The organism is Bartonella sp. P0282 (assembly GCF_048452985.1).
Classification (GTDB): domain Bacteria; phylum Pseudomonadota; class Alphaproteobacteria; order Rhizobiales; family Rhizobiaceae; genus Bartonella; species Bartonella choladocola.
In genome coordinates this window covers 1,002,471-1,117,813 of the sequence record NZ_WTFO01000001.1, presented here as the reverse complement: position 1 = coordinate 1,117,813, position 115,343 = coordinate 1,002,471, and the positions used below count along the sequence as shown (strand labels likewise).

Annotated in this window: 104 protein-coding genes, 1 pseudogene and 1 riboswitch (2 of these 106 cut by a window edge); of the genes and pseudogenes, 40 read left to right on the top strand and 65 right to left on the bottom strand. The window is 45.5% G+C overall.

Annotated elements, in window-relative coordinates:
* The 4 genes from GQS64_RS04925 to GQS64_RS04910 form a co-directional block, all read right to left on the bottom strand.
* Positions 1–545: the 5' portion of a DsbA family protein gene (locus GQS64_RS04925; RefSeq protein WP_198230794.1), read on the bottom strand. Its footprint begins 190 nt before the window's first position; only the first 545 of its 735 coding nucleotides appear in the window; it begins with the start codon at positions 543–545; its stop codon lies off the left edge, out of view.
* 99 nt (positions 546–644) lie between these two features.
* On the bottom strand, positions 645–1,166 hold the full coding sequence (locus GQS64_RS04920; RefSeq protein ID WP_198230793.1) for a DUF721 domain-containing protein: 522 nt from the start codon (positions 1,164–1,166) through the stop codon (positions 645–647).
* Positions 1,166–2,140, bottom strand: coding sequence for an SDR family NAD(P)-dependent oxidoreductase (locus GQS64_RS04915; protein WP_198230792.1), 975 nt, complete (start codon positions 2,138–2,140; stop codon positions 1,166–1,168). The genes GQS64_RS04920 and GQS64_RS04915 overlap by 1 nt, the downstream gene beginning before the upstream one ends.
* Positions 2,141–2,296: 156 nt before the next feature.
* Positions 2,297–2,590 carry a hypothetical protein gene (locus tag GQS64_RS04910; protein WP_198230791.1) on the bottom strand — a complete coding sequence of 98 codons (294 nt, stop codon included), beginning with the start codon at positions 2,588–2,590 and terminating at the stop codon, positions 2,297–2,299.
* A 603-nt stretch (positions 2,591–3,193) separates the two neighbouring features.
* Between GQS64_RS04910 and GQS64_RS04905 the strand changes: the two genes are divergently transcribed.
* Together GQS64_RS04905 and mutY are read left to right on the top strand one after the other, a co-directional pair.
* Positions 3,194–4,513 carry an MFS family transporter gene (locus GQS64_RS04905; RefSeq protein WP_198230790.1) on the top strand — a complete coding sequence of 440 codons (1,320 nt, stop codon included), beginning with the start codon at positions 3,194–3,196 and terminating at the stop codon, positions 4,511–4,513.
* Positions 4,514–4,625: 112 nt separating this feature from the next.
* Positions 4,626–5,717 carry an A/G-specific adenine glycosylase gene (gene mutY, locus GQS64_RS04900; protein WP_198230789.1) on the top strand — a complete coding sequence of 364 codons (1,092 nt, stop codon included), beginning with the start codon at positions 4,626–4,628 and terminating at the stop codon, positions 5,715–5,717.
* Positions 5,718–5,786: 69 nt separating this feature from the next.
* Here mutY and GQS64_RS04895 read toward each other — a convergent pair whose 3' ends face one another.
* Positions 5,787–6,920 carry a site-specific DNA-methyltransferase gene (locus tag GQS64_RS04895; protein WP_198230788.1) on the bottom strand — a complete coding sequence of 378 codons (1,134 nt, stop codon included), beginning with the start codon at positions 6,918–6,920 and terminating at the stop codon, positions 5,787–5,789.
* A 466-nt stretch (positions 6,921–7,386) separates the two neighbouring features.
* Here GQS64_RS04895 and GQS64_RS04890 point away from each other — a divergent pair, with 466 nt between their 5' ends.
* Positions 7,387–8,079 carry an HAD family hydrolase gene (locus tag GQS64_RS04890; protein ID WP_077991455.1) on the top strand — a complete coding sequence of 231 codons (693 nt, stop codon included), beginning with the start codon at positions 7,387–7,389 and terminating at the stop codon, positions 8,077–8,079.
* A 290-nt stretch (positions 8,080–8,369) separates the two neighbouring features.
* On the opposite strand, the gene GQS64_RS04885 is transcribed toward GQS64_RS04890, so the two are convergent.
* On the bottom strand, positions 8,370–8,915 hold the full coding sequence (locus tag GQS64_RS04885; protein ID WP_198230787.1) for a hypothetical protein: 546 nt from the start codon (positions 8,913–8,915) through the stop codon (positions 8,370–8,372).
* Positions 8,916–9,105: 190 nt separating this feature from the next.
* On the opposite strand from GQS64_RS04885, the gene thrC reads away from it, so the two are divergent.
* The 4 genes from thrC to GQS64_RS04865 all read left to right on the top strand — a co-directional run bounded on the left by thrC (position 9,106) and on the right by GQS64_RS04865 (position 15,400).
* On the top strand, positions 9,106–10,503 hold the full coding sequence (gene thrC, locus GQS64_RS04880; protein ID WP_198230786.1) for a threonine synthase: 1,398 nt from the start codon (positions 9,106–9,108) through the stop codon (positions 10,501–10,503).
* Positions 10,504–10,583: 80 nt separating this feature from the next.
* Positions 10,584–11,870 carry a M16 family metallopeptidase gene (locus GQS64_RS04875; protein ID WP_198230785.1) on the top strand — a complete coding sequence of 429 codons (1,287 nt, stop codon included), beginning with the start codon at positions 10,584–10,586 and terminating at the stop codon, positions 11,868–11,870.
* Positions 11,871–11,893: 23 nt separating this feature from the next.
* The gene (locus tag GQS64_RS04870; RefSeq protein ID WP_077991446.1) at positions 11,894–12,508 is read left to right on the top strand and encodes a GNAT family N-acetyltransferase; all 615 of its coding nucleotides are present in this window, start codon (positions 11,894–11,896) and stop codon (positions 12,506–12,508) included.
* A gap of 12 nt (positions 12,509–12,520) precedes the next feature.
* Positions 12,521–15,400: an EAL domain-containing protein gene (locus tag GQS64_RS04865; RefSeq protein WP_198230784.1), complete on the top strand. Its 2,880-nt coding sequence runs from the start codon at positions 12,521–12,523 to the stop codon at positions 15,398–15,400.
* A 268-nt stretch (positions 15,401–15,668) separates the two neighbouring features.
* Here GQS64_RS04865 and GQS64_RS04860 read toward each other — a convergent pair whose 3' ends face one another.
* The gene (locus tag GQS64_RS04860; RefSeq protein WP_077994480.1) at positions 15,669–16,253 is read right to left on the bottom strand and encodes a YqgE/AlgH family protein; all 585 of its coding nucleotides are present in this window, start codon (positions 16,251–16,253) and stop codon (positions 15,669–15,671) included.
* Between the two features lie 68 nt (positions 16,254–16,321).
* On the opposite strand from GQS64_RS04860, the gene GQS64_RS04855 reads away from it, so the two are divergent.
* Positions 16,322–17,176, top strand: a complete 855-nt coding sequence (locus tag GQS64_RS04855) for a protein-disulfide reductase DsbD domain-containing protein (RefSeq protein ID WP_198230783.1) — start codon at positions 16,322–16,324, stop codon at positions 17,174–17,176.
* Here the strand turns inward: GQS64_RS04855 and rnhA are convergent.
* The 6 genes from rnhA to GQS64_RS04825 form a co-directional block, all read right to left on the bottom strand.
* The gene (gene rnhA, locus GQS64_RS04850) at positions 17,173–17,631 is read right to left on the bottom strand and encodes a ribonuclease HI (RefSeq protein WP_077991440.1); all 459 of its coding nucleotides are present in this window, start codon (positions 17,629–17,631) and stop codon (positions 17,173–17,175) included. The two genes, GQS64_RS04855 and rnhA, sit on opposite strands and share 4 nt — an antisense overlap.
* Complete coding sequence (gene thrB / locus GQS64_RS04845) at positions 17,632–18,591, bottom strand: homoserine kinase (protein WP_198230782.1); 960 nt, start codon at positions 18,589–18,591, stop codon at positions 17,632–17,634.
* A gap of 33 nt (positions 18,592–18,624) precedes the next feature.
* On the bottom strand, positions 18,625–19,644 hold the full coding sequence (gene ispH, locus GQS64_RS04840) for a 4-hydroxy-3-methylbut-2-enyl diphosphate reductase (RefSeq protein WP_077991437.1): 1,020 nt from the start codon (positions 19,642–19,644) through the stop codon (positions 18,625–18,627).
* Positions 19,645–19,689: 45 nt separating this feature from the next.
* Complete coding sequence (locus tag GQS64_RS04835; protein ID WP_188318077.1) at positions 19,690–19,836, bottom strand: hypothetical protein; 147 nt, start codon at positions 19,834–19,836, stop codon at positions 19,690–19,692.
* A 1-nt stretch (position 19,837) separates the two neighbouring features.
* Positions 19,838–20,782 (bottom strand): heme o synthase, encoded by a 945-nt coding sequence (locus tag GQS64_RS04830; RefSeq protein ID WP_198230781.1) that lies wholly within the window; start codon positions 20,780–20,782, stop codon positions 19,838–19,840.
* Positions 20,783–21,348: 566 nt separating this feature from the next.
* Positions 21,349–22,827 carry a cbb3-type cytochrome c oxidase subunit I gene (locus GQS64_RS04825; protein ID WP_198230780.1) on the bottom strand — a complete coding sequence of 493 codons (1,479 nt, stop codon included), beginning with the start codon at positions 22,825–22,827 and terminating at the stop codon, positions 21,349–21,351.
* A gap of 275 nt (positions 22,828–23,102) precedes the next feature.
* On the opposite strand from GQS64_RS04825, the gene GQS64_RS04820 reads away from it, so the two are divergent.
* The 3 genes from GQS64_RS04820 to GQS64_RS04810 all read left to right on the top strand — a co-directional run bounded on the left by GQS64_RS04820 (position 23,103) and on the right by GQS64_RS04810 (position 26,983).
* Positions 23,103–23,645, top strand: a complete 543-nt coding sequence (locus tag GQS64_RS04820; RefSeq protein WP_077991431.1) for an invasion associated locus B family protein — start codon at positions 23,103–23,105, stop codon at positions 23,643–23,645.
* Positions 23,646–23,770: 125 nt separating this feature from the next.
* Complete coding sequence (gene tldD, locus GQS64_RS04815; protein ID WP_198230779.1) at positions 23,771–25,183, top strand: metalloprotease TldD; 1,413 nt, start codon at positions 23,771–23,773, stop codon at positions 25,181–25,183.
* Between the two features lie 588 nt (positions 25,184–25,771).
* Positions 25,772–26,983, top strand: coding sequence for a YeeE/YedE family protein (locus GQS64_RS04810; protein ID WP_369805216.1), 1,212 nt, complete (start codon positions 25,772–25,774; stop codon positions 26,981–26,983).
* A 22-nt stretch (positions 26,984–27,005) separates the two neighbouring features.
* Here the strand turns inward: GQS64_RS04810 and GQS64_RS04805 are convergent, their stop codons facing one another.
* The 3 genes from GQS64_RS04805 to dxs are packed head-to-tail and all read right to left on the bottom strand — an operon-like array spanning position 27,006 to position 30,925.
* Positions 27,006–28,259, bottom strand: coding sequence for a class I SAM-dependent RNA methyltransferase (locus GQS64_RS04805; RefSeq protein WP_198230777.1), 1,254 nt, complete (start codon positions 28,257–28,259; stop codon positions 27,006–27,008).
* Complete coding sequence (locus GQS64_RS04800; protein ID WP_198230776.1) at positions 28,252–29,001, bottom strand: TlyA family RNA methyltransferase; 750 nt, start codon at positions 28,999–29,001, stop codon at positions 28,252–28,254. The genes GQS64_RS04805 and GQS64_RS04800 overlap by 8 nt, the downstream gene beginning before the upstream one ends.
* A gap of 1 nt (position 29,002) precedes the next feature.
* Entirely contained in the window at positions 29,003–30,925 is a 1,923-nt protein-coding gene (gene dxs / locus GQS64_RS04795) for a 1-deoxy-D-xylulose-5-phosphate synthase (protein WP_198230775.1), read from the bottom strand.
* A 288-nt stretch (positions 30,926–31,213) separates the two neighbouring features.
* Here dxs and GQS64_RS04790 point away from each other — a divergent pair, with 288 nt between their 5' ends.
* The gene (locus GQS64_RS04790; protein ID WP_198230774.1) at positions 31,214–31,705 is read left to right on the top strand and encodes a DedA family protein; all 492 of its coding nucleotides are present in this window, start codon (positions 31,214–31,216) and stop codon (positions 31,703–31,705) included.
* 47 nt (positions 31,706–31,752) lie between these two features.
* Here the strand turns inward: GQS64_RS04790 and GQS64_RS04785 are convergent, their stop codons facing one another.
* From GQS64_RS04785 to aroC, 3 genes are read right to left on the bottom strand one after another with little or no spacing between them, the layout of a single operon-like run.
* Positions 31,753–32,010 carry an exodeoxyribonuclease VII small subunit gene (locus GQS64_RS04785; protein WP_077991421.1) on the bottom strand — a complete coding sequence of 86 codons (258 nt, stop codon included), beginning with the start codon at positions 32,008–32,010 and terminating at the stop codon, positions 31,753–31,755.
* Positions 32,011–32,017: 7 nt separating this feature from the next.
* On the bottom strand, positions 32,018–33,130 hold the full coding sequence (ribB, locus tag GQS64_RS04780; protein ID WP_077991419.1) for a 3,4-dihydroxy-2-butanone-4-phosphate synthase: 1,113 nt from the start codon (positions 33,128–33,130) through the stop codon (positions 32,018–32,020).
* Positions 33,131–33,140: 10 nt separating this feature from the next.
* A complete protein-coding gene (gene aroC / locus GQS64_RS04775) occupies positions 33,141–34,235 on the bottom strand; it encodes a chorismate synthase (protein WP_077994477.1) in 1,095 nt (364 codons plus the stop codon).
* Between the two features lie 302 nt (positions 34,236–34,537).
* Here aroC and GQS64_RS04770 point away from each other — a divergent pair, with 302 nt between their 5' ends.
* Positions 34,538–34,792, top strand: a complete 255-nt coding sequence (locus GQS64_RS04770; RefSeq protein WP_077994475.1) for a DUF1344 domain-containing protein — start codon at positions 34,538–34,540, stop codon at positions 34,790–34,792.
* A gap of 183 nt (positions 34,793–34,975) precedes the next feature.
* Here GQS64_RS04770 and GQS64_RS04765 read toward each other — a convergent pair whose 3' ends face one another.
* From GQS64_RS04765 to GQS64_RS04745, 5 genes are all read right to left on the bottom strand, one after another.
* A complete protein-coding gene (locus GQS64_RS04765) occupies positions 34,976–35,569 on the bottom strand; it encodes a histidine phosphatase family protein (RefSeq protein ID WP_077991418.1) in 594 nt (197 codons plus the stop codon).
* Between the two features lie 4 nt (positions 35,570–35,573).
* Entirely contained in the window at positions 35,574–36,392 is an 819-nt protein-coding gene (fabI, locus tag GQS64_RS04760) for an enoyl-ACP reductase FabI (RefSeq protein ID WP_077991416.1), read from the bottom strand.
* A gap of 555 nt (positions 36,393–36,947) precedes the next feature.
* A complete protein-coding gene (locus GQS64_RS04755) occupies positions 36,948–37,412 on the bottom strand; it encodes a copper chaperone PCu(A)C (protein WP_198230773.1) in 465 nt (154 codons plus the stop codon).
* A gap of 59 nt (positions 37,413–37,471) precedes the next feature.
* Positions 37,472–38,422, bottom strand: a complete 951-nt coding sequence (locus GQS64_RS04750; protein ID WP_198230772.1) for a DnaJ C-terminal domain-containing protein — start codon at positions 38,420–38,422, stop codon at positions 37,472–37,474.
* A gap of 168 nt (positions 38,423–38,590) precedes the next feature.
* Positions 38,591–38,992 carry an RT0821/Lpp0805 family surface protein gene (locus tag GQS64_RS04745; protein WP_198230771.1) on the bottom strand — a complete coding sequence of 134 codons (402 nt, stop codon included), beginning with the start codon at positions 38,990–38,992 and terminating at the stop codon, positions 38,591–38,593.
* Between the two features lie 145 nt (positions 38,993–39,137).
* Between GQS64_RS04745 and pdxH the strand changes: the two genes are divergently transcribed.
* Positions 39,138–39,761, top strand: coding sequence for a pyridoxamine 5'-phosphate oxidase (pdxH, locus tag GQS64_RS04740; protein ID WP_077991406.1), 624 nt, complete (start codon positions 39,138–39,140; stop codon positions 39,759–39,761).
* A gap of 118 nt (positions 39,762–39,879) precedes the next feature.
* Here pdxH and ubiA read toward each other — a convergent pair whose 3' ends face one another.
* On the bottom strand, positions 39,880–40,890 hold the full coding sequence (gene ubiA / locus GQS64_RS04735) for a 4-hydroxybenzoate octaprenyltransferase (RefSeq protein WP_369805213.1): 1,011 nt from the start codon (positions 40,888–40,890) through the stop codon (positions 39,880–39,882).
* A 92-nt stretch (positions 40,891–40,982) separates the two neighbouring features.
* On the opposite strand from ubiA, the gene purD reads away from it, so the two are divergent.
* A complete protein-coding gene (gene purD / locus GQS64_RS04730) occupies positions 40,983–42,281 on the top strand; it encodes a phosphoribosylamine--glycine ligase (RefSeq protein ID WP_198230770.1) in 1,299 nt (432 codons plus the stop codon).
* A 347-nt stretch (positions 42,282–42,628) separates the two neighbouring features.
* Here purD and GQS64_RS04725 read toward each other — a convergent pair whose 3' ends face one another.
* The 6 genes from GQS64_RS04725 to GQS64_RS04700 all read right to left on the bottom strand — a co-directional run bounded on the left by GQS64_RS04725 (position 42,629) and on the right by GQS64_RS04700 (position 48,431).
* Positions 42,629–43,171 (bottom strand): YcxB family protein, encoded by a 543-nt coding sequence (locus tag GQS64_RS04725; RefSeq protein ID WP_077991401.1) that lies wholly within the window; start codon positions 43,169–43,171, stop codon positions 42,629–42,631.
* 255 nt (positions 43,172–43,426) lie between these two features.
* Positions 43,427–43,963 (bottom strand): DUF6101 family protein, encoded by a 537-nt coding sequence (locus GQS64_RS04720; protein WP_077991397.1) that lies wholly within the window; start codon positions 43,961–43,963, stop codon positions 43,427–43,429.
* Between the two features lie 151 nt (positions 43,964–44,114).
* Positions 44,115–45,524: an FAD-binding oxidoreductase gene (locus tag GQS64_RS04715; RefSeq protein ID WP_198230898.1), complete on the bottom strand. Its 1,410-nt coding sequence runs from the start codon at positions 45,522–45,524 to the stop codon at positions 44,115–44,117.
* Positions 45,525–45,529: 5 nt separating this feature from the next.
* Positions 45,530–46,489, bottom strand: a complete 960-nt coding sequence (locus GQS64_RS04710; protein WP_077991396.1) for an L-threonylcarbamoyladenylate synthase — start codon at positions 46,487–46,489, stop codon at positions 45,530–45,532.
* Between the two features lie 12 nt (positions 46,490–46,501).
* Positions 46,502–47,155, bottom strand: a complete 654-nt coding sequence (locus GQS64_RS04705) for a ribonuclease HII (RefSeq protein ID WP_077991394.1) — start codon at positions 47,153–47,155, stop codon at positions 46,502–46,504.
* Between the two features lie 76 nt (positions 47,156–47,231).
* Entirely contained in the window at positions 47,232–48,431 is a 1,200-nt protein-coding gene (locus GQS64_RS04700; protein WP_198230769.1) for a PA0069 family radical SAM protein, read from the bottom strand.
* An 85-nt stretch (positions 48,432–48,516) separates the two neighbouring features.
* Between GQS64_RS04700 and GQS64_RS04695 the strand changes: the two genes are divergently transcribed.
* Positions 48,517–49,020, top strand: coding sequence for a hypothetical protein (locus GQS64_RS04695; RefSeq protein ID WP_198230768.1), 504 nt, complete (start codon positions 48,517–48,519; stop codon positions 49,018–49,020).
* Between the two features lie 814 nt (positions 49,021–49,834).
* Here the strand turns inward: GQS64_RS04695 and GQS64_RS04690 are convergent.
* The 12 genes from GQS64_RS04690 to GQS64_RS04635 form a co-directional block, all read right to left on the bottom strand.
* Positions 49,835–50,638, bottom strand: coding sequence for a glycosyltransferase family 2 protein (locus tag GQS64_RS04690; RefSeq protein ID WP_198230767.1), 804 nt, complete (start codon positions 50,636–50,638; stop codon positions 49,835–49,837).
* A 1-nt stretch (position 50,639) separates the two neighbouring features.
* Positions 50,640–51,038, bottom strand: a complete 399-nt coding sequence (locus GQS64_RS04685; RefSeq protein ID WP_198230766.1) for a capsular biosynthesis protein — start codon at positions 51,036–51,038, stop codon at positions 50,640–50,642.
* Entirely contained in the window at positions 51,028–52,494 is a 1,467-nt protein-coding gene (locus tag GQS64_RS04680) for a hypothetical protein (RefSeq protein WP_198230765.1), read from the bottom strand. Before GQS64_RS04680 ends, GQS64_RS04685 begins: the two co-directional genes overlap by 11 nt.
* The gene (locus GQS64_RS04675) at positions 52,491–53,336 is read right to left on the bottom strand and encodes a lysylphosphatidylglycerol synthase domain-containing protein (protein ID WP_198230764.1); all 846 of its coding nucleotides are present in this window, start codon (positions 53,334–53,336) and stop codon (positions 52,491–52,493) included. Before GQS64_RS04675 ends, GQS64_RS04680 begins: the two co-directional genes overlap by 4 nt.
* A gap of 35 nt (positions 53,337–53,371) precedes the next feature.
* The gene (locus GQS64_RS04670) at positions 53,372–54,193 is read right to left on the bottom strand and encodes a glycosyltransferase family 2 protein (protein WP_198230763.1); all 822 of its coding nucleotides are present in this window, start codon (positions 54,191–54,193) and stop codon (positions 53,372–53,374) included.
* Between the two features lie 425 nt (positions 54,194–54,618).
* Positions 54,619–56,706, bottom strand: coding sequence for a hypothetical protein (locus GQS64_RS04665; protein WP_198230762.1), 2,088 nt, complete (start codon positions 56,704–56,706; stop codon positions 54,619–54,621).
* 291 nt (positions 56,707–56,997) lie between these two features.
* Complete coding sequence (gene moaB / locus GQS64_RS04660; protein WP_198230761.1) at positions 56,998–57,528, bottom strand: molybdenum cofactor biosynthesis protein B; 531 nt, start codon at positions 57,526–57,528, stop codon at positions 56,998–57,000.
* A gap of 15 nt (positions 57,529–57,543) precedes the next feature.
* Positions 57,544–58,455, bottom strand: a complete 912-nt coding sequence (locus GQS64_RS04655; protein ID WP_198230760.1) for a 4-(cytidine 5'-diphospho)-2-C-methyl-D-erythritol kinase — start codon at positions 58,453–58,455, stop codon at positions 57,544–57,546.
* Between the two features lie 2 nt (positions 58,456–58,457).
* Positions 58,458–58,643, bottom strand: coding sequence for a hypothetical protein (locus tag GQS64_RS04650; RefSeq protein ID WP_198230759.1), 186 nt, complete (start codon positions 58,641–58,643; stop codon positions 58,458–58,460).
* 98 nt (positions 58,644–58,741) lie between these two features.
* On the bottom strand, positions 58,742–59,590 hold the full coding sequence (locus GQS64_RS04645) for a S49 family peptidase (protein WP_246786382.1): 849 nt from the start codon (positions 59,588–59,590) through the stop codon (positions 58,742–58,744).
* A 103-nt stretch (positions 59,591–59,693) separates the two neighbouring features.
* On the bottom strand, positions 59,694–60,500 hold the full coding sequence (locus tag GQS64_RS04640; RefSeq protein WP_198230758.1) for a tRNA1(Val) (adenine(37)-N6)-methyltransferase: 807 nt from the start codon (positions 60,498–60,500) through the stop codon (positions 59,694–59,696).
* Complete coding sequence (locus tag GQS64_RS04635) at positions 60,481–60,705, bottom strand: DUF2007 domain-containing protein (RefSeq protein ID WP_077991374.1); 225 nt, start codon at positions 60,703–60,705, stop codon at positions 60,481–60,483. The genes GQS64_RS04640 and GQS64_RS04635 overlap by 20 nt, the downstream gene beginning before the upstream one ends.
* A 173-nt stretch (positions 60,706–60,878) precedes the next feature.
* On the opposite strand from GQS64_RS04635, the gene GQS64_RS04630 reads away from it, so the two are divergent.
* From GQS64_RS04630 to GQS64_RS04610, 5 genes are all read left to right on the top strand, one after another.
* The gene (locus tag GQS64_RS04630; RefSeq protein ID WP_246786384.1) at positions 60,879–61,895 is read left to right on the top strand and encodes a polyprenyl synthetase family protein; all 1,017 of its coding nucleotides are present in this window, start codon (positions 60,879–60,881) and stop codon (positions 61,893–61,895) included.
* A gap of 120 nt (positions 61,896–62,015) precedes the next feature.
* Positions 62,016–63,764 carry a tetratricopeptide repeat protein gene (locus GQS64_RS04625; protein ID WP_198230757.1) on the top strand — a complete coding sequence of 583 codons (1,749 nt, stop codon included), beginning with the start codon at positions 62,016–62,018 and terminating at the stop codon, positions 63,762–63,764.
* 135 nt (positions 63,765–63,899) lie between these two features.
* On the top strand, positions 63,900–64,844 hold the full coding sequence (locus GQS64_RS04620; RefSeq protein WP_198230756.1) for a glycine--tRNA ligase subunit alpha: 945 nt from the start codon (positions 63,900–63,902) through the stop codon (positions 64,842–64,844).
* Complete coding sequence (gene glyS, locus GQS64_RS04615; protein WP_198230755.1) at positions 64,844–67,138, top strand: glycine--tRNA ligase subunit beta; 2,295 nt, start codon at positions 64,844–64,846, stop codon at positions 67,136–67,138. The genes GQS64_RS04620 and glyS overlap by 1 nt, the downstream gene beginning before the upstream one ends.
* Before the next feature lie 175 nt (positions 67,139–67,313).
* Positions 67,314–68,225 (top strand): bestrophin family protein, encoded by a 912-nt coding sequence (locus GQS64_RS04610; RefSeq protein WP_198230754.1) that lies wholly within the window; start codon positions 67,314–67,316, stop codon positions 68,223–68,225.
* Between the two features lie 297 nt (positions 68,226–68,522).
* Here the strand turns inward: GQS64_RS04610 and GQS64_RS04605 are convergent, their stop codons facing one another.
* The 12 genes and pseudogenes from GQS64_RS04605 to GQS64_RS04550 form a co-directional block, all read right to left on the bottom strand.
* On the bottom strand, positions 68,523–68,789 hold the full coding sequence (locus GQS64_RS04605) for a YodC family protein (RefSeq protein ID WP_198230753.1): 267 nt from the start codon (positions 68,787–68,789) through the stop codon (positions 68,523–68,525).
* 1,279 nt (positions 68,790–70,068) lie between these two features.
* Positions 70,069–70,548 (bottom strand): F0F1 ATP synthase subunit B, encoded by a 480-nt coding sequence (locus GQS64_RS04600; protein ID WP_077994464.1) that lies wholly within the window; start codon positions 70,546–70,548, stop codon positions 70,069–70,071.
* Between the two features lie 8 nt (positions 70,549–70,556).
* Positions 70,557–71,129 carry a F0F1 ATP synthase subunit B gene (locus tag GQS64_RS04595; protein ID WP_077991350.1) on the bottom strand — a complete coding sequence of 191 codons (573 nt, stop codon included), beginning with the start codon at positions 71,127–71,129 and terminating at the stop codon, positions 70,557–70,559.
* Between the two features lie 158 nt (positions 71,130–71,287).
* Entirely contained in the window at positions 71,288–71,518 is a 231-nt protein-coding gene (locus tag GQS64_RS04590; RefSeq protein WP_075870187.1) for a F0F1 ATP synthase subunit C, read from the bottom strand.
* Positions 71,519–71,575: 57 nt separating this feature from the next.
* A complete protein-coding gene (locus GQS64_RS04585; RefSeq protein WP_077991349.1) occupies positions 71,576–72,334 on the bottom strand; it encodes a F0F1 ATP synthase subunit A in 759 nt (252 codons plus the stop codon).
* Positions 72,335–72,345: 11 nt separating this feature from the next.
* Positions 72,346–72,765, bottom strand: a complete 420-nt coding sequence (locus GQS64_RS04580) for an AtpZ/AtpI family protein (RefSeq protein WP_077991345.1) — start codon at positions 72,763–72,765, stop codon at positions 72,346–72,348.
* Between the two features lie 231 nt (positions 72,766–72,996).
* A pseudogene (locus tag GQS64_RS04575) lies at positions 72,997–73,644 on the bottom strand (cell wall hydrolase); the annotation flags it as partial.
* Positions 73,645–74,561: 917 nt separating this feature from the next.
* Complete coding sequence (gene der / locus GQS64_RS04570; RefSeq protein ID WP_198230752.1) at positions 74,562–75,989, bottom strand: ribosome biogenesis GTPase Der; 1,428 nt, start codon at positions 75,987–75,989, stop codon at positions 74,562–74,564.
* 3 nt (positions 75,990–75,992) lie between these two features.
* The gene (locus tag GQS64_RS04565) at positions 75,993–76,664 is read right to left on the bottom strand and encodes a tetratricopeptide repeat protein (RefSeq protein ID WP_198230751.1); all 672 of its coding nucleotides are present in this window, start codon (positions 76,662–76,664) and stop codon (positions 75,993–75,995) included.
* A gap of 96 nt (positions 76,665–76,760) precedes the next feature.
* Entirely contained in the window at positions 76,761–77,915 is a 1,155-nt protein-coding gene (locus GQS64_RS04560; protein ID WP_198230750.1) for an FUSC family protein, read from the bottom strand.
* Positions 77,912–79,684, bottom strand: a complete 1,773-nt coding sequence (locus GQS64_RS04555; RefSeq protein WP_077991336.1) for an SLC13 family permease — start codon at positions 79,682–79,684, stop codon at positions 77,912–77,914. Before GQS64_RS04555 ends, GQS64_RS04560 begins: the two co-directional genes overlap by 4 nt.
* A gap of 76 nt (positions 79,685–79,760) precedes the next feature.
* On the bottom strand, positions 79,761–81,191 hold the full coding sequence (locus tag GQS64_RS04550) for an MFS transporter (protein WP_198230749.1): 1,431 nt from the start codon (positions 81,189–81,191) through the stop codon (positions 79,761–79,763).
* 201 nt (positions 81,192–81,392) lie between these two features.
* Between GQS64_RS04550 and GQS64_RS04545 the strand changes: the two genes are divergently transcribed.
* The 9 genes from GQS64_RS04545 to GQS64_RS04505 all read left to right on the top strand — a co-directional run bounded on the left by GQS64_RS04545 (position 81,393) and on the right by GQS64_RS04505 (position 94,514).
* Positions 81,393–83,108: a SulP family inorganic anion transporter gene (locus GQS64_RS04545; protein ID WP_198230748.1), complete on the top strand. Its 1,716-nt coding sequence runs from the start codon at positions 81,393–81,395 to the stop codon at positions 83,106–83,108.
* Positions 83,109–83,277: 169 nt separating this feature from the next.
* Positions 83,278–83,487, top strand: coding sequence for a hypothetical protein (locus GQS64_RS04540; RefSeq protein ID WP_198230747.1), 210 nt, complete (start codon positions 83,278–83,280; stop codon positions 83,485–83,487).
* A 362-nt stretch (positions 83,488–83,849) separates the two neighbouring features.
* Positions 83,850–85,898 carry a hypothetical protein gene (locus GQS64_RS04535; RefSeq protein ID WP_198230746.1) on the top strand — a complete coding sequence of 683 codons (2,049 nt, stop codon included), beginning with the start codon at positions 83,850–83,852 and terminating at the stop codon, positions 85,896–85,898.
* A gap of 15 nt (positions 85,899–85,913) precedes the next feature.
* Positions 85,914–87,611: a hypothetical protein gene (locus tag GQS64_RS04530; RefSeq protein ID WP_198230745.1), complete on the top strand. Its 1,698-nt coding sequence runs from the start codon at positions 85,914–85,916 to the stop codon at positions 87,609–87,611.
* A 346-nt stretch (positions 87,612–87,957) separates the two neighbouring features.
* Positions 87,958–89,316 (top strand): Na+/H+ antiporter NhaA, encoded by a 1,359-nt coding sequence (gene nhaA, locus GQS64_RS04525; protein WP_198230744.1) that lies wholly within the window; start codon positions 87,958–87,960, stop codon positions 89,314–89,316.
* 301 nt (positions 89,317–89,617) lie between these two features.
* Positions 89,618–90,853 carry a putative DNA modification/repair radical SAM protein gene (locus GQS64_RS04520; protein WP_198230743.1) on the top strand — a complete coding sequence of 412 codons (1,236 nt, stop codon included), beginning with the start codon at positions 89,618–89,620 and terminating at the stop codon, positions 90,851–90,853.
* Positions 90,850–92,361, top strand: a complete 1,512-nt coding sequence (locus tag GQS64_RS04515; RefSeq protein WP_198230742.1) for a UdgX family uracil-DNA binding protein — start codon at positions 90,850–90,852, stop codon at positions 92,359–92,361. The genes GQS64_RS04520 and GQS64_RS04515 overlap by 4 nt, the downstream gene beginning before the upstream one ends.
* Before the next feature lie 309 nt (positions 92,362–92,670).
* Entirely contained in the window at positions 92,671–92,976 is a 306-nt protein-coding gene (locus GQS64_RS04510; RefSeq protein WP_077991314.1) for a hypothetical protein, read from the top strand.
* Positions 92,977–93,605: 629 nt separating this feature from the next.
* Positions 93,606–94,514 carry an NUDIX hydrolase gene (locus tag GQS64_RS04505; protein WP_198230741.1) on the top strand — a complete coding sequence of 303 codons (909 nt, stop codon included), beginning with the start codon at positions 93,606–93,608 and terminating at the stop codon, positions 94,512–94,514.
* Between the two features lie 278 nt (positions 94,515–94,792).
* Here the strand turns inward: GQS64_RS04505 and nrdF are convergent, their stop codons facing one another.
* From nrdF to nrdH, 4 genes are all read right to left on the bottom strand, one after another.
* Positions 94,793–95,761: a class 1b ribonucleoside-diphosphate reductase subunit beta gene (nrdF, locus tag GQS64_RS04500; RefSeq protein ID WP_077991311.1), complete on the bottom strand. Its 969-nt coding sequence runs from the start codon at positions 95,759–95,761 to the stop codon at positions 94,793–94,795.
* Between the two features lie 13 nt (positions 95,762–95,774).
* Positions 95,775–97,856, bottom strand: coding sequence for a class 1b ribonucleoside-diphosphate reductase subunit alpha (gene nrdE, locus GQS64_RS04495; RefSeq protein WP_246798512.1), 2,082 nt, complete (start codon positions 97,854–97,856; stop codon positions 95,775–95,777).
* Positions 97,857–97,918: 62 nt separating this feature from the next.
* Entirely contained in the window at positions 97,919–98,335 is a 417-nt protein-coding gene (gene nrdI / locus GQS64_RS04490; protein WP_198230739.1) for a class Ib ribonucleoside-diphosphate reductase assembly flavoprotein NrdI, read from the bottom strand.
* A 1-nt stretch (position 98,336) separates the two neighbouring features.
* Positions 98,337–98,558, bottom strand: coding sequence for a glutaredoxin-like protein NrdH (gene nrdH / locus GQS64_RS04485; protein WP_198230738.1), 222 nt, complete (start codon positions 98,556–98,558; stop codon positions 98,337–98,339).
* Between the two features lie 230 nt (positions 98,559–98,788).
* A riboswitch (cobalamin riboswitch) is annotated at positions 98,789–98,996 on the bottom strand.
* 226 nt (positions 98,997–99,222) lie between these two features.
* Between nrdH and GQS64_RS04480 the strand changes: the two genes are divergently transcribed.
* Positions 99,223–100,437, top strand: coding sequence for an MFS transporter (locus GQS64_RS04480; protein ID WP_198230737.1), 1,215 nt, complete (start codon positions 99,223–99,225; stop codon positions 100,435–100,437).
* A gap of 49 nt (positions 100,438–100,486) precedes the next feature.
* Here the strand turns inward: GQS64_RS04480 and prmC are convergent, their stop codons facing one another.
* From prmC to secA, 4 genes are all read right to left on the bottom strand, one after another.
* The gene (gene prmC / locus GQS64_RS04475) at positions 100,487–101,344 is read right to left on the bottom strand and encodes a peptide chain release factor N(5)-glutamine methyltransferase (RefSeq protein WP_369805210.1); all 858 of its coding nucleotides are present in this window, start codon (positions 101,342–101,344) and stop codon (positions 100,487–100,489) included.
* Positions 101,345–101,346: 2 nt separating this feature from the next.
* Entirely contained in the window at positions 101,347–102,426 is a 1,080-nt protein-coding gene (gene prfA / locus GQS64_RS04470) for a peptide chain release factor 1 (RefSeq protein WP_077991296.1), read from the bottom strand.
* A gap of 196 nt (positions 102,427–102,622) precedes the next feature.
* Positions 102,623–103,039, bottom strand: coding sequence for a Fur family transcriptional regulator (locus GQS64_RS04465; protein ID WP_077991294.1), 417 nt, complete (start codon positions 103,037–103,039; stop codon positions 102,623–102,625).
* A 319-nt stretch (positions 103,040–103,358) separates the two neighbouring features.
* On the bottom strand, positions 103,359–106,073 hold the full coding sequence (secA, locus tag GQS64_RS04460; RefSeq protein WP_198230736.1) for a preprotein translocase subunit SecA: 2,715 nt from the start codon (positions 106,071–106,073) through the stop codon (positions 103,359–103,361).
* A 446-nt stretch (positions 106,074–106,519) separates the two neighbouring features.
* Between secA and GQS64_RS04455 the strand changes: the two genes are divergently transcribed.
* From GQS64_RS04455 to GQS64_RS04430, 6 genes are all read left to right on the top strand, one after another.
* Positions 106,520–107,512 (top strand): peptidylprolyl isomerase, encoded by a 993-nt coding sequence (locus tag GQS64_RS04455; protein WP_077991291.1) that lies wholly within the window; start codon positions 106,520–106,522, stop codon positions 107,510–107,512.
* Between the two features lie 100 nt (positions 107,513–107,612).
* Entirely contained in the window at positions 107,613–108,851 is a 1,239-nt protein-coding gene (gene argJ / locus GQS64_RS04450; RefSeq protein ID WP_077994462.1) for a bifunctional glutamate N-acetyltransferase/amino-acid acetyltransferase ArgJ, read from the top strand.
* Positions 108,832–109,623, top strand: coding sequence for a GNAT family N-acetyltransferase (locus GQS64_RS04445; RefSeq protein WP_188318072.1), 792 nt, complete (start codon positions 108,832–108,834; stop codon positions 109,621–109,623). The genes argJ and GQS64_RS04445 overlap by 20 nt, the downstream gene beginning before the upstream one ends.
* Positions 109,620–110,033 carry an 8-oxo-dGTP diphosphatase MutT gene (gene mutT / locus GQS64_RS04440; protein WP_256435139.1) on the top strand — a complete coding sequence of 138 codons (414 nt, stop codon included), beginning with the start codon at positions 109,620–109,622 and terminating at the stop codon, positions 110,031–110,033. The genes GQS64_RS04445 and mutT overlap by 4 nt, the downstream gene beginning before the upstream one ends.
* 106 nt (positions 110,034–110,139) lie before the next feature.
* Entirely contained in the window at positions 110,140–110,397 is a 258-nt protein-coding gene (locus tag GQS64_RS04435) for a hypothetical protein (RefSeq protein ID WP_077991277.1), read from the top strand.
* Between the two features lie 147 nt (positions 110,398–110,544).
* Positions 110,545–111,936: an L-cystine transporter gene (locus GQS64_RS04430; RefSeq protein WP_198230735.1), complete on the top strand. Its 1,392-nt coding sequence runs from the start codon at positions 110,545–110,547 to the stop codon at positions 111,934–111,936.
* A 124-nt stretch (positions 111,937–112,060) separates the two neighbouring features.
* On the opposite strand, the gene GQS64_RS04425 is transcribed toward GQS64_RS04430, so the two are convergent.
* Positions 112,061–112,942, bottom strand: coding sequence for a methyltransferase domain-containing protein (locus GQS64_RS04425; protein WP_077994460.1), 882 nt, complete (start codon positions 112,940–112,942; stop codon positions 112,061–112,063).
* Between the two features lie 248 nt (positions 112,943–113,190).
* Here GQS64_RS04425 and GQS64_RS04420 point away from each other — a divergent pair, with 248 nt between their 5' ends.
* Genes GQS64_RS04420 through GQS64_RS04410 form a run of 3 tightly spaced genes read left to right on the top strand, consistent with a single transcriptional unit; the run spans position 113,191 to position 114,636 of the window.
* Positions 113,191–113,910 (top strand): ComF family protein, encoded by a 720-nt coding sequence (locus GQS64_RS04420; protein ID WP_198230734.1) that lies wholly within the window; start codon positions 113,191–113,193, stop codon positions 113,908–113,910.
* 43 nt (positions 113,911–113,953) lie between these two features.
* Positions 113,954–114,211 (top strand): glutaredoxin 3, encoded by a 258-nt coding sequence (gene grxC, locus GQS64_RS04415; protein ID WP_198230733.1) that lies wholly within the window; start codon positions 113,954–113,956, stop codon positions 114,209–114,211.
* Positions 114,211–114,636: a DUF1178 family protein gene (locus tag GQS64_RS04410; protein ID WP_077991269.1), complete on the top strand. Its 426-nt coding sequence runs from the start codon at positions 114,211–114,213 to the stop codon at positions 114,634–114,636. Before grxC ends, GQS64_RS04410 begins: the two co-directional genes overlap by 1 nt.
* 45 nt (positions 114,637–114,681) lie before the next feature.
* Here GQS64_RS04410 and ubiG read toward each other — a convergent pair whose 3' ends face one another.
* A protein-coding gene (gene ubiG / locus GQS64_RS04405; RefSeq protein ID WP_198230732.1) for a bifunctional 2-polyprenyl-6-hydroxyphenol methylase/3-demethylubiquinol 3-O-methyltransferase UbiG crosses the window boundary here: on the bottom strand, positions 114,682–115,343 show its 3' portion. 85 nt of this gene lie beyond the right edge of the window; 662 of the gene's 747 nt are visible here — the last part of the coding sequence; the start codon falls outside the window, past its right edge — the gene reads right to left on this strand; its stop codon occupies positions 114,682–114,684.

The window sequence follows — 115,343 nt, the reverse complement described above, 5'->3', positions numbered from 1 at the left end:
GCCATTGCAGCTATTTTTTTCAATGGAGGCAATGCGTCGGAAGCAGCCGCCCATTCCATCTGCTTTTCAAAAAGCACCTGAATCATCGGGAAATACCGGTCTTCCGGCGCACAACGAGCAAGCATGTAACCGGCTTGTGCCCTCGGATCATACGCAAATTCGCGGAATACCAGACGCGCTTTACCGGTTTTGATATATTTTTCACGGATGGATGGCAGCGTCTCATTATAGAAAGCAGCACAGTGGCCACAAGTAACAGAAGCATATTCGACGATGGTTACCGGAGCATCTGCTTTGCCCTCGACCATTTCCTTGCCTTTACCGGGTTCAAGCAATTTGGCCATATCAACAGTACCCGACGATTTGACTTCGGTTGTTTTGGCAACACTTGCTTTATTGTCGGCAGATTTAGCTTCGTCGGTTTTCGCTTCAGCAGGTTTATTTTCTGCCGCATAAGAAGGTAAAACAGTAAAACAGGTTGTTGCAAATAACCCTAGAGCGGCGGCAAAAAACCGTAAATGCCGACTGTTTTTTGTATTAAGCATAACAGTACCTTTTCTTTTTATTATGTTCAAACTTGAAACTCGCTAAATTCAAGGCAAGCTTTGTTATTTTATACGGCATTCATCAAGAATTGTCTTGGATTAATTATTAAAATTTTTGTCATGACCGGTATGTTTCTCTGCAAATATAGATAGACCAAGATCGGTTAAAGAGTTCCGGAGCCCGATATTATCAATTTGCATTGTCACTTCGTCAATAAACTTGCGATCATTTTCGTCTACCGGAGGGCGCTCGAAACGGACAACTTCCTCTTTCTCGATAACGCATTGTTCTATTTTTATCCGGTTCACTGCAATAAACCCGAAAAAGGCATTGATACGTTGCAGAATTTCGGTTGTTTCATGAGTCAAAATCATGGCAGCATAAGCCTCGCAACCAACGACAAGTGTTGCCGGTTTGAAGGGATCATCAATACTCGAACGCCTTGGCCACAGGATTTTTAAGGGAATCGTACTTCCTGCAATTTCTTCTCCGATAAGCAGCGGCCAATTTTGCATAAGCTCCATACTAAGACCGGTTTTTTTACGCAAAAGTGGATCAAGCAAACCGGCTGTTGTTTCAGCAAGCGAAGAAAAATGACTTTTTTTCGGTTTCCAGCCCATTATTTGCCTTGATAACGTTTAAACCAGTTTACAAACTTCACGATACCTTCGTTAATCGACATTGTCGGATGGTATTCCAGATCTCTCTCGGCTCTGGAAATATCGGCATAGGTTTTTTCGACATCGGCAGGCGGCATAGGGCAGAGTTCCGTCAACGCCTTTTTGCCTGTCGCCTGTTCAATCGCTTCGACGAACTCCATCAAAGGAACCGGCTTGTTATTGCCGAGATTATAAATGTCGGCCACTTTTTCCGGCTCTTTCATTATTTTTTTTGTCACGGTTACGACGCCATCAACAATATCATCAATATAAGTAAAATCGCGTTGCATTTTTCCGTAATTGAATAGTTTTATAGGACGCTCCTCCAAAATAGCATCCGTAAACAGCCATGGAGCCATATCAGGCCTGCCCCACGGGCCATAGACTGTAAAAAACCTCAAACCCGTTGTTTTGAGTTTATGAACATGGTGATATGAACGGGCAAGCAGTTCTCCTGCCCGCTTGGTGGCAGCATAAACCGAAACCGGATCATCGACCCTGTCATCTTCCGAAAATGGCACTTTCCTATTTCCGCCGTAAACAGATGAAGAACTTGCATAAACAACCGGCGGACAGGAACTATATTTCAATGCCTGTTCAAAAACCCTGACCTCGCCTTCCACATTGGCACTGACATAAGCGGAAGGATTTTCGATAGAATAACGAACACCTGCCTGTGCAGCGAGATGAACAATAACATCAACGTTTTTTTCACTTCCTATCGCGAGTTCAAGTTGTTCTTTATCGGAAATGTCTGCTTTGACAAAACGGAATGCCGAATTATCGCCTATATTCTCCAACCGTGCTTTTTTAAGTTCGACAGAATAATAATGATTGAGGTTATCAACGCCGACAACCTCGAACCCCTGTCGCAGCAATTCTCTCGTCGTTGCAAATCCGATAAAACCGGCAGCACCTGTGACAATTGCTTTCATTTCGACACCTTATCTTTCAGTTTCAGCGGGTTGCGTAAAAGCCCGTGGATGATACGGCAAATATCATCCGGCAACCGGAAAAACACAGTACCGGTTCAGGACCATTTCGGCAAACATATATTCGCCTGACATATATTATGACAAGTTTTCTTTGCCCTAACGATTGTTGAACCGTTCAGATTGTAAAATTGTATAATTGTCCGGAAAAACATTATACCGGCTCCATCCACGTTGAGGTGCAAAAGTATCGGGAAAAAGCATCGGGTTCCGTTTATCATGCAGCTTCTTTGCGACCTCGCCGGTTACCTGATAACCAACCGGACTCCATAACGCTCTGACAGGAAATCGGCCAAAGGAAACACTATCCGTTATATCCGTCGTTTTACGGGAAAATCCGGCGAAGGTGACAAAAATAGCAACCTGCTTCATAGAATCGAATTTTCTTTCCATGTTGCTGGCAGAACCGTTTGATATTCATCAGAGACGAAATCCGAAAGTCGATTTTATTACCGTGAGCCGCGCTCACAAGATGATAATCCTGTCCAACTCCATCAGCCGATCGGGAAACTTTCCGGAAGAGGTCATTCGAGCAATCAGGACTGATTATATAAACGGGGATTTTTAACCTATCCTCGATGTTCCGATTGCGTAAGGGGAGTAAAAATGAAGTTATGACATTTTGCGGGTTTGTCAAAAAAATCAATTCAGAATTATCCATTTGAACCGATAATTTAAACGCCTTTAATGACTTTGTCGTGTCTTCATCGCATTTCCCGCACCAAACAGCATTAACAGCAATTTTACCTGCCAATCTCTATTTCCGCCTTTTTGCCTCGCGATGTCTATAATTGCGAATTTTAAAAAAATCGAAAGCCGGATGACTTACTTTGGAGAAACATTTCGGGAAACATCACTTCAAAACATCATTTTAAGGGGAAAAATCACTTTTAATTGTGTATCTTTAAAGGTTTTTATTTCTGTTTTCAGTCAACTTGCGTCAATAAAACGAATAACAATAGCCCTGATAATAGCTGTACCTTATGGGAGATATTAATGACTGACACGAAAGAGACGGCTTCCACGGTTGATCCTCATGACACGCGCAAGCGAATTTTTGCAATTGTAGCAAGTGCGTCGGGCAACCTCGTCGAATGGTATGATTTCTATATATATGCTTTTGCATCCATTTATTTTGCCAACCAGTTTTATCCGTCAGGCAATGATCAGGTTGCAGCACTTCTAAAAACTGCCGGCATATTTTTCATCGGATTTTTGATGCGTCCGATCGGCGGCTATATTTTCGGCCGTATAGGCGATCGTTATGGCCGTAAATTATCCATGATGATCTCGGTGGTGATGATGTGTTTAGGCTCGCTTATCATCGCTTTTCTACCAACCTATGCCACATGGGGGAATGCGGCAGGCATTATTTTGTTGCTCGTCCGCATGATGCAGGGATTGTCAGTCGGTGGAGAATACGGGACAACCGCTACATATATGAGTGAAGTTGCTTTAAAAGGTCGGCGCGGGTTTTTTAGTTCCTTCCAATATGTGACACTTGTCGGCGGACAACTTCTTGCCGTTCTGGTTGTCGTTATTCTGGAAATGTTCCTTAATGACCAGCAGATAAGGGCGTGGGGCTGGCGCGTTCCTTTCGTTATTGGCGCTTTGACAGCAGTCATCGCCTTTTATTTGCGCCGTTCACTCCACGAGACTTCCACCGAAAAATCACGCACCAGCGTTGAAGCCGGAAGCCTCATCAGCCTGTTGAAAAACCATACCCGTTCTTTCCTGCTCGTTGTAGGCTTCACATCCGGCGGTTCACTGACATTTTATACCTACACCACCTATATGCAGAAATATCTTGTTACGACGACCGGTTTTTCGGCTAAAGATGCCAATACGATGATGCTTGCTGCATTATTTATTTTCATGGTTTTACAGCCTTTGTTCGGCATGTTGGCAGATCGTATCGGTACGCGCACTTCGTTGTTGATGTGGTCGGCTCTTTCAATCATCCTGACCATTCCTGCCCTATCATTCATCGGATCCACGCATAGCGAACTCGCAGCCTTCTTCGTGATGGTTGTCATGCTTGCGGTATCCTGCCTTTACACCTCCATTGGCGGCATCGTTAAAGCGGAAATGTTTCCGGCTTCAGTCAGGGCGTTGGGGGTCGGTTTTTCCTATGCTGTCGCCAATGCACTTTTCGGCGGTTCGGCTGAATATGTTGCGCTATGGTTCAAGAACGAGGGTGTCGGCAATTATTTCTACTGGTATGTTACAATCATGATGGTGATTGCTTTTGTCTGCGCTTATAAAATGAATGATGCAAGAAAAGGCGGCTACCTTCAGGGTCATCACATCGATTGAAAAACGGTTATCGGCAGTCGATCTTGAACAGATTGATAAAAAGAAAGGCAAGCCTGCTAAAGGCTTGCCTTTTCCTTTTGATTTTTTTGACAAATTATGATTGGAGAAATCCATGAGTGATTTTTCCGGAAAGCTGCTTTTATGGTATGACCGTTACCATCGTGTATTGCCATGGCGCGTTGCGCCGGCCGACTTGTTGAACGGCAAAAAAAATGATCCCTATCGGGTCTGGCTGTCGGAAGTCATGTTGCAACAAACAACTGTCGAGGCTGTCAAACCCTTCTTTGAAAAATTCGTTACAACATGGCCAACGGTCTTTTCTCTTGCAAAAGCCGAATTGGACGATGTCCTTAAAGCCTGGGCAGGTCTTGGCTATTATTCACGGGCAAGAAATCTCAAACGCTGTGCCGAACAGATAGTGGCCGATTATAATGGAATTTTTCCAAATTCGTTAGAAAGCCTGAAAAGCCTTCCCGGCATTGGCGATTATACAGCCGCTGCCATTCTTTCTATTGCTTATAACGAGCCGGTAGCTGTGGTCGACGGAAATGTGGAGCGCGTCATTGCCCGTATATTTTCAATTGATGAACCATTGCCGCGGGCAAAAATGACAATCAGGGCGAGAACGCAAGAATTAACGCCTGAAAAGCGTTGCGGTGATTTTGCCCAAAGCATGATGGATCTAGGCGCTTCAATTTGCACACCACGCACACCGAAATGCATCATATGTCCGGTTGAAAGCCTGTGCGAGGGAAAGCGCAGCGGTAACCCTGAAGCCTATCCGGTCAAACCGCCCAAACCTCAGCGCCCGCAACGCCATGGCGTTGCCTTTGTGGCATTAAACAAAGATGATGAAATCTATCTGGAAAAACGGCATAGTTCAGGACTCCTCGGCGGAATGACGCAAGTCCCCAACCATTTCAGTGAACGGAATCATTATTCGGTTAATGACGCTCCATTTCAAGCCGATTGGGTCTTGAAAGGAAAAGCGCAGCACGTCTTTACCCATTTTTCACTCGTTCTTGATGTCTATTTGGCCAAAAATGTCGAAAAAACCGCTGCGGGCAATGGTTGGTGGTGCTCTGTGAATGAATTGGCCAATGAAGCTCTTCCCACTGTTATGAAAAAAGCAATCTCGGTTGCTATTCCGGAGAGTTTTAAAATCAAAGGTACAAATTCGGGAAAATTAAAAAGAAAAAATTAAAAGGCGGCGCAATGGATGCGCACGCCTTTTCTTGACCGGAGACTGGAGGATTACCCGATCGTTAAAACATTAAACGCCGCTTTTTGCCATTTGTTCCCTTATGACAACGCGTAATTCGTCAATCAGAACCAGACGACCTTCTTTTTCAACGTACCAAAACGTCCAACCGTTACAGCTTGCACTGTTTTGAACCTTTCGCCCCATCATGTGAATTGAACCGGCTTCCCCGTCAACAACGATGGTTCCATCCGCGCGAACAATTGCAGCATGTTCGCGTTTTTTGTCGTAAAGCACGCTACCCGGCTTCAGTAATCCCGCTTCGAGAAGGCTAACAAAAGCGACACGGGGTTCTGCTCTTTTTCCGGTTAAAATTGCAAGTTCAGGTTTTGCTAGAGGCTCGACCGCAAGGATTCTTTCCATTGCGGCGTCAATATAGGATTGTTCGCGTTCGATACCGACGAAATCGCGCCCCAATCGCTTGGCTACCGCACCCGTTGTGCCGGAGCCGAAGAATGGATCCAGTATAACATCGCCGGGTTTCGTTGATGCCATGATAACACGGGCAAGTAATGCCTCCGGCTTCTGGGTTGGATGAACTTTATGACCGTTTTCGTCTTTCAGACGTTCTGCCCCTGTGCAGATCGGAAACAACCAGTCGGAACGCATCTGGACATCGTCATTGGCGGCTTTCATTGCCTCGTAATTGAAAGTATATTTTTTAGCGTTCTGGTCGCGCGATGCCCAAATCAGTGTTTCATGGGCGTTCTGGAAGCGCCGCCCTTTAAAATTGGGCATCGGATTGGTCTTGCGCCAGATAATGTCGTTCAGCATCCAGAAGCCCAGATCCTGCAATGCTGTACCGACCCGAAAAATATTGTGATAGGAACCGATAACCCAGATTGTCCCGTTCGGCTTCAAAACCCTGCGGCAGGCAAGAAGCCACGCACGTGTGAATGCATCATAAGCGGCGAAACTTTCAAATTGGTCCCAATCATTGTCAACAGCATCGACCAGAGATTGGTCAGGGCGATGGAGAGCGTTTGCAAGTTGAAGATTATAGGGGGGATCGGCAAAAATAACGTCAACCGATTGACTTGGCAGCTTATTGAGCGCTGCAACGCAATCACCCTTTAAAATCTGGTTACGCCATGCTTCTTCCGGCGAAGCCTGAACGAGATCTTTTACAAGACGGACAACTGTCATAGGATACTCGACCACACATACTCAAAACACATAAACTCCGTGACAAATCGAATCACGGTTTCAACAAGCCTAAATTGACGAAATAGGGTAAATATCGCGTTAAAGAGCACCGGTTTCTAAAAACCGGTGTCATCATCTTCAATGTTTGACCTTTATCTCCGATGCTTGGCCATTATCTCCGATATTTGACCATTATCTTCGATATTCGACGATCATCTCCAATGTTTCAATTGTCTATCATCGACAGTGTTTGAATATAGCGAGCTGAAGTTGTGAACGGGAAGACCGGTATTTTTATGATTGTGAATGTTACTGCCCGTTATCGCCAACGCCCCGATTGAAGAATTTTGTGAAATTAAAGGAACACACAATCGGGAACGATAGATTTTTATAAGCTATTGCCAATGACGAGTTGAACCGTCTAAAAGGTTGACAAATAATATAAGAGTTTACGGGACAAAAGCCGATGCCGCAGATAGATCTGGTTATTTTTGATTGTGATGGTGTGCTTGTCGATTCAGAATATCTGGCAGCCCAGATTGAATCGCAATTATTGGCTGAGGCAGGCTTTGAAATTACGCCGGAAGAACTATCCGAACGTTATGCAGGACTGATTTTTCTCGATATTCTCAAAGAGATAGAAAAACAATCGGATGTTCCGCTTTCTGTCAGCCTGATTGAAAAAGTACCGGAACTTTTCAAAAAACGCATGCAAGATGAATTGGTTGGCATTGACGGCGCGCGCGAGGCTATTGAAGCGGTTGCCAAACTCTACCCTTATTGTATCTGCTCCAATTCGAGAAGCGAAGACATCAAGCGTATGCTCACGATCGTCGGCCTTTATGATCTTTTTGAAAACAAAATTTTCTCGGCACCGGAAGTGGGAACAAAAAAAGTAAAACCGGCACCCGATGTTTATCTTTATGCGGCTGAAAAAATGCACGCAAAACCGGAAAATACAATTGTCATCGAGGATTCGGTCCATGGCGTGCGCGGTGCGGTAAAAGCGGGTATGCGGGTTATCGGTTTTACCGGTGGTTCACATGCTTATCACGGTCTTGCCGATGTTCTCACCGAAGCGGGCGCGGAAACAGTCATTGCCCACCATTCGGACTTGCCGGCCGTCCTCAAAGCCTTGTCCGAATGGAAAGATGTCTGAATCTATTCCGCCCGTAAAAAATCTCGCCGATAATGTCAGGCAAACGGTTAAAAACACAGCAGAATACCGATTGTTGAATAAGCATAAAATCCATATGCGGAATTTGAAGATAAAACAGATTTGATAACTTTGATTCATTCAATTTTTTGACGTTGAACGAATCTGAAAGATAAACATCGCAATTTCGGGAAATTTATCCCGAAATGATAAAAGGCTTTGGAAGACCAAAGCCTTTTTAATCAAAACAGATTTGTAAAACGGTCTTTAAATATCACCGGATGCACCGGACGCTATTTCTTTTTGCCTCTATCATATCCTACGAAAATGCGAATGTTTTTGGATGTCGGCTTGGGAAAAGAAATTTGATCGTCGGAAAAAATGAATTGCGTTGCATCGACACCGTTACTGATTTCAACCGGATAATTGCGCAATTTGGAATATATCACACTATCACCTTGCATAACCGTGACGCGGATCGGCAGTGACACTGTACCTTTTTTAAACATCGGTCCGGGCACCACGCGACCGGAAGCGGCAACTTTCATCGAAAGTGTTGTATCGGTCGTGTTACAGGTTCTCGTCACATCTCTGATAGCAGCCTGATACATGACTTTATTGGCGTCACCCTCGCCACCGCGCTCATAAACATCATAAAAAGCAGTATTATCCCGCATAAGAACAATCGGGCAATAGGCACGCAACTGTGCTTCGGTTATTTGTGGTTCGGGCGGAACATTGTCCACTTTCTTATGGATAAAACATCCCGACAAAGTTGAAGCAGCGGCAATAACAAGGCCAAAGCCCAATGAAAAACGATAAATCGACTTTTTATCCATGAAGTGGACTTTCCTAGAGTAGTGAACCTGTTCTATATCAGCGATCAATAATAGTGATTTGTTGTTTTCTCGCTTTTTCTATAATTTGGCAAGTCTGGTAAAAATAGAGGACATTTTCAGTCCCGTAAAGGTTGCAAGATAATGCGAATGCAAACATTTCACGTTGGTCGATGAGCCGAGGAGTCTATGAATGAAATATATCAGCACAAGAGATAATGCGCCGGTACTCGGCTTTTGTGAAACTGTCATGACCGGACTTGCCCGCGATGGCGGCTTATATTTGCCGGAAAGTTATCCCCACTTTTCGCCGGATTCGCTGAAAGCTTTGCGCGGAAAATCATATGCAACAATTGCCAAGACCATTCTTTGGCCTTTTGTCGACGGCGAAATTGATCGCGATGCTTTCGATTCTATGGTGGATGAAGCCTATCAGACATTCCGTCATCCTGCCGTTTGTCCGCTTGTCCAGACCAATACAAGCGAATTTATATTGGAACTTTTTCATGGCCCCACATTGGCATTCAAGGATGTTGCCATGCAATTGCTTGGCCGTTTGATGGATTATATTCTCAAGCGCCAGAACACACGTGCTACAATTATCGGCGCAACATCGGGAGATACCGGCGGTGCAGCGATTGAAGCCTTTGCCGGTCGCGAACGCTGCGATATTTTTATTCTTTTTCCCAAAGGGCATGTTTCGCCCGTTCAACAACGCCAGATGACAACCAATAGCAATGCCAATGTGCACGCAATTGCCATTGAAGGAAATTTCGATGATTGTCAGGCTTTGGTCAAAGCCATGTTCAACGATCACGCTTTTCGGGATAAAACAGCCCTTTCGGGTGTCAATTCGATCAATTGGGCGCGGATCATGGCGCAAATTGTCTATTATTTCACTTCTGCAATTTCACTCGGCGCGCCTGACAGGGCTGTTTCCTTTACAGTTCCAACCGGCAATTTCGGCGATATTTTTGCAGCCTTTGTTGCATCGCGCATGGGATTACCGATTGCCCGTCTCGTGATTGCCACCAATGATAATGACATTCTGGTACGTACGCTTTCAACCGGCAATTACCAGATACGTTCACTCAAACACACCACTTCACCATCTATGGATATTCAGGTCTCGTCGAATTTCGAGCGCCTTTTATACGAGGCTTCAGGGCGTAATGCGATTTTGATCCGCAATGCTATGGAAAATCTCAAGCAATCAGGTGAATTTTTCATTGATGATGCAATCTTGAGCAAAATCCGCACTTTGTTTTCAGCCGGTCTTTCCACCGAAACACAGACGGCCCGCATGATCGATGAGCTTTATAAAGAGAGCCATTATCTTGCTGATCCGCACACAGCTATTGCGGTAAAAGTTGCCCGTGAACATATGGAAAAAACGATACCCATGGTTGTACTTTCCACTGCTCATCCGGCAAAATTTCCTGATGCTGTGAAAAAAGCTTGCGGGCAAACTCCTGAACTTCCAGAGTGGCTTGACGGCCTCATGGAAAAGCCGGAACGCTACGAAACACTCGAAAACGACGAAAAACTCGTCAAAGACTATATTTTGAAAAATTCCCGTGCCTGCCATTAACCCTATTCGTTGTTTCCAAAAGACAGCAAACATACAATGTGGTTTTTTATTGAAGTTTTGAATGAAGGAGTTTCAACAGTATGGGTGTAGAAATCAGCCGACTCGTCAATGGTTTGACGATCGTCACGCATACGATGCCCCAAATCGAGAGCGTTGCCCTCGGCATCTGGGTAAAATCCGGCTCCCGTAACGAAAAATTTGATGAACATGGCGTCGCCCATATGCTGGAACATATGGCTTTCAAAGGTACAACAAATCGCACAGCCTATGAAATTGCGGCTGAAATCGAAGATGTTGGCGGCGAAATCAATGCAGCGACCAGTGTTGAAACCACGGCCTATTATGCTCGCGTTCTGAAGAACGATATACCGCTTGCTGTGGATATACTCGCCGATATTATCACCTCGCCGAAATTTGACGAAAATGAGCTCGAACGCGAAAAACAGGTGGTCTTGCAAGAAATCGGTGCAGCCAATGACATGCCTGAAGATATTGTATTCGACCATTTCACCGAAACGGCATTCCGCCACCAAACGATCGGCAGACCTATCCTTGGTACTGCCCAATCGGTGCGCGCTTTGACTGCTGATAATTTGCGTAACTTCATGAATGAACATTATAGTGCCGACCGCATGATATTTGTGGCAGCCGGTGCGGTTGACCACCAATCTTTTGTCAAAGAAGTCGAAAAACGGCTTGGTAATTATCGCGCGCATTCTCCTGCCCCTCTTGCAGATCTCGCAAATTATGTCGGTGGCGATTTCCGTGAATACCGTAACCTCAAAGATGCCCAGGTACTCTTGGGATTTGAAGGGCGCGCCTACCATATCCGCGACTATTATGCGTCGCAAATTTTATCCATCATCCTTGGTGGAGGAATGTCTTCGCGTCTGTTTCAGGAAGTGCGCGAAAAACGCGGCCTTTGTTATTCAATTTATGCTTTCCACTGGGGGTTTTCGGACATCGGCTTGTTTGGTGTCCATGCCGCTTCAAGCGAAGATGGGCTACATGACCTGATCCCCGTTATTCTTGACCAGCTTTATAAAGTCAGCGAAAAAATCGGACAAAATGAACTTGACCGTGCACGCGAACAATATCGTGCCGGACTTGTCATGTCGCAGGAAAGCCCGTCAAGCCGTGCCGAAACCATCGCAAGACAAATGCTGCTATATGGTCGTCCGATACCCGCATCCGAAACATTGGAACGCTTGTCCCTTCTTACCGTCGACAGATTGACCGATCTGGCAGAACGCTTATTTATTGATTCAAAACCGACATTGGCAGCAGTAGGAGCAATTGGACCAATTATGAGTTATGGTGATCTTGTTGCAGCTCTTTCTTCGGGCGCCGGACGGCGTCCTTATTAAGGGCAAGCCAGAAAGGCAATGGCATGTTCAAAATGCCCTTCCGGCGGCAGGCCCGTAAACAACAGGGAAAAATCCGCCTTCCCAATTTGAAAGCGCAACATATCTATTTGCGTTTCCCCATGCTTGACGACTATCAGGAGTGGGCAACTCTGAGAATGGAAAGCCGGGCATTTCTCGAACCTTGGGAACCGCTTTGGCCTGCCGATGCACACACACTCATCCGTTACAAAATGCATCTCGATCGCTATATCGAGGGACGCAAAAACGGACAATTTTTTGTCTTTTTTGTATTTTCCAATGAAACAGATCATCTTATCGGTGGAATAAGCCTCGGCAATATCAGACGGGGTGTCGTACAATCAGGAGAGATCGGCTATTGGTGTGGTGAAAAATATTCCGGCCATGGATTTATGCATGAAAGTCTTGACCTGATGATTGATTTTGCTTTTCAACAGCTCAAGTTGCATCGTTTGCAAGCTGCCTCGATTCCGACAAATACACGTTCCATTGCTTTACTGGAAAAATGCGGTTTTGTCAGAGAGGGGTTGATGCGCTCTTATGTTAAAATACATGGTTGCTGGCAAGATCATTACCTTTATTCTTTGCTGGAAACCGAAAGACCAATAAAGCCAGTTTGAAAGTGAGGCGTTGTGAAGACAATAGGCAAGACCATCGGCATTTTTGTATTCTGGTCATTGGCAGCTATCGCGCTTTGCCAGACGGCTTTGTCTATTGAACCGGTTAAAATTTCTTCACAGGATACAGCGCTTGATTTATCGCGTGCAGTCGAAATCCATCACATCAAAGGGAACACGTTCCAGACATCGACAGCCGCCGGTCCCGACGGTATTGTACGGCGCATCGAAATGCAGGGAAATGGTGATCGCGCCGAAAGTGACTGGGCTGTTTTTGCCATTGCCAACCCGACCGATGACCAGATTGATCGCCTTATCGTCACACCCCATTATCGTATGGCCGGCTCAGGATTGATTTGGCCTGATCTCGGTTCGGTACGTATCCAGTCGATTACGCCTTCGGAAGGTTTTGCTCTTGATCGCCAGTCGAGTCCCGATTCGGATGTTTTCCGCATCACAATCAATCCGGGAGCTGTTGTAACACTCGTTGCCGAACTCGGCTCGTCAAAACTGCCGCAGGTATATCTTTGGGAACCGGAAGCCTATAAGGACACGATCAACTCATATACGCTCTACCACGGTATATTGCTTGGTATTTCCGGCCTTCTGGCACTTCTTTTGAGTGTTCTATTTGTCGTGCGCGGCACCGGATTGTTTCCGGCAACCGCCGCAGTTGCCTGGGCTGTGCTTGCCTATATCGGCATAGATTTCAATTTTCTCAATAAGCTTTTTGTCATTTCGGCTGCAACAGAACCGATCTGGCGCGCTGCAACCGAGGTAGCGCTTGCCGCATCGCTTTTCATTTTTCTCTTCACCTATCTTCATCTTAACCGGTGGCACTACCATTTCAGCTATGGGGCGGCTGCCTGGATTATCGCTCTATGTGCTCTTGGTGCTTTTGCGATTTATGATCCGACACGCGCTGCCGGTATGGCAAGGCTTTCATTCGGACTTACCGCTCTTCTCGGAATTGTTCTCATAGGCTATCTTTCTATTCGCGGATATGACCGCGCGATTATGTTAATTCCCACATGGCTTCTTATTATTTTCTGGCTTTGTGGAGCCTATGTGTGCGTGACCGGCAGACTTGATAATGACATTGTCCAACCCGCGCTCGCCGGTGGATTGGTTCTTATCGTTCTTCTGATTGCCTTTACAGTCATGCAACATGCTTTTTCCGGCGGTGCTTTCCATCAAGGAATATTCTCCGACCTCGAAAGAAAGGCACTTGCCGTCATGGGAGCCGGAGACATCGTCTGGGATTGGGATGTGCGCCGCGACCGCGTGGTTATCAACCCCGATCTTTCTCTTTATCTCGGATCTACCGCAGGTGAATTGAATGGCACGATCCGCAACTGGATCGAAGCCTTGCATAGCGATGACCGCGACCGGTTCCGTGCGATACTCGATATGATTCTCGACACGCGTAAAGGGCGGATAGACCAGACATTAAGGCTGCGTTCCGGTGATGGACATTATTACTGGTTCTCGCTAAGAGCCAGACCGGTTATCGGTTCGGATGGCGAAATTGTGCGCGTTGTAGGAACACTCGTCAATGTAACAGATCACAAGAAGGCAGAAGAACGCCTGTTGCAAGATTCCGTCCACGACAATCTGACCGGTCTTCCAAACCAGCAGCTTTTTCTTGACCATTTGCAAACCTATGTCAATCTGGCGGTTGCGGGACGCGCAATCAGGCCGACTGTGTTTGTTATAGATTTTGATGGTTTCCGTAATATCAATTATCAATTCGGAATGTCGGTAGGCGATACTTTTCTATTAACCATTGCCCGTCGTCTTGGCCGCCTTATCACGCCTGAAGACACGCTTTCACGCCTGTCAACAGACCGTTTTGCAATTGTTCTGACGAGCCAGACCGACCCTGCGAAAATTGCTGCTTTTGCCGACCAATTACAAAGAACGGTTGCAGCACCTATTCTTTTTTCGGAACGTGAAATCAAATTATCTGCTTCAATTGGTCTTATTACCTGGACAGAGGGAAACTCCAATGCCGAGGATATGTTGAGCGATGCAGAGCTTGCCATGATCCATGCCAAAAAAGCCGGTGGCAACAAGATCGAGCCTTTCCGTCCGAATTTCCGCACTTTGGGGCTTGAACGTAACAGCATGGGAAATGACATCCGTTACGCCCTCCAACGCAATGAAATCAAAATACTTTATCATCCGGTTCTTGATCTCAACGACGGGCAGATTGTCGGCTTCGAGGCCATGCTGGAATGGCATCATCCCCGTCACGGAAATCTTTCGGCTGTCGATTTTATCCACACCGCCGAAAGTGAACATGTTGTCATGGACCTTGCCCACTTTGCAATGAGAACCGTCGTCGACGATCTCGCACATATACAGGACCGTTTTCCCAAACAATCCTTCTTCGTTTCCGTCAACATTCCCAGTGCCGAAATGGTTCATCAGGAATTGATAAACGAATTAAAAGCAATTCTCATGCGCAATCCGGTCAATAAAGGCCGTTTGATGATGGAAATGTCAGAATCCATTCTGATAGAAAATCCTGAACAATCATCCAATCTTCTGGAAAAAATCAAAGCGCTCGGCATCGGGCTTGCTCTTGATAATTTCGGCACCGGATATTCGTCACTTGCCTTCCTGTTACGGTATCCGTTCGACATGATAAAATTGGATCGTTCCTTATTGGAGGTTGACAGCTCGAAAAAACGTCTGGTTTTGAAATCAATCATTACCATGGCGCATGATCTTGACCTGAAAGTCATTGCCGAAGGTGTCGAGAAAGAAAATGAGGCAGTCATGTTGCGTGAAGAAGGCTGCGAATTTGTCCAGAGCAATGTCTTTACCGAACCTGTCGGGGTTGAAGATCTGATTACTCTTGTCATGAAACATCCCAAGGCCAACGCCTGAGTTGTAATTCAAAACCACCCGAATATCGCTTCTGTGTCGAATCTTACGGGATGGACTATGGATGCGCCAAGGATGCCTGATGTGACAGGCAACTGAAAATTCCAACACAAAAGGTTTCTGTAAGAGGCAGAAATGCCGGTTGACCGGCTGGTTGGCTAATGAAGCAACACTGTAGACAAGATTACATCGGGAAGTGGCGCATAATCGAGCCTGAAACACGATGATCGGTCATTGAAAAGCCGATCAAAATGTCGAAACTTCGGCTCACTCATGCGTGACCGGCCTCGCCGACAAGAAAAGTGGGATCGATTCCCATTTTGCGCAAACTTTTTTCATATTGGTGGTCAAAATCCTGAGCGAACAGGAAGTCTGCATCAACAGGACTGGTCAACCATCCGTTGGCGGCAATTTCAGCTTCCAGTTGCCCGCTTGCCCAACCGGCATAGCCGAGCGCAATAATAGCACGTTCCGGCCCTTTCCCCATGCTCATTGCTTTCAAAACATCGGTTGTCGAAGTCAGGCAAATATCTTTGGTCACCGGTATTGTTGTTCGACATGCATAATCATCTGTATGAAGGACAAAACCACGCGAGCGGTCGACAGGGCCACCATTTCTTACCGGAAAAAGCTTTATCGGTTCAGGGAGATGGATAGCCTGCGCTTCATTTATAATGCCAAGCTGCAAAAGCAAATCGGGAAATTTCAAATCCTGACGCCGGTTCAACATAATACCCATTGCACCCTCGTCCGAATGGGCGCAAATATAAATAACAGCTTGGGCGAAACGTTCATCTCCCATTCCGGGCATTGCGATGAGCAGATGGCCATTCAAAAAGCCGTCACGTTTTTTCATTGTGCTAATTTTATCCATACTTTAAGAGTAACCGTGTATTGAATAGTTGCAAGGGAAAAGTGAATTTTTTGTCGAAAGTCCAGATAAAATTGACTGTTTACCGAAAGTTGTTGCAATTGCACCAACTTTTCAAGTTCATCGCCTTTTCTATTTTTACTGTACTTTTATCTTCTTCTGCATTTTCCCAATCAAATGCTACGTCGACACTATTAGCCACTCCCTGGCAAGAGCTTGAGGGGGGACGCGTTCGTGTTGCATTGGAACCTGTTCAAGAAAACGGAACTGTCAGCGGTGTAATTGAAGTCAATCTCAAGCCGGGCTGGAAAACCTATTGGCAAAATCCGGGTGAATCCGGTTTGGCTCCTTCGTTCGATTTTCAGCCTCCTGCCAATTATCACATTTCATTTCCTGTTCCACATTTCTTCAAAGACGGAAATGATTGGTCAATCGGCTATAAAAATAGCGTTTTATTGCCCTTTGTTGTCGACCGGACAGCCGGTCAATCAGGTTTGAAAGGCCAACTCACAATCGGCATCTGCAAAGAAATATGTTTGCCGCTGGTTGTTCCATTCGACTTTTCCGATTTTGACGATAAAATTGCACTTTCAAATTCGCTTCTGACATTGGCGAAAGACAAACTTCCGGAAAATGTGCCTGAAAATACCTCGCTTGAAGCTTATGATGACGGAAAGCTCCTTACAATTATCATAACCGGTAAAGAAAAAACGGACATCACGGCCATCTATCTTGACGGGCAAAAAAATGAAATCGGACCTGCGAATTTGGTCAAACAAAGCGCCGAACAAACAATTTTCACCGCTCCGATCATTGCGATAAATTCGGCTACCCCACTCACCTTTTTCTATACGGTCGAGGCCAAGCCTGTTTCATTCAGCGGGACATTGACTTCACACAAGCGTTAAGAATTCTGGCGGTTTTCATCAACGCCTTTTCGGGCGAGTGCGTCACAGCGTTCATTTTCGGGGTGGCCCGCATGACCTTTGACCCAGTGCCAGTTTACCTCATGGCGTGAACGCGCCAAATCCAGTTGTTGCCAAAGGTCGGCATTTTTGACCGGTTTTTTGGCTGAAGTTTTCCAATCCCTTGCCTTCCAGCCATCTATCCAGCTTGAAATACCATCCCGTACATAAACAGAATCGGTATAGAGGTCGACGTAGCAAGGTACTTTCAGCGCATCGAGTGCATTGATTGCGGCCATCAATTCCATACGATTATTGGTGGTATCCCGCTCGCCCCCATAGAGTTCTCTGGTTATCCCGTTCCAACGCAAAATGGCACCCCAACCGCCCGGCCCCGGATTACCCGAACAAGCACCATCGGTAAATATTTCAACTTTTTTAAGCGGGCTATCAACCATTTATAACCCGATTTCGGAAGGTTTGTTGACGTCTTTAAAAAAATTCGATTTGCGCCAATATTCAAGCGGATCCTTTTTTACCACCAAACTATCTGGCGGCGTGTTGAACCAGTCATAAAGGCGGGTCAGAAAAAACCTGATAGCGGCTCCACGTGCAAGAACCAGTATATTGTCGATCTCGTTTTGCTGGAGTGGGCGAACAGCACAATAGGCTTTCAGCATCGCTTCGCTTTTCGTCACATTATAGGAATAATCCCGCTCGAAGCACCAGGCGTTAAGCGCAACGGCAAGATCATAGCTCAGCATATCTGTGCACGCAAAATAGAAGTCTATAATGCCTGACATATGATCGTTCAGGAAAAAAACATTGTCGTTGAAGAGGTCAGCATGGATGACGCCTTTCGGCAGATCATGTGGCCAGTTACGTTCCAGATAATCGAGTTCTTTGTCAATTTCCTTGACAATACCCGAAGCCAGTTCTTCAGCGCGTGCGCGGCTTAAATTCCATAATGGTCGCCAGGCTTCGATAGAAAGGCCATTTTTTCGTTCAAGTGGAAAATCCAGCCCCGCAAGATGCATTTTTGCCATGCCTCTTCCAACTTCCCGACAATGTTCAACATTCGGTTTTCTGAGCCAGACCCCTTCAAGGAAAGAAACAATTGTGGCGGGTCTTCCCACGAGTTCGCCTATCATTTTTCCGTCTTTACGTTTGATAGGGCGAGGACATGAAATACCTTTGAGGGCAAGGTGATTCATCAATTCGAGGTAGAATGGCAGTTCCTCTTTCTTGACACGTTTTTCAAAGAGCGTGAGGATGAACCGCCCCGCTTCTGTATCGAGCATAAAGTTCGAGTTCTCGACACCTTCGGCAATTCCCCTATAGGATTGTAAAGCACCTATTGAATAATCGCTCAAAAAGCTCGTTAATTCATCTTCATTTATATCGGTATAAACAGCCATTATTCGCCCCACATGATGAATTTCATGTTCCCTTCACTTGTCTTTATCGGGAATACCCTTCCCGTTGACAAACTCCATGTCTTCCGGTGTCAAAACGACTTCGCGCAATTCCCTATTGACCAAAAATGTTTCGTTTTCAACTGCCGTTTCGGCGATTTCTATGGTTACATCGAAGCGTTTTCTGAATGCGGCGATAATTTCGTCAACAATTATTTCCGGTGCCGAAGCACCGGCAGAAAGGCTGACCGTACGGATATTATCCAAATGCGCAAAATCAATTTCGGAAGCGCGCTGGACAAGCAATGACTGTTTTGCTCCGAAACGTTCGGCAACCTCGACGAGGCGCCGCGAGTTAGACGAATTCGGCGCGCCGACAATCAGAAACAGGTCACTTCCAGGGGCTGCCGCCCTCACCGCTTCCTGACGATTGGTTGTGGCATAACAAATCGACTCGGCAGCAGGTGGTTCAATATCGGGAAAACGTCTTTTGAGCACGGCAATAATTTCGGCAGTATCTTCAACCGACAAAGTTGTCTGGCTGACAAATCCCAATTTTTGTCCCGGCAAAGGTTGGTATTTTTCAGCATCTTCAACATTTTCAATCAAGGTTACTGTATCAGGCTCGACCTGCCCCATGGTTCCGATAACTTCGGGATGACCGGAATGGCCAATCAGAATGACATGGCGGCCGTTGCGCTGGTGACGCATAGCCTGTTTATGCACTTTTGAAACCAGCGGACAGGTTGCATCAAGATAAAAAAGATTTTGCAATCGCGCGGTTTCAGGTACCGATTTCGGTACACCGTGAGCCGAGAAAATTACCGGTTGATTATGGTGTTCAGCCGGTATCTCGTCCAGCTCCTCGACAAAAATTGCACCGCGCGCCTGTAAACCTTCGACCACATAGCGGTTATGAACAATTTCATGGCGCACATAGACCGGAGCACCATATTTTTTCAGGGCCAGAATGACAATCTGGATTGCCCTGTCAACACCCGCACAAAAGCCGCGCGGACCGCAAAGGCGAATTGTTAATGGAGGTTTTGATGTCATAATCTGTCCTTGAGGGGCGCCCGTTCTTCGAGGTTAAAGGCCTTTTCAGGAACCCACATGCGCCATTGTGGCGGCATATACAAGAAGAACAAAAAGAAAAAGTGCAATTGCCAACCCTTTTGCCCGATGACGTTGGGCTTTTTTCTGGATTTCTGTAAGTTCGATCTGATCGAGGTGCTTTTGCCCGTCCATCTTATGCTCCCAGATAGCTCATGAGGCGAGTAGCCAGCGATTCTACAAGCAATACTGCAAAGAGAGCCGCAAGATAAAAGAGCGAAAAGAAAAACAGCTTTTTCGCACATGCCACGGTTTGTTCGCGAGTGACCGTTTTCCAAAGCTCATAGGAACGATAGACAAAAATAACACCCAAAATCGTTGACAAAGCACCATAGGTTATTCCGGCAAAACCGATAAAATAAGGTGCAATGCCGCATAAGGCCATAATAATTGCGTAAACAAATATCTGGTTTTTTGTCGACCTTTCACCCTTCACATTGGGCATCATCGGAACATGCGCCTCGCCATAATCGGTTGTGACAAAAAGCGAGAGCGCCCAAAAATGTGGAGGGGTCCACAGAAATATGATAAGAAACAACACAATGCTTTCAATGCTGATCGTGCCTGTTGCCGCAGCCCATCCGATCATTGGAGGAAAAGCACCGGCAGCGCCCCCGATAACGATATTTTGTGGCGTCGAACGTTTCAGCCACATCGTGTAAATCACAACATAAAAGAATATTGTAAAGGCAAGGAACGCGGCAGAAAACCAGTTGATAAAAACCCCCATTGTCAGCACTGATAAGGCCGAAAGGACGAGACCGAAAACCAGCACTTCACCGCCGGTCAGTTTGCCCGCCGGTATAGGGCGTTTTTTCGTGCGTTTCATGATCGCATCAATGTCGGCGTCGTACCACATGTTCAAAGCACCGGATGCACCACCGCCCACAGCAATACATAAAATGGCAAGAAAACCTAAAACCGGATTGATCGGATTTGGTGCAACCATCATGCCGACAAGTGCAGTAAATACCACAAGCGACATCACCCTTGGTTTCAAAAGGATTATATAGTCATTCGCATCTGCTTGAGACGGGACGGGCACATTCGGTTTTTGCAATGCTTGCTTCGATATAGACATATATAAACCGTTCTTTTACAAACCTTTATCAGTCACTATTCTACACTTATAATTTGTTTTTTACACGTAACCTTTTTGCGTCAGGCTTTTCCTTCCTGATTGGCGAACAACTTTGTGACTTACGAACGTGCAAGCCACATTTTCATAAAAACTATTTTAACAAAGAAACGCAACCGTTAAATTATTTATTCAGGCAAGCCAACAGATTTTCTCGCGATCTGCCTGCCTTTCCCATTTCGTTTTAAATTGGGAAAAATTGATTGCCACAACAAATCATCGGATAACACGTCAATAATCCGTTTTTTTAAAAAATCCGGATTGATGCCTGATTAAAACAACGAGAAACAAATCAATTGCCGGACAAAATCGACTGCTGGCCAAATCAATAACCGGCGGAAGCAATAGCCTGATGACACCGTTGCGCCGATATGGCGAAGAATATCAACCGGTCTCTTCCACATTGGCTCGAATACTGTCGTCCGGCCAGTTAAGCCCGATCCGAATTCACAAAAAGTCCGGCTACCTCGATAAACGCTGTCACATGAGGTTATTTTCAATAGCCGCCATCATTTCGTGATAACGGGCACTTTTTCCCAAACATTTCTGTCAGGCGGAGAAGCCAACTGCCATTCCAGTGTCAAAGCGCCCTCTCCCCACGGATTGCTCTGCGCTTTTGTCTTACGAACGAATGTTTCGCATACACCATAGACAAATACGATAACGGAAAAAGCAGCAAGAACTGCCCCGACAGAAGAGAAAATACCCGAAACTGTCGAACCGAAGATAAGTCCATTGGTTAATTGGTCGAGATGCTGTGGCAGAAAAATAGCATTCACGCCGACAAATAGCGACCAGAAGTGTATCCGCGTTGTGAGACTGCGACACATATAGCCGGTCATTTTCGGCAACCAATAATACCAACCCGCAAAAATCGCGAAAACCGCACTCAACGACAGTATGTAGTGAAAATGCGCAACAAAAGCGGACTGGTTTGCACCGTTTACACTATTGCCCGTTGCTGCAAGCTGCAATGCAGAAAGCTGCCCCATCAAAACAACAAAGAAAAAGCCCATAGCCCAGAGCATTGGCGTCTCGAATTTGAAACGGCTTTTAACCAAAGTTACAAACCAGCTCAAAAGGATAAAAGCGGTTGGCAAAATGATAAGAGGCAAAGCAACCCTGAAATAACGGGCCATGACATCAGGTGTCCGGAATTCAAAAAGATCATTCATCCATAGAATAAAGCCGATGGTGCCGATAAACACCATTGCTGCCACAACACCGTTTTCCATCCAGAGGCGACGTTTCGTGAATGTCACCAGAATTTCACTGACAATTCCGAAAGCCGGTAACAGGAGAACATAGATTTCGGGATGGCTGAAAAACCATACCATCATTGACGGGTTATCAACAGAAACAGGTCCGCTTAATACCAATCCGGTCAACGCCGCCAACATCGCCGGAACCGACATCAATCCGAGAAAAGAAGCGACAAGCACCGACCAGACAAAAACCGGCAAACGTGCAAGTGTGAGGCCGGGTGCACGCATTGTTATGATTGTCGTGATAAAATTGATAAAGCTGATAATAAATGACATCGAGCCTATGAAAATGCTCGCCAACATTAAAATTTTGAACCGGCTTTCATCGCCAAACGACAAGAGGGCAGCGAAACCTGAAAGAACAGTGAGTAACAACAATAAAAAGGCAATCAGATTTGCACGAGGAAACGCAACATTATGTGTGCCAATCATGAGTGGTACAAACCAATTGGCAAAACCGCCGATCAATGCCGGCATAACCATGAAAAACACCAGAATCAGTGCGTGTGCGGTGTTCATAAAAGACAATAAAGCCGGATCGGATGGAACAATGAGCGATAGAAAGGCAAGATCGGAGCCATTGAGAGCAAGCCGTAGAACAAAAGAAAAGACTGCACCGACGACACCTGCAACAATGGCGAGCACCAGATAGAGCGTACCGATTGCCCTGCTATCCAGGTTCAATATCGATGAAAAGAAACTTTTTTTTACGCATTCAGACATCAATTTTGCCAAATAAATCAAGCAATCAAGCGACTGCGGAACCACTTTTTCACTGCTTTAACAACATTTCAATATCAAAACAATGCGACAAACAGACCCAAATAGAAACACTTCATCGCCTTAATTGTCAAATTTTCCAGTTTTTGCCATGTTCTCGCCCAAGAATTGAACACTATGTTATATCAGTTGTGTATGGTTTATATTCTAGAGCTGTTGGGCACTTTTCATGAAGGCTTAAGCACGATAACGTCATGATGATTCGAGCAGGAGTTCTTATGTCACTTCGTCAATTCTTCAAACGAGCTTGTAGCGTTGCGGCGTTTTGTTTAACAACAATCGGGTTTTGTCTTCCCGTGACAGTGGCGCAAACGCCAAATCAACAGGAAGTTCCTGCACCCAAAACCTTTGGAGCCTGGACCAAGGTTTGCTCTCTGCCACCGGGCACACCCAATGTCCAATGCGAGGTCGTACAAAATGTTCGGGCACAAAACCGCCCCGACATTGCTTTTCGTGTGACACTTTATAAGTTGCCTAAAAATCAGGGAACGCTGATGCGGGTTTTTGTTCCGATCAGAGTAGAATTGCGCTTGGGCGTTGGTATCAAGATTGACAATAAAGATATGGGTAAAATGGAATATCGCCGTTGTCTTGGTGACAATTGCGTAGCCGAAGCCTTCTTGAAAGACGATGATCTGAAATCTTTCCTTGACGGGAAAATGGCAACCTATTTCATATTCACAACGCCTGAGGAAGGCGTCGGCGGCATGATTGATCTTAACGGCTTGAAGGAAGCCTATGCAGCGCTCCCCAAAGAGTGATGAAGACACGGTCATGCCAATGAAATATTTTTCCATGAATAAAAGCTTGAAGCGGCCTTTATAAAAGCGTTGGCGCTTTTTATATAAAACAATACAAATGGCCGTTTAAAAGACAGGAAAATTTTATGAAACCGCTGATCGAACAATTCGACATTGGAGCCAATGATGTTCAGTCAATCGTAAAGAACACATTGAAAGATGCAGATGATGGTGAATTGTTTCTTGAATATCGTGAAAGCGAGTCACTCCTTTTCGATAATGGAAGATTGAAAAATGGCTCGTTCGATCAGGATAAGGGCTTCGGTTTACGTGCTGTCGCAGGTGAGGCAACGGGCTATGCCCATTCCGGAGAACTGACAAAAGCAGCCTTGAACAGAGCTTCCGATGCTGCAAAAGCTGTCACCCACGGTTACCACGGAAATTATAGTGCTGCACCGCGTGGCACCAATAAAAAACTCTATGACGAACTGAACCCCCTTTCCTCACCTTCATTTGAATCAAAGGTCGCTCTGCTCGAAAAGATCGATTCCTATATTCGCAACAAAAATGATGCTGTCCGGCAAGTTTCTGTTTCGCTAGCCGGTTCGATGCAACAAGTCGAAATCTTGCGCGCCGATGGCGAGCTTGTGCATGATGTTCGCCCGCTTGTGCGCCTTGCCGTATCTGTGGTTGCCGCCAAAGGCGACAGGCTTGAAAACGGTTTTTATGGCTGTGGCGGTCGTGAAGCTTTCGACCGCTTTGTTACCGAAGACAATTGGCAAATGGCAGCCGACGAAGCGCTCCGCATGGCTTTGGTGAACCTTGAAGCGGAGCCTGCGCCGGCAGGCACGTTCGACGTTGTTCTTGCAAGCGGGTGGCCCGGTGTCATGTTGCATGAAGCAGTCGGGCACGGGCTTGAAGGTGATTTCAACCGGAAGAAAACTTCTGCATTTTCAGGCCTCATGGGGCAACAGGTTGCCGCAAAAGGCGTGACTGTTATTGACGACGGTTCGATAGCAGGGCGGCGCGGCTCGCTCACGGTTGATGACGAGGGAACACCTTCCGCACGTAATGTTCTCATCGAAGACGGAAAGCTTGTCGGCTATATGCAAGACCGGCTTAATGCGCGTTTGATGGGTATGCGCCCCACCGGCAACGGACGGCGTGAATCCTATGCCTGTGCGCCAATGCCCAGAATGACCAATACAATGATGTTAGGCGGCCAATACACACCTGAAGAAGTGCTTGGCTCCTTGAAAGATGGGATTTATGCCGTTTCCTTCGGCGGCGGACAGGTTGATATTACTTCCGGAAAATTTGTGTTTGAATGCACCGAAGCTTACCGCGTCAGAAATGGCAAAATCGTTGCCCCGATTAAAGGGGCTACACTTATCGGCAATGGCCCTGAAGCCATGAAACGCATCACAATGATCGGTAACGACCCGAAACTTGATAATGGTATCGGTACATGTGGCAAGAATGGTCAAAGTGTTCCTGTCGGCGTTGGACTTCCACATTTGCGTATCAATGCAATGACGATTGGTGGCACTGCCGTTTGAACGGCTTGATGCAAAGTTGTTCAAAAAACCTGTTCCGTTTCTACATCTATAGTAGTTCCATTTCTGCATCTATAGCAATTGCCGGACATTCGCCCTCTATTCTGGCCGAATGACCGGTGCGGGGGGCAATGCATGCGGGAGCGTCGAATCCTGATGGGAACGGTTTAAATCTTTTGAACCCGCCGTCACCGTTATGCTTCAAATCCCGATAGAACAAAGTGGTTTCCAAAGACCACCTCTTCCGGCGCCGGACAATAAGAGGAAGCACTTGTTTTTCATGTCTCCCGAACAGGCTCGCGCCTCTATTATTTATAGTTCAATTTGCTCTTCAGATTTCAATTCAAAATAATTTCCTTTTCCTATCCGGTGGTTGACCGACAACATGGAAAATTGGGAGACGCCGACCCGATAGTACAAACTGGCCTTTTATTTCGCAAAAAATAAATCGGAAAAATTTGTTTCTGTGACGTAATTATCTTGTTTTTTCTGTACTTTGCGTTGAAAATAGAAACCGAATTTTGTAGGCAAAGTAATGAAATCGCCCCATGTGGGTTTTCATGATTGAAAGGAACTTCCATGTACACGGTCGTGTCTGGTCAGCCTCAAAAGCTGTCTCATCATTTTACACTTCCAAAAATTATCAGCGCTTTATTCATTGTGCTTGCCGCAATTTGGCTCTCGGCTGCCTATAGTGTCGAGCAAGGGCTTTTGCTTCTTGTCGGTGCAGCCCTTGGAATAACGCTTTACCATGCATCATTCGGCTTTACATCCGCCTGGCGCAATTTCATCCTTGATGGCCGCGGGCGTGGCTTGCGCGTGCAAATGCTGATGCTGGCAATTGCCGTCCTGCTTTTTTTCCCGACTTTAAGCCTTGGCGAAGTTTTTGGGCATCCCGTCAATGGCTCGCTCGCCCCTTTGAGCCTTTCGGTTATCATCGGAGCCTTTATGTTCGGCATCGGAATGCAACTTGCCGGTGGCTGTGCTTCGGGTGTGCTGTTTACCCTTGGGGGCGGTAATGCCCGTATGCTTCTCGTTCTCGCATTTTTTGTGCTTGGCGGCTTTATTTCAACGGCACATGCATCATTCTGGGCAAATATGCCCGCCTTACAACCCGTGTCACTCGTTAAAACCCTTGGCGCGCCATTAGGCATTGTTGTTTCGCTCGTCCTTTTTGCAATTATTGCCGCACTGACCGTTGTCATCGAAAAACGTCGTCATGGCACACTTGAACAGGAAAAGGCGACAACTCATAAAGGTCTTGAACGGTTTTTCCGCGGCCCTTGGCCAATGGTTTGGGGCGGCGTTGCCTTGGCGCTCCTCAATTATCTGACACTGGTCATTTCCGGTAAACCGTGGAGCATTGCCGGCGCTTTTCCGATTTGGGGCGCGAAGATCAGCTCTGCTCTCGGTGTCGATGTCGCAAGTTGGCAGTTCTGGCAAAACCCCGGAAATGCCAAAAATCTCGCCTCAAGCATATTTTCCAATGTCACGTCGGTCATGGATTTCGGTATTATTGCCGGTGCAATGTTGGCCGCTGGTCTAGCCGGTCGTTTTGCTTTCAAATTCCGTATGCCCATCGGCTCTGCATGCGCTGCCGTGATCGGCGGATTGCTTCTCGGCTATGGTGCCCGCGTTGGCTTCGGCTGCAATATCGGCGCATATTTTTCAGGCATTGCGTCGGGAAGCTTGCATGGTTGGCTCTGGGTTGCAGCGGCATTTTTCGGAAACACTGCCGGCGTTTATTTAAGGCCGGTGTTCTACAAAAATCCGCAAACCGCACCGCAAATCAAATCCTGCTAGAGATTATAGCTGTTTTAATTCTTTAAAGGTGCCAGCCCGGTTTGGGCTTGCGCTTTTTAAGCAAAGCGACGGCCTCGACATGGGGTGACCATAAAAACTGGTCTATCGGCACAAGTTTTTCGATTGTATAACCGCCTTCGACCAAAATAGACAAATCACGCGCCATTGTGACCGGATTACAGGAAACCGCAACCACATGCGGGATATTCGTTTTGGCAATTTCCCGCGCCTGTTCTTCTGCACCTGCCCGCGGCGGGTCGAAAACAAGCCCGTCAAAAGCTTCCAGTTCACGCGGCAGGAGCGGGCGACGGAATAAATCCCGCTTCTCATAGGTTACAGTCTTCAGCCCGACCGATTGCCGATAGGCACGATCAAGGCTTTTTAAAGCGCTATCATCATTTTCGACAGCATGAACTTTCATCTTTTCGGCCATGCGGAATGTAAATGTGCCCGCACCGGAAAAAAGATCGGCCGCGTTTTTTGCTTTCTTCAAACCTTGCATGACAAGGCTCGCCATAAACTCTTCTGCTTCTTTGGTTGCTTGTAAAAAACCACCTGCTGCAAGTTCGACTGTAGCCGAACCGAAATGGAGTTCCGGCCTTTCTTTCTCTATGATGATCTCGCCATCCGCCGTCAAACGTATGAAGGATTGCTTCAAGCCCTCTTCTACGAGCCGCTGGCGCAATCTTTCGTCATTGATTTTACAACCCTCCAATGCGACATCAATTCCGTTTTCCGCCAATGTCACGTTAATCCGTATTTCCTTCGCGTAATTTGCCAATAAAGCAGCAAGCGATCTGATAGCGGCGAGTTCGTCAACAAGCTCCGGACGCGAGACGGGGCATTCCTCGATTGCTATAACATCATGTGACTGATAACGATTGAACCCGACAATTTGTCCTTTCGGCGTTACGCGGGCAGTCAATATCATGCGACGGCGTGTATGCGGCTCACATGGAATAATCGGCTCCACATCGGTTGTTATTTTTCTCCCCTCCAATGCTTCAACAACCAAAGACCTTTTCCACATTTGGTAGGGTTCATCGGCCCAATGCTGCAAGGCACAACCACCACAGTCCTCGAAATGTCTGCATTTTGCTTCAACCCTTTCGGGCGAGCTTTTTTTTAAAGCAATAATAGTCCCGTGACCATTTTCGACGGCGATATTGGCAACTTCGTGAGGAAGCGCGAACGGGACATAGACTGCGCCATGCTTCGTCTTTGCAACACCATCACCGGCGACACCGACATGGTCGATCACGACCTCTTCAATCATTGCTTTTTTCTCCAAAAAGTAAATATTCGCGATTTCCGTCACCACCTTCGATCGGTGACGCAATCAGCCCTTTTGCATGCCAGTTATCAAGTGCGTCAAGCCAGTTAAAAAGCTCGCGAGCCACACTTTCGGCGCGGGATGGGTCTTTGACAATCCCGCCTTTGCCAATGCCCTCTCGCCCGATTTCAAATTGAGGTTTGACAAGAAGCACCGCCTGAGCACCCGGTTTTGCCAGTTCCAAGGCTGGTGGTAAAGCCAATTTTAACGAAATAAAACTCACGTCTGAAACCACAAGCCCGATTTGGCGATTTTCGAGATGCCTGCCTTCAAGGTCGCGGGCGTTCAGCCCCTCGTAAAGGGTAATAGCAGGGTGACCGACAAGCGAAGGGTGGAGTTGCCCGTGTCCGACATCGACTGCTATGACGTGGCTTGCTCCTTTTTCAAGCAAAACCTCAGTGAATCCACCTGTTGAAGAACCGATATCGAGAGCAGTCACACCCTTTGTTTTGACAGGGAAATATGAAATTGCAGCAATCAGTTTCAAAGCAGCACGGGATACATAATGTTGTGCAGGGTCAAAAACCGCAATATCGGCGTTCTCCAAAACAGGCTGACCCGGCTTTTTTACAACAATGCCGTTGATTGTTACCGTGCCTCTTGAAATTGCGTCTCTGGCACGTGAACGCGTTGAAAAGAAATTCCTTTCAACCAGAAGCGTGTCCAATCTTGGCCGTTCGGGCATTTCAAGCTCTGATTTGCGGTGTTGCCAATGCTTCGCGCCCAAGAGCAGCAAAAACCGTGTTCACAATGCCGCGTCTATCAAGACCAACATCGGCAAGAACTTTCGCTTGCGGGCCATGATAGAGATATTTATCCGGCAATGTCAGAGTGCGGATTTTCAATCCCCTGTCGAGCAATCCGTCTTTTGCAAGGAATTGCAAGACTTGTGCACCGAAACCTCCCGCCGCGCCTTCTTCAATCGTGACAAGAACCTCATGTTCCTGAGCAAGACGGCGAACAAGATCTTCATCGAGAGGCTTTGCAAATCGGGCATCTGCAACAGTTGTCGAAAGACCGGCAGCGGCAAGTTCATCAGCGGCAGCAAGCGCCTCTTGCAATCTGGTACCAAAGGCCAAAAGTGCAACTTTATTGCCTTCGCGCACAATACGCCCCTTACCGATTTCAATCAATTCGCCGCGTTCCGGCAATTTCAAACCGACACCTTCACCACGTGGATAACGGAATGAAATCGGCCCCTGATCGTAGGCTGCGGCTGTGCGCACCATATTCATCAATTCGCGCTCGTCCGAAGGTGCCATGACGACAAACCCCGGAAGTGCGGACAAAAAGACCGTGTCATAACTTCCGGCATGGGTTGAACCGTCGGCTCCGACAAAACCGGCACGGTCTATTGCAAATTTCACCGGCAATTGTTGTATGGAAACATCATGAACAATCTGGTCATAAGCACGCTGGAGAAATGTGGAATAAATAGCCACAAAAGGTTTCATACCTTCGCAAGACATGCCGGCTGCAAAAGTGACTGCATGTTGCTCGGCAATACCGACATCGAACATACGTTCAGGAAACTTTGCGGCAAACTTGTCTAGCCCCGTTCCGGTAGGCATTGCAGCCGTAACCGCAACAATTTTGTCGTCAAGCGTTGCTTCCTTAATCAAAGAATCGGCAAATACTTTGGTGTAGGAGGGAGCTTTGCTCTGAACCTTTATTTGTTCGCCGGTTACAACATTGAAACGGCTAACGCCGTGATATTTGTCACTTGCTGCTTCAGCCGGTGCATAGCCCTTGCCTTTGCGCGTAATAACGTGGACAAGAACCGGACCGTTCGGATGCTCGCGGACATTTTTCAAAACCGGCAGGAGATGCTCGATATTGTGGCCGTCGATCGGTCCGACATAGTAGAACCCCAACTCTTCAAACAGTGTTCCGCCGGTTAGAAAACCACGTGCAAATTCTTCCCCGCGACGGGCTTTATCCCAGAAAAATTTGGGAAGCTTTTTGCTCAAAGCTTTGGCACGCTCGCGCAAATTCCTGTAAGAGGGGCTTGAAACCAGCCGTGCAAGATAAGCGCTCATAGCACCGGTTGGCGGAGCAATCGACATATCATTATCGTTGAGAATAACAATGAGGCGTGCGTCAAGCGAACCGGCATTGTTCATCGCCTCATAGGCCATACCTGCCGACATTGCACCGTCACCGATAACGGCTATAACATTGCGCTGTTTTTCCTGTTTAAGTTCACTGGCTACAGCCATACCCAATCCGGCAGAAATGGACGTAGAGGAATGCCCAGCCCCGAACGGATCATAAATGCTTTCACTGCGTTTGGTAAAACCCGACAACCCGCCTTCCTGACGAAGAGTGCGGATACGATCCCGCCTTCCGGTCAATATCTTATGCGGGTAAGCCTGATGGCCGACATCCCAAATGATACGATCTTCAGGCGTGTTGAAAACATAATGCAGGGCAACAGTCAGTTCTACCACGCCCAGCCCCGCGCCCAAGTGCCCCCCTGTTACCGATACAGCATCAATAGTTTCTGCCCGCAATTCATTAGCGACTTCTGTCAAGGAGCTTTCCGGCAAACGGCGCAGATCCTCCGGCAGATGTATCTTGTCCAACAATGGTGTTGATGGTCGCGACAAATTATTTTCCTTGGTTTTTTCAACTGTTAACATATTTTACCGACTGTTGAAGCTTTACAGCTTTTGGAAGATATTTGCACCTCAAAACTCAAAAATTTTAATTTATTATGTTCCGCTGTTCATCAAATTGTGATGATTATCTCCTCACCCCACCCGATTTGATCGACGTTACACATTTTTCGAGTTTTATGATGAACTTGATTACGAACGAAAATGCGACATATGGCCAAATTATAGTCAGGCTTTCTGATTATTCTTATAAGATTAGCGTAAATTAGATGATAGGCAATGGTTGAACAATATTTAGAGCATTGGATTTCGCAATATGGCCCGTTTGCCTATTTCTTTATCCTCTATCTCGAATCATTCGGAGCGCCTGTTCCCGGAGAAAGCGGCCTCATCGCCGGTTCGCTTATGGCGGCTGCCGGAAAGCTTGATCTGTTACCCATGTTGATATGCGCGTTTTCTGGTAGCGTACTGGGCGACTGTACAGGTTATGCCATCGGCCATTTCGGAGGCAAAAAACTGTTGTTACGCTACGGACATTACGTCAAACTGACACCACAACGTCTTGAAGAATTCGAGGCCATGCTTGACAAACGCGGCTTTTTCTTTGTCGCAACAGCCCGCTTCATTGTGGTTTTACGTCAATTGAACGGGATTATTGCAGGTTCCGGCGGCATGGCTTTTCCGAAATTTCTGGTCGCCAATATTATCGGGGCAGCCTCGTGGACTCTTGTTTGGGGAGGCGGCCCCTATCTCCTAAAATTCCTCTTTTGACGAGGGTTCCGCATCAAGCGGCTCCGCCCTTCCGGTTAACGTTCCGATTAGTGTTCCGCATCAAGCGGTTCCAAACCTTCCGGTTGACCTTCACGTGACAGACGGATTTTATCAACCTTGTTTTCTGCTGCTTTCAAAAGCTGGTCGCAATGCTTTTTCAATGCTTCGCCGCGTTCGTAAATGCGGATCGTCTCATCGAGCGCAACGTCTCCCCGTTCAAGCTTTTCAACAATCTCTTCCAAAGCACCAAGTGCTTTCTCGAAGCTCATTTGCGAAACGTCCGCATTGTCTTTCTCTTCTGCCATTCAAGCCTCACAAAATATCTGTTTTTTCAATATGGATACCAAAGCCTTCAAGACCGACATAATGTCTTTCGCGCGAGGCATAAAGAATGACCGAAGTAATACCGAGGCTTTTTAGAATTTGTGCGCCCAAGCCGATCTGGCGCCATTCTTCCTCACGCGCGACAGCCTGTTCATGCGTCTCCAGTCCCTCCATAGCCATTTCGCGGTCGCGTATTTCATCGGCAGAACCAACCCCGACAGACCCGGCTCTGAGATAGACAAATACGCCGCGTTTTTCTTTTTCTGCCATAAGCCGCAGAACAGATTCAATTTCGTGTTTTTTGCCAAAAACATCGGCAACAACATTTTCACGTTGCAAACGGACAGGAATATTTTCACCATCGCGTATGTCGCCGAAGACAACTGCAACATGTTGCATCGGTTCCCAAGGCAATTGATAGCTGTGGGCGACGGCAGGTCCCACAAGTGTATCGACTTTCATCTCGTCAACATGTTCGATGAGCGTTTCCTTGCGTTGACGATAGGCAATAAGATCGGCCACTGTTACGACATGGAGATTGTGTTCTTTCGCAAATTTTCTCACCTCTGGGCCATGCTTGACGGTTCCATCGTCATTCATCAATTCGCCGATCACACCGACAGGCGGGAGATTTGCAAGTTTGCACAAGTCGACGGCAGCTTCGGTGTGACCGGAGCGCATCAACACGCCACCTTCACGGGCAATAAGCGGAAATACGTGTCCCGGCCTACTGAAATCGGATGCGCTAGCATTCGGGTTTGCGAGATTTCGCACCGTCAGCGTCCGGTCTTCGGCAGAAATTCCGGTTGTCGTGCCGTGCAGAAAATCGACTGTAACTGTGAAAGCTGTATGATGGGCCGAATCATTATTTGAAACCATTGGCGCCAAATTGAGGCGCTTTGCTTCTTCCCCCGTCATTGGTGCGCAGATGATACCGGACGTATTGCGCACAATAAACGCCATTTTTTCCGGTGTGCAGTGAACGGCTGCAACAATAAGGTCGCCCTCGTTTTCACGTCCGTCATCATCCGTAACAGCGACAATTTCGCCCCGTTCAAATGCCCTTATAGCGTCAACGACCGATTTCTGGTTGAATGTCATAATAGTCCTTTCAGATCCGGCCAGTTTGGCCACGATGTCTAAGATAATGGTCGGCAATAGCACATGCCACCATTGCTTCTCCTACCGGTACAGCTCTTATTCCAACACAAGGATCGTGCCGCCCTTTTGTCACAACATCAACATTATTTCCGTCAACATCCACAGAACGCCGCGGTATCAATATTGATGATGTCGGTTTAACAGCAAAACGCGCAATTATCGGTTCACCGTTGGAAATTCCTCCCAGAATACCACCGGCGTGATTGCTTAAAAAAACCGGTTTTCCATTTTCCCCATGGCGCATTTCGTCTGCATTTTCTTCGCCTGTCAAGCGTGCAGCATGAAATCCTTCACCGATTTCGACAGCCTTGACAGCGTTGATCGACATGAGAAAAGACGCAATATCCTGATCGAGTTTCCCATAAACCGGTGCACCAAGACCGGCCGGTACATTTTCTGCAACAATTTCCACTATAGCACCGATTGAAGAACCTTTTTTACGAATATCGTCCAGATAGGCCGCAAATTTTTCAGCAGCGACCTTGTCAGGCGTAAAAAAAGGATTTTTTTCGACTTCATCCCAATCCCAGCGTGAGCGGTCAATATCAATCGTACCAATGGCGATGATCGCACCCCGAATACGCACATCCGGAACAACTTTGCGCGCTATCGCGCCGGCAGCCACACGCGCCGCCGTTTCGCGGGCAGAAGAACGCCCGCCACCCCGATAATCCCGAATGCCATATTTTACATCATAAGTGTAATCGGCGTGTCCGGGACGATATTCGCGGGCAATATTCCCGTAATCTTTTGACCGTTGATCGGTATTTTCGATCATCATGGAAATAGGCGTTCCGGTCGTAACCAATTTTTCCCCGTCATCACAGGGGAGCACGCCCGATAAAACTTTGACCTGATCGGCCTCGCGACGCTGTGTTGTGTAGCGCGATTGTCCGGGCTTGCGTTTATCAAGATAGCTTTGGACTTCGGAAACCGAGAATTTAATTCCCGGAGGGCAGCCGTCGATGACACAACCGAGAGCCGGTCCATGGCTTTCGCCCCATGTTGTGACGCGGAACAATTCACCGAATGTATTATATGACATGAAAACGCCAATCCAACTTTGCAACCTTGTTTGTTCTATTAACCTTTTTGCTTCCGGTCAAACATTAGCAAAGCGGGATAAGAACAATTTTGCTCGATAATTGGAAATTTTTCCACAATTCCTGCCAATTCCGATTTGACCTTGTTTTATAATGAGGCCGGAATAGCAATTCTTCGACAAAATTGCCGTATTATTTCATATACTCGATTTTTGATTGACCTATGGCTATGGTTTCGACACAATCGGTTGACATTAATTAGGCTGATTTGGAATTGAAATCCGATAATTTTGAAAGGTCTATTATGAGAAAACTGGTTTTTGCGGGTATACTAGCAACGTTTCTTTTTCCAGCGTTAGCCTTTGCTGATGATGTCAAGGGAACGATAACAGTTATCGACCAGGACAATAATACGATCGAGCTTGATAATGGAAAAACATATAGTTTACCAGGTGAATTCGATTATTCCGTGCTCAATGAAGGTATGAAAGTCATTGTGTTTTATGACACAGAAGGCAATAACCGTTACGTCACCGATATTGAACCGCAGGAAGGTTGATAATCGTTCCCGACCGGCTTTTATTTTATTCAATAAAACACGCAAAATCGTGCAGTTGCCCACCTAACACCGCATTTGCACACATGACGCCGAAGTTTCATATAAATTCTGCGGTTGCACACCGTTTCTTTCTGTCGAATCCGGTGTGCGTATAATGGTTTTACCGCAAGGTCGGGAAATAACTTAAAGCCATTCCAACCCGTGTTCGTCAAAACGTAAAATACGATCCTGATCGACCATAAAATTGGCAGCTTCCGCTTCGCTCAATCCACCATAAATATGCATGATTGAACGCAGACACCCGCCATGGGTCACACAAACCGTATTACCTTGAACCTTTTCGACCCAATCCTTGACACGTCTGGCAAGCATGGCATAGCTTTCCGCCTTTTCGCCAGGGGGTAAGAAATTCCACTTGTCGGCCACACGTGCGGCAATCAATTCGGGATGAACTTTTGCTATGTCATCCTCGGTTGTGCCTTGCCAATCACCGAAATGCATTTCCATCAACTGCGGATCCGTGCGATAGCCGCGAATATCAAGCCCCATTTCACCACGGATGATTTCCATAGTTTCACGGGTGCGCCGCAGCGGACTGGCAACAAAATCAAAGCCTTCGGCTTCCCCCAACAGCTCTTTCAACAACCGGCCATTACGTGCAGCCTGCTGGCGACCATATTCGGTAATATCCCGATCAATCTGCCCCTGAATGCGTTTGGTAATGTTCCAATCTGTCTGACCATGACGGGAAAAATAAATAAGTGGACGCTTGGACACTTTCTCAATCCTTTACAACAGAAATATCCGGTGCATCGACTGCTTTCATACCAATAACATGATATCCGGCGTCGACGTGGTGAACTTCGCCGGTTACCGAACGGGACAAATCCGAAACAAGATAAAGTGCGGAATCGCCAACCTCGTCAATCGTAACTGTCCGACGAAGGGGCGCATTGTATTCATTCCATTTGAGTATATACCGGAAGTCACCGATACCTGACGCAGCCAATGTTTTGATCGGACCAGCCGATAAAGCATTGACGCGAATTTTTTTAGGCCCAAGGTCGACAGCAAGATATTTTACACTCGCTTCAAGTGCGGCTTTGGCAACCCCCATAACATTATAATTCGGCATGACTTTTTCCGAACCATAGTAAGTCAAAGTCAGAATGGAACCACCATCAGGCATCAATTTTTCTGCCCTTTGGGTCACTGCTGTAAGGGAATAGACAGAAATATTCATCGTCATGTTGAAATTTCTTTCCGTCGTATCAACATAACGTCCTGTCAGCTCATCCTTGTCGGAAAAACCGATTGCATGAACGAGAAAGTCGATTTTCCCCCATTTCTGTTTTACCGCATCGAATGCTGCATCAATTGACGCTGCGTCCGTTACATCACAATGGCCACAAACAAATCCCCCGACCTCTTCTGCTAACGGTACCACACGTTTTTTAAGTGCTTCCCCCTGATAGGTAAAAGCAAGTTCGGCACCGGCATTGTGTGCAGCTTTTGCGATACCCCATGCAATTGAATGATTATTTGCAAGCCCAAGAATTAAACCGCGCTTGCCACGCAACAAACCGTTACTGTCACCCATTGGTATTGCCTCATAATTGCTTGATATCAGTTTTCGCTTTTTGCCCTATGACATAGCTCACGCATTTCTTCAAGTAATTGGTGCAATTTGTTCGTGGAAACCTATAATTATGCAACGTAAACACAAAAAATTGTTAAAAATGCCAACCGGTTTCAAGTTTTAACCGGTAAAGACCCCGACAATGGCAGCTAACTTGCGGCTCCCTTTTAACTGATTTTTTGCCGCCAAGATAACGTTGCAATAAAGATTGGAAAACAGACAGGAAACAAGCGACCCCCTTAACAATCAAACCTGCAAACCGAACGGTATCAGAGTTAAAAAACAGACAATTCCGTTTTATTTTGCCTGCTTGCCTTTAATCGGAAAAATCGGGATATTGTTGCCTATCGTGCCCCCTGATTGCCGATAAAATGTCTATAATAATCTATCATAGGATGAAAAAGACCATTTGCCCGACATTAACCCCCTTACAATAAGGCCGGATTTCGGAGGCGCTGGTGACAAGAATTTCGATTGCGCTGGTTATCGGTTTTAAAAGAACAGCCGACTTTCCCGTCAAGGATTATCGGGAACATCGTCGGGTGTTTCGATGGTAAAATTGACTTTTACATCTCCATTTTTTTCAAAATGCAAAACAGCGGGAATCATTTCACCTTCGCGTAATTCATCACGACAGTTGAAAAACATGAAATGATAATCACCGGGTTTGAATTCAAGATAACCGTTCGGCTCGATTGCAAGAGGTTCTACAACCTTTTGCATCTTGACCTTGCCATATTGTTTGATGGTTTCGTGAATCACCACGTGATCGGAAATATCCGCGCTGATTGATAACAAGCGATCTTCATTGAAACCGCCATTATGGATAAGGGCAAATCCTTCCGCACGATTTTCGCCCGTATCGGATTTTTGTACCCACGGGCTTTCAACCGTAATATCGCCTTTCGTGAAGTTTTCAGATAATGCAGGCAGGCAAAACAGATGTGAAAGCAAAAAAGCGAGAACCAAATTTATCTTCATGACAATCCTCATTCCCGCTTTTATTGCAGCGTTGTTGTGATCGCTCCAACCGTTAATTTTCAAGCTTGCATTTTCATGAATTGTTCAAGTCCCGCATCGCCACCTTCCGGAAGCATAATGCGGACATGAACATAAAGATCGTCCCGACCACCCGTTTTGAGAGGTAGCCCCCGTCCTTTCAAGCGCAAGACTTTATCCGAACTCGACCATGCAGGTATCGTCAACATAATGCGCCCGTCAAGTGTATCAACCGGAATCTTGGCACCCAGAACAGCATCTTTAAGAGAGACTGGCAAATCGAGATGAAGTGCTCTTCCCTCGACATGGATATGGGGATGCTTTCTGATGTGGATCGTCACCAAAGCATCACCCGGCCGACCGTAAGGTGTCGTTTCACCCTGCCCTTTCAACCGGATTGTCTGACCATCCTCGACATAATCGGGAAGTTTGATTTTAAGTTTCTTGCCATTCGGGAAAATGGCTTCAACTTTATCGGCACCGACAAGCTGCTCCAATGTTACATCGAGACTTGCATGAATGTCGGCTCCCTGTCTGGGAGCTTGGGCACGGCTGCGACTGCCAAAGCCGGAAAAACCGCCGCCCCTGTTCGCACCATTTCCTGCACCAAAGAGATCGCGAAAAATATCACCCGCGTCAAAGCCGCTATTTCCGCCGCCCGAACGAAACTCGAAATGACTGGAGCCATTGCCGAACGGGTTACTGCGACTGCCAAATCCTTGAGCGCCGCCAAAACCTTGCCCGCCACCGGCAAATCCCTGAAAGACAGGCTTGCCTTCGGCATCAATCTCGCCACGGTCAAATTTTTCTTTCTTTTCCTTGTCTCCTAGAATTTCATAGGCCTGATTGATTTCGGCAAATTTATCCTGAGCACTTTTATCATCCTTATGAAGATCAGGATGATATTGTTTAGCCAGTTTTCTGAATGCAGACTTAATCTCTTGCGGTTTGGCAGTGCGCGCCACACCCAGAACCGTATAGGGATCACGCATATTTATCCTCTTTCCAGCCGAAAATGGGCTTTACCCAAAACGGCTTTATAAAAACTACTCCACCCCGAAGGTGGAAAATATCTCATTCTCTATATGCCTATCAAATAGCAAAAATACCAGATCATTAAATGTTTTTTTAAGCGTTTTTGATTGCCCCGATTACGAACTTCAATGCACCATATCAAAGGCGGTCATTGTCCAGACTTCCGGCGCTATTTCGCAGACTTGCCCGTGATAGAGGTTCTCGCCATCATAGGCTGAACGGGTTGTTTTGAACCGGCGGCATTTGCGTCCCTTATCGGTGTTTTCGACAATCGCGCTGATTGTCCCCTCGCTACCGGTAATGCTGTTATCCCATTTCAATTCTTCGGGGGCAGTGGCCAGATTTCCGATTGTTCTGATTTCGTCGCGAATAACAAGTTCGTCGGACTGGACGATAGGATCGCCCGGCAATGTGGCTTGAGAATTGACCGAACCGGTGACAAGCGATGTATCAACATTGTTTTCTCGCGACGAGAGCGCCGAACCCATATTATCAAGTTTGTCACCCGATATGATACAGCCTTGCATTGGCCACATGATCGTGACAAAAATAACAAAACGACAAAGCCGGCTTTTTAAATTAAAAAAAGCTTCCATAGCTCACTTTTTTCTGTGTCGGCCATGTAGTTTGACAACACTTTATGATACGCAAAACACATAATTCGGATGCATTATGACAGATAAAACGTTAAAAACTGGTGACTTTGTCGAGGCTCATGAACCTTTCGCACTGTTCAAAACATGGATGGATGACGCGGAAAAAAGCGAGGTTAACGACCCCAATGCCATGGCTCTTGCAACGGTGGATCCGACCGGGCTTCCGGATGTGCGTATGGTGCTTTTGAAGGCTGTCAACACGGATGGTTTTGTGTTCTATACCAATTATGAAAGCAATAAGGGCCGCGAAATACTTGCTACCATGAAGGCCGCTTTATGCTTCCATTGGAAATCATTGCGCAGGCAAGTGAGAGTACGTGGACTGGTTGAAAAAGTCAGCGATGAAGAAGCTGATACCTATTATCAATCCCGTGCAAGAGGAAGCCGCATCGGTGCATGGGCATCCAAACAATCCCGACCGCTTGAAAGCCGCTTTGCTTTGGAAAAAGCAGTTGCAGAATATACGGCCAAATATGCGATCGGCAACATTCCCCGCCCGCCTTACTGGTCGGGTTTCAGAATCAAGCCGCTTTCAATAGAATTCTGGCATGACAGGCAATTCAGGCTTCATGACCGTGTGGTTTTTTCCCGTCCTTCACCCGATGTGAAATCGTGGGAAAAACACCGTTTATACCCGTAAGCATTTCAGCCGCGAATGGCACGCTTTCCAACCAACGGCTATGTCCGGCTTTGATCGAGTTACAAAGCCGGATTGATACATCTGATTGATTGACGCGTTTGGTTTGATTGTCACAAAATTAGCGTGCGAAATAGCCTGACACCAGACCAAGGAATATCAGCCAGCCGACGATGGAATTGGATTTGAACAACCTCAGACACTCGCTATTATTGTCAATGTCGATTGTGATAATCTGGTAAAACATGTGAATGGCTGCAAGGGCGATGCCAAGATAGGCTAAAGTTGGAACACCGGCCAGAATAAACGCACCGAGGCTCAACACTATAAAACCGCTATAAAGGACGATAAGAGCCGGTTTGGTATTTTCACCAAAGAGCCTTGCCGTGGAACGAACCCCGACAATTGCATCATCTTCCTTATCCTGATGGGCATAGATGGTGTCATATCCGATGGTCCACAAAACCGAACCGCAATAGAGGCACAGAGGTGCAAAATCAAGACGGCCGAAAATTGTCGCCCACCCCATCAATGCCCCCCAATTGAAGGCAAGACCCAAGAAAAACTGCGGCCAGTCTGTGACACGTTTCATAAACGGGTAAATCGCCACAACAACAAGCGATGAAATACCCAGTATAATGCTGAACAGATTGAATTGTACCAGTACGAAAAGCCCGACGAGGCATTGCAGCCCCATAAAAATTTTCGCCTGAAGCCGGCTGACCTGACCGGATGGCAAAGGCCGCGACCGTGTCCGTTCGACTTTGTTATCAATTTTCTGGTCAACGAGATCGTTCCATGTGCAACCGGCGCCCCGCATGGCAACAGCACCGATAAAGAAAAGAAAAAGATACCATATTGCCAGAATAAACGCATATGGATGCGATTGTGCGGCAAAAACCGGCGCATCCATGGCAAGGATCAATGACCAGAAACACGGCCACATCAGAAGCTTCCAACCAATAGGTCTGTCCCAACGTGCCAATTGGGCATAAGGCCAAAGGGAACGCGGTAAAAAGTGATATACCCAATGACCGGATGGCGCATCGAAGACACGCCCTCTCACACCTTCCTTTTGGACTGTTTCGCCATTGCTCAAGCTCGCGGAAGTCATATTTTTGTTGTTTACCATTTATAACAGCACACCTTTTACCTTGAAGCTAAAGCATTTCGTTTCTATGACAAGAGCAACGGTTTTAACATCTTCTTCAGCAGGAGCAAGCAATGAACGTTCTTCTCATTGGTTCAGGCGGACGCGAACATGCATTGGCATATAAAATTTCGTCTTCTCCCCTTCTTGGCAAGCTCTTTTGTGCACCCGGAAATCCCGGAACACTCGAATTGGCCGACAATATCGAACTTGATGTAAAAAACCATAAGGTGGTTGGCGAATTTTGCAAGAACAATGCCATTCAACTCGTTGTCATCGGTCCGGAAGCACCTCTTGTCGATGGGCTTGCAGATTCCCTTCGTAATGCCGGGATTCTTGTTGTCGGGCCAAGTAAACTCGCTGCACGGCTTGAAGGATCAAAAGGATTTACCAAAGATTTATGCGCCAAATATAATATTCCAACCGGCGCTTACCAACGTTTTAAAAATGCAAACGACGCTAAAAGTTATATCGAAAAAAAAGGCGCGCCGATCGTTATCAAAGCCGATGGTTTGGCTGCCGGTAAAGGTGTAACAGTCGCCACGACAATAAAGGAAGCTCTTGAAGCGGTTGACGCCTGTTTTGCCGGAGCCTTCGGTAAAGCGGGGGTTGAAATTGTTGTGGAAGAATTTCTTGAAGGTGAGGAAGCGAGTTTCTTTTGCCTTTGTGACGGGAAAACGGCCATTCCTTTCGGTTCTGCACAAGACCATAAACGCGTGAGTGATGGTGACAAGGGAGCCAATACCGGTGGCATGGGCGCTTATTCTCCGGCACCCGTTATGACCGAAGATATGACAAAGCGCGTTATGAATGAAATCGTCGAGCCTACCATTCGTGGCATGGCCGATCTTGATTGCCCATTCAGCGGCGTTCTGTTTGTCGGATTGATGATTACAAAAAAAGGCCCCGAACTTATCGAATTCAACGTCCGCTTCGGTGACCCTGAATGTCAGGTTCTGATGATGCGGTTAAAAAGCGATCTTCTACCGGTTCTCTATTCCCTCGCAAAGGGTAATCTCGAAAATGTCGAACTCAACTGGAAAACCGACAAAGCTTTGACTGTTGTCATGGCCGCAAAAGGTTATCCGGAAGCGCCTCAACGTGGCAGTATTATTTCCGGCATAGAAAAAGCGGATAAACTTCCTGACGTGAAAGTTTTCCACGCCGGTACGGCATTGAAAGACGGAAAGATCATAGCCAATGGTGGCAGGGTTTTGAATGTCACAGCAACCGGTAAAACTGTAAAAGAGGCGCAGCAAAAAGCCTATCAAGCGATAAAATTGATTGATTGGCCGGAGGGATTTTATCGCCATGATATAGGCTGGCGCGCAATCGAGCGGGAAGAAGCAGCTAAAAACCGATTGATCGGGTAAAACGCCGAATATCCGGAAAAAACATCGTTTGATATAAGCGGGCTGTCGTTCCGTTTCGTGCGTTATAATTTCCTGATACTGGATAATGAAATCAGAATGACTATAAAACAGGATGTTGCAAACAGTGCATCATTCGTTGCCTGTCCGGTAAAAATCATCAAGGAAATCGGGCATTAAAGGGTGTGTCGGATAATGTGAAGCATTTTCAAAAAAGACAGCTTCACTTTCGACGGTTTTATAGGACGGGTATTCATTTTACCGGTCGGGTTTAACAAAATCGTTTTATTTACAACGTGGCAGGCTTTTCTAATCCGGTTTCAAAGTGAATTTATCAAAAGTCGCTTATTCTATTTTTCTTCAGCCGCTATTTCGCGTTTGAAAATGCTGCGCAAATCTTCCAACTGTTCTTCGTTTATCGGTGCTTTGGGCAATACATTGAATTTTTTGGGCGATATATATAATGCGATGAATGTCGGATATTCCCGCCAACCGGAAAATAAGCGGAAAGGATATGTCCCGCGGATATAGGAGCTTTTTATTGCCACTGCATGGTCATCCCAAACCCAGGTTTGCTCAAGCCCGATCTGTTTGTCATTTTTGACCAGTTGTTTGACATGGTGGGGGATGAGAACAAAATAATTCAGTGCCCAGATTGCAATGATAATCGCGGCATAAATGGCTGAAATTCTATAGAGCGAATGCCCCCAGTTCTGATACCAATCGGCACCATCAATCACCACAAGAACCGCCGACATGACAGCAACTGCCGTTATCCATAGGAGAAAAAGACTGGTAAATGTCCGTTTTGATAGGGCATGATCGCGATAATAGGCTGTAAGCGCTTCAATCGCATCCTGCTTTTCAAGTATAAAAATAATTTGCCGCGTCATTCGGTCCTCCGGTTTAAAACCGCTGGTAAGCTTAACACCGGTTCATTGTCAAATGGCAAAAAAATAAATGAAAATTTCCGCAAATTTTATTTTCTATTGCCGAAACCGAACACCATTATCCTTCAAAATTATCGGATCATTGTCGTCTTTAAAGAAATGCGATTTGATCGAAATTACTAGCTTTTCATGATCCGTTCCACCAAAGACAGGCTTGCAGCAAAAAGTGTGACCGTTTCCGGATGTGGTTCAATTGCGTTATCCAAGCATAACCTGATTGTTGATAACCAGTCTTATGCCCAGAGAGCATCCCCGACACCTCAATGAAAAGTTCTTTTTTGCGTGTTGGTGCGGGTGTTTACCAAAAAAATGTTCAAGCGGCGAGCGATCTTTGACAGGAATAACCGAACCATCATCATTGAGAAGAAGCATCGGCAAATCATAGGTATCTGCCCAAAGTCGCCAATCGAGAAGCACATCATCAAGATCGCGCGAAACAAGAAGCGGAATGCATATATCATGATTTCGGTGTAACAACTCCAGAGAAACCGCTTTTTGCCCTGAAGAAGTCACAACAGCGCGCGCAGCAACACCTTTGAATTGATGGGCAAGCACCAGACGCGACACACGTGAAGCACCGTTTTCATCTTCGATTTTTAACGCTGCTCCACGCTCGTTCAGTGAACAGACAATGGTCTTATCCTGAACATCGAAAGAAACATATTGTGGCAGATGGCAGGGATCCAGTCTCAGTTCAAGCCCTGCTTTTGCCCGATTAGCCCATTGAGTGGCCATATATTTGTCCCCAATATCCTCTTCAATTCAATCGGGAACACCTTAGCGAGCTTTGTTAATAGGTTTGTTAAAAGGTTAGGTTAAAAAATTATTGGTTTGTTTTTTGGTTATCGAATTACAAACAGCGCTTTAAATTATTATTCACCAAAACTTATAGCATTTTTCCCGGATTCATGATGTTTTTCGGGTCGAATAGCTGTTTGATCGAATGCATGAGAGAAAGTGCTACCGGAGATTTGAAGGCAACGAGTTCTTTGCGTTTCAATTGCCCGATCCCGTGTTCGGCCGAAAATGAACCATTATAACTCATAACCAGTGTATGGATACGGTGATTCATTTCCCCCCAAAGGGAAAGATAGGCTTGTTTGTCGGCGCCAACCGGTTGCGACACATTATAATGCAGGTTACCATCGCCCATATGGCCAAAGCAGACAATGCGGGCACCCGGCGAGATAGCTTCAATGATTTTCGCCGCATCACTGATAAAATCGGGAATCGAGGCGATAGGAACAGAAATATCATGTTTGATCGAACCGCCCTCCAATTTCTGTGCCGGTGACATATCTTCGCGAAGCCGCCAGAATTCCTTCTGCTGGCTCACCGAACGGGCAATGGAGGCATCTTCAATAATCCCCTGTTGGAGTGCATCTGCCAGAATATCTTCTATCGTGTTGCTCGCCTCACCATCACTATGGGAAGAAGAAAGATCAAGCAGTACATACCATTCACTTTCATGCTCAAGTGGAGCATGAGCGCCTTTGACGTAGTGCAAAGACATTTCCATTCCGACCTTTGCCATAAGTTCAAAACCGGTAAGCATGGAACCGGCTTTTTTCTGGGCAAGAAGCAGAAGTTCTAACGCTTTTTCCGGACTTTTCATGCCCGCATAGGCGACCGCTTTTCCTTGCGGTTTTGGAAAAAGCTTCATAACGGCAGCGGTGATAATACCAAGCGTTCCTTCAGCACCGATAAACAGGTCTTTCAGATCATAGCCGCTATTATCCTTCTTCACATAGCGCAAATCGTCGAGAATGCGGCCGTCCGGCAGAACAACTTCAAGCCCCAGACAGAGTTCGCGCGTATTGCCATAAGCAAGAACACCCGTACCACCGGCATTGGATGAAAGATTGCCCCCGATCTGGCAAGTCCCTTCCGAACCAAGTGATAAAGGAAAAAAGCGCCCCTTCTCGTCAGCCTTTTCCTGTAATGTCTGAAGAACAACACCCGCTTCCACCAAAGCCAGATTACCTTCGACATCAATCGAGCGGATTCTGTTCAAACGCTCCATAGAAACAATAATCTCGTTAGCACTTTCGTCCGGTTGTTGCGCCCCGACAAGACCGGTATTCCCTCCTTGTGGAACAATGGGGGTTCCGCTTTCGCTCGCAAGTTTCATAATTTCCGAAACTTCTTGTGGCGAGGAAGGGCGCAAAACAAGCGGTGTGCGCCCGTGATAAAGACCGCGTTGTTCGACAAGATAGGATGAAATCACATCCTGATCCACCAAAGCGTGATTGACTCCGACAATTTTTATAAACCGTTCAATCAGCTTTTTGTCCATCATTTCTATTTCCTCGGTGCGGCTGCACGTTGAAGCCGGTCATTGATAGCCTCGCCCAAGCCGGTAAAGGGTATCGGCTCGACAGCTATACATTCAACATCTTTTCTATCAAGTTCCTTCAGATAATGAAACAGGTTGCTCGCCGCCTCTTCAAGATTCCCTCTCTCGCTTAAATTGAGCGTTGCAACAGCATGTGCAGCATTTACGGTTTGTTGTTTTCCAAAGGCTAAAAGCGCTTCCCCGTTTTTGACGTCTTTGGCGTCAAGTCTCACAAATGCATTGGGTGCATAATGGGATTTCAACATGCCCGGTGCTTCGATGGCTGCTCGCTGGTCTACACGTTCAAGCTTCAGTCCTGTTACTTTCTCGATTTCTCCGGTCGCAAGACCACCCGGACGAAGCAGCAGGATGCGTCCTTCCATTACCTTGATAATTGTCGATTCAACGCCGACACGCGTTGCGCCGCCATCGATAATAAGCGGCACTTTTTCTCCGAACATGTCGGCAACATCCTGCGCAGTTGTACTGCTCAAACGGCCGGATATATTTGCGCTCGGTGCTGCAACCGGCCGGCCGAGTTCTTTTACTATTGTCGCGAATATCCCGACAGGATTGCGAACCGCCAAAGTTTTCAAACCCGCGCTGGTAAGCGGGTCTATCGGTGTCGGATTTTTCAGCGGCAAAACCAATGTTAACGGTCCTGGCCAGAAAGTGTCCATAAGCTTTTGTGAAATTGCGTCAATTTCGACAATGTCTTCCGCCATATCCACACCGCTGACATGGGCAATCAACGGATTGAATTGGGGGCGTCCTTTGGTTTTGAATATATTGGCAACCGCTTTGCCATTTGTAGCATCCGCTGCAAGCCCGTAGACCGTCTCGGTCGGTAGCGCCACAAGCTCCCCTTTATCAAGATAGGAAACAGCTTTTGAAACGGCGTCTTTTGACGAGGCAAGAATAATCATTATATCAATCCTCTAGAACGCGCCCTTGATCGGGGCAAAACTGAAACGGTGCAATTTTTTGACCGGCCCTTCATGTTCTATCGCGGCTCGGTGAAACGCCGTTGCATATCCGGCATGTTTTTCAAAACCGTAAGCGGGATAAACTTCTCCCACTTTTTCCATTAACCGGTCACGCGTGACTTTTGCTATAATGGATGCCGCCGCAATAGATTGGGACCGCCCGTCACCTTTTATCAGTGCCTGAGCGGGATAAGCAAGTTTCGGGGGAATATCGCGCCCGTCAACCAGAACATAATCTGCATTGACAGAAAGACTGCACACCGCTCTTCTCATGGCCTCAAGTGCGGCTTTTCTGATATCGGTACGATCAATTTCCGTTGCCGACAGGCTACAAATTGACACGGCTACTGCCGAACGCAAAATCCCGTCATAAAGTGCTTCGCGTTTCTTTGCCGAAAGCTTTTTGGAATCATTTAAGCCGTCAGGTATGTTATTCCGGTCAAGAATAACCGCAGCCGTCACCACTGGACCGGCCAGAGGTCCCCGCCCGACTTCATCCACTCCGGCAATGTTCTGATAGCCTTTTGCAATAAGACTTTCCTCGATCGCGTAATCGGGCATTAAAGGAATATCTTGAAATAGCGGCAGATCATTTTTGTGAGACATGGACAATCCAATTGCATTACAGGAGATTTCGGACAAGTCCGGCCATTCGTATGAATTGCGGGAAATAAATCCTTAATCAATCTTTTTCGTCAAAAAGAAAAGATAATTGTTTGGCGACTTTCAGCGGTGGCTTGAAATATCCGGTCTCAAGCTTTGGATGGCGTTCATGCAAGCCCGATCTTTGCCGCGCCAAGCGAAAACGGTCGGCAACGAGTTTTGCAAACGGCCCCTCGCCGGACATGCGTGTTTTCCAATCCGCATCATAATCCTTGCCACCACGCATATCACGCAGAAGCTGCATAACCCGCCTGTAACGGTCGGGATATTCACGCAACAGCCAGTCTTTAAAGAGCGGAGCAACTTCATAAGGTAGTCTGAGCATGACATACCCCGCGTCAATCGCACCGGCATCTTTTGCCTTGGTCAATATGTTTTCTATTTCATGGTCATTCAATCCCGGAATAACCGGCGCCATCATAACGCTCACGGGCACGCCCTTTTTTGTCAATTCTTTGATTGCCCATAAACGCCGCTCCGGCGTTGCGGCGCGTGGTTCCATGAGGCGGGCAAGCTTTCTGTCCAATGTTGTTATGGATAAAGCCACGCGGACAAGCTTTCGCTCAGCCATTCTTTCAAGAATATCGCAATCCCTTACAATTAGTGCCGATTTTGTTGTGATACAAACCGGATGGTTGCATTTATCCAATACTTCAAGAATTTGCCGCATAATCTGCCAGTTTTTTTCAATTGGCTGGTAGGGGTCTGTATTGGTTCCGATAGCTATTGGCCGGACTTTATAATCGGGTTTTGACAATTCCCGTTCCAGAAGTTTTGCCGCGTCGGGTTTGGCAAATAATTTTGTTTCAAAATCAATCCCTGCCGACAGTCCCATATAAGAATGAGTCGGGCGCGCAAAACAATAAATACAACCATGTTCGCACCCGCGATAAGGATTGATAGAACGATCAAAGAAAATATCGGGGGAAACATTGCGGGTAATAATCGTACGGGCTTTTTCGGTTTCTACAGATGTTTGAAGCGGAGAAAGCTGTTCATCCATATCCCAACCGTCATAAAAACGTTCGCATGACTGTTTCTCGAACCTTCCGGCAGGATTGAGCGCCGCTCCCCTTCCCCTGGTTTTTTTGTCTTCCAATCTTATCATGGACTGATCGAGAAAAGCACTCCCGCCAGCGGCCGACATTGCGTCAAATGCCAGCCGGTCGGCCTCGGTGATGACTTTTACCAGATGTTGATCGATTTGTACTTTTCCCATCCTTTCGATCTACCATGGCGATACGAACAAAACAAGAACATAAATTATCGTGCTTTTGACAAAATAATGATTTAATTGAAAGATTATGGTTAGTGTTATTATTCACGCAAATGAAGACATAGATCCCTTGGCCGATACTCTTGCAATGCTTGTATCGGGCAGCGTGTTCGGTCTTGTTAGCGAGGTTATTTTGTGGTCGGAAAATCACAGCAATGTCTTGAAGACAGTTGCCGATGATACCGGCTGTCGCTATCTCTCCCGCAGCGATTTAGGCACTGCGATCATGTCGGCAAAAAGCAAATGGTTGCTTTTTCTGGTACCGGGTGCACGGTTACTCGACCAATGGCGGGAAATTTTAAGTCGTTATATTGAAAATGAAACAAGACCTGCCCAGTTCCGATTAATTGGAACGAAAAAGGTTACGAAATTACGCCGATTTTTGGGGTTAAATCGCCAACTTGAAGGCGGGCTTCTCATTACAAAAAATCAGATTGCTTCGATTTATAATAATCAAACGCCACTACATAAATATTTGCGAAAGCTTAATCCCGTCACCCTGCCTATACAGATCTTGGATTCCAGCCAATAATTTCAGACCTAGACTTCAACTTTTTGAAGCACTGTTTGTTTTTTGAGTATTCACGGGCAAAGCACAACAGACAACAGAGGTGCTTTTCTACAACGGCAATGGAAATTGACTTTTTGAACTGGAATATATTGTTTTCAGACTCAAAATATAGTTGCTCCTGAAATTGAGCTGCTTACCTACAGCCGAAGTTTGGAAATGACCGGATCACCGTCAAATTGATAAGTTCACCTCACTGCTTTTATCCGATTTCGAGCGAATTGACGTGTTTTCATCAATCAAATGAAATTTTATCACGCTGTTTTTGGACACATGGTGATGAGAGATAAGCTGACCCGAATCATTTGAAACTATTTTGCCAAGGCACGACAGATAAATTTTTCATGATTTAAAAATCGCAAAGCACATAGCCCTTTTCCTGTTTCATGGATTTAACCGGTCGCTCGTTGATGAAGCTTACTGACTTTCGGGAGAGGTATTCAGCAACCGGACTATCGAACTTCGGAACTGCCCCATGAGAGGATGTCGGCGGTTCCTTTTCACATGGAATTTTTGCCGAGCTATCAGAAAATTAGTCTGTAATCATCCGGGTGTTGTACCCGCCTCCACCATTTCATGATCTAAAGCGACGCAATAAGTGTTGGCTAACTTGCTTTTATTGCAAATCCAAACATTGCAATTCCGGTTTCTGATCTCTTTAATTTTCTTAATTTTCAATAGAGAATCATTTTATCTAGCAACGCTTTGAGTCTGATAAAGAAGTTCACTTTGACAGCCGCAAATAGTGTATGTGCCTGAGAATTCTCACCTGAATACTTTATTTTGTCTCGTTGCGATTGGTCCGGTGTTTGTCATCGTTGTTTTTCAAACTATATGCAGGATCCCATTCCGGCTTAAAATCGGCTAAAAATGCATTCAATTCATCCGGAGTTCCAAGAGCATGAACTTTGTTAATCGGAATATCTGAAAATGACACTTTCATCCTGTTTTCAATAAGAGTGTTATAGAGTGGTGCAATATACCGTTCACCTTGAACAAGATTATCGGCATGAGAAAAATACCGGTTATATGCAGCTATATAATCTTCGCCCGACTTAAACCAATAAAGCCCGATAGTTGCGTAATCGGATATGCGTTTCTTCTCTACAAGTTTTTCTGCCCATCCTTGCTGATCGGGCAAAAGGAAGCTCCAATGGTCTCCATTTGCCCGAAAACATGGAACCCATCCGTCAGAATTTTTTCTAATGGACTGAGGTGTCAAGACATCGGGTTCGACATAGGTATCAATGTTATAAATCAACAATTCTGAATTTGGTAACCAATGTTCAGAAGACAATATCGCGCTTGTTGCCTGCCCGTCTGTCAACTTATCGATTTCAACAATGCGAATGTCGTTAAGCCCAAGCGCCTCACTCTTTTTTATCAAGAAATCGGACGAATTATTTTCTTTAAGGCATACATAGACAACCCGACTGTCTTTAAAAAAATTTTTAAGCGACAATAACGACCAATCAAAGAGTAATCTTCCGTGCGCCTCAATCTCGTATTTTGGGACTTCATACCCTGCTTTGCGAAAACGACTTCCCAAGCCCGCCATTGTAATAACTATGGTGCGTGACAAATTATTTCTCCCCAAGTAGCGCATGAATTTCTTCTTCGCTCAACTTCAAGAATTCATCTGGTCTTATTGCGCGGTCATCAATGTAAAAACCGTTTTTGCGCGGCCAAGGCTTACCGAATAAAATTTCGTCATAAGGTACACGCCATTTATCAAGCCACTCGAACAGAACAGGAGCGGTGTATTTGTTAATCTCGGCCAAATTGCCTTTATAGGTCTTCATATTTCTGGAGGTAAAAAGAAGAATTTTGTACCCCTTGGACTGATAATGACGAAGCTTTTCGATGAGTGGCAAATTCGGTGTGACATCAGAATAGGATTGTTCAGGCGTCTTTAACGCACAAAGCGTACCATCAACGTCAACAATCAATGTTCCGTCAATTAAAGGAGTATCACTGTTCACCCTGCACCTCATCTAGTATTTTTTTTGCCGTTAAAATAAATGCCATGACTTTATTAGGATGGTCCAAATGTAGCGGTAACATAGACAGAAATAGTGAAGCTTCACACAAGCGGATGAGCTTGATATCCAATTTTTGCTTTTTTATTTCTTCTATAAAAATATTTTTCAGTTTTTGATTATCAGGACACTTCAAATCAAGACACAAACGATTTTTATCGTCAAAAGATACCTGGAACAGGTCATTATTTATAAAATCATAGTTTCCAAGAACACTGTGCGAGATCTTGCAAATGTCATAGAAAGGATGCGTCCACAATTGTTCTTCTCGCACAGCCCCTTTCGGATCGATAAACTTCAGAAAATGATGAGTCTGGTCATACAGGATATTGGAAAAACAGGGATCCCCATGTCCAAAACAGAGACTATCCAGCAGTAATTTTTTCTCCAAGCTTCTATAAATATCAAGATAGCGGGACTGTAAATGTTTGATCTCGAATTCTGCATCAGATGCAGACAATTGCAAATTGATCTTCTGCCCCAAATGACTATCTAAAAATTGTTTTATTCTTTTTTCAACTTTGTTTACGTACAACTCGCGTGTTGTCTGTAACATCTCATCACGATCAACCGCTTTTTGCGGACGGTCGGATAGAAAAGCCATTATCCGTTGAATAAAGGGCAAAAAGGTTTCTTCTGTAAATGCATTGTGAATCCATTGTAGCGCAGCATCAGCAAAATAATAACGCATCATCCGGTAAGAACTTTGATCGTTATCTTCTTTAAAATCGAATGTTTCGACAAACCATGGCTTCATCCTTTCGGATGCCAAATGATAAAAACAATATTCGGCCTTCATTTTATTTCGATCTTCAGAAGACTTCGTATAGTACAAAGAATCAATTTTCACACTGTTGAAATGGCGGGTTTCCGTCGAGCCGGATGAATATTGTAAAAAATCGCTAATTTTTGCCAAATCTATTGGACGATTGACTTCCAGTTGGGCTTCATCGTTCCAGAATTTTTCCCAACGAGTAATTGGCGAACACGAAAACATATCCCACATTATAATGAGATCATGCATGTCATAAAAATAGGCTAAAAGTGGCTGAAAACGCTTGTCAGTAAAATTTTCATAAGCATAAGGCAACCGCAATACAAGTTTTTCAAGATCACCACTATCCGGAAAAGCGGCTCTGGTTGAAATGACAAAAGCTGAAATACGTGTTTTCGAAGCAGAAAACAAATCATGCAACGCTTTGCAGTCATCGTTTTGGGTTAAATGAAAGACATTATCTCGCATGGAAATGGGCAAACTGTCGACCAATGTATGATACAATTTGCGGCGACGTAGCGTAATATCTCCAAATCGCCTATGGCCGACGATATTTCTTAAAACTTCGGGCACCCATTCGCGATCGTCGATAATAATCACCAAATCACTCTTCATTGCAGTCATCGCGGTTGCTTTCCAAGCTTCAAAAATTTAAAAATTAAAAAGATGATAGTGCCGCATAATGTAAGACATGCCAATGAGAAAGATTGAAAAAAGCCGAACCCTTGGCCGGCACCATGAACCTGATTGCTAAGGCTTCCAAAAAGTCCGAAAGCAAATGAACTGTCAGACAGCATATCACGATCGGATACTTGTGACATAAAACAGGAATAAGCCAATATTTCAAAGATCCAGATGAGTGCAGATGATAACCAGAATGCGGCAATCCGACCTTTTAAGCAATCGCGTATCGTTAACTCGAACTGTTTAAAAACGTAGCTTAACTTCAATAGACGTAATCCTCGATCTGAAGAGCTTGTGAGCACCAGATATCGGTTAAGAAAAACAAAAGTATGAGACAAGGAATATAGTCCAAGAAGTGCTAATATCGAGACTACGGAAAACACGATAAATACGTTACGCACAGTTTGCGGTATTTCAACGCCGACGGCCCCTAACAGCGAAATAAATAAAATCAACGTCAAAACATCGCCGATTCTTTCTATAAGCCAGATAGCCAGTGCTTTCTGATGTCCATCAAATACAATGTAAAAAGCTCCAATCCGAAAAAGCTCCCCTAATTTTAGAGGAATAACGGCTGCCGGAAAAGATGCGATTGTATGAGCCAACAAAAGTTCAGGTATTTTTCTACGCTGGTCTAAAGTAAGGTTGGCAAGTCGAACCATGCGCAATACATGGCTCAATAAATAAAGAAAAATAATGAGAAGCGGTTTTAAAATGTCCGCTTGGCTGCTTGTCTGTCGGATCATTGGACTTAAATGCCAGAGCCAGATCAATGCTGCCAATCCCGAAAGACAGACTATAATAGATAGAATGTACCTCATTGCCTGTCTTCATCTTTTTGCGTGGTGAATACAATTTTTCCTGTGTAGGATGCGTGCTTGACTGTTCGCATATCAGACTTTAAAAAACGCGCACGCATAAAAAAATATTTTCCTAGTAACTGAAGAACCTTGAACGCCTGGCGAAACAACCGGACATTGGAAACCTGATCGCTTTCACGCCACGTAATCGGGAAAAATCGCACCTTCTGCCCTTTGTTATAACTGCCAAGTAACATTACATAGTTAAAAGTCAAATCATCCGGAAATTTTTTATAATAGAATTCCTTAAATTTATCCAACCGGTAAACATTCAGACCGGAACCCAAGTCGTAAATCCGATGGAATGCTACCACTGAAAACAGCCAATTATAAACACGATTACCGAATGTGCGAAATGCCGAATAGCCTTCAAGCTTGCTATCCGTCATAAAGCGGGCTCCGAGAAGACAATCATTTTCCAAATGTATTCCCTGCTTCAGAAATGGTAGCAAATCTCTTATATCTGCCTGATCGTCGCCATGCAAAACGACAAGATAGTCATAACCATGTTGGATCGCATATTGGAACGCCACTTTGTGAGACCCGCCAAGTCCGTAATTATCAGCATTTTCCCATACAATAAATCGACAATGATCCAGTTGGTCACGTCCTGAGGAAATCGCTTTGTCTTGTGTATCATCAGGTGATCGGTTATCAACAACCATCACCGTGTCCACCCATTTTTGAACTTCATCATCGAATTGCGATAACACCCGTCCTATTTGAGGTGCACAACGATAAGCAGGAATGAACACGAGAATGCGTGGCTTATTTTTCAATTATCAAACCTTTCTTTTCCATAAAACGGGTAAGATAAAACATAAAAAGAAAATTCGTTATGAGATTAAAAGGTGTGATAATGACTTTTGCAAGCGCCTGCCACCCGATGTGAAGAAACCTCGATAGCTCGATAAAATAAGCGATATTTACGAACTGCGATATTAAATACGAATAAAACAGAATTGATACAAATTGCCACCCCCAATACATAGCCAAAAAAAAGCTGTTTCCTTTGTATTTTTTTGTAAAAACCACTCTCAGAGCAACGAACCAGACAAAAGTCACGGCGACAAAAGACGATATGAAATTTGCGACGCCAACATTAAGGCTGAATAACAAGACCATCGCCAACATAAGACAAAAGTCAATAAGCCACCCACATCCGGAGATAACAGCAAATCTCAAAAATGACCGACTGAGAGAATTAAGTCCATGCAACAATAGATTTTCTCTTTTCTTTAAGCGACTTCAACCAGTCTTTTTCCATAAGAGCCAATGGTATAGCAAAAAAGACCCAGACAGGAACCATAAGGATATATGTCCAATTAACCGTTGGAGACAGGAAAATAGCACCGCACGCCAAAATTATAATTGCAAAATTCAGAATGAAAACGGCTCTCAGCTGACAAAAGAGAACCGGATACACAAACAACAATATGAAGGCCGACAACCAGTTCCAATAATTGATATACGGATTAAGCATGTTCGCTAATTTTATCAGGAATTGTTCCATCGGTCTCACCACAGTGTTGGTCTTATCCAATATAAGATTATGGTTATCCGCTACCGCAGCGTGAGGGCCGAGATCGCCTAGAGTACGACTTTTATATTTATCACTCAATTGCCCCACGTCTTTGTTCAAAATAGCGGTTGCACGATCTTTGAATCTCGAAAGAGAAGGCATAGGTTGCTCAAAGAAAGAGCGAACAAATCCTTTTTTAAGTTCTTTTGTTGCTTTTTTTTGATTAGATGGACTTATCCAGGTAACATTAACCGAATCCCAAAAATAACGTTCGCTCGTTGGACTATCGCAATAAGCTTTCGTACTACCTGTAAGATCAATGGCATGAACCAGCAAAACAGACGCTTTAGTCGGTTTGCGTTCAGCCTCACTGCCTGGACATGGGACATAAGGTCTTACCATATCCATAAGAGATATCATCTCTAGCCTACGATTATCATACGCCACATCTACATGGAAAAGAGCCGGAACAACGTGGTTCACCACTACTATACCCAGAATAAAAAACACCCCGCCAAGCAAAAAACACTTTTTTGTTTTTAATGTAATTACCTTCCTATAAAATAATAATATAGCCAGATATAATATTGGTATAATTATATATTCTTTTCTCAACAGAACGACAAATGTAACAATAACAACAGAAATAACAGCATTTTTTCTATCTCCTTCTTTTACAAACATCGATTTAAGAAAGAAATAGATAGATAATATCGTTAAAATTGGTGGAACGAAATATCTTTGAGAAACAAATGTCACCGCATAGAATACAGGACAAACTAAAATCACAAATACTATTAAATAGTAAAATATATACTGAATTGTTTTTTGCCTAATCGAGTGCGCTATAATTATAAACGTCAAAGCAGTCCAAATAACAACCGGAAACTGTAGTAATTTTATATTAACCATATACAATATATAATTATATATCATAAAAATCGATGAATAATGTATAGAAAATTCACCTAATAGTATTTCTTTAAAATCTACGTCATCGGTAAATATTCCGGGAAACAAAATTAAATACTCAATTAAAATTAATATCAATATAAAAATATCAAATAAATTTAATTTATTATATTTCTTTAATAAAATAAATATCACCCCATATATGAATAAAGATGATATTATAGAAGAAGCAAGAAGCATTAACTGGTTTGAAAATAAGTAATCCGACGTATTTTTATAAAAATCAACGCTAAATCTCTTATCGTTAAACAACGATAGTTCCCGTGCTTCGCCTGTTGAAGCATCTGCTAAAACTAAATCTTTAGCCTGCACAGAATGAATATAGAATGGCTCAAAATTCGGAATTTCCCATGCTTCTATTTTTGCAACTATGCTAGATATAGAAACTTTTTCACCATCGGAAATAATGCCTAATGTTTTCTTCTCTGTAACCGTTTTACAGGTTTTATCAACGCAAACCTGATCGTCAGGATGTAAAAAAAACAGTTGGAACGATTTTGTCTCTTGAAGTTGATATGTTAACGACGGACGAAGCTCGTCTTTTTGCCTTTTGACTATAAGTTTACCGCTAAACTTTTCATACACTCCGTTATCAAATCTCAGCTTACTCAAATTGTTATGATCGTAAAATGAACCGAGATAAACTTCTGAAAACGGGACCGAAAAAGAGACCGCATATATGTCATGCGGAGCACGTGTTTTTCCCAAACCACTTAAAAAAATGACAATCGGCACCAATAGAAAATAAAGCACTAAAAACTTTTTGTTCGTAATGATGTTGGACATTTTTTCAATCATTGCCGAGTCTCGCGGAATAGTTCACCAAATACGAACTTTGCGTTACCTTATTTGAGGTTTATTTCCAACCAAAAAATTCCCGGTTAGAATAAAGTTTTCCATCTAAAGAAATATAAAAATAACTTCTTTATCATATTTTTGAACGTATAGTTTTAAATATATTTTTTTAGCGGTTGCATATGTAAATAGAAGAATTAATAAAATTCTTCTATTTACTTTATATGCAAAAAATGAAAATTCAGATTTTCAATTCCATCATCGCAAAATACTGACTGGATCAAAGGGATTATCTTAACGTTCTGTCAAACGAGGCATGAGCATAACCAGATTATGCGGACGTTGGCGGCTATCAAGCTCGCCTTTCAATATATTATCCCATGCATCTTTGCAGGCACCTGTTGAACCGGGAAGGCAGAAAACAAATGTTCCATTGATAAGTCCTGCTGTTGCACGTGACTGTATAGTCACCATGCCGATTGTCTCATAGGAAACTTTATGGAACATGGCCGAAAAACCGTCCATCCGCTTGTCAAACAGTGGTTCTATTGCTTCCGGTGTAACATCGCGTCCGGTAAATCCGGTACCACCAGTCGTGATGATAATTTCAACATCGGGATCGGCTGCCCAATCAACGATTTTTTTACGGATTTCAGGAATTTCGTCGCGCACAATATCACGTTTAGCCAAATTATGGCCTGCCGACTTGATCCGTTCTTCCAGAACATCTCCGGACCGGTCATCGCTGGAATTACGTGTATCCGACACTGACAAAACCGCAATATTGAGCGATTCCATCTTTGCATTTTCATCAATATGACTCATGATTTCTATTCCTGATTATTCGTCTATTTTGCCCGTTGTCTCGACTGCTTTAACGAACCAGTCCGGTTTTTGTGATTTTATCTTTCGTGCCACCTCTTCCGCTGTCTCGATATTTTCACAAATGCCGAAACAAGTTGCACCTGACCCCGACATACGAGAGAGAAGAGCGCCGTTCACGTCGAGTATTTCCAATACATTTCCGAGTTCCGGCTCGACATGCCGTGCACATTCATAAAGATCGTTATGCGTTTTTTTAAGCTCGTTCACAAGTGAATGAAGATTTGCCAATTTTGCAAAATCCATCGCAAGAGGCCGACTTTTTTTATTGCCTAAAAGTTTAAAAATTTCCGCTGTCGAAATGGATTTTCTATGGTTGACAAGCACCATCGGAATTTTGCAGCAATCGACCGGCTGAAGTTTTTCACCGATGCCGGAAACACGAAGCGGTTCATGATTGAAAAATGCGGAAAGGCACATCGGAACGTCGGCACCAAGTTCCAGACCGAGTTCAAGAAGCTTTTCATTGGAAGCTTCGATTTGCCATTGCTGTTTCAATAGAGCAAATACACCGGCAGCATCGCCGGAGCCGCCTCCGATACCGGAAGCAACAGGCAGATTTTTTTCAAGGCTTAACCGGCAGGATTTTGACTTTGAAGGGAAATTTCTAATAAGAATATCGCGCGCCCGCACAACCAGATTATGTCTTTGATTATTCGTGTCTACTGATAGCGCACCCGCTTCCGGTCCAATAATGGAAAAACTGTTTGTTCCGGCAGCTTCATAATGGAGAACATCACCTTCAAAGCTGAAACAAACCAGACTGTCAAGAAGGTGATACCCGTCATCGCGCTCCCCCACCACATGGAGCGCCAAATTGATTTTGATCGGCGTTACTACTGTTGCTCGACCTGCAACTCCCGAAGCCACGTTTAATCCCGCTCGACGTAGTATTCACCGGTCTCCGGATCTTTGACCAATGTGCCATTCGCGCCTGTACGACGTTCTTCTTCTGCATGTTTGACACGCAAAGCAACACGTTGCGTTTCGCGCTTGAATGCACGATAGGCATAAAGTGCAGCAGCACAAATAAGACCATAAACAATTAATCTCAACATTTTCACCTTTCGCTCCCTTATCATTATTTGATAATTTACGAGCGCAAATCAAGCCTTGATATGAATCTTCCCTGATCTTCGTTCAAGAATTTGTCTTTTTAAAGTCCATAACGCTGCCACAATGCACGTTCGTCCGCCGATTGGACAACACCGTCTACCAGAGTTGAAACGAGACCAGCCGAAATCGCCGGAGTTTTGCGTCCTAACAAGCTTCTGGATGCCGAAACAAGACGCATTTTGGCATCGCGCCCGTAACGTTGTTTGACGAGCGAACGCAAATCGGAAAGTTCATCAACCAGCCCCAGTTCCTTACCTTTTTTGCCGGTCCAGAACATGCCGGTAAACAGATCGGGATCATCGACAAGTTTGGAACCCCGACTTTCTTTTACGAGATTGATAAAAGTTTCATGAATTTCGAGCTGCAAAGCTTTCAAATGATCGACATCGGCCTTTTTTTCAGGCTGGAACGGATCAAGCGAGACTTTGTTCTTGCCGGCTGTATAAACGCGGCGTTCGACACCGATTTTTTTGAGCAATTCGGGAAAACCGAATGAAGAAGATACCACACCGATGGAGCCGACAACTGAAGATGGATCTGCAAAAATCTCGTCGCCTGCGCAGGCAATCATATAACCACCAGAGGCTGCAACATCTTCAACAAAGACGAGAACGCGTTTGTGTTTTTCTTCGGCAAGATCACGAATACGACGGTAAATCAGCCGTGATTGCACCGGTGAACCGCCCGGAGAGTTGATAGCGATGGCAACAGCCGGTGCCTCTTTATCCGAAAAGGCTTTTTCCAGAGCATTGGCGCAAGAACTCAGGGACAAAGTCTGGCGCAAAGGCGATGATGCCTCCATAATCATTCCCTGCAACCGGACTACCGGTATTTCTACGGCGTTGGAACGGAACCGGCGTGGAATAAAACGTTTGAAAAAACCTGACAAAGTTTGAACTCCTGATAAGAAAATCTGCTTCTATTGCTAAAAAACTGCACCATTGTCATTTAAGTTGTAAACGGCAAAAAGCAATATTTTGTTAAAATCGTGTTCACAAACTCTGCCAGATGCTCTTCTTTCCATTATTGATTGCGTCTACAAGCGGAGAAAAAGCATGTAAGTCACTATCATGGATATAAAGAGCCGGCATCAATGACAAAGGCGCTTTGCTTGCTCTTTTTGCGTGGATCAGAATTCGGATTGCGGGACTATTTTTGCGTGAATGGACCGGAAACACCAAAATATTGCCGAACCGCCCTTCACATGCTTTCAAAATATCGGATAACGATTGTGGTCGTGCGATCAAGCCTAAAAAACCGGATGGTCTCACAATTGCTGAAGCTGTCCGTATCCAGTTTTCAAACATCCGGTCAGTCATGACATGTGCGGCAGCTTTGAGATCATCAGGCGTTTTCCGGTCCATTGGCGAATTGAAAGGCGGGTTCATTATGGCAAAATCGAATGCATTATCAAAAAGTCCTGCGTTCTGCCGTTCTTTACCGCGCAAGGTTAGATCGGCAGAAATAACCTCAATGCGATTGGCAATGGCCGCGTTTTGAGCAAGAGCAATGCTTTTTCTGGCAAAAGAAACCATTTCGACTTCGCGTTCGACAAGCGTAACTTCGGCTTTTTTGCAACGCGCGGCTACAGCAAAACCGGCAGCCCCCGCACCGGCACCAAGGTCTGCAAGCTTTCCGCAAAAATCGGTCGGCACCAGTCCACCAAGCAACATTGCATCCATGCCGGAACGATGCCCGCCATTTTTTGGCTGAACCAGATAAAACCCGCCACGATGGAAGACATCTATTGTTTCGTTTATAGAAGAAGTTTCCAATTTATTATCCTTGCGCGAGTTCATGTTCCAGGCCGGCATCTATCATAATTTGTCGTGCTTCATCGGCACTTTCTCTATCAACCAGAAAACGGCGACGGATAGCTCCGAGTGAACCTTCCGCCACGCTGGTGTTCTGATCCGTTACAAAATAGAGTATTCCGGCCGATTTCATAAGACTTTCGGCAAAGGAAATCAGGACAATATCGTTGGTGTCAAATAATTCGATCATGAAGCTATGTTACATATTTAACGATTGTGCGGCACCCGGTCGCAGAAGAAATTAGCATTTTTCCTTAAATATCTTTTGAAACGCGCTATCTCAAGCAACATCACGCTTGAGTTGATGAGCTTGGTTTATTAAGGTGCAAGCAAAAATCAAAAGATTTTTCAGGAGTATGAGCATTGGTTGCTGACAATAATACAGTTAAAAAAACCGATAATCAGGCGTCGATAAAGCCGCTTATCGATATTACAAAAAGTGATATGGATAAAGTAAACAAGCTCATCATTGCTATGGCCGGCTCCGATGTGGAAATGATTCCTGAAGTTTCAAATCATCTGATTTCTTCGGGTGGTAAAAGATTAAGACCGATGCTGACTTTGGCTTCTGCCCGCTTGTTCGGTTATCAGGGATCGGGGCATATCAAACTGGCAACGGCAGTTGAATTCATGCACACAGCAACTCTTCTTCATGACGATGTTGTTGATGATAGCGATCTGCGGCGTGGCAAATCGACCGCCAGAATGATCTGGGGCAATGAGGCGAGTGTCCTTGTCGGCGATTTTTTACTCGGACAAGCATTCAAAATGATGGTTGAAGTCAATTCCATGGATGCTTTGTCGGTGCTCGCCAATGCTGCCGCAATTATTGCCGAAGGTGAAGTCATGCAGCTTGCCGCCGCCAAACATTTGACGACAACTGAAGACGAATATTTGAAAGTTATCAATGCCAAAACGGCTGCCCTCTTTTCTGCAGCCGCAGAAGTCGGGCCGATTATCGCCGGTTGCGGGCAACAGGAACGTCAGGCATTAAAACATTACGGTACGTCACTGGGACTTGCCTTCCAGCTTGTCGACGACGCGCTCGATTATGGTGGCAATTCTGAAAATTTAGGTAAAAACACCGGCGATGATTTTCGTGAAGGCAAAATTACCATGCCGGTTATTCTTTCCTATATTCGTGGCGACGAGACGGAAAAAAAATTCTGGAAACAATCCCTTGAAGAGGGAAAAAATGATGATGATGCACTCGCCCACGCACAAAAATTGATGCAACAACATCATAGTCTTGAAGATACAATCAAAGCCGCCCGTCACCATGGCAATGAAGCTTTGAAAGCGCTCGACGGATTGGCTCCAAGTAAAGAAAAAGCCGCACTTTGCGAAGTCATCGAATTTTGTATTTCACGCGTAAACTGATCTTCCATAAAACAGTGTTCGCGTAAAAATGACCGGTGGCGGATGATATTTTTGCATATTTTGGCTGGATATATTCTATAAATATGGCCAACCTGTTTTAAGTCAAAAGAGGATTTTTTCATGCAAGCCGCGAAAGCAACCCGTCTGATTGCATTATTTACTGCGGGTACGATATTGATGACAGCATCTGCTGTTGCAAAAAAGGAAGAACCTGTCAAAGCAGGGTCTTTTGCCGGAGCCTATCTGGCGGGTCGCATCGCTGCAAGCGACAACAAGGTCGATCTTGCTATTTCCTATTTCAAACAGGCGCTGGGATTTGAACCGAACAATGTCTCTATGCAGCAGGATATGCTTTTGACGCTGCTATCGGCAGGCGATTTCAAGGAAGCTGTCAAACAGGCAAAGCGACTGAAAGGCAATACCGATGTCGAACGTTATGTAAGGCTTACTCTTGCAAGCGATGCCTTCATACGGAAAAACTATATCACAGCAAAAAGCGAGCTTAAGTTTTCCGACCCTTCCGACATGGATACACTGACATCCGGTTTGCTGGGGGCTTGGGCAACATTCGGGCGTGGCAACACAGCCGGAGCGGTTGATGAAGTCAAAAAATTGCTTGGACCGGTCTGGTATGATTTGTTTTTAAGTTATCATATGGCCTTGATGAGTGATCTTGCCGGTCATAGAGACAATGCCGAGCGTTATTACAAACAGGCACTCAACGACCAACAGGGTGGTATAGCAGCACCTGATACCTATGAACGAATCATCATTTCTTATGCATCTTTTGAACTTCGCAACAACAAGCGCGATGAAGCTCTCGCCACTTTGCGCGAAGGTGAAAAAATGCTTACAGGACGGGATGCTTTAAAGAATATTCGACAACGCGTCGAAGCCGGCGGTTCGCTTGATATGCTGGTAAAAACACCTCAAGAGGGTGCAGGAGAAGTATTTTATGACCTCGGTACTGCTATCAATCGGGGCGGTGCAGAAGCATTTGCCCGCATTTTTTTACAATTGGCTGAAGCCCTGCGGCCGCACAATGATGCTACACTCTTTCAACTTGCCGATATTTCCTCAAAACTGGAAGAAAACGAGCGGGCTATTGATACTTACCAGAAAATTCCTGTCAAATCGCCATATTATCGCGATGCGGAATTGAGGCTTGCTCTCATTTTAGCCGATACAGGCAAAAGTGAAGAAGCAATCCGCCATCTTGCGGCACTGGAAAAAGATTTTCCGGAAGACGAACGCATTTCTATGGCAATGACCGGCGTTTATATGCAGGACAAGGCATATGATAAAGCCGTTGCTGTCATGGATCGGGCGATCTCCCGCATCCCCCATCTCGAAAAACAAAATTGGTTGATGTTATATCAACGCGGCATGGCAGAAGAGAGATTGAAAGAGTGGGATAAAGCCGAACCGGATTTCCGCAAAGCACTTGAACTCTACCCTAACCAGCCTCAGGTTTTGAATTATCTCGGTTATTCACTTATTGACCGGAATGAAAAACTCGACGAAGCTTTGAATATGGTCAAAAAAGCAGCCGAGCTGCGCGCGCAGGACGGCTATATTGTCGATTCGCTAGGCTGGGCCTATTACAAGCTCAAGCGTTATGATGAAGCTGTAAAAACGCTGGAAAATGCTGTCAAACTACGCCCTGAAGACGCAACCATCAACGACCATCTCGGCGACGCATATTGGCGTGTCGGGCGCAAACTTGAAGCCACATTCCAGTGGAACCATGCAATTGCAGGAAAACCGGAACCGGAGGAACTGGCAAAAATTCAGGAAAAACTGAAAACGGGTTTGAAAGACGTTCCTGAAGAAAAAACGGTCGAAAAAACCGATAGTGCACAACACTGAAAAGGATAAAGCTTAAGTCCGACATTTGTTTTGACTTGTCTCGTCCCTTGACCATAGAGGCGCGAAAGAATAGACATTTTTTGCCGGACCTTCTCTTTCCGGTTGTTCTTTTATCAATCTTAAAAGGGTAATATTGTGAGCCTGCCCGAATATCTTGATCCGAAACGCTCTTTCCAGGGTCTCATTCTGACGTTGCAAAACTATTGGGCGCAATATGGTTGCGCCGTTTTGCAACCTTATGACATGGAAGTGGGAGCTGGTACATTCCATCCTGCAACAACGTTGCGTTCATTGGGACCACGTCCATGGAAAGCCGCCTATGTGCAACCTTCGCGCCGTCCGACCGACGGTCGCTATGGTGAAAACCCGAACCGTTTGCAACATTACTATCAGTTTCAGGTTTTGCTCAAACCGTCGCCGGATGATTTGCAGGATCTTTATCTGGGGTCATTGCGCGCTATCGGGCTTGATACCGATATTCATGATGTGCGCTTTGTCGAGGATGACTGGGAAAGCCCGACATTGGGAGCATGGGGGCTTGGCTGGGAATGCTGGTGTGACGGTATGGAAGTATCGCAGTTTACTTACTTTCAGCAAATTTGCGGCATCGAATGCTCGCCGGTATCTGGAGAACTCACCTATGGTCTTGAACGGCTTGCCATGTATATTCAAGGCGTTGACAATGTTTACGACCTCAATTTCAACGGACGCGAAGGCAAAGATAAAATAAGCTATGGAGATATATTTCTTCAAGCCGAGCAGGAATATTCGCGGTTCAATTTCGAATTTGCCAATACCGAACTTTTGCACCGCCATTTTATTGATGCAGAACGCGAATGTGCGGCTATTCTGGAAGCAGGAAAACCGCAGGAAAAAGGCGGCCTTCACCTTTGTGTTATGCCGGCTTATGACCAATGTATCAAAGCCAGTCACGTTTTCAATCTTTTGCAGGCGCGCGGTGTCATCTCCGTTACAGAAAGACAAAGCTATATTCTGCGCGTGCGTGATCTCGCACGCCGTTGTGGCGAAGCATTTCTGTTAACTGATGCCGGTGGCGCAAATTATAAAGGGGAAGCCTGATGCCCGACCTTCTTCTGGAACTTTTTAGTGAAGAAATTCCGGCTCGCATGCAACGCAAAGCTGCGGGCGATTTGAAAAAACTTGTCACCAACGGTCTTGTCGACAATGGTCTGGTTTATGAAGCTGCCAGAGAATATTGGACCCCGCGTCGTCTTACTCTCGATATAAGGGGCGTGACTGCCCGCTCGAAAGACGTTCATGAAGAACGTAAAGGTCCAAGCACCAAGGCTCCCGAACAAGCCATAAACGGCTTTTTGCGGTCTGCCGGTCTTTCCGATATTAGCGAAGCCGAAATCCGGACCGACCCCAAAAAGGGTGATTTCTATATTGCGCGGATCGTCAAAAAAGGTCGTACTGCCGAAGAAATTATTGCGGATATTATGCCTGACATCATTCGCAATTTCCCGTGGCCGAAATCCATGCGCTGGGGAAAGCAATCCACAAAACAGAATGCGCTGCGCTGGGTCCGTCCTTTAAAAAACATTCTGTGTGTCTTTGGTCCTGAAAATGACGCGACCGAGGTGGTTCCATTCGAGGTAGCAGGTCTTGAAAGCAATAATATCACCTATGGTCACCGTTTCATGAGCGATTGCAAACCGATCGAGGTTCGCCGCTTTGAAGATTATGTGACGAAGCTCGAAAACGAGAAGGTCATTCTTGATGGTGATCGCCGGAAGGAAATCATCCTTGCGGATGCGCGCAATCTGTGTTTTGCCAAAGGTCTTGATCTGGTTGAAGATGATGGTCTTGCCGAAGAAGTGTCGAATCTTGTTGAATGGCCGGTCGTGCTTATGGGCGAGTTCGAGGAAAGCTTTTTGCAAATTCCTGCCGAAATTATCAGGCTCACCATCCGCATCAATCAAAAATGCTTTGTCACCCGTAAACAGGGGGAAGAGCAAAAATTATCCAATCACTTCATTCTGGTATCCAATATCGTAGCACCTGATGGTGGCAAGGAAATAGCCCTTGGAAATGCCAAAGTTGTGCGCGCACGTTTGTCGGATGCCTTGTATTTCTGGCATACCGACCAGCACAATCTGCCGGATCTTTCCGAGCTTACACTATCGGCCGAAAAACTCGGCCTCGATTTGAAGAAGCCACTTGACCAACGTATGGCTCGCCTTGACCACCTGAACGTCACTTTTCATGCAAAACTTGGCACTCAGGGAGCACGCGTTGAACGCATTGCCGCTCTTTCATCACTGATTGCTCCACTGGTCGGAGCCGATGTTGAACTCGCCAAACGCGCCGCACTCCTTGCAAAAGCGGATTTGCAAACCGAAGCAGTCGGTGAATTTCCCGAACTTCAGGGTGTCATGGGGCATAAATATGCTCTGCTTCAGGGCGAAGATCCAAGTGTGGCCGCAGCAATTGAAGAACATTACAAACCACAAGGTCCGACAGATCGCGTTCCACGTGCACCGGTTTCTATTGCTGTTGCTCTTGCCGACAAGATTGATACGCTCGTCGGTTTTTGGCTTATTGATGAAAAACCGACAGGGTCGAAAGATCCTTTTGCGCTCCGGCGGGCATGTCTCGGTGTTATCCGCCTGCTTCTTTCCCGCGACTGGACAATCCACCTCATGCCGATTTTCAAACAGGCTATCAGTCTTATTTCGCGTCACACAATAGAGCGTGCACTGAGCCTCTATGAAGATAGCTTGCGTCGCGAAAATGCCAAAGAAACAGACGCGGCAGAAGACATAGACAATGCTCTTTCAATGGAAGAAAAAAAGCTTGAAAAGGAAATAGCTGCGAAAACCGAACCGGTACTCGCCGATCTTCTATCTTTCTTCCATGACCGTCTGAAGGTTTACCTCAAAGACGAGGGAGCACGTCATGATGCGATTGATGCGATCATGCAAAGCGATGCCGATGACCTCTTGCAGGTTGCGCGCCGCGTTGAAGCGTTGATTTCGTTTATCAATACAGATGACGGGAATAATCTGATTGCCGGTTTCAAGCGCGCCTTCAATATTCTTGAAGCCGAAATCAAGAAAAAGACGTCGATTGCAGAAAATACTGATCCGGAACTTTTCATAGAAGAGGAAGAAAAACGGCTCTTCAACGCGATTACCGATGCCGAAAGCAAGGTTCAATCGCACATTGCTTCCAATGATTTTTCGGGAGCTTTGCTCGTGCTTGCGGGATTGCGCGAACCGGTTGACGCATTCTTTGAAAAAGTACTCGTCAATGATGATAATAATGCAGTCAGGGCAAACAGATTGTCGCTCTTACAACGCATTACCAAACTATCCGGCTTGGTAGCGGATTTTTCCAAACTTGCCGCTTGACCCCAAGCTTGCGACGCAACTATCGAAGGCAAGTGAGAATGACGAAAACGCAAATTGATATTCTTCAATAATCAGGCAATGTCGTCACCAAATGCCTTCAAACTGCCGTAAAAAAATTTAAAAATAATGATGTTGCCGGTGATTATGTTTTTGCTCACCGGCAATGGAGAATAAAATGATTATCCGTAAGCGGCCGGGTTTTTTGCGGCTTTTTTTCGTTTTGCATGGCTCTATTCTTCCTGCCATTGCACCACAACTTGTCGCAATTCTCGTTCTTTCAACTGCTTTGGTATTAGCCCACCATTTTTATCCCCGCGTCATCCCCACCTATAATAACGGGACGGCGTTCATGATGCTTGGCATTGCGCTGTCGACCTTTTTGGGGTTTCGCAACAATGCCTGTTATGACCGCTGGTGGGAGGGACGAAAAGTTTGGGGAAAAATTATTTCGGGTTCGCGCGATATGATTCGTCAATCGACGATATTGTGCGACCGTGAAGCCGACCGCAAAACCATATTGGAACTGACTTCGGCGTTTTCCCATAGCCTTGTAGACCATTTGAAGGGAACCTCTTCGCTTCCCTCTTTGATAGCCGACTATCCGGAGGAATTTCTTAAAGCCTATCAGGCAAGTCACAATAGGCCTTCTTTTATCCTCAACCACATTTCCGAATGTCTGGCGGTTTTGCACCAACAAAAAGCTTTGAGCGACATTCAATTCCAAATGTTCGATAAAAGTCTGACCGAACTTAACGAAAACCAGACATCCTGTGAGAGATTGAACAATACGCGTGTACCATTTGCCTATACACTTCTCTTACACCGCACCGCTTATATCTACTGTTTCCTCATTCCATTCGGCTTCACCGATATACTCGGATGGTGGACACCTGTTGCCAGCCTTCTTGTCGCCTACACTCTATTCGGTCTTGATGCGCTAAGCGATGAATTGGAACAGCCTTTCAGTAACATTGATAATGTCTTGCCTATGTATTCAATGGCTACAACAATCGAGCGTGATGTTTGCGCAGCCATTCACCTGCCGCTTCCAAAACCTGTTGAACCGGTCGATTTCATATTGAGATAGGATCACCCTTCGAGAGTGGAACATTGGTAATTGGTAGTGCGCTAGTCCCGCCAAAAAGTAATAAAACCCACAACTAAAGGGATTTGAATTTAAAGGGATTTGAATTGCGCTTGGTAAAATGATGAAAACGACAAAAGAAATAAACGAGACAGAAAAGAAATAAACGAGACAGAAATTGTGGCATAAAATACCGCTTTGAAATGTTCCGATTGTTTCAATCAAAACAGGTTTCAAAGCGGTTTTTCAAAAATTCAAAGCGGTTTTTTAAACAAACCGGATGCTTTTATCGGGACAAATCTAGACAGACTTTTTCTCGGCTTTTTTTGCCGCCTTGAACGTGGCCATTGCTCTGCCATTTTCTTCAATTTTGATCTTGCCTTTATTCTTTGAAGATTTGTGCTTTTCTCCCTCGTCCATGAGTTCAAGCGTATCTTTGCGGAAAATCGCCGTCTTCAAATGCTCATCCTTGAACCATACGCAAGAAATTTTGCTATTATTGACTTTATCGACAGTCATTTTAGGACCGCCGGATTTCAACCGAACAATATTGCCAGCTTTAAACATTTTATATCCTTCTAAACGCTCCAATTTGACAACCAACGTCATAAAAGCTCCCCGCTCTTAAAACGTATTTTACTATATATAAGCTTTAAGCGGAGGATATTTTAGCTTTGGTTTCTACAATTTGTCCATGAGGCAAAGAAAAATATTTAATTGCTCGCCTCCACCCTGCAAATTGCCGTAAACATTAAGAAAAAGTCGCAATATAACGATCCGGACGGGTCGAGTTCTACAAACTATCAACCATAATGGCGGAAATTCTTACCCCCGACTTGAAAATGGTAAAAGCATGCCAACTAGAGTTCCTTGCCCCTGTTTCACCCCCTCCGGCATTTTCCCCTTGCCACTTGATTTCCCGAAGAGCCGCAGTTTAAAATTCTTCAAACAGAAGCTTTTATGGAAGTTGAAAGAGATTTCGTAACCGGACGCCAAGCGCCGAAAAAAGTTTCTCCTACAACCTGTTTGACGCCGAAAAACCGAATTTCAAGCATTTTCCAGCTCCTCGCTCCGGCTTTATAGCGCAAACCAAATCGCCATTCCCGATTCCGGTTTTTCTATTATTGTCGACGTAAACCTTCACACTATATCGGCGGCACTAAGCTTCATACTATATCGGTGACGCTAGACTTCACGTTCTATCGGCGGCATAAAACTGAAAGCTGAATAGTATTAAACTTTGCTCTTGATCGCCCGAATTAAACTTTGAGCTTGATTGGCGACATTAACCGTCACACTTATCTGCCGCATTAAACTTCACACTTCATCGCTGGTAATAAACGTTGCGCGTTATCGTCTGCATGAAACTTTGTGCTTTTTCGCTGGCACTAAACTTCACGCTTCATTACCCGCATCAAACTTCACCCTTTACCGTCTGAAGTAAACTTCACGCTTCATCGCCAGCGTTAATCGATAAAAAGCTCCCTGAACCGGAGACTTGACAAAGACCGGTTATACAAGGCTTATCCGGCGAGCTTGTTTTTGTATTTTTAAGATTTTTTTTGATCGGATTTTGGCTTTTTTTTAGCCGGTGTTTTTGCTTTGCTTTTATCGGGAGCTTGAGCCAAGGCAAATGCAGCGACCGATTTTTGCGCTTTGGTTGATTTAGGATCTCTCAATATTTTTGCTGCTTTTTTCGCCACTTCGGCGTTCATGGTGTCTTTAAAGAAATAATATTGGAACTATTTTTCCAATTCTGAAAACCTTGTTATCGGAAGGCACAAAAAAACCACGCATAAAGCGTGGTTCGATTTCAGCTAAAGGAAACTGGCCTGATTGAAATAGTCTAATTCAGATGCGCTTTAACATCGGCCAGTGACTCTTTAATGAGACTGGCAGATTTCTTCTCATCAATTTCTTTAACAAGCATTTCTTTTGCGGCAGCGACCGCAATATCAACAACCGAAGACCTCACCGCATCGACAGCTTCCGATTCAGCATGTGCAATTTTTTGTTCGGCCATCTTATTACGACGGGCAACATAATCGGCCATTTTCTGGTGAGCGTCCTTGGCAAGCAATTCCGCTTCGCGTTTTGCTGCGGCAATAATCTCTTTTGCTTCCTTTTCAGCCTGCTCGCGCTTGGCCTGATAAACCGCCAAAAGTTCCTGAGCTTCTTCACGTGTGCGGCGGGCTTCATCAAGTTCACTGCGAATAAGTTCTGCCCGTTTATCAAGAAAACGGTTAAGAAGTGCAGGCACTTTATAGTAAACAAGGATAGCTATAAAAAGAAGCAATCCTATCAGCGCCCAGAAGGTATCTGTCATCATGGCTTTTACTCCACACCGCTTACAGACTTGACGGCTGCAGTTGCTTGCGATGCACTGACTTTAGTACCGATCAGTTGTTCCACAATTTCGGCTGCTGTCGTTTCGGCAATCTTGTTCACATTCCCCATAGCACCGTCGCGAATTTTTTTAATTCGCTCTTCGGATTCCGCAAGTTTCTTATCCAGCTCGGCTTCCGACTTTTTACGTTCTTCGTCTATCTTGCCGCGAATTTCATCAGCAGAGCTTTGGGCGATTGCGATGGCGCGTGAACGGGCTTCAGAAAGCTCTCGTTCATAAGAAGCGATAGCACTTTCACGTTCCATATTCATGCGTTCGGCTTTGTCATGGTCGGATGCAATCCTGTCACGACGGATTTCAATTGTACCTCCAATGCGCGGCACAATAATTCTGGATATGATTATATAAAACAGGCCGAAACAGATAATAAGCCAAAATATGTGTGACTCATAATATGAAAAATCAAAAGGCGGAAAAACACCCTTTGCATGTTGTGCAGCTTCGCCCGCATGTTCTACTGGCGTTTCGACAGTTTGCGCAAATGCGCTTGATAGAAACATCCCGTTTTACCCTCTCACAAGCTCCAATGCTTTAATACAATTTGTAACAGCCTTTTGGCAGCTCAAGGTTTTCTATTTCATTGGCTTTAGCATCGAAAGCGAGTGGCAGGCGTTAACGCCTGCCCCGCCAAATGCAATGGCCAAAGGCAATCAATTTATTAAACAGCAAACAGAAGCAGAATGGCAACGAGCAATGAGAAAATGCCCAAAGCTTCTGTAACAGCAAAGCCGAAAACCAACCGTGCAAACTGACCATCGGCAGCCGACGGATTGCGAAGCGCACCCGAAAGATAACTGCCAAAGATATTACCAAGGCCAAGAGCTGTACCTGCCATACCAAAGCAGGCAAGACCAGCGCCTATATATTTTGCTGCGAGTGCTAATTCCATATCATTCTCCTTTGAAGCAAAATCGCATTTAAAAGCGGTGGAACCCCACCAGTTTCATCAATGTCCGGGATGCACCGCATCAGCAAGGTACATACAGGTTAGAATAGTAAAGACATAAGCTTGCAGGAATGCCACAAGAACTTCAAGAGCCGTAACCGCCACCGTCATAATGAGAGGCAAAACAGAACCGCCAATGCCTGCCGCACCAAGGCCTATCATAGAGACAACAAAGCCCGCAAATACTTTTAGTGTAATGTGCCCTGCCAACATGTTGGCAAAAAGACGAACCGACAGGCTGATCGGACGTGAGAGAAAGGAAATAACTTCGATTACTGTCACCAGCGGCAGAATGACAACCGGTACGCCCGAAGGAACAAAAAGCCTTAAAAAACCGAACCCGTTTTTGATAAAGCCATAAATAACCACTGTAAAAATGACCAGCATGGCGAGGGCGAAAGTTATGGCGATCTGGGAGGTAACCGTATAAAAATAAGGGAATAATCCTAAAAAGTTCGCTACGAGCACAAATACAAATATTGAAAACACCAGCGGAAAAAAACGCATACCTTGTGCCCCTGCCGAACCGCGCAACATATTGGCGACAAACTCGTAGGTAATTTCCGAGATTGATTGCATCCTGGTCGGAATTATTCCCCGACTCGACGACGATGCAAATAGAAACATCGAAGAAAAAACCACCGTTATTGCCATGAAGAGCGAAACATTCGTGAATGATAAATCCATATTTCCGACGGAAATATTAATCAGCTTAGACATCTGGAACTGATGAATAGGATCTGGACCGCTCGCTGACACCTTAACCTCTTTTACTTGGGCTTATTGGGCCCATCATCTTGGCGCGATGCGCCGTTTTTGCCAATTTGACTGGGAGCCACAGCCCCCACCGACCGTAATATATTCAACACTCCGGCAGAAAATCCAAGGAAAAGAAAAATAATCAATCCCCAAGGCGAAGTTCCTGCCAATTGATCAAATCCCAACCCTAGTATAACACCAACCACAACACCAGCCAAAAATTCGCTGGATAACCGGATTGCCTGTGCCATTCCTTTAGGTGGTCCAGATTCCTGTTCCGATGGATCCGGTTTTTTGTCCCTTTGATAACGAGCCAATTTTTCCTGCAGATTGCGTCTGCGTGTTTCCAGATCCAAAGTTTCAGGACTGTTCCCCTGCTCCGGCATTTGAGTACCCTTCTCAGGCTTAACAGGTTTGGCATCTTTTGCCATCTCTGGCCCCTCAATCCCGAATGCAAAGTAAAGGTCTGACCTCTAGAGTTGCGCGCAACATATTGTGACCAGAGGCATTCGTCAAGGCGCAAGCCCCAAGTTCAAAAGGATTTTTCTTCAAAAAAGGAAGTAAAGACATTTATTAACTTGTTTTTTCTGCCAGCAGAATTTCAAACTGTGCATTACCCTGCTGTTTTGAATTATATTTTCTGCTTTAGAATAGTCGTAATATCAGATCCATCCGCCATAGCGGGTCCGATAAAAAATGTGCAATCCGATCTTGTCCACCTTAATCATTGTACTTGCCCAGCGGGGGCGCACATAAACAGCATGATAATGGGTGGCGGAACCGACTTCGGGAAACCATATCTGCCCTGCCGAAACCGCTCTGGCAACCTGTTGAGCCACTGTCCATTGGGCCATCTCGGTTACTTTGTGCTTGCGCCCGTCACAAGCAAATGAAAATTGGCAGTGATTGATCCAGTTTGTATTCTGATAAACAACGCCGCAAATTGTCTTGGGATAAGCCGGATTTCTAACCCTGTTCAAAACAACCTGGGCAACAGCAGCTTGCCCTTTTATTGATTCTCCGCGCGATTCGAAATAAACAGCTTCAGCCAGACATTTTTGTTCTTTCGCTGTAAAGGCTTCAGCCGGTAAAGGCGTTGCGGCCCACGCGTGGTCGTTACGCCCTATCGGCGGAATAAAGCGCCCGTTCCGGTCGATTGGCGAATGTTGATCGGTCAAGACACTGTCAAATGCACTTGTATCCACTTTTGCATTGGCAGGAGCATAACCGAGCGCCAGAATATCGGGATTATCATTGGTGACGAGATTTTTAAGAATCTTTGGTACCGGCAGTTTTGCAACCGGTTTTTTCTGCGGGATAACAAGAGCGATCTTTGTTTCGGCCTTGTCAGCGATTTTCTTCATATTCTTGTCGGCAATCCCTGACTTGTCACCCGATTTTTCCGTGTACCGTGCAATCGCGAACGTATCGGTTTGTTCGAGATGTTCCGAATAAGGTATCCGCATACCGATATGTGGCAATTCCAGTTTGGTTGAGGCTGACAGATCAAATTTTGTGGCAGCTTTTTTGCCTGTGTCCTTTTCTTCTTTGATTGTTTTTGTTTCAGTTGCATCAACAGCTTTGACATAGTCTGTGTCGACTTTATCTGTTTTTGAAAGAGGCTCTTTCTGCTCGTTTTTTGATAAAGTTATATTGGAAGTGATCTCTTTATCATTCGCTGCCACGCTATTTGCCTGAATTTCGGAACCATTCGCCATTAAAGCTTTATAAGGCGAAGCGAGATTGACAAGATCTGCTTTGTGCACCGATGTAGCAGCGAGTGCAGAGAGACTTGCACCAAAAAAAACCGGCAAAACACGGGACTTACGTTTTTTCTGTTTTAAAACAACCGGCGCGTCATAAAAGCGCCCCTCCGGCATATAATAAGAGGATGCGGCGCGAAGCATTTCAGTCCGCTCTCCTTTGTTACCATGACGGCGCAAAGACGGTATGAAAGACACTTCAAACACCACATCACTCCAACGCAAATACGCTTACGCAAAACAAAAAGAAAAACTTGTTTTCTGTGATTGGGAGATTGCCTCATCAACCTTTATTTATGGTTAACAAAAACCCCTTTATTCGTTGATTTTATTGCTTAATTTTTCCTTAATTTACGATAATGGTTAACGCAAAAATTGCGCATTTACCGGCTTTGATAAAAAAACAAAGCGATAGTGTTAAGCTTTCTAAATAAAGTACAAACGGAATTTTTTTTAAAAACGACTCACCGTTTTTTAGCCCGTCCGGCAAATGGATTGTCGGAGGTTGTCATGGTCAACCGTATTGGAACACCGGGCATATCGAACGAATCGCGCAAGCCGTTTATAAGATAGCGCAAATAGGATTGCGGCATTGCTTCCGGTCGCGAGCAGGAAATAACAAAAACCGGTGGGCGGGTTTTAATCTGGGTGATGTATTTGACCTTCAAACGCCGCCCTGAAACGGCTGGAGCCGGATGATAGGCGGTAATTTCCGCAAGCCACCGGTTAAGCTTGCCGGTCGACACACGCCGGTTCCAGATACGGTGGATCATCTCGACATTTTCCATAAGCCGATCAATCCCTTCGCCCCGTTCACCGGAAACCGGTACTGCTCTCAATCCACGGACTTGCGGCAGAAGGCGGGCGCATTCTTCGTGTAATCGGGCAAGTGTTTCCTGCCGGTTGTCGATCAAATCCCATTTGTTGAAAGCGATGACGGGTGCACGCCCTTCCCGTATAACAAGATCGGCAATCTGCAAATCCTGTTTTTCAAACGGAATAGTTGCATCAAGAACAATGATGACAACTTCTGCAAAACGTATTGCACGCAAAGTTTCTGCAACAGAGAGCTTTTCGAGTTTTCCTTCGACTTTCGATTTTCGACGTAAACCTGCCGTGTCAAAAAGCTTGATTTGCCGCCCTCTCCACTGCCAATCAACAGAAATAGAATCACGGGTTATTCCCGCTTCCGGACCTGTCAGCAACCTGTCTTGTCCAAGCATTGAATTGATAAGGGTGGATTTGCCCGCATTGGGGCGACCGACAATTGCAATCCGCAAGGGTTTTGTCGGATCATAAGCCGGCTCTTCCGCCTCCGGATCGTCAATTTTCTCGCCAAATTCGTTGTCGCTTTGCCGGTTTTCCTTGCCCGTTTCTGTCCGGTCGAAAGCTTTTTGCCTGCCAACGGCAGCAACAATAGCGTCTCGCAAATCCTGCAACCCCAAGCCATGTTCGGCAGAAATCGGGCAAGGCTCGCCAAGGCCGAGTGACCATGCTTCATAAAAGCCTGCCGTTGCCTGTTTCGATTCCGATTTGTTGGCAACGAGCACAATCGGCTTACCCGACTTGCGAACAAGCGAAGCAAAATTCAGATCGCTTGATGTCATGCCACTTTTCGCGTCAAGTACAAAAAGGATAAGATCGGCCTCATCGATTGCAGCTTTTGTTTGGGCGCGCATACGCCCTTCCAGACTATCGCTTTTTGCTTCTTCCAGACCAGCCGTATCAATGACATCGAAACGCAAATCCATCAAACGCGCTTCATGACGGCGACGATCTCTCGTGACGCCTGGCGTATCATCCACAAGAGCCAATCTTTGTCCGACAAGGCGATTGAAGAGTGTGGATTTGCCGACATTCGGGCGGCCTACAATTGCAATGGTCAAGCCCATTTTTTATTCCTTGGCAATAGCACCGGAACCTTGCATAAGCTCAAGCATGAGACGCGAACGCTCTGTTGCCTTGATTCCGTCAAGTCTCTCATCGACGATTTTCTGGAAATAATAATGTGCTTCATCCATTTTTCCAGCTTTATAGGCCGAAAGCCCCAAAGCCTCACGCGCCATTATGCGAGTAGGGTCAACATCGGTGGCAAGATCTTTGACGCGTTTCTCGACATCCTCGAAGGAGCCGCTATCCACCAGAATATAAGCTGCGCGGATCTTTGCCACTTTTTGTATCATTTCCGGTGCATTTTTATTGTCGGCTATCCGGTCAAATTCTGCTACCGCTGTTTCCGGATCACCCTGTTCCATGTAGATCGAAGCTTTTCTCAATCCGGCCAACAGGGGATAATCTCCGAAACCCGATTTTTCGACGTCATCAAGTTTTTGCAAGGCTTCGTCAAAACTTTGCTCATTGCCAAGATCGAAACTTGCAAGAAATGTATCGCCGATATGACCGGCCTTCGAGGTCTGCCAATGGTCGTAAATCTGATAGACACCCGTTCCCAGCACGAGAAGAACAGCAGCCAGAATTAGATAAGGCCCATAATTCCCCCATAAGGCTTTGGCCTTTTCCTGACGGATTTCTTCATTGACCTCACGAATAAAACTTTCATCCGACATTATTTTTTCCTGTCAAAAAAAGGGGTTTTAGGGCTTTTAAGCATAATTTAGCAAAGATGGTAGTCCTTATCACAAAAAAAGGACAGAATAAGTCGATTATAGGGGTGTTTTATTGCTTTTTTCGTCCTCTTCAGCAGAGAGAAGCGTTTCTTCGCGTTTGCGTTCTTCAATCTCTTTTCTGACTGCATCCAGAATCTGCTTTTTTCTGTAAGCGGCAAGACGGTGTTTGCGTGTCCGGCTTTTATAGAATCGGGCGAGCGTTGTTTCTACCATTTCAATGTCGATAACACATTCATGCCAAGTAAGCGAAGCTTCGGCTCTGTCAGAGCGATCAGGAAAAACAAATTGTTGCGCCGAATTTGCTTCTCCCGCAATGAAACGGCAATTCTTGACAATAAGCTTCAAGGCTTCCACCAGCCAATCGGGCGGTGGCTCCCGTCCTTTTCGTATAGCGTTGACCATTGCTTCGCAAAACAACAAAGACGAAGCGTAAAGTCTGATACCCGACTGGTCATAACGTGCCGAGAGCGAAGCAACCTCGCGCGACGAAAATCGGCCGCGCAAGGTCCATCGTGCATTGGATCTTGTAACGTCAATTGCGCCTATCAATCCGATTAACGCCGAATGGGTACGACTACAACTCTTCATTGCCTTGATTGCTGCGGCAACATCATTCCGCTCAAGTGCGTCGGTTGCAAGAGTATAATTGAGAGCGACTTCCTTGAAAAAACGTTCCACCGCCGAATGCAGTGTTTTCAAAGGATCGGGAGTGAACAGAATCTGGCTGAAGACAAGACCGATCGACGTACCCACCGCAACATCGATTGCCCGCGTCCAACCGGCGACATCCGCCCCCAGAGCAAAAACCATGACCGCCGAAATACCGGCTTGGATAATAATGGCCGGAACGATCGAATAAGCCGAAGCAATCGTCATTCCTGCAAAACCCACAATGGCAATACGAACTTCGGTCGGCATCGGCGGCAATAACAATGTCAGTTCGCCGACAGCGACACCGGTCAACACACCAGCCAATACATAGATCGCCTGCCGCCCATGACTCGGAATTCCCGGTGCAAGGCAGATAAGAGCCGTCATTGCAGCATAAATTGGATGTTCATGATCGAGGAAATGAAAGGAAACAAACCATGCAAGTCCGGCCGCAAGACCTGCACATAAAGCATCTTTCCAGCTTGCCTGAACCTGGTTGAACGCCTGCCGGAGTTTGATTCTGAAACCGGTTGTCATCATGTCAGTGGCCACACCCACATCAACATAGGAACAGAAACCACCGCAATCAGAATACTCAATGGCGCGCCAAGTCGCGGATAATCGCTGAAATAATATCCCCCCGGTCCCATAACCAGCATATTGCATTGATGACCGATGGGGGTGAGAAAATCACACCCCGCACCGATGGCAACAGCCATTAAAAATGCTTCCGGTTTGAATTGAAGCGATTCGGCAAAGCTTGTTGCAATCGGTGCCATCACCATAACGGTCGCAGCATTGTTGAGAAATGGTGTAACCAGCATAGCCGCAACGAGAATAACTGCCAAAGCACCCGAAGGTGGGAGCGAGGAGGCAAACATACTTAGCCAATGGCCGATAATTTTTGTGCAACCGGTTTTTTCCAAGGTCTCGCTTACCGGAATAAGGGCTGCCAGCATGACCAATATTTGTCCGTCAAGAGCCTGATAGGCGTCACGCGCGGGTATAACACGAAAAACGATCATGGCAGCGGCTGCGGCAAAAAAAGCAAGAGCGACAGGAACAATCTGCAAGGCGGTTGCTACAATCGCGATAAACAGAATGGTAAGTGGCACCAAACCATGACGCAGACTACCGAACATAATATTGCGTTTGGCGAGTGGAAGACATTTCAGTTCCTGCAAAAGATCGGGAATAATATCGTCCCGCCCTTGCAATACAATGACATCCCCAAGCCGGAAGACAATATCACCGAGGCGCTGTCTTACGCGTTCCTGCGGCCTGCTCAGTGCCAGAAGATTGACATCGTAGCGATCAAACAGATTGAGCCGTTTGGCATTAATGCCAATGAGAGGCGAATTGTCTGTAACGACCGCTTCAACCACATCTATCTGGCGCAATTTGTCACCTGTCTGGACATCGCGACCTTTGGCAATATCGAGTTTTGCCGTATTGATAACCGAATCAAGCCCGCCATGTGTGCCTTCAAGAACCACCGTGTCTCCTTCAGCAAGTAAAAAATCCGGAAGCGGTGAAATAAGGTTCTTGTTTCTTATAATTTGTAGAACCATTGCATCGCCGCCCGCCGGTTTGACAAGATCGGAGATCTGTTTGCCAATGACTGTCGAGCCGGTCACCACACGTGCTTCCGAAATATAGTCACGATCGGCCAGACTACTGTTTGTCGAGACAGTTTTTCTCGCTCGCGCCGGCACCAGCCATGAGAAAAATACCAGATAGAGAACGCCTACAGCCGCAACGGTTGCACCCACCGGTGTAAAATCGAACATCGTAAACGATTTGCCGACAAGATGTTCCCGCATGGCAGAAACAACCACATTCGGCGAGGTTCCTATCTGTGTCATCAGCCCTCCGAGCAAAGCACCAAATGACATAGGCATAAGGAAAACCGAAGGCGAAACATTGGAACGGCGGGCAAATTGGAAAGCAATCGGCAGCATAATTGCCAAAGCGCCGATATTTTTCACAAACGCAGATAAAATTGTGACCACGATAACGAGAAAACAAAGTTGCAGACGCACCGATTTAACATCCGGCCAAACACGCTGGATAATAAGTTCCATTATTCCGGAACGTGCAACACCGGCACTTACCAACAGGGCACTTCCAACAATGATAACAATATCATCACTGAACCCCCTGAAAGCTTCTTTAGGGCTTACAATACCGACAGCACAGGCAAGCAACAGTGTCAACACCGCTACCACATCATAGCGGAACCGATCCCATATAAAGACCGCCATCATGAGACCAATAATGGAAAAAGCCATAACCTGATCTGTTGTCATAATGAAATGCCGCCCACCTTCTTGTTGTTCTATTTTGCCAGCCTGTTCTGGAAGACGGCTTATGGCTTTTTTAAATCTAGCTCTTCACATGTCCGGCGACAAGATCCCCCGCGTCGCGTTTTAACCGCAACAATCCCCATAATGGCAAGAGACTGATAAAAGCAACGATATAAAGTGCCATTTTGAACGGTTGAAGGGACATCTCGAGTTCGGCGCCGGTTATCGCAACGCCTGCTCGCAAACATATTGCACCCAATGCAATTCCAAGACCGATACCCAATTGAAAAACTGTTGAAAACAGTGTGTTGGCACCGTTCATTTCCTCGCCCGGAATATCGGCAAATGCAATTGCATTCAAAGCTGTGAACTGGATAGACCGGAACACGCCACTTAACGTCAGCACGGCCACTATCAGTGAAACCGGCATATCGCGTGAAAAGGTTCCGCAAAGGGCAAGAAATAACGCATTGAGCAGACAATTGACAACAAGTGTATGTTTGAAACCGAAATAGCGCATAAGGGGCGTTGTAAATGGTTTGACTGCGAGAGTACCGATAAAGATCGGCATTAATAAAAGTCCCGCTCCGGTCGGGGTATATCCCATCGCCAATTGAGCCATCAACGGCAGAATAAAGATGACAGCATTGGTTGTCATCCTGAAACCTGTCCCGCCATAGATCGACACGGCAAATGTTTGATAAGAAAGAGCTTTTAACGAAACCAGCGGTGCCTTGACATGCTTGAGATGGAAAATACTCCACAAAAGCAATGTCACGCCAATAGCAAAACAAGTGATAACAAACGGTGTGAGACCATGGCTATCACCGATTTTTTCTGCGGCAAAAAGAAGCGTCACCAGTCCTATGCCTGTAAGCAGGAACCCCATAAGATCGAAAGATCGCGGTTTTTCACTTTTTTCATCAGGGAAAATTTTCAAACTGAAAAGAAGAATAATAAAACCTAACGGAATATTCAGATAAAAAATAAGGTTCCAGTGGAAATGCTGGGCAATAAAACCACCGAGCGGCGGCCCCAAAATCGGCGCTACCAGCCCTGGCCAGGTGAGCAGTGCAATAGCATCGACAAGCTTGTGCTTCGGGGTTTCGCGCAAAACGACGAGGCGACCGACAGGAACCATGAGTGCACCACCTATGCCTTGCAGGATGCGGGCACAGATGAAAAAAGTCAAACTGGACGATAGTCCGCATAATAAAGACGCAAGCGTAAAGATGAGAACAGCTAATGAAAACATAACGCGCGAACCGAACCGGTCTGTCAGCCAACCACTTGCGGGAATAAAAACGCCAAGTGTCAACATGTAAGCGCTCATGCCGGTGTTGATATTGACCGGATCGGTACGAAAAGTTTCCCCCATTTGCGGCAAAGCTGTTGCAATAACTGTCGCATCAAGATTTTCCATAAAAAATGCAGCAGCTACGAGAATTGCAACCCATCGCGCAAGGCTGACATTTTCCGTGCCAATTTTTTTATCGTATTCTTCTGCCATAGGCATAAAGCTCACTGTTCTATTATTCTTGCTTCGATATTATTGCTGCTGCGATGATAATGAAGAGATAATTATTTTCTACTCCAACAAGCTATAAAATTTATGTGAGAGCGGCTTTATTCTGCTTGAATAAAGTAGATAGACCAGACCATCCATGCTATTAGTCCTGAATTACTTTTCGGGGTTCATTTGTGTTAAATCATGGTGCGATCAAAAACGGCTGTTGACAAAATATCCTTTAGCGAGCTTTTCCAGCCAAAGCTTGTAACAGTCTTACGCGAAGGTTATCATTTTGTTGATTTGCGTGCTGACATTATTGCCGGTCTGACTGTTGCCATCGTTGCCCTGCCGCTTTCAATCGCAATCGCCATCGCATCGGGTGCATCACCGGTACAGGGATTATACACCTCGATAGTGGGGGGATTTTTCATTGCCCTTCTTGGCGGCAGCCGTTTTCAGATCGGTGGTCCCGCCGGTGCCTTTATTATCGTTGTTTCAACGACCGTCGCCGAACACGGCATGGACGGGCTGTTGCTTGCAACATTGATGTCGGGATTGATGCTTATGGTGCTCGGCTATCTCCGACTTGGTACTTATATCAAATTTATTCCCTATCCTGTCACGGTAGGATTTACCGCCGGTATTGCTGTCATTATTTTTTCAAGCCAGCTTATCAATATGCTCGGACTTGAGCTTACCGAAAAAGAGCCGGGACCGATTTTGGAAAAATTGCCGGTTATCTGGAATCATATCGGAACTTGTAGCCTGCTTTCGATCAGTTTTTGTGCAGGAACAATCATATTTATCTCTGTCCTGAAAAAACTGTGTCCGAATTGGCCGGGTATGGTGCTTTCAATCATTATTGGTGGTGCTGTCACAGCCTTTTTCAATCTTGATGTTGTCACTATCGGTTCAAAATTCGGCACAATGCCTTCGACGCTCCCGTCTCCACGATTGCCGGATTTCAGTTTCGAGAAGATTCAAGCTGTTTTTCCGAATGCCATGACATTTACGTTGCTCGGTGCGATTGAATCCCTGTTATCGGCAGTTGTTGCCGACGGTATGACCGGCCGACGGCATCGCTCGAATTGCGAGCTGGTGGCCCAAGGTGTCGGAAATATCGCTTCGGCCTTTTTTACCGGCATTTGTGTGACGGGTGCTATCGCACGCACAGCCACCAATATCCGCGCGGGTGCAAGAAGCCCCGTAGCCGGTATTTTTCACTCGATCTTTCTGCTTTTATTCCTTGTTATATTGGCTCCCCTTGCAAACTTCATTCCATTGGCGTGCCTTGCCGGAATTCTTGCCATTATTTCGTGGAATATGATTGACAAACGTGCCATTCTGCTTCTTCTCAAAGCGTCTGCGGGCGATGCTGTTGTCCTTCTTGTTTCGTTATCATTGACAATATTCCGCAATGTGACTGAAGCCATCATCATCGGCTTTGCTTTGGGCGCATTATTATTTATCCATCGCATGTCGAAAGCTGCAAGCGTTACAACAGACCGGCCGCTGGTTGCCGAAGACATAGCCGACGTTACAAAACAACCGGTTGACAACTACGAAGGCGAAATATCGAAAAATAGCCATACGGTTATCTACCATATTTCCGGTGCATTCTTTTTCGGTGCGGCAGCATCCATCGGTTCTGTTCTTGATCGCATCGGCGACAATTATCGCACGATGATTCTCGATTTTGCCCAAGTGCCTTTTCTCGATGCGACAGGTGCAAATACCATTGAAAGTCTGGCCGAAAAAGCTAAAAAACAGGCCATTACCCTTGTTATTTGCGGAGCTTCCGAACAGGTTCTGAAAGACCTTATTTCACACGGGATCAAGCCACCTTCAGTTCACCTTGAAAAGAATTTGGAGAAAGCGGTAAAAAAATACATTAAACCCGAAGGCGTTATTGCCTGAGCTTCAAAAACATTTGCTGTTTATTCATGCAAAACGTGATGTTTCATTGTTTTTCGCTTGCCTGATAATTGTTTTTATCCGGTGTTCCCGAATAAATCGTATGAATTATGACCAGGGCGGGGGCGAACGTATCAACGAAGTCCATCGCGTTTGGGCCGGTTTTTAACAAGTGGTATTTTTAACAAGTGGCATTGTTGTTGCCGGAAAAATTCCGGTTATTGTGGCAACCCCGATTATTTTTGAATTGCTTGATAAATTGACTTCTCGAAGTTTGGTCAGTCCATTTTCTATAGCAGTCAACGATAACTATTCCTTAGCAAGAAAAGACCAGAACAGAATTACCGCCAGACAAACAGAAAATGTTAAGATATTCGTTTGAATAGGCCTTTTTAAGAACGGTACCTTTATGGTTTATAGCCAAAGAGCAATTAATAAATTTTGTAATTAATCTTCCAATTTGCTGCCAGGAAAATAATTAGTTCTTCGACAATATGTCAAAGAGCTTCGAGGATTAAAGTCTGGCTCTGCAACCGCAGCTTCAAGCCTGAAACCGGTTCAACCATTCAAAATCCATTTCTTAAACTGCAATTGTCGGGCTAAGGTTTTAAAAAAGAACGAGACTCCGGCACTCGCTTATATTAAGGATTGTTCTGCCAGAAAAAAGTCGCGATTGTTTGGCATTAAACGAAATGGGACAAGCCGTATTGCAACAAAACTTTGTGTCAATCGAGGGTGAATTCAATGAGTGAACAGACCGCAGATAAGACTATAAAAAAATCGCCTTGGAAAAAGATCATTACAGGCCTTGTTATTATTGCCCTTATTTGTGGCGGCTTTGTCTTTTATCTTGCACGCTCGGCACAAAAGCATGTTGAAAATTTTCTTAAAGCCAATGGTATCAGTGTCGGTTCACTTGACGTCAATTGGCGGCGTCATTTCACTGCCCATAATGCAAAGGTGAAACTCTCGTCCGAAGAAAGCTTGAACGTCGAAACAATCAATGGTGAGGTCAATTTTTCCGGTAAAACCAGTAAAAATCTGAAACTGGAAAACCTGTCTTATCATTTTGGCAAAACCGAAATCTCGGTTCCCGCGATGAGTGTGCAAAATTTCGCACTTAATGAAAAGACCGGCACCAATAATGGAAATGTCGTTTTTGACGTTACAAATATTGCGGTAAAAAAAATTGTCGCCCCTTCAATGATTGTGACACGCAAAACCGGTAACGGTGGCGAGGCAATGACTTATAATAATGTTGTGTTCAACGATATTGACAAAGGAATTGTCAAAAAATTGACGAGCGATGGTCTTTCGGGCGAAGTCCGTTTGGCCGATGAAAGTGATGATTCTACGATCGATCGTATTATATCGACCAAAACCGGCAAGGCTGAAATTGACAATTTCAATATCGGTTATCTTGTTCGCTATTATAGCGAACCGTCTTCTGCTGGCGAAACAGAAAACCCGTTTAAAGATATAACTGGCAACTGGTCAGTTCAAACTTTGTCAATTGACGACGTTATAGATAACGAGAACGTCGGCAATACAACGATCGAAAAAATTTCCGGAACAAAAATTTCGGTGCGTAGACTGCCATTTTCCCTTTCGGAAATGGTCAAACAGCTTGACAATGCCGATAGCAATAGCAGCATCGGCAAATCTGATGAGGCAAGATTGCTCACCGAGAAACTTGCCATCATCCCGTCTATCGGCTTTGCCGATATACATTTGACCGGACTCGCTATAAAACACCCTGATAGCAGCGCAAATGTTCAAGATAGCTCTTTTACTTACAATAATGGCAAATTCGACATCGCGTTGAAAGGCATCAAAACCATCGACAAAGACAACGAGACAGCAACGCTTGACGATTTTTCAATCTCGCAACTGCGTTTTCCTCATATTAATGACATGCTGACCAAATTGGACAAATTGGACAAAGGCGATTTTGATAGTATCAGCCGTGTTTTCAAAGCTTTTCTTCAAAGTGAGAACCTTCCTTTGATGCCGCAATTCGACACTATTCACCTGTCCGGTTTTTCGTTATTGCCTCCGCCTTCGGAAAACGGCTCTGACAACTCGCCTGTCACATTCAATTCTCTGGACGTGAAAGCGAATTTCAACTTGGGAGCCATTCCGACATCATTGAAAATAGACTGGAAAGGGTTGCAAGGCTCTGCGGCAGATTGGGAAAAGAAATTCCCCATTTTAACCGAGTTAGGCTTTTCTAAAACAACAAACAGTGGATTGCTCAGTCAGCTCGGCTATAAGACAATATCAGAGGATTTTATTTTTGATGGTTCATGGAACGCCGACAATGAAACTCTTGATATTAAGGAGTTGACTATGGATTATCCCGACATAGGACGTTGGTCTCTTAAAGGCTCGTTCGTCAATGTCGATCCGGCATTTTTCTCGGATAATGTTATGACTATTGCCGCGGCAGGTCTTGTCATACATGCAAAGAGCATGGACTTGACCGTAAACGCTGATAATTTTCTTGATCGTTTTGCAAAATTTTATGATGCGAATACCGGCGAAAAATTTGCTGACAAACGCAAGGAGGCGGCTGTCAAAACCAGGTTGGCTGTTGCAATTTTCCTCGGTGCGGAAAATTCACAAAAATTTGGCGAAGCAGTGCAAAACTTTTTAGAAAGCGGTGGAACTTTGAATATCCATGCTAAAGCAAAATCCGGACAAGGTGTCGGATTGGCAGACTTTTTAGCGGCTCGAATTGCGCCGTTGAGCCTGTTCGACAAGATCGACTTGAGCGCAGACGTACAACATTAAGACTGGAAGAAAAGAATGGCCAATTTCGGTGGCTGGTTGATAGCAACACTCAAACGCTGGTTAATTTATATTATCGGAGGCGTGGTCATTCTGGCCATATTGGCTGTCGGCGCTTTTTATATGGCAGCTCCTTACCTCAACAGCTTTGTCAAAGACGAGATGGTAAAACATGGTGTCAAGGCCGATCAATCGGAAGTGACAGTTGCCGGTAATGTCAACCTCAAAAATGTGACACTTCCAGTGCCCGAAGGCGTTACGCTTAAAATCGGTGCCATTTCCGGTCGTCCGCCGGTTGGCTTTGTCCCCGGTTCATTCACGATCTACAATATCGACTTGAAACGAGAGAATATTCACGTCGAAATTCCGGAAGTGACTCTCAGTGGCATAACCCTTAAAGACAAGGATACATCAATCGAATCCCATGTTTTACAAGCCCTGAAGAGGGTTGATGTATCATCCGTTAATGCGCCGAACATAGAAGTATCTCTTGCCAATCCCAACGGCGAGACAGAAAAACTGGACATTAAGGGCTTCTGGCTTTCAAATTTGAAGGCAGGCAATATCGGCTCTGTCGGCATTGACGGCATGAGCACCAATGTCGGTTTGAAAAATTCCGATACAAATAGCGCCGACGGTCTTCGCCTTATCGGCAAAAGCAATGCCATGCGGGCCGATGACATTGATGTCGGTTACGCCTATTCGATCCTCGCCGGAAAGATCAAACCCGACAAAGTGGGGCGGACGGTCTTCGGTCCTGTCGAATTAGGCGATATTGCAATTGATGTGTATGAAGGTACAAACCGCAATGCGCATTTTTCACTCGACAAGTTTAAAACCAACGGCTTGAAGATGCACCCGATGCAGGACGTACCGGAAACTCTGGCACGAACCTATCTTGAAGCCAAGAAGAGCGGGGATGAAAAAAATGAAAAGGCGGCAAGAAACGCGCTGCTTGTAACACTTGTTTCGGCAATAACTGCCATTGATGCTGAAGTTGAAAAAGCTGATATTGATTTGCCGAAAATCAAAGCAAGCCTCAATTCGTTTCAACTTCTACCACGCGAATGGAATCAGCCGGTTCCCGAAAGTCTGCTTGTGTCGCTCAACGGCCTTTCGCTCAACACATCCGAAATGCCGCAAAAAGATTTTGAAATTTTGAGAAATATGGGCTTCAAAACACTGGATCTTTCTGGAAAAATTGATTTTTCTTACAATTCCAGAGGCAAAACGCTTGCTTTGAACGATCTTTCTTTCACTGCTAACGGCATCGGTTCGGGGCAGATGTCGGCAACAATCATCAATGCCGAACCCGCATTGTTTTCCGGCGATAAGGATGCATCCCTTGACGCCGCAAACCGGATTGGCATCACCAAAGCTGATATGCGCTATTCCGATTTCGGCTTCATCGACAAATTGTTTACCTATCTTGCCCAGAACTTGAACGACAATAAGCACGATCTCAAGCAGGAACTTTATGAAGACTTTTATGTCGTAATGACCAAGAGTCCGGCAATGCTTTTGAAAGATCATGATGAAGCACAAAAGATTTCATCTGCTTTCGGTGCTTTCGCTAAAAAACCCGGAACGCTCAAAATATCGCTTGAAGCCAAGGATAATAAGGGGCTAACGGCTACCGATCTTGAAACAGCCTTGCAAAACGATCTTGCAACTGCGCTCAACAAAGTAAACCTTACGGTAAAAAACGAAAACTGAAAGACCTAAGTTCCGTTTTATAAAGGGGACCATATCCCCTTTATAATAATTTCATTCAATAATATTATTCTATATTGAATGATATATTATACTATTATATTTTTGTTTATTTTTTAAATTTTATAAAATTTATTTATATAAAATATTTATTTATAATATACTTAAATAAATCGTTCAAAGAGTGATAACCGGAATTTTATTCTGTTCTGACAAATGTCGGACAAGAAAAAATAGAAAATTGTTATTGTAGTTTTCTGTCATTTTTATATAGTTGCCAACGGGTGTCCGATAAATTGTTTCGGGCAGGTTTCAAGCTGGTCGGGCCGCCAGCACATAGGAACTTGCCATGAATAATATATCCCGCCGCCTGCCTAACCGTGCCTCTGTTATTGCCGAAAAAATATTTTCAGCCTTCCGCAATTTTTTTCATATTGATGCGATGGCGGGCGTTGTTCTCGTTATAGCAACATTTGTCGCTCTTTTGCTTGCCAATTCAACTTATGCGGCCGCGTATCAGGAATTCTGGCAACAAAAAATTTCGATAGAAGCTTTCGGATTTTCCTTTTCCAAAGACCTGCACTTTCTGGTGAATGACGGTTTCATGACGCTTTTTTTCCTTGTTGCAGGCATGGAAATAAGGCGGGAAATTCATGAAGGGGCCTTGAGCGAATTTCGTCTGGCTTTATTGCCCATCGTTGCAGCTATTGGCGGCGTTATAATACCGGCGATCATTTATTTTTCTACCAATCCTATGCCACCAACGAGCCATGGTTGGGCTGTGCCCACTGCAACCGACATAGCCTTTGCAATCGGCATTCTGGCACTTTTGGGAAAATCGGTTCCAACCAATTTAAGAATCGTTTTGCTTGCGCTTGCCACGATAGATGACATTATCGCGATTTTGATTATCGCTATTTTTTATTCCGGCAGTTTTGATCTCGCAGGTCTGCCATTTGCATGTCTGGCAATTATCATCATTGTTTTTTTGCAATGGATAGGAATAAATTCGGCACTGATTTATGTTCTTCCCGTCGGTCTCCTCTGGCTCGGACTTATGATATGCGGAATCCACCCTTCCCTGTCAGGTGTCATAGCGGGATTATTGACACCGGCGCTTGCCCCCCGTTCGCTGATTGCGCCTGTCAACCGAATGTCTTACGCTTTGGAGATATTGAAAAATGAAAACCCCCAAGACAGCGCTTTAAAGCGCCGTTTTGCTCTTCTTGAAATAGGCAAGAGTTTGGCAGCAATTGATGCGCCGGTATCAAGGCTTGTTCACGCGTTCAATCCTTGGGTTTCATTTCTCATTATGCCCCTCTTCGCGCTTGCCAATGCGGGCATCAATATTTCCGATGTCGATTTTGAAAATCATTTTTCCTTTATCATTATGATTGGTATAGGGCTTGGTCTCGTTATAGGTAAACCACTCGGCATTGTACTTTTCAGTTTCATTGCCGTGCGTTTTGGCCTTTGCCGCCTTCCGGCAGGAATAAATTGGCATGGAATGGCTCTCGTAGGATTATTGGGAGGAATTGGCTTTACCATGTCCATTTTTACCGCAACTCTGGCATTTTCCAATCCGGAACAATTGGAAGCGGCGAAACTCGCAATCCTTGGCGGGTCTCTGGTGTCGGCGTTTTTCGGACTGGCTTACGGCTTATCGCAAAAATGGCGCGCAACACATAAACCACGCAAAACCTTATGAAATCTCCTCACCCGAATTATCGCAAGACTATTTGTTTTATGGAAGTTCAGGCGACAGCATTTTTATTCGATAGATTGTTCATTCAGGGCTTATTATTAACGTTCGCTCAAATCATTCGCAGCGGTAACGTTACAAACTGGAACAGAATGGCGAACAATTTGGCGGATTGAACCGGCTTTATCCGACCTGACGCTGATATTAATGCGAATTATTGATGTCAGCTCGTCGCGACTTGCCGTTTTTCATTTACTTCCCGCTTTTCACATCTATATTGGTTAAAAAGAACAAATAGTGAACAAAAATGGTCAAAACGCTTAAACAGAAATTGGCAATTCTGGCTGATGCTGCCAAATATGATGCTTCTTGTGCGTCTAGCGGTTCCACGCGCCCGTCTCCCCAAAAAAACAGTTTGGGGTCAACCGCGAATGCAGGAATTTGTCATTCCTTTACTCCTGACGGCCGTTGTGTTTCGCTGTTAAAAATTCTGCTCACCAATTTTTGCATTTTTGATTGTGCCTATTGTGTCAACCGGTCGTCAAGCAATGTCGAGCGGGCGCGATTTACCACCGACGAAGTGGTGTTTTTGACACTCGAATTTTATCGTAGAAATTATATCGAAGGTTTGTTTCTGTCGTCCGGCATTATTCGATCGGCAGACCAGACTATGGAAGAACTGGTTAAAGTTGCGCGTGATTTGCGCACCATTCACCATTTTGGCGGCTATATCCATTTGAAAACGATTCCGGATGCTTCGGATGCGCTCATCAAGGAAGCGGGGCGTTATGCAGATCGCCTGTCAATCAATGTCGAACTGCCAACAGAAAAAAGCATCAACCGCTTTGCACCGCAAAAAAAGATTCTGACAATCAAACAAGCCATGGCTCATGTGAGAATTGGTATAGAAGCCTCGAAGGATGCGACTTTGCAGACTAAAAAAACGCAACGTTTTGCGCCTGCGGGACAGTCCACGCAAATGATTATCGGTGCCGACGATGCCAATGATGCCACAATCCTGAAATCAAGCGCCGAGCTTTATTCGGGATACCGGCTAAAACGTGTTTATTATTCGGCATTCAGCCCTATTCCGGATGCTTCAAACCTGCTTCCCATCAAACGCCCGCCGCTTTTAAGAGAACACAGGCTTTATCAAGCTGATTGGCTCTATCGTTTTTACGGTTTTTCAATGGAAGAGCTAACCACGAAAGCAAATGGCGGCATGCTCGAACTCGAATTCGACCCCAAACTCGCCTGGGCGTTACAAAACCGCCACCGGTTTCCGGTCGACATCAACAAGGCAGACAAGGAAATGCTGTTGCGAGTGCCCGGTCTTGGGGTACGTAATGTCAAAAGGATATTGGCGGCACGACGATTCAAGCGGCTTGATTTTTCAGATTTGAAAACATTCCATATCAGCCTTGAAAAAATAAAACCTTTTGTCATTGCCGAACGCTGGACACCGAAACACCTTCTCGACAGTTCCCGCCTTGTCGAGCGCTTTCGTGCGCGCGCCACCCAACTTGATCTTTTTTCGACATGAAAACTGTTGTTCTCGAAAATCAGGGAAATTTTGACGAATGGCGAAAACAGGCGCGCCTTCTATTGCAGGAACAAGTATGTCCGGAAAATATTTTTTGGCGCTATAAGTCAAAACCGGCTTTATTCGACGAAACAGATAACTTTTCGCCTTCGGCAAAAAATCCCGACACACGCCAAAAAACGCAAAAGTTTTTTGTACCGAAACAATTCCTTAATCTTGCAAAAAATGTCATCTGCCATGAAAGCGAAGATTCGGCGGCATTGTTATATCGCCTTCTCTATCGCTTGCAGCAGGACAAGACAGTTCTCGAAAAAATTTACGAGAGTGATATTGCAACCGCTTTATCGCGGCAAAAAGCTGTTTGCCACGATATTCACCATATGCATGCGTTTTTACGCTTCAATGAAATTGGAAACATCAATCCCGATAGCTTCAGGCGATGTTTCACGGCATGGTATGAACCACAACATTTCATTGTTTCAGAAGCTACCCCTTTCTTTTGTAAACGTTTTGGCGACATGGATTGGCAAATTCTAACGCCGAAAGGCAGTGCATATTATTGTAATGGCACATTTTTGATTGGCGAACCGGTTCTTAAAAAACCGGAAAGCAAAGATGAACTCGAAGACCTCTGGAAAACCTATTTTGCCAGCATTTTCAATCCGGCAAGGCTGAAAATGAAAACTATGCAAAGCCATATGCCTAAAAAATATTGGGGCAATCTTCCGGAAGCGCAAATGATTGATAGTCTCGTCGGCAATGCCGAAACGCGTATCAGGGGAATGGAGCAACAACCAATTCTACCGCCGCCTCGCTTCCATTCCCGCTTGAGCGGAAAGTTTGGGCAAAATAGCTTTCAAACGAATTTTCAACCTGAAACAACACCGGAAACATTGGATATTCTCGATGAAAGCATCAGACAATGTAGGCGCTGCCCCTTACATTGTTCGGCGACGCAGGCTGTCTGTGGTGAAGGCCCTGAAAATGCTTCTCTTATGATTGTCGGAGAGCAACCGGGCGACCGTGAAGATCTTGTTGGCCGACCGTTTGTGGGGCCGGCAGGGCAAGTATTTGACCAGGCTGCCCGCAAGGTGGGGCTAAAACGGGATGAGGTTTACATGACCAACGCTGTCAAACACTTCAAATATGAACTTAAAGGGCGCAAACGCCTTCATAAAAAAGCCCATCGCACCGAAATCGAACATTGTCGTTGGTGGCTGATGAAAGAAATCGAAATCGTCAAACCGAAGCTCATTGTTGCAATGGGGAGCACAGCCCTGTTTTCACTAACGGGATTAATCGCACCTATAACCCGATATGCAGGCAGACTCATTTCCACTGAAGAAAACATACCCGTTCTTGCAACTGTTCACCCCTCGTATTTACTGCGGATTACTTCCGAACAGTCGAGGAAACAGGAAATAGAAAAATTTGAACAAAGCTTGCGGCTTGTGAGACAAAAAACAGCCCTGAAAAACACGCTTCCAAAAAATGAACTCAAAAAATAAACCGCAAAAATGAACTTTTGGCGGGCCTCGATCACGACCGGATAAAAGCCGCTTGAAGCTACTTCACAAAGCTTGTGATATAATTCGGCTAATATTTCGCAAGGTTGATAATCCGGACATATTAACACACTGTTTTATAACCCCTTTTTAATTATCACGTTTACGTGATCGCGACATTTTAAAGTGATTTGAGATTGTTCCTCGCAATGAAGATATAGGCATTAGAAAGCATGGAAAATAAGTCCAGCTCTATAGAATTTAATGAAAGCCGTTAGCCGCAGCTAAGGGCTCAAAAAGACGGTGAATAAAATGAAAAAATTGATGTTTATTGCGCTTGCAAGTTTATGTGGTGTTAGCAGCGCCTATGCCAGTGGTTATGCTTTTGACGATGGTTCGCCAGTCAATACATATGTTATCGGGGCATCAGCCCAATCTGGTGTCAACCATGGTTATACCGGCAATTCGCGTGCCTATACCCGCGCCAACGGTTTTGGCGACGGTTCGCTTGAAGACAGTTATGTAATTGGCCACGCACCGAAATCCGGCGAGGCCGCCCATGGCGTTTCGGCAACAGAGGCGCATTTCGGCGATGGTTCACCTGTAAATCATCGTTAAACGAAAAAATGGAATCTGTGACTGCAAAAACCGGCTTTCGAGCCGGTTTTGTTATAAATGACTGATTAAGTTTTAAAACAACTGCTTGCACAATTCACACACTATCAAACGGTTCCACTCTCTTGCAAACGGTTTCACTTTTTCCTGATCGTTTTACACTGTGTCAACAGCGTCCAGACTTTTAAATAGTCTGTAACTTTTCACCATTTCGGGTTTCGCGAGAAAAAATTAATTCCGCATTTACTTGTCAGTTAATGATGTTGAAAACCTCTATTATAATTTTCAGACAAGCAATGTCCGGTTTCTTCCTATTTTTGGTTATCAATCGGATTAGAATTGCTTGCGGATGCTTTTACACGAATAAAATTTTTCCGTAAAATCCAAAAAACAAAATACAAAATTCTATAAAACTTCAATTTTCTAACATATATTGCATTTTTTCGGTCAAATTCAGCAATAAATTGTTTTTTGTTCTAGAGTAGTCTTGGCGAGTCAAATCGGCGCTCTATATGCGAAAAAAATTCCCTTCTTACACTAGAAGGGAGTTTTTCCATGAAGAAATGTAAAATCGGCGAATTCCCTCGACTTATATTTCCTTAAACTTTAAACCACAGCAAAATTTTTGAAAAATGACAATCCAAAATAAACACACCGCTCTCTCCAAGATTGAGCTTATCGCCGTTATTGTTGCCGTTACTGATGGACAGCCCAAAGTCATTACTGTAGGACCGGAACAGAAACTTCCCTCTGGACCACTCGAATCCGATCACAAAAGTTTACAATCGACTATTCGCGATTGGGTCAAAAACCGGACAGATTATCCGGTCGATTTTCTTGAACAACTTTATACATTTACCAATCGCAACCGCGCATCGTCGGATGAGCACCCCGATACATTGTCTGTAAGTTATCTGGGATTGGTTCGTGAACACGAAAAAGTTTTACCGAAAGTCGAATGGCATAATTGGTATGAACACTTTCCCTGGGAGGATTGCCGTAACGGAAAACATCCATGCGTTGATGAAATTATTGCCGCACTCTATCAATGGGCCGATAAAGACAAGACAAATTGTGAATTCAAGAAGCGCAGAATTTCTTTTCTTTTCGGATGTGAAGGTTTTTCGTGGAACGAAGATTTCATCCTGCAAAGATATGAGCTTCTTTACGAAGCCGGTTTGATCGCCGAAGCGGGCGGAACGTTATATGCCGGCACGCCGATGTTTGCCGATGACCGACGTATTCTTGCAACCGCTATCGCAAGATTAAGACGCAAAATCAAATATAGAGCTGTTATTTTTGAGCTGCTTCCGGAAAAATTTACTCTGTTACAGTTGCAAAAAACGGTCGAAGCCATCATCGGCATACGCCTTCATAAACCTAATTTCCGGCGCTTGACGGAACATCAGGGCATTATCGAAGAAGTCGGTGAGCGCGAGACACAAACCGGCGGCAGACCTGCCCAACTTTACCGGTACAAGCAGGAAGTCATCGAATCGTGCGTCATCACCCTATCGCGTTTTCCAATAGCCCGTTCGTGAAGTTGAACATAGCTGTTTGCATGAACGGCAATCCTGCCATTATGAGAGAATAATTCCGTGATTGTTCTCTCATAGCAATTGGTTATTTTAGCTTGCCGTTTGCATTCGCTATCAGCATAGCTTTTATTCAACGGGACTGTTAACATAGTTGACATTCAAACGCGTTACATTTCGCCAATACGAATTTTTATTTTTTATTTTATTTGATAATCGTTTTTGTTTTACCGCTGTTGAAAAAGAGGAGAGAAGCATTCTCTCCTCTTTTATGAAATATTTTATCAGAAGTCCCAATCAGCGTCTTCTGTCGCTACCGCTTTACCGATCACATAAGATGATCCGGAGCCTGAAAAGAAATCATGGTTTTCATCTGCATTTGGTGAGAGAGCTGAAAGAATAGCCGGATTGACCTTGCAAATATCGGGAGGAAACAAAGGCTCGAAGCCCAAATTCATCAATGCTTTATTCGCGTTATAATGCAAAAACACCTTCACTTCTTCGCTTAATCCCACCCCGTCATAGAGCTGTTCGGTATATTTTGTTTCTATGTCGTAAAGCTCCATCAAAAGCCCGTAGGCAAAATCTTTCATTTCATTCTGCCCGCTTTGAGAAAGCTTGTCGAAGCCGATTTGAAACTTGTAACCGATATAGTAACCGTGCACTGCTTCGTCACGAATGATAAGCCTGATAAGATCGGCAGTATTGGTAAGTTTTGCCCGACTTGACCAATACATCGGCAGATAAAAGCCGGAATAGAACAAAAAACTTTCCAGAAAAACCGAGGCAATTTTTCGCTTCAGAGCATCATTACCGTTATAATAATCAAGAACGAGCGCCGCCTTTTTCTGGAGAAAAGCATTTTCTTCCGACCAGCGATAGGCTTCGTCGACATCTTTCGTCAGACACAATGTCGAAAAAATCGACGAATAGGAGCGGGCGTGGACTGCTTCCATAAAAGCAATATTGGTAAGCACCGCTTCCTCATGGGGAGTGATCGCATCCGGCAAAAGCGAAATGGCGCCAACAAAATTCTGCATGGTGTCAAGTAACGTAAGGCCGGTGAATACACGGATGGTCAATTGTTGTTCTGCCGGTGTCAAACTTGCCCATGAGGAAACATCATTGGAAAGTGGGACTTTTTCCGGAAGCCAGAAATTTCCTGTCAATCTGTTCCAGACTTCGAGATCTTTTTCGTCTTCGATTTTATTCCAGTTGATCGCTGGAATGGTTTTTAAATGGTTTGTTAGCATCAGAACTTTATCCTTAAAGGCTACAGGAAACACAGGTTTCAACTTCGGTTCCGCTCAATGCCTTTTGGCGTAGCCGCACATAATAGATGGTTTTGAGTTTTTTCTTCCAGGCGTAGATTTGCGCTTTATTAATGTCGCGCGTCGTGGCTGTATCTGGGAAAAACAGTGTTAATGACAAGCCTTGATCGACATGCTGACCGGCTGCTGCATAGGTATCAATGATCTTTTCCGGTCCTATTTCATAAGCATCCTGATAATATTCAAGATTATCATTGGTCATATAAGGTGCCGGATAATAGACACGACCGATCTTGCCTTCTTTGCGTATTTCTATTTTTGCAACAATCGGGTGAATGGATGCTGTGGCATTATTGATATAGGAAATCGAGCCGGTGGGCGGAACCGCCTGTAAATAACGGTTGTAAAGCCCCCATTTTTTTACCGATTGCTCAAGCTCCTGCCAGTCTTTCACAGTGGGAATCGTGAAATGGCGATCGGCAAAAAGCTGTTTGATGCGTTGCGTTTCCGGCTCGAACTTTTGAGTAAGATATTTTTTAAACGCACGCCCATCGGCATAGGCCGATTGTTCAAAACCTTGAAATGTTTTGCCCTTTTCTTTGGCAATAAGGTTCGAGCTTCTCAATGCATGGAAAGCAACTGTATAAAAATAGAGATTGGTAAAATCGAGTGCTTCCGGTGAGCCATAATAAATATGCTCTTTGGCAAGAAAACCATGCAAGTTCATTTGACCGAGGCCGACAGCGTGTGCCTCGCGATTGCCTTTTTCGATTGATGGCACACAAACAATATCGCTCATTTCGGAAACCGCTGTTAAAGCACGAACTGCTGTTTCAACTGTTTTGCCGAAATCGTCGGACTGGAAGGCTTTGGCGATATTAAGCGAACCCAGATTGCATGAAATATCGTTACCAATGTGACGATAGCTCAAATCGGCATTCAATGTGCTCGGCTCATTGACCTGAAGAATTTCGGAGCAAAGATTGCTCATATTGATGCGTCCGGCAATGGGGTTGGCACGATTGACCGCATCTTCAAACACAATATAGGGATAACCCGATTCAAACTGGATTTCGGCCAGAGTTTGGAAAAAATCGCGGGCATTGATTTTTTTCTTGGTTATGCGCGGGTCGTCAACAAATTTGCGATAGTATTCGCTCAAACATATGTCGGATAAGGCTTTACCCGTGACTCTCTCTACATCATAAGGTGAAAAAAGGTACATATCCTCGTTATTGCGTGCAAGCTCGAAAGTAATATCGGGTATGACCACACCAAGCGAGAGTGTTTTGATGCGGATTTTTTCGTCGGCATTTTCCCGCTTGGTATCCAGAAAACGCATAATATCGGGGTGATGGGCACTTAAATAAACTGCCCCTGCTCCCTGCCTTGCACCCAATTGATTGGCGTAAGAAAATGCATCTTCAAGAAGTTTCATGACCGGCACAATGCCGGACGACTGATTTTGTATTTGCTTGATCGGTGCGCCTTGTTCCCTGATATTGGTGAGACACAAAGCAACCCCACCGCCGCGCTTTGAAAGTTGCAAAGAAGAATTGATTGCCCGACCGATCGATTCCATATTGTCTTCAACACGCAGAAGAAAGCAGGAAACAAGTTCGCCGCGTTGTTTTTTACCGGCATTGAGAAATGTCGGCGTTGCCGGTTGAAAGCGACCGGTCATCATTTCGTCGACAAGCCTTTCGCAGAACTTTTTGTCGCCTGTAGCAAGTGTCAACGCCACCATAACGACACGATCTTCGTAACGTTCGAGATATCTTTTCCCGTCGAAAGTCTTGAGCGTGTAGCTCGTATAATATTTGAAGGCGCCAAGAAATGTCGGGAAACGGAATTTGAACGCATAAGCACGTTTGAAAGCTTTTTTGATAAAAGCAAAGTCATAACGGTCGAGAACGGTTTTCTCATAATATCCTTCACGCACGAGATAATCGATCTTTTCTTCAAGATCATGAAAAAACACCGTATTCTGATTGACGTGCTGCAAAAAATATTGCCGTACGGCTTCACGGTCCTTATCGAACTGGATGAGGCCGTTATCGTCAAAAAGATTGAGCATTGCATTCAATGAATGATAATCTTGGGAATGATAATTTTGGGAATGATAATTTTTGTCACTATCTAAAGTGTCTGTTTTTTCTGCGCTATCTGTTTCCATAATTTTCCTAATCCTTGTCTGACAAGGTTCACATCTTCTGTTGTCCCCCTAAGCTCGAAACTATAAAGCCAGGGCACACGACACTTTTGAGAAATGACTTTTCCGGCAAGTGCATAAGCCCAGCCGAAATTACGATTTCCACCGGCAATAACGCCTTTAAGAAATTGCCGGTTTTCACTGTCATTGAGAAAATTGATGACCGTTTTGGGCACTGCCCCGTCGCCTTTGGCACCGGCGTAAGTCGGTACTACAAGAACATAGGGTTCAAGCACTTTCGGAATTGCAGTTTTTTTGAAAAGTCTTAAAGATGGCTCACCGATTTGTTGCACAAAATAATCGGTATTGCCGGTCGCACTCGAATAATAAACAAGGAGTGCCATATCATTCGAGCCCGTTTATTTTATCGGGTTGGAAACCTGCCCAATGGTTGTTTCCGGCAATAACCACCGGCAACATTTTATATCCCAGACTCTCAATATAGGATAAAGCTTCCGCATCTTTGGAAAGATCGACAATATCGTAGGAAATATGTTTGTTATCCAAAGCTTTGTAAGTTGCTTTGCATTGCACGCAAGACGGTTTGCTATAGATTGTAATTTTCATGATTTTCTTTCTTGATTTTGGTCATAGAACCCCGCCTGCTTTCTGTGGACAAAAAGCAGCACAAAGGGCATGTTGATTAATTGCGCGGATAAGGCAGACTTTACCGGATCAAGAAAAATGTTTACGAATCTTGGACATAAAACTTCCTTCCCGAAGTAATAGGGGGCATATGGCTAAGCCAAAATACCGGAAAATTTTGTCCGGAAAGGCCATTACCAGAACACCCCGTCTGTTGACATTCAATCCAAGGCAGGTCTCCTGGCTTATGGCTTGCAACGTCAAAACCACCTTCCCAAGGTAAAACCCCAGTGGCATACGGTTTCGACACACCATTTACAGTTGCGGGGGCAGCTTCGGCTTTTTGAAAAATGACCGAATTCCCTCTTAGCTCCTTCATTCAAACTCGAATCAAGGAGAACCTCGAACACTAGATATAGTATCCGACATAAAATTTGCGTCAATATATTTTAAAAATAACGCGCAATTTTTTGATTTCGACCGTCTGGATTTTTGCAGAAAAATCAGGCAGAATTGCGTTTTAGACAGTCACTTATTTTTGACGCTTCAGTCCTTGGAATTGAATTTAACTTTCAACGATTTTGCATTATTGCTTTCCACCATAATAGCGGAAAAATCGGGGGGAGGTAGATATTCGGAGTTTAAAATGACTACCTCAACAGCCAACGGGGCTGAACCTGGTGTGCAAAGCGGAACCGCTCAATATAAACGTATAAGTGTGGCAATGTTTTTTGCCGGTTTTGCCACCTTCTCTCTTCTTTATTGTGTCCAACCGTTGCTGCCATCCTTGGCAAACCACTATCACATAACGCCAGCGAACAGTTCGCTGGCTCTTTCAATATCAACCGGCTTTCTGGCTTTTTCCATTCTCCTTTCAAGTGCCTTTTCAGAAGCGCTTGGCCGCCGCGGTTTGATGACCGTATCAATGATCGGTGCTTCTATTCTGAACATTGTCGCGGCCTTTGCAACCAATTGGCATTGGCTGCTTGTTGCTCGTGCTTTGGAAGGCATTCTGTTAGGAGGTGTACCGGCGGTTGCTATGGCCTATCTTGCCGAAGAAATCGCACCGCGAGGATTTGGAAAAATTATGGGGCTTTATGTCGGAGGTACGGCGTTCGGCGGCATGATGGGGCGGGTTGGCATGGGAAGCCTGATCGAATGGTTCAATTGGCAATGGGCATTGGCCATTATCGGTATTATCGACCTTGTCGCAGCTATCGCTTTCTATTTTTTATTGCCACCGTCGAAATATTTTGTTCCCGTACACGGCATCAATATCCATCACCATGTGAGAGCCTGGATTGGCCATATCGGTTCGGTACGGTTGCTTTACATCTATTTGTTTATTGCTCTGGTATTCGGTGATTTTGTTGCGATTTTGAACTATACGGGCTTTCGCATGAGCGGAGCACCGTTCTTTCTTAGTCCGACCGAGATCGGCTTCATCTTCCTGAGCTATATTTCAGGTATTATTGTTTCACCGATTGCCGGAAACCTGACCAATAAATACCGGCGGAGTTCGCTACTGTTCATCTCGGTTATCATCCTCGCGGTCGGATTGCTTCTAACCCTGACCAATAGCCTCTTCTGGTTTGTTGCCGGTATTATCTGTATCACCATAGGCTTTTTCTCTGCCCATGCAGTAGCGAGCAGTTGGGTGGGACGCATAGCTATAGGAGCAAAAGGACATGCAACAGCGCTATACCTTTTGTTCTATTATCTCGGTTCGAGCTTTATCGGTGCATTTGGCGGCTGGTTCTGGTTCCACGGCGGCTGGAACATGGTTATCGCTTTCACCGGCTCGCTCGTCATCCTCGAATTTGTATTCTGCTATCTCTTGAGGCGGCGTGAAACAGAATAGAAGTTGCTGTCGCCGGATAATCAATGTCCGGAAGGCTTAAAGCAAGGTTTTAACAAACCGAAAACAACAAGGCGCGCAAAATACCGTTCAAATCTTTGCGCGCTTTGATAAATTCAAAGCCATTTTGCCGAAAAATTGCGATCACATCTTTTTCCTGATCTCTTCCGATCTCGACCGCAACTTTTCCATCAGGATGCAAAAATGGCCGGCTTCCTTCTGCGAGCTTCCGATAAAAATCAAGGCCGTCTTGACCTCCCGCCAAGGCTCGTAACGGATCATATTCCTTCACTTCGATCGCAAGTGAAGAAATTTGGCTTTCCGGAATATAAGGCGGGTTCGATATAATCATATCGAAACGGCCTGAAAGGCTTAAAAACCAATCGCTTTTCAAACATGTGAAACGATCCGATACACCTGCATTTTCAGCATTCAACGTTGCCGTTGTTAAAGCATCATCGGCTATATCGACGGCAGTTGCCTTCAACCCGTCGACATTAGCAAGAAGAGCAATTGCAATAGCGCCTGTTCCTGTCCCCATATCGACAATTTCGGCTTGTCCCCTTCGCAAAACGATTGCGCGAATTTCCGGCAACACCAGATCGACGAGAGCCTCGGTATCGTCTCTCGGCTCCAGCGTATCGACAGATAAATGAAACTCTATTCCATAAAATTCCCGTTTTCCCATAATGCGATAGACAGGTTTTCCCTTCAGCCTTTCGATAATTGCTTCATCAAGTCGTTGCAAAGCTTTCCCCGAAACGGGAAGATCGGGATTGAGAATTTCATCCTTTCGCGTTGTCGATGTAATAAACTCGACCAGAAGACGTGCATCAAGATCGGCATTGTCCAGCTTTTTGTCGCGAAACAGTTTTCGTGTTTTTTTTAAAACGTCGGATAGGCTTGCCATTATCAGCCATTATTGCCAAGTTCTGCAAGAAGTGATGCCTGATGATCGGCAATCAGTGCGTCAATCAGCTCGTCAAGTTCGCCTTCCATGACCCTATCAAGTTTATAGAGTGTAAGATTGATACGGTGGTCGGTCACACGACCTTGCGGAAAGTTATAGGTTCTTATGCGCTCCGAGCGGTCACCGGAACCAACCTGACTTTTACGCGAAGCCGACCGTTCTGTATCGGCTTTTTGCCGTTCCATGTCATAAAGTCGGGCACGCAAAATCTGCATGGCACGCGCACGGTTCTGATGTTGGGATTTTTCGGCCTGCACAACCATTATGCCTGTTGGAAGATGGGTGATGCGCACAGCCGAATCTGTTGTGTTGACGTGCTGACCGCCAGCGCCGGAAGCACGCATTGTATCAATCCTTATATCTTCCGGCCTGATTTCAACATCAATCTCTTCGGCTTCCGGTAAAACCGCAACGGTTGCTGCCGAAGTATGGATGCGCCCGCCCGCTTCTGTTTCCGGAACGCGTTGCACACGATGGACACCGGACTCGAATTTCAGCCGCGAAAACACGCCCTTGCCTGTGACAGAAGCGATAATTTCCTTATATCCGCCAACATCACCTTCGCTTGCCGAAACAACTTCAACTTTCCATCCGTGCAAACTCGCATAACGTTCATACATGCGGAAAAGATCGCCAGCAAAAAGTGCTGCTTCCGAGCCGCCCGTGCCGGCTCTTATTTCCAGAATTGCACTTTTTTCGTCGGCCGCATCTTTCGGTAACAGCTCGATCTGGACATCATGTTCCAGTTTGCCAATTTTATCCCTGATGCTTGGGAGTTCTTCCTCCGCAAGGCTGCGCATTTCCGGATCGGTTGAATGATCCTTCAGCATCGCCTCAAGATCATCGGCTTCATGCTGCGCTTTATTGAGTTCCCTTATCAACCCCACAACAGGTTGCAATTCGGAATATTCCGAAGCAAGTTTTACATAGGTCTCGGCATCCGGATTATTAGCCATTTCGCTTTCAATCATCTCGAAATGTTTTTCGAGTTGATTCATGCGCTCTTGCGGTAGTGAAACCATGTTTAAAAGGCCTGTTTGTTGATATGGGTCATTATTTTTATGGTCATATGCTGTGACCGGTCAAATCTGTGATAATGCAGCAAATGCTGATTGCCAATGCCAAAACGACATTTCTAAAACAGGAATATGCCGGCAAGTCATGATTTGGAATTATTCATGTCAACACGAGAACATGTGTTCCTCGCAAAACGCGGCATTAACGTTTGCGTTTTTTCCCATAAAGCTCGAACCGGTGATGGATAATGTCATAGCCCAGCGAATGGGCAATTTCCTCTTGCAGTTTCTCAATAAGATCGGAGCGAAATTCGATAACATCGCCGGTATCAATATCAATCAGATGGTCGTGATGCTCGCGGTTTTTCTGTTCAAAACGCGATGGTCCGCCTTCAAATTCGTGCCGTTCAATTGCCCCGACTTCCTCCAGAGCTTTCATCGTACGATAAACGGTCGACAATGAAATTGTCGGATCCTTTTCGCTAGCCCGCTTGAACAGCTCGAACGCGTTCGGGTGATCCAGATTATTATTAAGAAGATCAAGAATAATACGTCGTTGCCTTGTTATCCTAAGGCCACTTTTGCGTAATTCTTTTTCATAATCGGGTTTATCTTCCATGATAGCTTCAGAACCGTTAATTTCATTACATGTAAAAGGAAACGGGACTCTTGTTCAAACTTCTACCCCGCACATTATCTTTAAAAAAACAGATCGGACAAGCTTATACTGTATTTTAAAGAAAAATCTTATCTTACAAATTCGACTTATAAATATTTATCATATTTTTCAACCACAACAAACATGCCTGACATAAACGAGCGCACTTTGCGCATCAATTCAAAATTCCGGACTTTCAGATAAGCAAAATTCCGGTTTTCAACACCGGAATTTTTGCTGCCTATCAACACCTGACCGGAAGGGCACTATCATTTCCGGTTCAAACAAACGAACCGTGGCAATGTTTGTATTTTTTGCCCGACCCACAAGGGCAAAGTTCGTTCCGTCCGACCTTTCCCCATGTTGTCGGATCTTTCGGATCCCGTTTTGAAGGAGCAACAACGGTATCATTTTCAGTAGCTACCGAAATCAGGCCTTCCGCTTCATCCTGACCGTTAAATTCAGGATGATCGGCATGCATTTCAGGAAGTGGTGCCGGTTCGCTCGGCTGCTCGACGATTTCAAATCGCATGAGTTTGGAAACCACATCGCGCCGCAGATTGGAAAGCATCGCCTGAAACAGCTCGAAAGATTCGGTCTTGTATTCATTAAGCGGGTCGCGCTGGCCATAACCGCGGAACCCGACGACCGAACGCAAATGGTCAAGATTGACCAAGTGTTCGCGCCACAATGTATCAATGCTCTCAAGCAACATGGCTTTGCGGAAATAGGCCATAACTTCCGGACCGAAGCGTTCTGCACGTTCTTTTGCCCGTTCTTCCATGGCGTTCTTGACGCGTTCCAATATTTGCTCTTCGGCGATCCCTTCTTCCTTTGCCCAATCCTCGACGGGCAAATCAAGATTGAACAATTCGCGCAATTTGTCGCGAAGTCCGATAGCATCCCATTGTTCCGAATAAGTGCCGTGTGGCACGTATTTTTCAACGAGATCCTCTATAACTTCATCGCGCATTTCCGCGATCATATCGGTCAGGTCTTTGGAATCCATAACCTCCATTCTCTGTTCAAAAATAACCTTGCGTTGGTCATTCATGACATCGTCGTATTTCAAGAGATTTTTACGGATTTCGTAGTTTCGTGCTTCGACCTTTTTCTGTGCTTTTTCGAGTGCTTTGTTAATCCACGGATGAGTAATCGCCTCGCCCTCTTTCAGGCCGAGTTTCTGCAACATTCCATCCATACGATTGGAACCGAAAATGCGCATCAGATCATCTTGCAATGATAGATAGAATTTCGACCGTCCGGGATCGCCTTGACGACCGGAACGACCACGTAACTGGTTATCAATACGCCGGCTTTCGTGGCGTTCTGTTGCCAGAACGTAAAGGCCACCGGCAGCGAGCGCCTTTTCTTTCAATTTTGCAACATCTTCTTTGATTGCTGCAATTTTCGCATCGCGTTCGGGACCTTCGGGAACATCTTTCAATTCCTGTTCAACGCGCATTTCGACATTGCCACCAAGCTGGATGTCGGTACCACGTCCGGCCATATTGGTAGCAATTGTAATTGCCCCCGGCACACCTGCTTGTGCGACAATATAGGCTTCCTGTTCGTGATAACGGGCATTCAATACGTTAAAACCGGTAATACCATCTTTCCGCAGGCGATCAGCCAGATGTTCCGATTTCTCGATTGACGTTGTACCGACCAGAATCGGCTGCCCGCGTTCATGCGAGGCACGAATATCGCGAACAATTGCCTGATATTTTTCTTCGACAGTCCGATAGACCTCGTCATTCTCGTCGATACGTTTGACCGGCAAATTGGTCGGGATCTCGATCACCTCAAGGCCATAAATATTTCCGAATTCTTCCGCTTCGGTTGCCGCAGTACCTGTCATACCGGCCAATTTATCATACATACGGAAATAATTCTGGAAGGTGATCGAGGCAAGCGTCTGGTTTTCCGGCTGGATAGCAACATGTTCCTTGGCTTCCAAAGCCTGATGAAGCCCTTCCGAATAGCGACGCCCCGGCATCATACGGCCGGTAAATTCGTCAATAATCATGACCTCGCCATTACGCACAATATAGTCTTTATCGCGCGTAAACAGTTTATGGGCTTTCAATGCATTGTTGATGTGATGCACTATCTTGACATTTTCGATGTCATAAAGGCCATGGCCTTTCAACAGGCCTGCCTCGGCAAGCATTTTTTCAACTTTTTCCGTACCGACTTCGGTGAAAGTTGCCGTCTTCTGCTTTTCGTCAATTTCATAATCTTCCGGCTTGAGCGGCGGAATAAACGTATCGATCTGCTTATAAAAATCGGTACGATCTTCCAGCGGTCCGGAAATGATAAGCGGTGTTCTTGCTTCGTCAATAAGGATAGAATCAACTTCGTCGACAATCGCGTAATGATGGCCACGTTGCACCATCTGGCTACGGTCGAATGTCATATTGTCACGCAAATAGTCGAAACCGAGCTCATTATTTGTGCCGTAAGTAATATCGCAGGCATAGGCAGCGCGACGCTGGTCATTATCAAGATCATGAACGATAACGCCTGTGGTCAGGCCAAGAAAGCCATAGAGCTTGCCCATTGTCTCGGCATCACGTTTTGCCAGATAGTCATTGACGGTGACGACATGCACCCCTTTGCCTTCCAGAGCATTGAGGTAGACCGGCAATGTCGCCATCAGGGTTTTACCTTCACCGGTACGCATTTCCGCAATGCCGCGATTGTTCAAAACAATGCCGCCAATAAGCTGGACATCGAAGGGTCGCAAACCGAAAACGCGTTTGGAAGCCTCTCTTGCTGTTGCAAAAGCTTCCGGCAAGAGAGAATCAAGCGTTTCCCCTTCCTGCAATCTTTTACGATATTCATCGGTCTTCTGCCGCAATTCGCTATCGCTCAAATTCTTGAATTTTTCTTCAAGTGCGTTGATCTCCGCAACCTTTGGTCGAAGAGATTTAACGCGACGTTCAAAAGCTGAACCGAATAATTTGCGCGCAAGGCCGCCTAAACTGACCATTTCTGGTCCTTTCCGATGTTAGTTGCTGGCGTTTTATAACGCCTGTTGAGTGACGTACACGCTTTAACCTTCAACGGCAGTGCGTGCAACCGCTTGTGAGTGCACCAATGCCGATAAAATCTTAAAACTTAAAGTTTACCCAATATTCACGACACAGATAGGTGTGGAGTCTTTTTCTGTCAACATTGAGACCAAAGTTTATGCCTATAGAAAATATGGGTAAAAACCCGCCTGTTTTCCAGACTTCGCACCCCTTTCTACAGACTTTGCACATATTTTGGAAATTGCAACAACACCCCGTTTACACAATAGCCACAGAAAAGATGTGAATTTTCCTTAAAAACCCATAACATTTTTATCAACTTTCTGAACAACATGATATGACTGTCCCGAATTTAACCAAAATTTCAGTCCAGAACGCTTGTCCGTTCACAAGGAGACCGTTTATGAAATTCATTCCAACTACCCTGTTGCTATCGTCAGCTCTATTGCTTGGCACAAGCTTGAGTTCGCTAGCACAGAACACGCCTCAACCGGATACGCCGAATGCTGCGGCTCCTGCTGCCCAACCGAAATTGCCGGATCCGTTATCTGCGCCTGCTGCACAAGCCGAAAAGCCTGTTGATCCTTCGCATGTAATGGCTGTTGTCGACGGGAAAGACGTAACCGCAGGCGACCTCGACGCTATGGCCAATGACATTGATCCGGGACTTGCCCGTTTGCCCGACCAGCAACGCCGGATTACCGTTCTAAAAATTTACGTCGATATGAAGACTTTATCCGATTCAGCATTGAAGGATGGTCTCGACAAAACACCCGAATACGAAAAACGCATGGCTATTATGCGTGATAACGTTCTTCAGCAGCTTTATTTCAAAAATTCCATTGTCGATAAAATTACCGATGATGATGTCAAAGCGCGTTACGAAAAAGAAATCGCCGGTCTTCCCAAAGAACAGGAAGTGCGCGCCCGCCATATTCTGGTAAAGACGAAAAAAGAAGCTGAAGACATTATCAAAAGCCTGAATAAAGGCGCAAAATTCGATGACCTTGCCAAGGCCAAGTCGAGCGAAAAATCGGCTGCTACAACAGGCGGCGATGTCGGTTACTTCAGCCGCGGACAAATGGTCAAGCCGTTTGAAGATGCCGCTTTTGCTTTGAAAGTTGGTGAATACACAAAGACACCGGTTGAAAGCCCGTTCGGCTGGCACGTTATCAAGGTTGAAGACCGTCGCGAGAAACAGCCACCTGCATTTGCCGATGTCAAAGACGGTATTCGCAATATGATAGCACGGGAACGCTACGTCAAATTGATAGGCGAATTGCGTGGTAAAATGGATGTCAAATATCCTGACGAAAACGTTGCCAAATTGATGCAGCAACCGGATAGCGATACGGGTGACCTTCCCGGTGAACAATCCGACGAAGAAGATCAATAAAACTTGGCTTTATTTTTGAAATGCCGGACAATTGCCTTTTCAAAAGCTTTGTCCGGCATTATTGTTTTTCTCGATTTCCGCTTTTTTAAATGAGGTTGCTATGGCTGGTAAAATTTCTCCGCTTGCACCAAAGACTTATCCCCGAATGCCGATTATCAAAGGTGTCCGTCTTGACACACGAGAAGCACACATAAAATATAAAGGCCGCACCGACCTTCTTCTCATTGTCTTTGATAAAAAAGCAAGCGTTGCCGGCGTGTTCACACGTTCAAAATGCCCGTCTGCTCCTGTTGACCATTGCAGAAAAATCCTCTCTCATAAAATTGCGCGCGGCGTTGTCATCAATTCAGGCAATGCCAATGCATTTACGGGCAAAAAAGGCATTGCAACAACAAATGCTACCGCAAAAGCGGCCGCCGAAGCTTTGGGCGCAACTCCGGAAGAAATCTATCTTGCATCCACCGGCGTCATCGGTGAACCGATGGACGCATCACGCTTTACCGGCCTCTTGCCCGAAATGGCAAAAAGTGCGGAAGAAGACAAATGGCTTGAGGCTGTCAAAGCCATTATGACAACCGACACGTTTCCCAAACTTGCAACACGCACTGTCGATTTTGATGGTCATCCTGTCATCATCAATGGCATTGCCAAAGGTGCCGGCATGATCGCCCCTGATATGGGAACAATGCTCTCGTTTATCGTAACCGATGCGCCAGTCGATTCGCTCGTTCTGCAGGAAATATTATCAGATAAGGTTCGTGATACTTTCAACGCCATTACGGTCGACAGTGATACATCAACATCGGATACGCTGCTTTTATTTGCGACTGGTACAGCCGACGAAAAAATCAAACCGCTTACCCAAAAAAATGACCCGCGTTACACGATTCTTGCCGATGCGGTTTATGAAATTTTACACGAGCTTTCTTTGCAGGTTGTCACCGACGGTGAAGGCGCACACCATCTGATTGAAGTCAGGGTTGAAGGTGCAACAACAAATGAAGCTGCAAAAATTATTGCACGTTCAATAGCCAATTCGCCATTGGTAAAAACCGCAGTGGCTGGTGAAGATGCCAATTGGGGGCGTGTGGTTATGGCCGTTGGCAAAGCCGGTGTGGAGGCTGATCGTGACCGGTTGTCGATCTGGTTCGGGCCTCACCGTCTTGCGGTTGATGGTGAACGTGATCCCCATTATAGTGAAGAGGAAGCCTCGAACTACATGAAAGGCTCCCACATCGTCATTAAAGCCGATATCGGCTTGGGCAATGGCTCTGCAACGATATGGTCATGCGATTTGACCAAAGAATATGTCGAGATTAATGGTGACTACAGAAGTTGATAATAGAGAACGCCGGAGTACAACTCTGGCCGAAATACGCAGGCTCGAAGCACTTTCCACACGTGCCTGGCCTACGGAAAAAGAATTTTATGATGGCGTTTGGGCTTGTCGCTCTACGCCGGATTTTCCCTCGGCACGTGTGAATTCGGTAACCCCGCTTGATCCTGATGATAATAAAAATCTCGAAGAACGGGTCAAGCGCCTCTGTTTTGAAAATGGCGTTTACAGGCGACCATTGCGTTTGACACCGCTTGCTCCGATCGAACTATTCGACGAGCTGAAGCAAAACGGTTGGGCAAATTTCAAAGATGTAGCGGTGATGGCTCTGGAGCCGCTCCCCCATATTTCAGGGTCGGATGTAAAACTCACAGCCATCGGAATTGAAGACTATTGTAAACTCACCGTGCGTAACCACACGCATGAAAACCGATATGCCGAGATCTATTTCAAGCTTTTAAAACGCATCAAGGGAAAACCGACATTTTACGAGCTGCAACGGGATGACCGTGTGATCGGCAATATCATTACTGTGAACGATTTCGGGCAGGTAGGCCTTATCGATTTTGCAATCGTGCCGGATCTGCGTGGCCGTGGATTGGGTGGTCTTGCTCTGCAAAGCCTGATGAGTACAATCAGGCGTAAATCCGTGGACGTACCGATCGAACGGCTCTGGTTACAGGTTGAAACTTTGAACAGTGCAGCATGGCGGCTCTATACCGCGGCCGGTTTCAAAACAATCTACCATTATCAATATTGGAGACCGGGCGTTTGACAATCTCAAAACCAATTCTCATAGTTGTTGCCTGTGCATTGATCGACACAGATAATCGGGTACTGCTGGCTCAACGCCCACAAGGAAAATCATTGGCGGGATTATGGGAATTTCCCGGAGGAAAATTGGAAGCCGGGGAAACACCTGAAGAGGCTCTTATTCGGGAGCTTTATGAAGAATTGGCAATTACTGTAAAAGAAGAATGCCTTTCGCCGCTCACTTTTGCCAGTTATTCTTATGAAAAATTCCATCTCCTTATGCCACTCTATATATGCAGACGTTATCAAGGAATAGCAAAGGGAGCCGAAGGGCAAAATATCAAATGGATTTCGGCCGCAGATCTCGATCACTATCCAATGCCACCGGCCGATAAACCGTTAATACCTATTCTGAAAGATATTCTATATTAACTGATCGTTTACTTTGTTTTACGTGAATTTGTCACGCCGGCTTTGTGTTAAGCGGTTATTAACAGGTGACTTTTACCATAGTTCATAATTACTCTGGAGAATTATCATGCATCACCAAGAGTTTTCAAAAACAAACCGTAACGACATAACCCAATCGGCAGGAACTGGTGTTTTGCGAATAGTATTACTTTTTGGATCCGTTGCCGTCGCACTCGGTCTCATTCTCGTTCCGATGTTGGGTGATCGCAAGGATGCAGAATTCACGCAATCGATTTTCCAGAATAAAGTCGATTATACAACAATGACCGGTGCTGTGAAACAATCTCCGATCCCGCAAGTCACCACGGTAAAAGATTCTCAATAACCACATTTTTAATAGCATAAATTTGCTCACTATCTTTATTTATTGAAATATCTTTCTTTGAGATCGACGAAACTGCCTCCTATATCCTGTGTTAGGAAATAATTTTATATAAACGTGCTGTTATGTCGGCATAAGGGACAGATTTTCATGATAATCGGTTTTATCGCCAATCTCGTCATATTCATTCTTCTACTCATCGCTATCGCAAGGATGTCCAGAACCGGATGGAGCCTCTCCCGCCGTGTTCTGATCGGACTTGTTATCGGTGTCATTTTCGGGATTGTTTTACAATTCGTCTACGGACTTGGTAATGCCGGGCTGAAAAAGTCGATCGAATGGTTCAATATCGTTGGCAATGGTTATGTTCTGCTTTTGCAAATGATTGTCATGCCACTGGTATTCGCGTCGATTCTTTCGGCCGTTGCACGTCTTCATTCGGCGTCGTCGCTCGGTAAAATCAGCACGATCACGATTGGTATTTTGTTGTTCACTACGTTGATTGCGGCTTTTGTCGGCGTCATGATGGTCAATCTTTTTGGCCTTTCGGCTGAAGGACTGGTTCAAGGAACCGCAGAAACTGCCCGACTGAGTGCTATTCAAACCAATTACATGTCAAAAGTTGCCGATATGAGTGTGCCGCAACTTATCCTTTCGTTCATCCCGAAAAATCCGTTTGCCGATCTTACAGGCGCCAATCCGACCTCTATTATCAGCGTGGTTATTTTCGCTGCTTTTCTGGGTGCTGCCGCGATACGTTTAATGAAAGATAATCCGGAAAAAGGCAAAGGCGTGATTTCGGCAATAGACACATTGCAAGCCTGGGTCATGAAACTGGTTCGCCTTGTCATTTTACTCACCCCTTATGGTGTTTTTGCCCTTATGACCAAGGTTTCAGCAACGTCCAATGCAGAAGATATTCTGAAATTATTGGCCTTTATCGTTGCATCCTATCTGGGACTTGCAATCATGTTTTGCGTCCACGGACTTTTGCTCGGACTTTCCGGAATCAATCCCTTGCGTTTCTTTTCAAAAGTGATGCCGGTTCTCACATTCGCTTTCACCAGCCGGTCGAGTGCCGCGAGCATTCCTTTAAATATCGAAGCCCTGACCGAACGCATCGGTGTTCCCCAATCAATTGCAAGTTTTGCTGCCTCCTTCGGCGCCACAATCGGTCAAAATGGTTGCGCCGGTCTTTATCCGGCAATGCTTGCCACAATGGTAGCCCCGACCGTTGGCATCAATCCGCTTGACCCTGTATGGATTGCAACACTCGTTGGCATCGTCACATTAAGCTCGATCGGCGTGGCAGGTGTCGGAGGCGGTGCAACATTTGCAGCACTGATTGTTCTGCCAACCATGGGATTGCCGGTAACATTGGTTGCATTGCTGATCTCGATTGAACCATTGATCGACATGGGACGTACGGCCTTGAATGTGAACGGATCAATGACAGCGGCAACAATCACCAGCCAAATTTTACATGAAACCGATAAAGCGGTTTTTGAATCGGACAATGACAAGGAACTCAGCAATACTTGAAGGAAAATCCACCCGTCATAAAACGGTTGCGCCCGAATTTCTCTTTATTGCCTGCGAAAAAGCCGAAAACCGCTTAATCCGGCTTTCAAAGATAAATGAAAGTTTATCGAACTATTATGTGCTATCAATGAGCCGATTTATCGCCCAGAACATCGACAAGCGAAATTGTTGCGCTTCCCGGACGGGCAGGCTTTTGCTGGCTTTCGTCCGGTGCCCAGCCTGAAAGCCAGATAAACGAGAAGCTCGCCCTGATACGCCCGTCCCGATCGCTGAAACGTTCGGCATAGATTTCTGCAACACGTTGGAAGAATTTCCTACCAACAGGACGGCGCGACCGTCCAATCAATGCATTTTGCATCCCCATAGCACGCAAGTCGTCAATAAGGTGGAAAGCTGTATCGTAACGAACTGTAAGATTTTCGACATCACTGACGGGCATAGCGAAACCGGCTCTTTGCAACAAACCGCCAGCGTCACGAATATCGGCGAAAGGATAGACCCTCGGACTCACTCCTCCATAAAGTTCGGTTTCCGCCTCCAACAAGCTTTCACGCAATTCACCAAGAGTTCCTGTTCCAGCCATCACACCAAGAAAAAGACCGTCGGGTTTTAAAATTCTGCGAATTTGGCTAAGCACTCCCGGAACATCATTGGTCATGCTTAACGACAAAAGTGAAATAGCCAGATCATAAGAGTGGGCGGGCAAATCGAGAAATTCCCTCCCACGCTGCAAGAATTTGTGTGAACCGCTCGTATATCGCTTATCGCTTTCAACAATGTCGACGACAGCGACTTTTCCCGATTTGACGAGTGCCTCGGCACCGGCGCCTGTATGTCCAAAAAGATCGACAGCGCGAGCGAATTTACGATCGACTGTTTGCAATCTATCCAGCAATTCCTCTACGATATGGTTGAGCAAAAAATCGCCCTTATTGCCGTAGCGGATGAAAGCGCGATTGCGAAACTGCTCAATTCTCTTCTGGTCAAAAATCCGTGGGTCTGTCATCATTCAATATATTGTATTTTAGCTACAATCGGTTAATCTCAACTCATTGTTGGAATAGATCTGACCGGTTGGAATATCTCCGGTCGCCGATAGAATAGACCGAAAGCCTATAGTTACACAATATCCCGAAATTTTCTTGTCGAACGCAATCATATTCCGGATGCAGACAGCGATCGAAAAGGGTCAAAATTTTGTCAATCATACGTTGTCTTGGAAAGGAATTTAAGGAGAGAATTGGCGAACCGGCCATGAATCTGCTGTTTCCGCCAACGTGTCCCTGTTGCGGGTGTTTTGTCGACAAGAATGGCACGATATGCCCTCAGTGCTGGCAAAAGCTGCATTTTATAACCAAACCTTATTGCCCGATTATGGGAACTCCATTTACTTATGACCCTGGTGACGGTTTTTTCAGTGGAGAGGCTATCCAATCACCACCCCCATTCGGGCGGGCGCGTTCGGTTGTTGCCCATTTCGGCCTTGCCCGCACTCTGGTAGCACTGCTCAAATATGGCGACCGCACCGATCTTGCCCCATCCATGGCCGAATGGATGGTGACGGCAGGAAAAGAACTTATTGACAGTGCCGATATGATTGTACCGGTTCCGCTCCATTACCGGCGATTTTTAAAACGGAAATATAATCAGGCAACCGAGCTTTCCCGACACATCGCCAACAGAACCGGAAAACCTTTGGAACCTCTGGTTCTTATGCGCAGAAAAAACACCCGTCAACAGGTTGGCCTCGTTAAAAAAGCCCGTCAACGCAACATGATCGGTGCATTTCGTGTTCCCGAAAAACAAAAGGAAAAAATAAGAGACAAGCATATTCTGCTTATCGATGATGTCTTTACGACGGGTGCGACCCTCCGCTCGGCAACCAAAGCTTTGTTGCGAGGCGGAGCGGAAAGTGTCGATGTGCTCACCTTTTCGCGGGTCATACCCGATTTGTACGAAGATCTCGCCTCTTGAGGAAAAAAGGAAAGGCACTTATATAGCGGGAATGGAGAGAAAAATGCCGCATGTAACAATTTATACACGTCCGGGTTGCCCTTATTGCGAAAATGCTATGGAATTGTTGAATTCCAAAGGCGTTCCGTTTGAAGAAATCGACGCCTCCGGACAAAAGCGGCCGGAAATGGTAAAACGTGCAAACGGACGCAATACATTTCCGCAAATATTTATCGGTGACAAACATATCGGCGGCTGTGATGATCTTTACGAGCTTGATGAAAAAGGCAAGCTTGATACACTTCTTTTTGGCAAAAAATAATGATCCGTTTTTCGCTTCATTGTGATAAGGCGCATGAATTTGACGGTTGGTTCCGCAATAATGATGATTTTTCAAATCAGAAAAATTCCGGACTTATCCGCTGTCCTGTTTGCGATTCAACAAATATTGAAAAAACATTGATGGCTCCGGCCATTTCCACATCGAAAAAGCACGAACAGGTGGGAATGGGATTAGACCCGGAGCAAAAAAGAATGATTGAAGAAATGCGCAAACTTACAAGACAGGTGCGCAAAAATGCCGAATATGTGGGCGACCGTTTTGCCGAAGAAGCAAGGCGGATTCATTTCAAAGAAGTCAAACAACGCCCCATTTATGGCGAGGCGACAGGGGAAGATGTTTCTTCACTTGTCGAGGACGGGATTCCTGTTATGCCGCTTGCAACCTTGCCGGAAGATGAAAACTGACCTTCCGGCATAACAATTCCGACTTTTTGGACAAAATTCGGCTCGTTATTTCAAGCGGCGGGCAAGCAACATATAATTGACATCCATATCCTTTGACCGGTTCCAGCTATCTTTGAAAGGATTATAGGTGATTCCCAATTTGTCTATCACTGTGAGGCCTGCGCCATTGAGCTTTTCGGTTATTTCTTCAGGCGTTAAAAACTTGTTATAATCGTGCGTTCCTTTCGGTAACCACCGCAAAATATATTCCGCACCAATAATTGCCAAACCCCAACACTTCAAAGTACGGTTCAGTGTGGCAACAAACATCAATCCCTGGGGTTTTACCATTCTGGCACTTTCGGACATGAAGAGATCGACATCCGAAACATGTTCGACCACTTCCATGTTCAGGACAACGTCGAATTTTTCGCCAGCTTTTGCCAAATCTTCGGCCGTTGTTGCGCGGTAATCAATATTCAATCCGGATTGAGTCGCGTGAATTTTCGCCACTTCGATATTGGTTGTTGATGCATCGGCCCCCACCACTTCAGCACCAAGACGCGCCATCGGCTCGCAAAGAAGTCCACCACCGCAACCGATGTCAAGAAACCTTATTCCTTTGAAAGGTTGGGCATCCTTCGGATCGCGGTCAAAAGCCTCGCATACTTTTTCCTTGATATAGGAAAGTCGTGCAGGATTGAATTTGTGGAGAGGGCGAAATTTTC

Excerpts from the sequence above, each read along its gene's own strand:
- GQS64_RS04920 (WP_198230793.1), bottom strand. The coding sequence starts at position 1,166 with ATGGGCTGGAAACCGAAAAAAAGTCATTTTTCTTCGCTTGCTGAAACA.
- GQS64_RS04915 (WP_198230792.1), bottom strand. The coding sequence starts at position 2,140 with ATGAAAGCAATTGTCACAGGTGCTGCCGGTTTTATCGGATTTGCAACG.
- GQS64_RS04910 (WP_198230791.1), bottom strand. The coding sequence starts at position 2,590 with ATGGAAAGAAAATTCGATTCTATGAAGCAGGTTGCTATTTTTGTCACC.
- GQS64_RS04905 (WP_198230790.1), top strand. The coding sequence starts at position 3,194 with ATGACTGACACGAAAGAGACGGCTTCCACGGTTGATCCTCATGACACG.
- mutY (WP_198230789.1), top strand. The coding sequence starts at position 4,626 with ATGAGTGATTTTTCCGGAAAGCTGCTTTTATGGTATGACCGTTACCAT.
- GQS64_RS04895 (WP_198230788.1), bottom strand. The coding sequence starts at position 6,920 with ATGACAGTTGTCCGTCTTGTAAAAGATCTCGTTCAGGCTTCGCCGGAA.
- GQS64_RS04890 (WP_077991455.1), top strand. The coding sequence starts at position 7,387 with ATGCCGCAGATAGATCTGGTTATTTTTGATTGTGATGGTGTGCTTGTC.
- GQS64_RS04885 (WP_198230787.1), bottom strand. The coding sequence starts at position 8,915 with ATGGATAAAAAGTCGATTTATCGTTTTTCATTGGGCTTTGGCCTTGTT.
- thrC (WP_198230786.1), top strand. The coding sequence starts at position 9,106 with ATGAAATATATCAGCACAAGAGATAATGCGCCGGTACTCGGCTTTTGT.
- GQS64_RS04875 (WP_198230785.1), top strand. The coding sequence starts at position 10,584 with ATGGGTGTAGAAATCAGCCGACTCGTCAATGGTTTGACGATCGTCACG.
- GQS64_RS04870 (WP_077991446.1), top strand. The coding sequence starts at position 11,894 with ATGTTCAAAATGCCCTTCCGGCGGCAGGCCCGTAAACAACAGGGAAAA.
- GQS64_RS04860 (WP_077994480.1), bottom strand. The coding sequence starts at position 16,253 with ATGAAAAAACGTGACGGCTTTTTGAATGGCCATCTGCTCATCGCAATG.
- rnhA (WP_077991440.1), bottom strand. The coding sequence starts at position 17,631 with ATGGTTGATAGCCCGCTTAAAAAAGTTGAAATATTTACCGATGGTGCT.
- thrB (WP_198230782.1), bottom strand. The coding sequence starts at position 18,591 with ATGGCTGTTTATACCGATATAAATGAAGATGAATTAACGAGCTTTTTG.
- ispH (WP_077991437.1), bottom strand. The coding sequence starts at position 19,644 with ATGACATCAAAACCTCCATTAACAATTCGCCTTTGCGGTCCGCGCGGC.
- GQS64_RS04835 (WP_188318077.1), bottom strand. The coding sequence starts at position 19,836 with ATGGACGGGCAAAAGCACCTCGATCAGATCGAACTTACAGAAATCCAG.
- GQS64_RS04830 (WP_198230781.1), bottom strand. The coding sequence starts at position 20,782 with ATGTCTATATCGAAGCAAGCATTGCAAAAACCGAATGTGCCCGTCCCG.
- GQS64_RS04825 (WP_198230780.1), bottom strand. The coding sequence starts at position 22,827 with ATGTCTGAATGCGTAAAAAAAAGTTTCTTTTCATCGATATTGAACCTG.
- GQS64_RS04820 (WP_077991431.1), top strand. The coding sequence starts at position 23,103 with ATGTCACTTCGTCAATTCTTCAAACGAGCTTGTAGCGTTGCGGCGTTT.
- tldD (WP_198230779.1), top strand. The coding sequence starts at position 23,771 with ATGAAACCGCTGATCGAACAATTCGACATTGGAGCCAATGATGTTCAG.
- GQS64_RS04805 (WP_198230777.1), bottom strand. The coding sequence starts at position 28,259 with ATGATTGAAGAGGTCGTGATCGACCATGTCGGTGTCGCCGGTGATGGT.
- GQS64_RS04800 (WP_198230776.1), bottom strand. The coding sequence starts at position 29,001 with ATGCCCGAACGGCCAAGATTGGACACGCTTCTGGTTGAAAGGAATTTC.
- GQS64_RS04790 (WP_198230774.1), top strand. The coding sequence starts at position 31,214 with ATGGTTGAACAATATTTAGAGCATTGGATTTCGCAATATGGCCCGTTT.
- GQS64_RS04785 (WP_077991421.1), bottom strand. The coding sequence starts at position 32,010 with ATGGCAGAAGAGAAAGACAATGCGGACGTTTCGCAAATGAGCTTCGAG.
- ribB (WP_077991419.1), bottom strand. The coding sequence starts at position 33,130 with ATGACATTCAACCAGAAATCGGTCGTTGACGCTATAAGGGCATTTGAA.
- aroC (WP_077994477.1), bottom strand. The coding sequence starts at position 34,235 with ATGTCATATAATACATTCGGTGAATTGTTCCGCGTCACAACATGGGGC.
- GQS64_RS04770 (WP_077994475.1), top strand. The coding sequence starts at position 34,538 with ATGAGAAAACTGGTTTTTGCGGGTATACTAGCAACGTTTCTTTTTCCA.
- fabI (WP_077991416.1), bottom strand. The coding sequence starts at position 36,392 with ATGGGTGACAGTAACGGTTTGTTGCGTGGCAAGCGCGGTTTAATTCTT.
- GQS64_RS04755 (WP_198230773.1), bottom strand. The coding sequence starts at position 37,412 with ATGAAGATAAATTTGGTTCTCGCTTTTTTGCTTTCACATCTGTTTTGC.
- GQS64_RS04750 (WP_198230772.1), bottom strand. The coding sequence starts at position 38,422 with ATGCGTGATCCCTATACGGTTCTGGGTGTGGCGCGCACTGCCAAACCG.
- GQS64_RS04745 (WP_198230771.1), bottom strand. The coding sequence starts at position 38,992 with ATGCAAGGCTGTATCATATCGGGTGACAAACTTGATAATATGGGTTCG.
- pdxH (WP_077991406.1), top strand. The coding sequence starts at position 39,138 with ATGACAGATAAAACGTTAAAAACTGGTGACTTTGTCGAGGCTCATGAA.
- ubiA (WP_369805213.1), bottom strand. The coding sequence starts at position 40,890 with ATGGTAAACAACAAAAATATGACTTCCGCGAGCTTGAGCAATGGCGAA.
- purD (WP_198230770.1), top strand. The coding sequence starts at position 40,983 with ATGAACGTTCTTCTCATTGGTTCAGGCGGACGCGAACATGCATTGGCA.
- GQS64_RS04725 (WP_077991401.1), bottom strand. The coding sequence starts at position 43,171 with ATGACGCGGCAAATTATTTTTATACTTGAAAAGCAGGATGCGATTGAA.
- GQS64_RS04720 (WP_077991397.1), bottom strand. The coding sequence starts at position 43,963 with ATGGCCACTCAATGGGCTAATCGGGCAAAAGCAGGGCTTGAACTGAGA.
- GQS64_RS04715 (WP_198230898.1), bottom strand. The coding sequence starts at position 45,524 with ATGGACAAAAAGCTGATTGAACGGTTTATAAAAATTGTCGGAGTCAAT.
- GQS64_RS04710 (WP_077991396.1), bottom strand. The coding sequence starts at position 46,489 with ATGATTATTCTTGCCTCGTCAAAAGACGCCGTTTCAAAAGCTGTTTCC.
- GQS64_RS04705 (WP_077991394.1), bottom strand. The coding sequence starts at position 47,155 with ATGTCTCACAAAAATGATCTGCCGCTATTTCAAGATATTCCTTTAATG.
- GQS64_RS04700 (WP_198230769.1), bottom strand. The coding sequence starts at position 48,431 with ATGGGAAAAGTACAAATCGATCAACATCTGGTAAAAGTCATCACCGAG.
- GQS64_RS04695 (WP_198230768.1), top strand. The coding sequence starts at position 48,517 with ATGGTTAGTGTTATTATTCACGCAAATGAAGACATAGATCCCTTGGCC.
- GQS64_RS04680 (WP_198230765.1), bottom strand. The coding sequence starts at position 52,494 with ATGACTGCAATGAAGAGTGATTTGGTGATTATTATCGACGATCGCGAA.
- GQS64_RS04665 (WP_198230762.1), bottom strand. The coding sequence starts at position 56,706 with ATGATTGAAAAAATGTCCAACATCATTACGAACAAAAAGTTTTTAGTG.
- moaB (WP_198230761.1), bottom strand. The coding sequence starts at position 57,528 with ATGAGTCATATTGATGAAAATGCAAAGATGGAATCGCTCAATATTGCG.
- GQS64_RS04650 (WP_198230759.1), bottom strand. The coding sequence starts at position 58,643 with ATGTTGAGATTAATTGTTTATGGTCTTATTTGTGCTGCTGCACTTTAT.
- GQS64_RS04640 (WP_198230758.1), bottom strand. The coding sequence starts at position 60,500 with ATGAACTCGCGCAAGGATAATAAATTGGAAACTTCTTCTATAAACGAA.
- GQS64_RS04635 (WP_077991374.1), bottom strand. The coding sequence starts at position 60,705 with ATGATCGAATTATTTGACACCAACGATATTGTCCTGATTTCCTTTGCC.
- GQS64_RS04625 (WP_198230757.1), top strand. The coding sequence starts at position 62,016 with ATGCAAGCCGCGAAAGCAACCCGTCTGATTGCATTATTTACTGCGGGT.
- glyS (WP_198230755.1), top strand. The coding sequence starts at position 64,844 with ATGCCCGACCTTCTTCTGGAACTTTTTAGTGAAGAAATTCCGGCTCGC.
- GQS64_RS04610 (WP_198230754.1), top strand. The coding sequence starts at position 67,314 with ATGATTATCCGTAAGCGGCCGGGTTTTTTGCGGCTTTTTTTCGTTTTG.
- GQS64_RS04605 (WP_198230753.1), bottom strand. The coding sequence starts at position 68,789 with ATGTTTAAAGCTGGCAATATTGTTCGGTTGAAATCCGGCGGTCCTAAA.
- GQS64_RS04600 (WP_077994464.1), bottom strand. The coding sequence starts at position 70,548 with ATGACAGATACCTTCTGGGCGCTGATAGGATTGCTTCTTTTTATAGCT.
- GQS64_RS04595 (WP_077991350.1), bottom strand. The coding sequence starts at position 71,129 with ATGTTTCTATCAAGCGCATTTGCGCAAACTGTCGAAACGCCAGTAGAA.
- GQS64_RS04590 (WP_075870187.1), bottom strand. The coding sequence starts at position 71,518 with ATGGAATTAGCACTCGCAGCAAAATATATAGGCGCTGGTCTTGCCTGC.
- GQS64_RS04580 (WP_077991345.1), bottom strand. The coding sequence starts at position 72,765 with ATGGCAAAAGATGCCAAACCTGTTAAGCCTGAGAAGGGTACTCAAATG.
- der (WP_198230752.1), bottom strand. The coding sequence starts at position 75,989 with ATGGGCTTGACCATTGCAATTGTAGGCCGCCCGAATGTCGGCAAATCC.
- GQS64_RS04565 (WP_198230751.1), bottom strand. The coding sequence starts at position 76,664 with ATGTCGGATGAAAGTTTTATTCGTGAGGTCAATGAAGAAATCCGTCAG.
- GQS64_RS04560 (WP_198230750.1), bottom strand. The coding sequence starts at position 77,915 with ATGATGACAACCGGTTTCAGAATCAAACTCCGGCAGGCGTTCAACCAG.
- GQS64_RS04555 (WP_077991336.1), bottom strand. The coding sequence starts at position 79,684 with ATGACAACAGATCAGGTTATGGCTTTTTCCATTATTGGTCTCATGATG.
- GQS64_RS04550 (WP_198230749.1), bottom strand. The coding sequence starts at position 81,191 with ATGGCAGAAGAATACGATAAAAAAATTGGCACGGAAAATGTCAGCCTT.
- GQS64_RS04545 (WP_198230748.1), top strand. The coding sequence starts at position 81,393 with ATGGTGCGATCAAAAACGGCTGTTGACAAAATATCCTTTAGCGAGCTT.
- GQS64_RS04535 (WP_198230746.1), top strand. The coding sequence starts at position 83,850 with ATGAGTGAACAGACCGCAGATAAGACTATAAAAAAATCGCCTTGGAAA.
- GQS64_RS04530 (WP_198230745.1), top strand. The coding sequence starts at position 85,914 with ATGGCCAATTTCGGTGGCTGGTTGATAGCAACACTCAAACGCTGGTTA.
- nhaA (WP_198230744.1), top strand. The coding sequence starts at position 87,958 with ATGAATAATATATCCCGCCGCCTGCCTAACCGTGCCTCTGTTATTGCC.
- GQS64_RS04520 (WP_198230743.1), top strand. The coding sequence starts at position 89,618 with ATGGTCAAAACGCTTAAACAGAAATTGGCAATTCTGGCTGATGCTGCC.
- GQS64_RS04515 (WP_198230742.1), top strand. The coding sequence starts at position 90,850 with ATGAAAACTGTTGTTCTCGAAAATCAGGGAAATTTTGACGAATGGCGA.
- GQS64_RS04510 (WP_077991314.1), top strand. The coding sequence starts at position 92,671 with ATGAAAAAATTGATGTTTATTGCGCTTGCAAGTTTATGTGGTGTTAGC.
- GQS64_RS04505 (WP_198230741.1), top strand. The coding sequence starts at position 93,606 with ATGACAATCCAAAATAAACACACCGCTCTCTCCAAGATTGAGCTTATC.
- nrdF (WP_077991311.1), bottom strand. The coding sequence starts at position 95,761 with ATGCTAACAAACCATTTAAAAACCATTCCAGCGATCAACTGGAATAAA.
- nrdE (WP_246798512.1), bottom strand. The coding sequence starts at position 97,856 with ATGCTCAATCTTTTTGACGATAACGGCCTCATCCAGTTCGATAAGGAC.
- nrdI (WP_198230739.1), bottom strand. The coding sequence starts at position 98,335 with ATGGCACTCCTTGTTTATTATTCGAGTGCGACCGGCAATACCGATTAT.
- nrdH (WP_198230738.1), bottom strand. The coding sequence starts at position 98,558 with ATGAAAATTACAATCTATAGCAAACCGTCTTGCGTGCAATGCAAAGCA.
- GQS64_RS04480 (WP_198230737.1), top strand. The coding sequence starts at position 99,223 with ATGACTACCTCAACAGCCAACGGGGCTGAACCTGGTGTGCAAAGCGGA.
- prmC (WP_369805210.1), bottom strand. The coding sequence starts at position 101,344 with ATGGCAAGCCTATCCGACGTTTTAAAAAAAACACGAAAACTGTTTCGC.
- prfA (WP_077991296.1), bottom strand. The coding sequence starts at position 102,426 with ATGGTTTCACTACCGCAAGAGCGCATGAATCAACTCGAAAAACATTTC.
- GQS64_RS04465 (WP_077991294.1), bottom strand. The coding sequence starts at position 103,039 with ATGGAAGATAAACCCGATTATGAAAAAGAATTACGCAAAAGTGGCCTT.
- secA (WP_198230736.1), bottom strand. The coding sequence starts at position 106,073 with ATGGTCAGTTTAGGCGGCCTTGCGCGCAAATTATTCGGTTCAGCTTTT.
- GQS64_RS04455 (WP_077991291.1), top strand. The coding sequence starts at position 106,520 with ATGAAATTCATTCCAACTACCCTGTTGCTATCGTCAGCTCTATTGCTT.
- argJ (WP_077994462.1), top strand. The coding sequence starts at position 107,613 with ATGGCTGGTAAAATTTCTCCGCTTGCACCAAAGACTTATCCCCGAATG.
- GQS64_RS04445 (WP_188318072.1), top strand. The coding sequence starts at position 108,832 with ATGGTGACTACAGAAGTTGATAATAGAGAACGCCGGAGTACAACTCTG.
- GQS64_RS04435 (WP_077991277.1), top strand. The coding sequence starts at position 110,140 with ATGCATCACCAAGAGTTTTCAAAAACAAACCGTAACGACATAACCCAA.
- GQS64_RS04430 (WP_198230735.1), top strand. The coding sequence starts at position 110,545 with ATGATAATCGGTTTTATCGCCAATCTCGTCATATTCATTCTTCTACTC.
- GQS64_RS04425 (WP_077994460.1), bottom strand. The coding sequence starts at position 112,942 with ATGACAGACCCACGGATTTTTGACCAGAAGAGAATTGAGCAGTTTCGC.
- GQS64_RS04420 (WP_198230734.1), top strand. The coding sequence starts at position 113,191 with ATGAATCTGCTGTTTCCGCCAACGTGTCCCTGTTGCGGGTGTTTTGTC.
- grxC (WP_198230733.1), top strand. The coding sequence starts at position 113,954 with ATGCCGCATGTAACAATTTATACACGTCCGGGTTGCCCTTATTGCGAA.
- GQS64_RS04410 (WP_077991269.1), top strand. The coding sequence starts at position 114,211 with ATGATCCGTTTTTCGCTTCATTGTGATAAGGCGCATGAATTTGACGGT.